The organism is Alsobacter metallidurans (assembly GCF_014636935.1).
GTDB lineage: Bacteria > Pseudomonadota > Alphaproteobacteria > Rhizobiales > Beijerinckiaceae > Alsobacter > Alsobacter metallidurans.
Window position 1 is genome coordinate 281002 of record NZ_BMES01000003.1, and the last position, 110240, is coordinate 391241.

Below are 110240 nucleotides of genomic sequence, written 5' to 3' on the forward strand. Positions count from 1 at the left end.
TGTTCCATCCGGGCGCGCTCGCGACCGTGGCCGTGTGGGACGGCCCGGTTCTGGTCGCCCTCGCGCCGCTTTATCGCGAGAACGGCCCCGACGGCGGCCGCCTGCTGCCGGTTGGGATTTCGCTCTCCGACTTCTGCGACGTGCTGCTGGACCCCGCCTGCCCGGACGCCGCCGGCGCGCTGGGCGCCGCCACCGCGCGGATCGGCTTGCCGGTGCAATGGGTGGACCTGGCGCCCGACGCCGCCGGCTGGTCGGTCGCGACGCCGCCCGGCTGGAGCAACGAGAGCGGCCCCGGCGAAAGCTGCCCGGCGCTGGACCTCGACCGCGACCGCTCCACGGACGACTGCGGCCTGCCGCGCAGCATCCCGGCGACGCGCCGCCGGAAGACCCGCATGGCCCGCCACCGCGCCGAGCGGCGCGGTCCCATGCTGTTCGAGGACGCCGACGCGCTCGGCCCATCGGCTTTTCTGGACGCCTTGGCGCAGCTTCACGGCGCCCGCTGGCGCAGCCGGGGTGAAGCCGGCGTTCTGGACGACGCGACGGTGCGGGAATTCCACGCCCGCGCCCTGCCGCTGATGCTCGCCGAGGGGCTCGCCGAAACCGCCTTGCTGCGCATCGGCGGCGCAATCGCGGGCGCTTATTACGGCTTCCAAGACGAACGCCGCTCCTACGCGTATGTGGGCGGGTTCGACCCCGTCTTCGCGCATGAAAGCCCCGGCGCGATCTTGCTCGGGCGCGCCATCGGGCGAGCGTCGGGACGCGGCGCCGCCTCGTTCTCGTTTCTGCGCGGCCAGGAGGCTTACAAATACGACTGGGGCGCGGTTGACCAGCCCAACAGCTGGCGGCGCGTGAGCCCGCCCCATGGCTGACGCCTCGGCGCCGATCGCATCGGCTCTGGCCCGCGCAACCGCCGCGGGTTGCCCGCCCCATCTCGGGCTCATGCACCTCTTGATGGCGGCGCCGAGCGAGGCGGCGGCCCGGGACGCCCTGCGCGACGCCGTCGCGGCCCAGCCCGACGAGGCCGCGCGGACGCGGCTCGCCGCCGTGGAACGCTGCTGGGCCGAACGCCCACACGCATGGTCGACCATCCACGACGTGCTCGCACAGGCCCGGCACGACGCCCACGCGCTTTCGCCGCAAGCCGCCGTCGCCGAATGGGCGGGCGTGTTCGACAGCCTCGCGGCCAGCGCTCCGGACGCCGGCGTGGCGCTCTACGGGCTGGGCGACCCGGCGCTCACCGCGCAGGTCAGCCGCGAGCTGGTCGATGCGCTCCAACGCTGGGGCGCGCTGCGCGCGAACGCGATTGTGCTGGATTTCGGCTGCGGCGTCGGCCGCCTCTCGGCGCTGATCGCCCCGCGTTGCCGCCGGCTGCTAGGCCTCGACGTGTCGGCCGGCATGGTCGCCGAGGCGCGCCGCCGCTGCGCCGCCCTGCCCAACGCCGCCTTCGCGCAGGCGAATGGCCGCGATCTTGAAGGCGTCGCCAACGCGTCCATCGATCTCGCGCTCGCCGTGGACGTGTTTCCATACCTCGTTCAGGCCGGCGGCGACCTCGCGCCCCGCATGGTGGACGAACTCGCCCGCACGCTCGCGCCGGGCGGCCGTCTCGTGCTCGCCAACCTGTCCTACCGAGGCGATGACGCCCGCGACGCGCACGACCTGGCCGCCTGGGCGACCGCCGCCGGCCTGACGCTGGATGGCGAGCCGGACCGGCCGTTCACGCTGTGGGACGGCCTTGTGTTTCGCCTGCGCAAAGCCTGAACGCGGCGCCTACGCGGCCGCGCGCTCGTCCTTCGGCTTGCGCCTGGCGCTCTTGCGGGCGGGCTTCTCGGCGACCGCCTCCACGGATTTCTCCAGCCGCGAGCGCAGGTCCTGCTTGAGCCGGCGCTGCAGCACCACCAGGATGGCGGCCTCCTCGGGCTTCATTTTCTCGAGATTGTCGCGCAGCTCGGCGTCGACCTCCTCCTCGATGCTCTCCACCAGCCCGCCGTCCAGATAGGCGTTGAACACCTCCGGATGCACGTAGCACTTGCGGCAGATCGTCGGCGTGTTGCCGAGCCGGATGGCGACGCGCTCCACCGCGGCCTTGATGGTCTTCTTGGTCCGGGCCTGGTTGTCCACGGTCTCGAACTCCCGCAGCGTCATGGCGGCCAGCACGGTGCCCGCCCAGGTGCGGAAATCCTTGGCCGTGATGTCCCGGCCGGTGGCTTCCTTGAGGTAGGCGTTCACGTCCGCCGAAGTGACGGGCTGGCGCTCGCCGTTTTCGTCGAAATACTGGAACAGGTGCTGGCCCGGGATGTCCTGGCAGGCCTTCACCAGCCGGGCAATGCGCCGGTCCTTCACCTTCAGCTTCCAGGTCTTGCCGCTCTTGCCCTTGAAGGCGAAGCGCAGCTCCTGGCCGTCGATCTTGACGTGCCGGTCCTGCAGCGTGGTGAGGCCGTAGCTCTTGTTCTGCTTCACGTAGTCGGCGTTGCCGACCCGGATCAGCGTGTTCTCCAGGAGCTGCACCACGGTGGCCAGCACCTTCTCGCGCGGCAGCCCGCGCTTGCCCATGTCGGCGTCGATGCGCTCGCGCAGCGCCGGCAGGCCTTTGGCGAACTCCAGCATGTGCTCGAACTTGTCGCTGTCGCGCACCTCGCGCCAGCGCGGGTGGTAGCGATACTGCTTGCGTCCCTTGTCGTCGCGCCCGGTCGCCTGGATGTGCCCGTTCGGATCCGGGCAGATCCATACGTCCGTATAGGCGGGCGGCACCGCGAGCTTGCGGATGCGCTCCAGCGTCTTGGGGTCGCGGATCGCCTTGCCGTCGAGGTCGAGATAGCTCACGCCCTTGCCGGATCTACGCCGCCGGAATCCCGGCTCCTCATCCGACACGTACACGAGGCCCGCCTGCTCGGCGGCCTCACGCTGGGCCTCGTTGGTCGCCTGCTCGAGCGGGCTGGCGTCGTCGGGGAGTTCGGAGGGCTGGGAATCCATGGCGGGGGCGTCCACATTCGGTGTGGTGCAACCCCGCGGCGGGATCGCGGGTTCCCGGCGGGATCGTCGCAGCCCTCGCTTGCGGCGCAGATGGAGCCTCCCTTGATTCTCGAACAGCTGCGCGACCGCTTCCGCCTCGAACTCGGCTCCGTTCTGGCCCTGTCCATCGTGGCGGCCGGGCTCTTCGCCTTCGTGAAGATCGCCGACGAGGTCGTGGAGGGCGACACCCACGGCTTCGACCAGCGCATTCTCCTGGCCCTGCGGACGCCGGGCGACGCCGCCAACCCCATTGGTCCGCCCTGGCTGGAGGGCGTGATGCGCGACATCACGGCCCTCGGCAGCGTCACCGTGCTGAGCTTCATCACAATCGCGGCGATCCTCTATCTCGTGATGGACGGCAAGCGCCACGCGGCCCTGTTCGCGGCTGTCTCTATTGGCGGCGGCACCCTGCTGTCCTTTGTGCTGAAGATCGGCTTCGATCGCCCGCGCCCGGCGCTGGTGGCCCACTTGGTGGATGTCCACACCCTCAGCTTTCCGAGCGGCCACGCGATGATGTCCGCGGTGGCCTACATCACGCTGGGCGCGCTGCTCGCACGGGTGAGCTCCAAGCGCCGCGTGAAAGCCTTCGTGGTGGCGCTTGGCCTCCTGCTGGCCGTCGCGATCGGCTGCAGCCGGGTCTATCTCGGCGTGCACTGGCCCACGGACGTGCTGGGCGGCTGGGCTGTCGGCTGCGCGTGGGCGATGCTGTGCTGGCAGCTCGCGCGCGTCCTGCAGCGGCGCGGCGCCGTCGAGCAGCCGTCCGAGGAGCAGTCCACCGGGCCGGCCACAACCTGAGATTGCGTTTCCGTCCGGCTTGGTAAGAAACAGGTAAACAATCGTGGTTACCAAAGAATGGAGATCCATTCCGAGGCTCAGCCATGACGACCGTCTCCGAGTCTGCTCCCACCGCACCGGCGGGCGCCGAGGCCCCCCTGGACGCGGCCTCCGCCGCCCCCGAGGTCCGGCCCGAGCCGAAGCCTGAGCTCAATCCCGCGATCAAGCCCGAGCTCGCCAAGGCGCCCGTGCAGGAGGTGCCAAAAAGCGTGATCGCCGCGCAGACGGCCCTGATGCGCGCCCGCGCCAGGGCGACCGCCGCCCATGTCAACGCCTCCTCGGCCCGGCGCTACGCCCCGGTGGCGGCCGGTCTCGCGGTCGCGCTCGCAGTCGGCGCCCTTGTGGGCGGCTTCGTGTCGCACAAGCTTCAGAACCGCGCGCTCACGGCCGCCCATCACGAGACCGAGCAGGTCCGCTCCGTCCTGGCGATGACGCAGTGGAAGGGAACCGGCGCCGTCGCCAATCCCCGCGACGCCCAGAAGCTCGCCTCGGACCTGCGCGGCCTGCGCGCCGCCGTTGACGTCGTGAAGGCTTCGGTGGACCGCACGGCCGGCTCGGACGAAATCCGCGCGCTCGAAAAGCGCGTCGCCACGCTGCGCGACAGCCTCGAAAAGTCGCGCGCCGAAACCGCCGTCGCGGTTGCGCAGATCGGCGCCCAGGCCGAGCGCGCCAAGGCGGACTCGGCCGGCGCCCTCGCGCAGGTCGCGGCCCAGATCGCCCGGCTCGAGCAGTTCGAGCGCGAACCCGCCGCCCGCATCGCCGCCATCGCCGAAAAGCTCGACCGCGCCGATCGCCAGCGCGATCCCGTCACGACCGCGTCGATCGCGCCTGCGCCGGCCGCGGCGGCCGCCGCGCCGCCCGAAGCGCCTGTTGCTGCGGCCGCCAAGGCCCCCGCCAAGCCCGAATCCCTGAAGGGTTGGTCGGTGCGGGGCGTCTTCAACGGCATCGCCTTGCTGGAAGGCCCAGGGGGCCTCTACGAAGTCGCCCGCGGCGACGTTCTCCCGGGCATCGGCCGCGTCGACGCGATCGAGCGCATCGGCAAGAGCTGGACCGTGCAAACCAGCAAGGGCGTAGTGGGCGGCTGATCAGGGGCCCCGATCTGCGAGCGGGTTCCCCTCCCGTCATCGCCAGCGAAGCGCAACAGATTAGCTGAAGCTGGGCCAGTGAACGCGAGCCTCGCGCCCGGCGTCTGGAGTGCTTCGTCGCTTCGCTCCTCGCAAAAGGGGCGAGGCGGCTCTCGCCGTTCCATGCGGCGCAAGCTCTGCCGATGTCGGCCCGAGGATCCGTGCCTCAGCCTCGCGCGGACACCAACCCGTAGGCCGTGCGCACCGCGCCCCAATGGCGGCCTTCCACGAACACCGGGGAACTGACTTCCTGGACGACGCCCGCGAAGTCGGACGCGTAGGAGTGGATCAGGCAGGGCCTGAGATTGCGGGCGGCCGCCAGCCCGGCGCCGTCATTCAGCATGCGGCCAGGCAGGCTGCGGGCTTCCGCCGCGCGGCCGCAGGCGACGACGCAAAAGCCATTGCGATCCACCAGAAAAGCGGCCAACGGCTGCGGAGCCTCGCCGCAATGGGCGTCGATGAGCTGGTCCATCCCCTCCTGCAGCACGGCCAGATGCATCAGCCCGAAGCGGGGCGGATGCGCCCCCGGCTGGGCGATGTAGCTGGTGTCGAACAGGTCGGCAGGGGCGATCCAGCCTTCCAGCAGCAGGGCCTCGTAGCGGCGCGCCACCGTGTCGGCGAGCGCGCCGGAGCGCACCCGCAGCGGCGCATAGCTTTCGGTGAGGCGCGCCAGCAGCTCGCGCAGCGCGGCCCGCGAGCCGGCATCCGCATTCTGGATGCGTAGCCCCAGGCCGTTGCGTTTCACCGACGCGATCCGGGCCTCGAAGCGCCCGAGCCTCGGCGCTTCCAGGATCACGGCCTCGCCGACGGCGTCCAGCAGCGTCTCGCCCGTGTGCACGAAGGCGCCTTCGGGCGAGACGTTGCCGGTCTGCACCGGGATCACCCGTCCGCCGACATGCAGCTTGGCGTCGATCACCACCGGCAGTCGGTCCGCGATGGTTTCCTGGTTGTCGGTCTGCCGCACCAGGATCGAAGCGTTGTCGCTGAGCTGCGCGATCGTGATGTCAGTTTTTTCCGAGGCCTGGTCGGCCGCGCCGGCGAGCACCACGGCCTCGTCGCCGAGGGCGTCGATGCGCAGCGCCTCCATGTTCACCTCCTCGGCGAACTGGGCCGCCTCAGCGGCGCTGCGGCCGATCTCGGTCGTGGTGGCGACCTGGACGGAGACGGCCTCCACCACGGTCGCGAAGCTGTCGCGCAGGTCGCTGATCGCGAGACCCAGCGTCGAGACGTCGTCGATGGACGTCAGCGCGCTGGCCCGCACCTTGTCGATCGTGGACGCGATGCGGTTCGTCGCCTCCTGGGTGGCGATGGAGAGCGCCTTCACCTCGGAGGCCACAACCGCGAAGCCGCGCCCGGCGTCGCCGGCCCGCACGGCCTCGATGGTGGCGTTCAGCGCCAGCAGGTTGGTTTGCCGGGCGATGGAGGCAATCAGATTCACGACCTGGCCGATTTCCGCGACGGAGTCCCGCAACTGGCCGACGCCCTCGCTGGCCCGCCGCGCGCGCGACTCGGCCGCGTCCACCGTGACGCTGGACTCGCCAATGCGGCTGCTGATCGTGTGGCTCGCGGAAGCGAGGTCGCGCAGCGCCACCGAGATCGCGCCCGAACTGTTGCGGGCCGCCTCGGCCATGCCGGCGAAGGATTGCGCCCGGCCGCGCAGCCGCTCCAGCAGCCCGAATGCGTCGCGCAGCTTGCGGCGCAGCTCAAAGTTGGCCTCGCCGACCTCGCGGACATTGCGGAACACGTCGGCCTGCATCAGCCGGATCGTCTCGCTTGCGTCGCGGGCGGGCGGTTCCATCGAACGGGGCGTCGGCCGCGGCTCCGCCTCCGGAGCGTTGCCGGAGATCTCGGCCTTTGCGTCGTTCCCGACGGATTTGAACCAGAAACGCATCAACGGACCCTGCACGGACATCCGGATCATGGGTCGGAAAAGTTAAGCCTTCGGCACAACTGGTGAAGAAAACCGATCAACTTAGACGAGTATTCACCCATAGCTCTCGCACCAGTATAGATCACGCACCTGTGCAATTCATCAGGTGACGATATCGGCAGGCGTCATGCGAAGCTCATCATGCGCAAGCTGGCAACCGCCCGGTGAGCGGCTATGGAAAGTTATCGCTGATCGTCGACTTTCGGCGGATGAAGCCGAATCATGGTCGAACATGCGGCGCCCTGCGCCTGCCTCGGCCATCAACGACGGACGTCCACGAGCGCGATGGACCCGACGCCCAAGCTCGCCGTTATATGGAATTGGACGTCAGGCGAGCAGGAGGGGAGCATGGACGGTGTCACCGGGGGATGCCTGTGCGGCGACATTCGCCTTCGGGCGACCGGGAGCCCTTACCGGGTGGGCCTGTGTCACTGCCTCGACTGCCGCAAGCATCACGGGGCGCCGTTTCACGCGTCCGCGATCTATCCCGAAACCGCCGTCACGGTGACGGGCGAAACCCACGACTTCAAGGGCCGGCACTTCTGCCCGCGCTGCGGCTCCTCGGTCTTCGCGCGCTCGGCCGACGAGATCGAGGTCAGCCTCGGCGCGCTCGACGCGCCCAGCCAGTTGGCGCCGACCTACGAGCTCTGGACCATCCGCCGCGAAAGCTGGCTCCCCTCCTTCGGCCTCGCCAGCCGCTATGAACGTGATCGCGAAAACGACAGCCGCCAAGAAGGCGACGTCATCCGCCTCGGGACCTGATGCAAGCTGCGCATACGCAATTTGCCCCATCATCGCCGCGCCTCGCCGTCGTTGCGAGCCGGAGGCGAAGCAATCCAGTCTAATAGCCCGGCGTTAGATGGATTGCTCCGCGTCGCTCGCAACGACGGCAGAGGCGCCCACGGCGGAGCATCATCGAGCGACACACCCTCGTTGATGAGCTCGGTCAGTTGCGGTCGTCGTTCAGCCACGGGATCGCGGTGGCGTCGATGCCTTCTTCGGCGAGCGCCTGGGCCTCCTCGGCGGAGGCTTCGCCGTAAATGGCGCGGAAATCCGTCAAGCCCTCATGCATGCGGCGGGCCTCGGCCGCAAATCCGCGCCCGACATTCTCGGCATTGGCCTTGATGTGCTCGCGCATGCCGGCCAGCAACGCGCGAAACGCCATGTCGCGCTCGCTCAGAAGAGCGACGGGGGCCGCCCCGCCCGGCGACGGCCCACTGGCGGGCCCATCGGCGTCGCTCGGCTCCGGCGCCGGCGCAGCGGCGTCGCGGTCGGTCCGGGCTACGCTCGGCGCCATGATCTGCTTGGCGATCTTGGCCGAGCCGCAATGCGGGCATTCCACCAGCCCGCGCGCCGCCTGGTCGTCAAAGGATGCGCCGTCGCGAAACCAGCTCTCGAAAGAGTGGCCGGATTCACAGGCGAGAGCGTAGCGGATCATCGGGCGGCTGCAGGGTTGTGGAACGCCGTCGCGCCGTGCCGTCGGCCGCTCACGCGGTCCGGGCGCGGGGCGCAGCCCCGGCGAGCTCGACCCGGAACGTGCGGGTGTGCTGCAGCGTGGGAATGCGGCCACGGGCGTCAGCCACCAAAGCGGGGTCGATTTCCGCCATGATCACGCCCGGCTGGTCGCCGGCTTCCGCCAGCACGCGGCCCCACGGATCAACGATGATGGAGTGCCCGAATGTCTCGCGTCCGTCCTCGTGCAGGCCCGCCTGTGCGGCCGAGATCATGAACGAGCCGGTCTCGATCGCGCGGGCCCGGTGCAGCACCACCCAGTGCGCCTCGCCGGTCTGGCGCGTGAAGCAGGCCGGGGCGGACAGGAAGTCGGCGCCGGCCTCGGCGAGCGCCCGATAGAGATAGGGGAAGCGAACGTCGTAGCAGATCGACAGGCCGAGCCGCCCGCCCGGCAGATCGGCCAGCACGGCGCTGTCCCCGCCCGTATAGGTGCGGCTCTCGCGCCAGCTCTCGCCATTGGGCAGGTCCACGTCGAACAGGTGAACCTTGTCGTAGCGCGCCTCGATTTCGCCGGTCGGGGCGATCAGGAAGGCCCGGTTCGCGATCTTGCCGTCGTCGCGCAGGATGGCGAGCGAACCCGCATGGATATGGATCCCGAGCTCGCGCGCCAGGCCCTGGAAGGCCGCCAGCATGGGATCCCGGCCCTCGGGCGCGATGGACGCGAACAGGCCGTTCCGGTCCCGGTTCACGGCGTTCGACATCTCGGGGGTCTGCACATAGCTCGCCCCCGCCGCCGCCGCCTCGCGGATCAGGCCGGCCGCCTGATTGATGTTGGCGGCAGGATCGACGCCGGATCGCATTTGCGCGCAGGCGGCGATAAAGGGGGTGCGGCTCATGGCGGGTTCTCGCGTTTGGAACGCTTCAGGATTTCAGGCGGCCAGCAGCGTGTCGAGCTTGCCGGCCCGCTCCAGCGCATAAAGATCGTCACAGCCGCCGACATGCTGGTCGCCGATGAAGACCTGCGGAACCGTGGAGCGCCCGGCGCGCTGCGCCATCGCGGCCTGGCCGTCGCGGTCGGTGGTGACGTCGATCTCCTGGAACTGCACGCCCTTCTGGCGCAGCAGGTCCTTGGCGGAGTGGCAGTAGGGGCAGTACGACTTCGTGTAGATGGTGACGGCGGACATGCGGAAGCTCCGGTAGCGCGTTCGTCCCGCCTATATAGTGGCGGGCGCGCGCGAATTCCAAGCGTCGCAGCCATGCGGTCAGGCGGGCAGGCAGACCCGCGCGAAGGTGAGCACGTCCACGGCCTCCGCGCCGCCGCGCAAGAGGGCCCGCGAGGCCGCGTTGGCGGTGGAGCCCGTGGTGTACACGTCATCCACCAGCAGCACGCGCCGGCCCTTGATGGCGAGCTTGCCCGCCTCCGTGACCGCGAACGCGCCCTGCAGGTTCTCGGCGCGCTCGTTGCGGGTGAGGCCCACCTGCGAGCGCGTGCGCCGCCGCCGCTCAAGGGCGTCCGGCGCGAGCTCGGCCCCGCTTTCCTGCGCAACCGCGGCCGCCAGCGCGCCCGCCTGGTTCATGCGCCGGCGCCACAGGCGCGTCCAGTGCAGCGGCACGGGCGCGATCACGGGCCCGTCCGCCAGCAGCTCGCGCCCGGCCCGCGCCATCCAGCGCCCCATCATGGGCGCGAGGTCCATGCGGTCGCCGTATTTGAGCCGGTGCGCGAGCTCTCGCCCGACCGCGTCGTGGCGCATGGCCGCGCGGGCGCGCGCGAACACGGGCGGGTCGCCGGCGGCCGCGAGCGAGATCGCGCCCGGGCCCATGTCCACCGGAAAGGGCGCGCCCAGGCGCTCGCAATACGGGCGCTCGATCCAGGGCGCGGCGCGCCAGCACGGCGGGCACAGCGCGTGCGCCTGCGCGAGAGCGCGCCCGCACGCGACGCAGCCGGGCGGGTACAGCACGTCCACGGCGGCGCGCAGGCCCAGGCGGGCGCCCTCGCGCGCGAGCGCGGTCGCGCGCACCCAGGCGCGGAGGCGCTCGGCAGGAGGCGCGGGCGGAGGCGTTTGGTCGTCCATGCGGGCGAGCCTAGGCCCGGGCGGGCCTGCAACGCACCACGCGTTTGACGCGGGCGCCCCCGCGCCCCATACCCCCACGCATGAGCGCGCCTCCTCGCCTGTTCGACCGCGACCTCGCCCGCACCCGCCTCGCCCGGGCGCTCGCCGGGCCGGACCCGCACGGGGCCGCGTTCCTGCTCCGGCGCGCGGCCGAGGACCTGGGCGACCGGCTGGGCGCGGTGCTGCGCCGGTTCGAGCGCGCGGTCGACCTGGCGGGCGCGCTGCCCTACGCCGCGGAGGCGCTGGCCGCGAGCCCGAAGGTGGGCGCGGTGACGCGCATCGCTCCCCTGCCCGAACCCGCGGACCCGCGCTGGACCACGCTGGCGGGCGACGAGGAGGCGCTCCCGCTCGCGCCCGAGAGCGTGGACCTGGTCGTGAGCCTGCTCACGCTCCAGGGCGTGAACGACGTGCCCGGCGCGCTGGCGCAGATCCGGCGCGCGCTGCGCCCGGACGGGCTCTTCCTCGGGTGCATGGTCGGGGGCGCGACGCTCACGGAGCTGCGCCAGGCGTTCACGCAGGCGGAGAGCGAGGTCGAGGGCGGCGCGAGCCCGCGGGTGTCGCCCTTCGCGGACGTGCGCGACCTGGGCGCCCTGCTGCAGCGCGCCGGGCTCGCGATCCCGGTCACGGACACGGACGCCTTCGTGGTGCGCTACGCCGACCCGCTGGCGCTGATGCGCGACCTGCGCGCCATGGGGGCCGCCAACGCGCTTGTGGCGCGCCGGCGCACGCCCCTGCACCGCGCCACGCTGGTGCGCGCGCTGGAGATCTACGCCGACCGCTTCTCCGACCCGGACGGGCGGGTGCGGGCGACGTTTGAGCTGATCTGGCTCTCCGGCTGGGCCCCGCACGAGAGCCAGCAGAAGCCGTTGAGGCCGGGTTCCGCCCAGGCGCGCCTCGCCGACGCGCTGGGCGTGCCGGAGCGGCCGACGGGCGAAAAGCCCGGCGAGGGCTAGCCGCCTGCGGGCTCTAGCCCGCCTTGCAGGCGCCGATGAACGCGTTCGCGCCGGCGCGCAACTGCATCACGTCGGTGCCGAGCGACACGAAGTCGTAGCCCATGCGGATCACGTCCGCGCCCTTGGCGCCCGTGGTCACGAACGTGCAGGCGGCCTTGCCGTGGGCCTTGCAGCGCTGCGCCACATGGGCGAGCGCGGAATCCACCTCGGCGGCCATCGGATTGACCGACTTGCCGTCCGAAAGGGCGATCGAGAGGTCGCCCGGGCCCACCAGCACGCCGTCGATGCCGTCCACGGCCAGGATCTCGTCGATGGCGGCCAGCGCCGCGCGGGTCTCCACCATCGCGATCGTGGCCGTGAGGGCGTTGGCCTGGGCGAGGTATTCGGGCGCCGACAACCCGCAAACATTCAGCGCCACCGCCGGTCCCCAGCTGCGCTCGCCTAGGGGCGGATACTTGGTGAAGCTCACAAGCGCCCGCGCGTCGGCGGCCGAGTTCACCATGGGGGCGATCACGCCGGCCGCCCCGGCGTCCAGCACCCGCGACGCGGTGGCGAACTGGCCAACCGGGATGCGCACCAGCGCGGGCTTGCCGGCCAGCGCCACCTGGGCGATGCCCTGCACCACCGAGTGGAGGTCGACGAAGCCGTGCTGCATGTCGAGCACGACGCTGTCGAAGGGCTCGGTCGCCACCATGCCGGCGACGAGCGGATCCGGCAGCCCGACCCAGCCGGTAAGGAGGCCCGAGCCCGTGCCCTTGCCGAGGCGCTGCGTCAGGGAGGCGAAGGCTGGATTGAGCGGCATGGCGTTTCCCCTGGCCGACCTGGCGCCGGCGCTTCTGCGGCGGCGCGCCGTCGTGGGCGCCGCTTCGGGGACAGACACTAGGGTCGGGCCGGCCGAACCCGCAACCCGGCCGCGCGGCATGGCAGCCTCGGCGTCAGCGCAGCGGTTGCGCGCTCGTCACCCTCCCTCAAGGGGAACGGTCGACGGGCGAAGCAGACGGGGTGAGGTGGGGCTGGGGCAGCGCTCTGTCGGCCGGGATCAGGAGGCCTCGAGCTTCACGCCCGACCTCACCCCACCCCGCCGCTGCGCGGCGACCCTCCCCCTCAAGGGGAGGGTGGGATGGAGCCCTGGCGGCCAGCTTCGAGTCCCTCATTCGTCAGCGTTGCTGACACCTTCTCCCGTCGAGAGAAGGGGCGCGGCCACGAGGAGATTATGCGCCGTTATCGTCTCAGGCGCCGTCCTGCACCTGCTGCACGGCCTTGGCCATCATCTGGTTCATGACGGTGCGGATCTCGGTTTCGGTGGCCTTGCCGCCGAGGTCGCCGCTGACCTTGCGATAGACGTCCTCGTCGCCGACTTCCTCGAAATCGGCCTTCATGACTTCGCGCGCATAGTTCTCGGCGTCCGGCCCGGTCTTGCCGAGCTTTTCGGCGACCCAGAGGCCGAGCAGCTTGTTGCGGCGGGCCGTGGCCTTGAAGCGCAGCTCCTCGTCGTGGGCGAACTTGCTTTCGAAGCCCTGCTCGCGCTTGTCGAACGTCGTCATCATGTCCCCTCTCGTTTGGGCCCGGCGCGTGCCGCCGTCGCCGAATCTCGTCCCCGATATAGCTACGCGCCGGCCCAGGCGCCAGTGTTCGACGGGGCCGTTGCGCCGCTCCGGCTTGCGTTGCGGCGCACACGGGGCCATATACGCCGTGAACGCGGACAGCCTCGCTGATCGCCCGGACGCTTTGGCGATCGTCGCAGCAGGCCGAAAGGCCGCAACATTGTGCTGGCGCCCCCGATAAGCTAGTTTGCGGGCGCGAGCGCGAGGCGGGTCCGATCCATATCCGCCCGCGTACTACGTCGCGGACGATCTCCCCAGGAGCCCGGCCGTACCCATGGATTTTCTCAAGACACGGTATACGCCGATGAACCGCCGCCGTCGCATCTACGAAGGCAAGGCCAAGGTCCTCTATGAGGGTCCGGAGCCGGGTACGTTGATCCAGCACTTCAAGGATGACGCGACAGCCTTCAATGCCAAAAAGCATGAGGTCATCGACGGCAAGGGTGTGCTCAACAACCGTATCTCCGAGTACATCTTCCAGCACCTGAACGACATCGGCGTGCCGACCCACTTCATCCGTCGGCTGAACATGCGCGAGCAGCTCATCCGCGAGGTGGAGATCATTCCGCTCGAGGTCGTGGTGCGCAATGTCGCCGCCGGCTCCCTGGCGACGCGCCTCGGCATCGAGGAAGGCACGCAGCTGCCGCGCTCGATTATCGAGTTCTACTACAAGAACGACGCGCTCAACGACCCGATGGTGTCGGAAGAGCACATCACGGCGTTCGGCTGGGCGACCCCGCAGGAGATCGACGACATCATGGCGCTGGCCATTCGGGTCAACGACTTCCTGTCCGGTCTCTTTCTCGGCGTCGGCATTCGGCTCGTCGACTTCAAGATGGAATGCGGCCGCCTGTGGGAAGGCGACCTCATGCGCATCGTCGTCGCGGACGAGATCTCGCCCGACAGCTGCCGGTTGTGGGACATCAAGTCCAACGACAAGCTCGACAAGGATCGCTTCCGTCGCGACCTTGGCGGCCTGGTCGAGGCTTACACCGAAGTGGCGCGCCGCCTCGGCATCATCACCGAGAACGAGCGTGTCGGCGCCGGCGGCCCCAAGCTTGTGCAGTAAAATTCTACAACTCGAAGTAGAAAGCCGCCTCCGGGCGGCTTTTTCTTAACCAAACGTTCACATGATATCAGATTTTAGACGACACACCTTTTGGTAATCACGACGATCTGTTAAGTCTCCTTCCAGTTCGCGTTGTAACTGGAAGGCCCTTTCCAATGGCGTCTGCCCCTCGTCCGCTGCCTGCCGCCCCCACCCTGATCAGCGTCGCCCATGCGGGCGGCCAGGGCAAAACCACAACCGCACAGCTTCTGTATCTCGCGTCCAAGAAGCTCGGCCAGAGCTACGGTCTCTACGCCGCCGACTTCACGGACGAATCCGGACGCTCCAAGCTGGGCAAGCTTTACCCGGACCGGGTCACGGAGTTCGGCGTCGGAGCCTCGCTCACGGCCGCCAGAACCGAGAACAACGCCAACGCGGCGCTGCGTTATTGGGACAAGGTCGGCCCGCTGTTTCTGGAAGGCGGCGCCATCGTGGACCTTGGCGCCAACGTGATCCAGAGCGTGGTGGCTTGGGGCGCGGACCGCAACCTCGCCGGCCTGATGGAAAAGAAGCACGCTCCCAAGGTCGACCTGTTCTGCGTCTGCAAGGCGCAGAAGCACGCCTTCGATGACATCGCGAACCTGATCGAGACCGTGGTCGCCAAGAAGCCGTTCCGGCTCAACCGCATCTTCATTGTCAAGAACGAGGTCGGCGGTTCCTTTGAAGGCGCAGGCTTCGAGGCCGGCCTGAAAAGCAAGTTTCCGGATCGGGACCTCATCTTCGTGACGTTGCCGGCCTGCCAGGCCGAGATCTGGCCCGCCATCGAGCGTAACGGCGTTTCGCTCGAAGCCGTGCTGGAAGCCGACGAGGACCAGCTCATGGACATGCTGGACGTCGACCTCTGGACCGCGTCGTCGGGTCTCGCCGAGGTGAGGTCCTGGTTCGACTTCGTGTTTCGCACGCTCAAGGAGGCGGACGTCTTCACCCGCCGCGAAGTCCGGCTGGCGGCCTCCAAGGCGTCCTGACCGACTAGGGCGGTCACGCCGGGAACATCCTCCCGGGATGCGAGGGGCTGCGAAGCGATCCAGCCCGATGCCGGGCCGCTAGACTGGATTGCTTCGCCTCCGGCTCGCAATGACGGCGAGGCGCTGCGATGAAGGTCAAATCCTCTCGTCATCCCCGGCGGCGCGGAGCGCCGGGGAGGCGATTCAGGAGACTTGGCCCGGCATCGGGGAGTGGCCCTGGAGCCCCGTCCCGACCTGCCGCGCAGGCCGCCCGGGATTGCGGCCGTGAGCTTTTGTCTATACGGCAGTGAGATAGACGGCGGCGGTTCTCCTCCCGTCATTGCGGGCGCAGCGAAGCATCCAGCCTAACGCCGGGCCGCTAGACTGGATTGCTTCGCCTCCGGCTCGCAATGACGGCGAGGCGCTTTGTGGTTGCGCGCCCGGTATGCCCGGCGCAAGCGGTCAGAACTGGCGCGTCACCATCATCTTCTTGATTTCCGCGATGGCCTTGGCCGGGTTCAGGCCCTTGGGGCAGACCTTCGCGCAATTCATGATGGTGTGGCAGCGGTAGAGCCGGAAGGGGTCTTCCAGGTTGTCGAGGCGCGCGCCCGTCGACTCGTCGCGCGAGTCGATCAGCCAGCGATAGGCCTGCAGCAGGGCGGCGGGGCCCAGATAGCGGTCGCCGTTCCACCAATAGCTCGGGCAGGATGTCGAGCAGCAGGCGCACAGGATGCACTCGTAGAGGCCGTCGAGCTTGTGCCGGTCGTCGGGTGACTGGCGCCATTCCTTCTCGGGGCTCGGGCTCGTGGTCTGCAGCCAGGGCTCGATGGAGGCGTGCTGGGCGTAGAAGCTCGACAGGTCCGGGACCAGGTCCTTGATCACCGGCATGTGCGGCAGCGGGTAGATCCGCACCGCGCCCTTGATGTCGTCCGTCGCCTTGGTGCAAGCGAGCGTGTTGGTCCCGTCGATGTTCATCGCGCAGGAGCCGCAGATGCCTTCGCGGCAGGAGCGCCGGAAGGTGAGCGTCGGATCGATCGTGTTCTTGATCCAGATGATCGCGTCCAGCACCATCGGGCCGCAATCGTCGCGGTTCACCCAATAGGTGTCGATGCGCGGATTGCTCTCGCCATCCGGGTCGTAGCGGTAGATGCGGAACTCCGTCAGCCTGTTGGCGCCGGCCGGCTTCGGCCACGCCTTGCCGTCGACCGGCCGGGAGTTCTTGGGAAGGGTGAGCTGAACCATGTGACGCAGTGCTCCCTTAGTACACGCGAGCCTTGGGCTCGATGTACTGGACGTCGTTGGTCATCGTGTAGGTGTGCACGGGCCGGTAATCGAGCGAGACTGCGTAGTTCTGCTCGTCGACCCAGGCCAGCGTGTGCTTCATCCAGTTCTTGTCATCGCGATCCGGGAAGTCCTCGCGCGCCTGGGCTCCGCGTGACTCCTGCCGGTTCAGTGCGCCCTCCATGGTGACCACCGCCTGGGTGATCAGGTTCTCGAACTCCAGCGTCTCGATGAGATCGGAGTTCCAGATCATGGAGCGATCCGTGACCTTGATGTCGGCGGCGCCGCGCCAAACATCCGTGATCAGCTGCTTGCCCTCGGCCAGCACCTCGCCGGTGCGGTACACCGCGCAGTTGTTCTGCATGGTGCGCTGCATGCGCTCGCGGAGTTCCGCCGTGGAGGTCGAGCCGTTGGCGTAGCGCGCCTTGTCGAGGCGCGACAGCGACAGCTCGGCCGAGTTCTTGGGCAGCTCGGAATGCTTCTCGCCCGGCGTCACCAGCTCGGCGGCGCGCAGGCCGGCCGCGCGGCCGAACACCACGAGGTCGATCAGCGAATTCGAGCCCAGCCGGTTGGCGCCGTGCACGGACACGCAGGCGGCTTCGCCGAGCGCCATCAGGCCGGGCACCACCGTGTCGGGGTTGCCGTTCTTCAGGGTCAGCACTTCGCCGTGGTAGTTCGTCGGCACGCCGCCCATGTTGTAGTGCACGGTCGGCAGAACCGGGATCGGCTCCTTGGTGACGTCCACGCCCGCGAAGATCTTGGCGCTTTCCGAGATGCCGGGCAGGCGTTCGTGCAGGATCGCGGGGTCGAGATGGTCGAGATGCAGGTAGATGTGATCCTTGTTCTTGCCGACGCCGCGGTCGGCCCGGATCTCCATCGTCATCGCGCGTGAAACCACGTCGCGCGACGCCAGGTCCTTGGCGGAGGGTGCGTAGCGCTCCATGAAGCGCTCGCCCTCGGAGTTGGTCAGGTAGCCGCCCTCGCCGCGCGCGCCCTCGGTGATCAGGCAGCCCGCGCCGTAGATGCCGGTGGGGTGGAACTGCACGAACTCCATGTCCTGCAGCGGCAGGCCGGCGCGCAGCACCATGGCGTTGCCGTCGCCCGTGCAGGTGTGGGCCGAGGTGGCCGAGAAATAGGCCCGGCCGTAGCCGCCGGTCGCCAGCACGGTGAGATGCGAGCGGAAGCGGTGAATGGTGCCGTCGTCCATCTTCATCGCGACGACGCCGACGCAGCGGCCTTCCTCGTCCATGATGAGGTCGATCGCGAAGTACTCGATAAAGAACTCCGTGGAGGCGCGCAGCGCCTGGCCGTAGAGCGTGTGCAGGATGGCGTGGCCGGTGCGGTCCGCGGCCGCGCAGGTGCGCTGGGCGGTGCCCTTGCCGTATTCGGTGGTCATGCCGCCGAAGGGCCGCTGGTAGATCTTGCCTTCCTCGGTGCGCGAGAACGGCACGCCCCAATGCTCGAGCTCATACACGGCGGCGGGCGCGTTGCGGCAGAGATACTCGATGGCGTCCTGGTCGCCGAGCCAGTCGGACCCCTTCACGGTGTCGTACATGTGCCAGCGCCAGTCGTCCGGCCCCATGTTGCCGAGCGAGGCCGAGATGCCGCCCTGCGCCGCCACGGTGTGCGAGCGGGTGGGGAACACCTTGGAGATGCAGGCCGTGCGCAGGCCCGCCTGGGAGCAGCCGACCGTGGCGCGCAACCCCGCGCCGCCGGCGCCCACCACCACGACGTCGAACGTGTGGTCCGTGATCGGGTAGGCCTTGCCGTTCAGCGAGGGAGCGGCGGTTCCGTTGGCAGGTCCGGCCATGGTTCAGACTCCAAAGCTCAGCTTGAGGATCGCGAACGCGCAGGCGAGGCCCGTCGCGATCGAGAAGAAGGTGTTCAGCACGAGGAGGGCGATCTTCGGCACGTCCTCGTGGACGTAGTCCTCGATGATCACCTGCATGCCGATGCGCATGTGGCTGACGCCCGCGCCTACGAACAGCAGCATCATCAGCGCCACGAACGGGTTGCCGAGCAGCCGGCGCGCCGCGTCGTAGTCCTTGCCGGCGGCCAGGATGACGACCACCACGAACACCAGCGTGAGCGGGATCAGCGCCACCGCGGTGACGCGCTGCTTCCAGAAATGCTCGGTGCCCGCGCCGGCGCTGCCGAGGCCGTGCACGCGCTTGTAGGGCGTCTGGATGGAGAATTTTCCGAAGACCGACATCCGGTTCTCCTCAGCGCACGATCAGGGCGACGACCCAGATCAGGATCGTCAGCACGATGGAGCCGATAATGTTGAGGCGGGCCATGTTCTCGCGCGCTTCGGGGCCAAAGCCCAGCCCGACATCCCACACGAGATGCCGTACGCCGCCGATGAGATGGTGGATCAGCGCCCAGGTGTAGCCGAACAGGATCAGCTGGCCGATGATCGACCCCATGAACCATTGCACCCGCGCGTAGCCGGCGGGGCCGCTCGCGGCGCCGATCAGCCACACCACCAGCAGCAGCGTGCCGACATAGAGCGCGCCCCCGGTGATGCGGTGCAGGATCGACATCACCATCGTGAGGTACGGGGTGAAGATCTGCAGGTGGGGGGAGAGCGGACGTTGCGTCCGGACCGGGGAGTCGGCCATGGCCTTCTCTTTCGTGGCGAAAACGGGGCGGTGTTTCAGTAACGCGTGTCCCCCCCTTTCGCAATGCGGTAGGATACGCGACGTTTGGCGCAGTTAGGGCGATTCGACGGGATGGCGAGGGTTCGGCCCCCAGCGACGGTGACGCACCCGCCCGCCTCGGCAGGCGCAAAACGCCGTCTTGCTGCGCCGCACAAGAGCGCCCCGGTCGCCGCGCCCCGCACGCGGGCCGTCCGCAAGAGCGCGCTGGAGCGCCGCGAGGAGATCCTCGTCGCCGCCGTCTCGTTTTTCGCCGAACATGGCTTTGCGGCCTCCACGCATGTTCTCGCCGCCAATATGGGGATCCGGCAGGCGCTTTTGTACCGCTACTACGAGTCCAAGGACGCGCTGGTGGAAGCCGTGTTCGCCCGCGTGGCCGGGAGCCGCTGGCGGGAGGATCTCCCGGCCGTTCTGGCCGACCGCTCGCTGCCGTTGGCCGAACGCCTTGCGACAGTCTATCGCGCCTATGCGGACCAGGACGACGGCCCCGCCATCCGCCTGCTGATGCGCGCCGCCCTGGACGGCCTGCCGCTGCCGAGCCGCCGTGGCGGCGCTCTCACGGACCAGATCTTCGCCCCGCTGCTGGATGAACTGCGCCGCGAGGCCGGCCTGCCCGCCACCGCGACGCGCCCGATGCTGGCCGCCGAGCGCGACATGCTGATGCTGCTGCACGGCGCGGTTGTGTTCCAGGGCGTGCGCGAGCACATCTACCGCGCCCCGGTGGACAGCCGCGACGCCGTGATCGGCCTCTATGTGGAAACCTTTCTGGCCGGCGCCCGGCAGGTGATCCGGACGCTGCATCCGGGGCGCGCCAATCCCGCCCCCAGGCTTCCCGACCGGGCGCCCGCCACCGCGCTCGAACGTCTGGCTGTCCGTCGCACGTCCCAAGGTTCGTGAGCGTCGCGCGCTGGTCGAGGAATCAATTCGGATTCACCTTGCAATTACGGCCGTTGCGGTGAGCCGCGAATCAACAATGGCGCTCCGACAGCTGCGCGATTGGACGCAGATTCCTGAATCTCCTGATTCGCTTGTGCGGTTGGCGGTCCCCGCGCGCCTAATCGGGCGGCCGCGAAACGGTCAGTGAAACATTTCCAAAAAGCAGGGTGATTGCAGACGCCTGGGATGGTCGCCGAATCATCCAGCGGCGGATGTGTTCCCGCTCGCGGTCACGCCCGGTGCCGGTCTGATGATCATCGAATCACCACTCAAACCGAGTCGCGCGCCAACGTGATCTGCTGGTCGGCGAATCACTTCACCGTGGCGCCAGCACCCACAGATCCAGGTCCAGGATCACGGCCGGGTCGTATTCCTCGCCATCCTTCAGCGGGAAGTCGCGGCAGGGCTTGTTTTTGGTCGCGACCATGCGCACGCGCAGCCCGCCGACGTCGTCGCGTCCGGGGAGCGGCTGCTTGTCGAGGATCTCGCTCCACGCATACACGGTGTCGCCCGCAAACAGCGGCGCGACGTGCCGGCCGCCGTTGATGGCCGCGACGTGGAAAGCGTTAGCGAGCCCGTTGAAGCTCAGCGCCCGCGCCAGCGAGATGACGTGCCCGCCATAGATCAAGCGCCGGCCGAAGCGGCTCGAGGCTTGCGCGAGCTGGTCGAAATGCACCTTGGCGGTGTTCTGGTAGAGGCGGGTGGCCAGCATGTGCTCGGCCTCCTCCACCGTCATGCCGTCGACATGGTCGATCTGCTCGCCCACCTCGTAGTCGTCCCAACGGTCGAGCGATCCGGCCAGAACGTCGTCATAGGCGGCGGGGTCGAGCGCCGGGCAGGCGTCGCCAAGCGCGTCCGTGGCGACCACGCGCGGCAGCGTCGGCACGTGCTCCTCGGCGATCACGGCCTCGGGGTCGCGCTTGTGCACCATCACCCAGCGCACGTAGTCGAGCACCTCGACTCCGTCCTGGTTGAAGCCCGTCGAGCGCACATAAACGACGCCCGTGCGGCGATTCGAGTTTTCCTTGAGGCCGATCACCTCCGAGACCGCCCGCAGCGTGTCGCCCGGGTAGACCGGCGCGAGAAAGCGCGCCGCCGCGTAGCCCAGATTGGCGACCGCGTTCAGCGACACGTCCGGCACCGTCTTGCCGAACACGATGTGGAACACCAGGAGGTCGTCGACCGGCGCGTGGCGGTATCCCAGCGCCTTGGCGAACACATCCGAGGACTGCACGGCGAAGCGCGTGCCGTACAGCGCCGCGTAGAGCGACGCGTCGCCTGCCGTGACGGTGCGCGGGGTCGCGTGCCGGATCACCTCGCCAATGGCGAAATCCTCGAAGAAGCGGCCCGAATTGGTCTTGGTGGTCATGCGCGCCTCGCCGGATGGATGCTGGTCGCGCCCTTTGTGGCAGGCGCGGCCGCGCTCCCGCAAGGGTCAGGCTGGCTAGACATTCGGCCGAGGCCGTTGTGGCGCAGCCTACAGGACCGGCTTGGGCAGCCCGCGCCGCATGCAGGCGGCCGTCAGCGTGTTGGCGAGCAGGCACGCGATGGTCATCGGCCCGACGCCGCCCGGCACGGGCGTGATCGCGCCCGCCACGGCCGCGCAGGAGGCGAAGTCGACGTCGCCCACGATGCGGGTCTTGCCTTCGCCGAGCTCGGGCGCGGACACCCGGTTAATGCCCACGTCGAGCACGATCGCGCCGGGCTTCACCCAGTCGCCCGTGACCATGCCGGGCCGGCCCACGGCCGCCACCAGGATGTCGGCCCGCCGGCACACGGCCGGCAGGTCGCGCGTCTTGGAATGCGCGATCGTGACCGTGCAGCTCTCGGCCGTCAGCAGCGCCGCCATGGGCTTGCCGACGATGTTGGAGCGGCCGATCACCACCGCCTCGAGCCCGGCGAGGTCGCCCTTGAGGTCGCGCAACAGCATGAGGCACCCCAGCGGCGTGCACGGCACGAGCGAGGGCGCCCCTGACGCCAGGCGCCCGGCGTTCACCGGGTGGAAACCGTCCACGTCCTTGCGGGGGTCGATCGCCTCCAGCACCAGCTCGGCGTTGATCTGGGCGGGCAGCGGCAGCTGAACCAGGATGCCGTCCACGGCTTCGTCGGCGTTGAGGCGGCCCACCAGCGCCAGCAGATCCTGTTCGCTCGTGTCCGCCGGCAGCTTGTGCTCGAAGGAGCGCATGCCCGCCTCGACGGTCTGCTTGGCTTTGGAGCGCACATAAACCTGACTGGCCGGGTTTTCGCCGACCAGCACCACCGCGAGCCCGGGCGTGACTCCCTGCTTGGCCAATTCGCCGACCCGCGCGCCGATGCGCTGGCGCAATGCGGCCGCTGCGGCTTTTCCGTCGATGATCGCGGCCGTCATGAACCCGTCTCGCTCAGCTGTCGGCGGCTTTGCGGATCGTGGGCGCCGCCTTGGCGCGGGCGCGGCGCACCACGCAGGCCTGCGCCAGTCGGCTCGCCAACGCCTCGGGCTCGCCATCGATCCGCAGCGTCTTCACGCGCGCGGCGCCGCCCGCCGTCAACGCCACGCTGCCATGCGCCACCCCGCACGCGTCTGCGAGCAGGCGCGCCAGCGCGGCGTTGGCCTTTCCGGCCTCCGGCACGGCCCGCACGCGGGCTTTCAGCACCGGCTTGCCGTTGGCCAGCGCCTCGATGCCTTCGATGCAATCCTTGCCGCCCTTGGGCGTCAGCCGGACATAAACGATCAGGCCGGCGGAATCGACCGTCCAGGGAGTGGTGGAGGTTTCGGCGGCCATCAGAACACGTTCGGGTAGATGTAGAGGCCAATCACGCGCTGGATCAGGAAGATCAGCAGCAGCAGCACGATCGGCGACACGTCGATGCCGCCAAGGTCCGGCAAGCGCCGCCGGATGGGCGCCAGCACCGGCTCGGTAAGCTGGTACACGCCGTTCCAGATCATTCGCACCACGTCATTGCGGACGTTGATGACGTTGAAGGCGACGAGCCAGCTCAGGATCGCGGACGCAATGATGATCCAGGTGTAGAGATCGAGCACGAGCAGGATCACGTCGAGGATGGCGCGCATTGCTGGGAAGGCTCCGTCGGAGAGGCCGTGCGGACAGGCGGTTTGAGAGCCTTAACGGGGCCGTGCGCGGCCCACAAGAGCAAGCACGCCACAGCGTTGCGCGATCCTCTCGGCCGTCGCCGAAAACCCGGCGGGACCCGCCGGAACTTTGGTGATTGACAACACCGGCGCCCCCCACCTAAAAGGCGCGCACCCGGAGAGGGGCTGTAGCTCAGTTGGGAGAGCGCTGCAATCGCACTGCAGAGGTCAGGGGTTCGAATCCCCTCAGCTCCACCAGGGGTCCCGAACACCGCAAGCGCACCTCGCACGGCTCCCGAGAAGCCGCCAACGCGGTTCGCGTCGGCGCTTTGCTGACCCTGATCGGGAACACCCGCGCTCGCCGCCGGTTCTATGCGCTGCAACCCACCAGCAGCGGAGAACGACCATGAGCCGAGGCCTTCCCTCCATGACGGCCCTTTTGGGGCTTCTCGCCGTCGCGGGATACCAGAACAAGGACAAGATCGCCGAGATGCTCGGCGGGCTGGGCGGCGGCGCCGCCGGTCGTCCGACCGGGCCGGGCGGGCTCGGGAGCCAGGGCGCGCCGTCCGGTCAGGCTGGCGGCTTCGGCAATCTCGGCGGGCTCTTCGGCGGCCTCGCCGGCGGAAGCGCCGGTGGACTGCTGAGCGGCGGCCTCGGCCAATTGATCGACCAGTTCAAGCAGGCCGGCCAGGGCGAGACCGTCGACTCCTGGGTGAGCCCGGGTCCCAACAAGCCCGTTGAGCCGCAGCAGTTGCAGACCGCGATCGGCCCGGACGTGCTCGCGACTCTGTCGCAGCAGACCGGCCTGTCCAAGGACGAGTTGCTGGCCAGGCTTTCGCGCGAGCTTCCCAAGGCCGTAGACCAGTACACGCCCGACGGCCGCCTGCCGAACCCCGACCACGCCTGACCGGGCGGGCGCGGGGCTCCGGCTCCGCGCCCGTTTCTACCCTGACGTGTTTTGGGCTATGATTTCTCCCGAGCAGACCGGGAGTTTGGCGCTATCGCGATGCGCGAGATCCACCGATGGCAGGGCGCCAGCGGCCAGTGGTACGACCACGGGGTCCACCCCTTTGCGCAGGTCCACTGCGCGGCCGCCAACTTCATCATGGTCCGCCGGGAGCGGAACGGCGCCTGCTCGCCGCTCTATATCGGCGAGGCGGCCGATTTCCATCAGCGATTCCTGTGTGATCCCAAGCGCCTCGCCGCCCTCGCGATGGGGGCCAACGAGATCCACATCCTGCTTGGCGGCGCCAGCACGGACCGGCGCGCCAGGATCGATTTCGACCTGCGCCGCGCCCATCCGACGCCCCTGAACCAACGCGCGGGCTCGGGCGCGTGAACCCGGCGGACACTTTGAACGGGCGCGCTCCGAGAACCCGGGCGAGCGCGGGCTCGTTCTGCAACTGATTGTCAATTGCGAATTGAGTCCTAGACTTCGGGCGGCTTCGGTGCTTTAGCGGCGTCTCATGCGGCAGGGTTGAGCCAGGGCGAGATGGAACAGGGACTGAAGATCGCAGCCGGCAGCATCCTGGTCGGCGTCGTCGTCCTCGGCCTGAAGATCGTCGCCTATCTGTGGACCGGCAGCGTCGCGCTGTATTCCGATGCGGTCGAAAGCGTCATCAACGTGGTGGCGGCTGTCGCCGCCCTGATCGCGGTCTGGTACAGCGCGCGCCCGGCCGACGCCGACCACCCTTATGGGCACCACAAGGCCGAGTATTTCTCGGCCGTGCTCGAAGGCGCGCTGATCGTTCTCGCCGCCGTGGCGATCTTCCGGGAGGCCTATGGGGCTTACCTGACGCCGCGCAGCATCCAGGCGCCGCTCGAAGGCCTGCTCGTCAACGGGCTGGCCAGCGCGATCAACGCCGGCTGGTGCTGGGTGCTGATCTCGCGTGGCCGCAAGCTGCGCTCGCCCGCCCTGGTGGCGGACGGCAAGCACTTGCTCAGCGACGTGGTGTCCTCGGGCGGAGTCGTGTTCGGCGTCGGGCTGGCGGCGCTTACCGGCTGGAGCATCCTCGATCCCGCGCTGGCCGCGCTGGTGGCGGTCAACATCCTGTGGTCGGGCTGGGGCCTGATCCGCGAATCGACGGCCGGCCTCATGGACGCGGCCGTGACTCCCAAGGAGCACGCCGCCATTCAGGGCGTGATCTCGGCTAACGCCGATGGCGCGCTGGAGGCGCATGATCTGCGCACCCGCCACGCCGGCAAGGCGACCTTCATCGACCTGCACCTGGTGGTGCCGGGCGCGATGACGGTGGACGCCTCGCACGCCATCTGCGACCGCATCGAGGCGGCCCTGAAGGACGCCATCCACGGCGCGATCGTGACCATCCACGTGGAGCCGGAGGGCAAGGCCAAGCACCACGGCATTCCGGTGCTGGCCCCCGGGGGGCGCTAGAGCGAGTTCCGCTCCAGAGCTCCGGTTGTCGCTCAGCGCTGCTGGTCGATGATCTTCACGACCTGCCGGCTGCGCGGCTCCACGACCACGATCTTCTCGTCGGGCGACACGAAATAGGCGAGCTGCGCCAAACGGCGCGAGCCGATGCCTTCCATGGGCTGCAGGTCCACGTAGTCGGGCACGATGCTGCCGACCCGCACGGAGCCGCCCTGCATCTCCACCGGCGCGAGGCGCTCCTCGATGATCCGGCGGCGGATGATGGTCTCCTGCTCGGGCGCGATGGCATAGCCGTCGTCGATCGAGCCGGTCTCTTCCTGGATGATGGTGGTCTGCGCCTGCGCGGCCGTCGCGAGGCCGGTGGTCGCGATGGCGCCGAAGCCGGCCGCCAGCGCGGCCGCCCTGAGGGTTTGCGAAAGGGTCATACGTCGCTCCTGTCCGTTGTGGACCGGGCAACGCCGCCTCGGACGGTCGGTTCCGCCCGAGCTTCGTCTCAAGCGACTCGGCGCCTAGTGGGCGAACAGCACCGGCACCGTCGACGCGCTCAGGATGTGGCTCGTGACGCCGCCGAAGATCATCTGCCGCAGCCGGCTCTGCGTGTACGCGCCCTTGATGATGAGGTCCGCCCCGAACGAGGCGGCGTGGTCCAGCGTCGCCTCGCCCTGGCTGCGGCCGCCGGGCTGCACCGTCACGGCGTCCGCCTCCACGCCATCGAGCCGCAGGCGCCGGACGAGCTCGTCCCCGGACGGCCCCGGCACCGTCGCGCCCTCCACGGTGAGGATGCGGATGCGGCGCGCCTGCACGAGGATCGGCATCGCCATCGAGACCGCGCGCGCCGTTTCGGTGCTGCAGTTCCAGGCGATCAGGACGGTTTCGCCGATCGCGCCGCGCTCGGGCGGCCCGCCGGGCGGGGCCATCAGGATGGGCCTGCCGCTCTCGAACAGCACCGCCTCCAGCAGCGAGAGCCGCGGCCCGGCCGCGCCCGCGCCGGGGCGGCCCACCACCGTGATGTCGAACACGCGCGCATGCGCGGCGACCGCGCTGTCGCCCAGCAGCGCGCCGTCCCGCACCGTCCAGCTCGGGCCTTCGGGCGCGCGCTCGCGGCGCTGGACGCCGTTCTCCTCCATGAAGCGCTCGAACAGCATGAGGGCGTCGCGGGAGCTGTCGGCCGTGCCGGTCTGCGCCGGCGGCCAGAGCGGCACCATTTCGCCCACGATGTAGTTGTCGATCAGCGGCAGCGTCGCGACCGCCTCCATGCAGCTGCCGAACCGCCGGCCGAACGCCAGGGCAGTCTGCAGGGTGGCCTGCATGCCCTCGTTGTCTTCCACCGGAACCAGAACCGATTTCATGGCCATCGTCGCGACTCCCCACTTGGCTCGAAGCCGGAGCTTAACACGTCCATTTTTCGCCGCGAGGGGGTAGCGGAACGCCCTGGCCTTGCGGCCGAAGCTTTAATTTGCTCCGTAATCGAGGCGATTCGGGGGAGACGGTCGATGGGGTGGCGGGTGGTGTTCGGCTTCGTGGCCGGTGCGTTGTCGGTGCTGCTGGTCCATCAGACGGCGACGTATTTCGGCGGCAAGCTCGGCTTCGGCGGCGGCGGCGCCTGGTCGATGGCGCCGGTGCCGCCGTTCGGCGTTCCCGCCATCGCGTCGGCCGCGTTTTTCGGCGGGCTCTGGGGCGTGCTGCTCACCTCCATCATGCCGCACACCGGCCGCGGGGTCATCGGGGCGGTCTCGGCCGTGCTCATCATGGCGGTGCTGATGAGCCTCGTGGGCTGGTTCGTGATCGCGCCCATCAAGGGCCGCGGCATCGGCTTCGTGGCCAGCCGGGCCATCTACCCGCTGGTCTACAACGCCATCTGGGCCATCGGCGCGCTCGTGATCCTGCGGCTCATGCCGCGATCGGGAGCGTGATCAGCTCGTCTGCTCGCAGCGCCGCCACAGCTCCGGCTGGCCGGCGTCGCCGGCCTGGAGCTGCACGACGTTCTCGCCCATGAGCCGCATCGTCACGGGCGCGCCGGCCGGCGCCTCCTGCGGCGGCACGGTGTACTGGAAGCCGTGGCGCGAATAGGCGCCCTCCAGGCGTGCGCCGCCCGGCGTCACGATGGTGGGACCACGGATCTGAAAGGTCTTGCCGGTCTTCTCGTTGCACCACGAGCCGTCGATGGAATCCGCCCACGAGGGCGTGGCCCACAAGGCGGCCGCCGCCGCGATCGCCGCAAACCGATATCCCGCCATGGCGCTGCCCTCCCGAAACCCGAAGCTTACAGGGGACGGCCCGGCCGGGAAGGCGCCGTGACCCGCAATCGCGCAGAGGTGATCGCCAAAGGGCGATCGCCCCAGCTCAGACGAGCTCGGCGAACCGCCGGGCTGGCTCCGCCATGCGCGCCGGATCGGCCGCCGCCGCCCGGTCCGCGCAGGTGGGCGCCGTGCTGGCGGCCGGCGGCGACAGCCAGTGGTCCAGGAAGGCGTCCAGCCAGGTGCGGACCTGCGGATCGTTGAGGTGCCAGCCCTGCAGGTGCTCGTGGCGCGGGCGCGCGCCCGGCATCGCCATGCGCTCGTGCGCCCGCACGGTCCACCGGCACATCATCGCGTAGGTGACCTCGGGGTGGAACTGCAGCCCGAAGGCGCGCTCGCCGCAGCGAAACGCCTGGTGGGGGAAGATGTCGCCCTCGGCCAGCGGCTCGCAGCAGCCCGGCATGTCGAAGCCTTCGCGGTGCCACTGGTAGACGCGGCCCGGCCAGGGCGCGCCGATCTCCTGCGAGAAGCCCTGTCCCTTGTCGGTGGGCCGCAGCGCGTAATAGCCGATCTCGGCGTGGCCCTCCGGATGGGCGTCCACACGCCCGCCGAGCTGGCGCACCAGCATCTGCGCACCGAGGCACAGGCCGAGATAGGGCTTGCGGGCGCGCAGCACGGAGCCGATCCAGTCGATCTGGTCCTTGACCCATGGATGCTCGTCGTTGGCGCTCATCGGACCGCCGAACACCACCGCGCCGTCATGCTCGTCCATGGTGTCGGGCAGCGGCTGGCCGAGCGGCGTGCGGCGGATGTCGAGCGCGTAGCCGCGCTCCTGCAGGAGCCGGCCGACGCGACCGGGAGTGGAGTGCTCCTGGTGAAGAACGATCAGAATGCGCTTGCTCACGAAGGAAGCCGCCCCATGACGATCCAGTTCAGCGTCCCCGCTCGGGAGGACGATCCGAAGTAGCATCAACCGTGCCACAACCACCCGACCGGGTCGAGCGCCCGAAAGGCGCACCCGTCCGCCGTTTGGCGCATGCTAGCGGGCCGGGAGCGCCGCGCAGTTGCGCCTTCCGGCCTCCAGGCAGTTCTGCGCCTTTTTGGCCCGGTCCATGGACTCCACCAGAAACAACCCCGCCCCGAGCAGCAGCAGGCACAGGATCGCGGCCACCAGGTTCACGGTGGTGCGCTGCGGATCCTCCGCGTCGTTTCGCGCGTCGCCGCGCTCGCCTTCGCCGCCGGACATCGGGCCTCCGGCGCGCAGCCTACTCCGCCGGCGCGCGGGCCGGAAGCCGACTTAGCGCGACAGCCACCACGCGCCCGGGCTCTTCGCCCAGCTCTTGGCGGACGGCGCGGCCGGGGCCGCGGCGAAGCCCATCGGCGAAGTCGGGAGCGAGCGTTCGGCCCACTGCGCCGGCTGCTGGCGCTTGTGCGAAGCGAGGTGCGTCTTGCCCGCCTTCGCCTTGCCGGCGACCATTGTGCTGGCCGGCGACACGCCCGTGATGGTGATCACGGCGCTTTCCTTCTGCACCATGGCGAACAATCGGGCGGCGTTGGCCCTGGCGAGGCGCACGCAGCCGTGCGACGCCGGCCGGCCGAGCGCGTTCACCGCGCCGGTGCCATGGATCGCGTAACCGCCCTTGAAGAAGATCGAGTGCGGCATCGGCGACATGTCGTATTTGCGCGAGTAGTGCATCTTGGCGAGGCGCTGCGGCCGATAGACGCCGCGCGGCGTCGCATAGCCCTGGCGGGCCGACGAGATCTTCCAGGTGTGGCTGTCGCCGGAGTCGGAGGTCACCCGCATGGTCTGGGTCGAGAGGTCGACATTGACGCGCACCAGCGCGCTGGCGGTATGCGCGTTGGCGAAGATCGCCGCCACGAACACGAAAAAGACGGCGAAGAACCGGGCCAGAACACGCATGACGAACCCTTCCGAATTGACGAACCCTGTGAGCGGGCCGTCTCGGCGGCCTCGCGGTCGCATCCAACAGTAGGGCGGAAATGTTGCGGCCGACTTGCGCTGCCTCACTCGGACGGTCGATCTGGCCCAAAACCTGCCGCTTTGGTGAACGGAGGTCGCGCGGATTTTAAGGTTCAGGGCCGCTCGGCGGGTAGGCGTGGCGCCCGCCCTGGTAGTCCTCCACCACGCCGTCCAGGATGGTGTCCGGCCCGATCGGGGCCTTGCCGAACCCGCCCGGGATGTCGAGCACGTAAGTGGGCTGGCAAAGGCCCGAGAGGCGCCCGCGCAGCGCCCGCATCAGCGCGCGTCCTTCCTCGACGGTGGTGCGAAAATGCGCGGTGCCGGGCGCGAGGTCGCCGTGATGCAGGTAGTAGGGCTTCACCCGCGCCTCCACAAAGGCGCGCATCAGCGCCGCCATGGTGTCGACGTCGTCGTTGACGCCCTTGAGCAGCACGGTCTGGCTCACCAGCGAGACGCCGGCGTCCAGCAGCCGCGCGCAGGCGGCCCGCGCCTCGGCGGTCAACTCGCGCGGATGGTTGGCGTGCACCGCCACGTAGGTGGTCTTGTCGGACGCCGTCATGGCGGCGATCAGCTCAGGGCCGACGCGCCCGGGGTCAACCACCGGCAGGCGCGTGTGCCAGCGCAGGACGCGAACATGCGGAATGGCCCCCAGCGCCTCCACGACCTCGCGCATGCGGCGCGGTGACAGCACCAGCGGGTCGCCGCCCGTGATCACCACTTCCCAGATCTCCGGCCGGGCGCGGACATAATCCAGCGCCGCCGCGAACGCCTCCGGCGACAGCATGCCGGAGCCGGCCGGGCCCACGGTCTCGCGCCGAAAGCAGAACCGGCAATACACCGCGCACACATGCACGAGCTTCAGCAGCACGCGGTCGGGGTAGCGATGCACGAGGCCCTCGGTCGGGCTGTGGACGTCGTCGCCGATCGGGTCGGCGCGCTCTTCCGGCAGAGTCACGAGCTCGCGTGGGTCCGGCACGAATTGCCGCGCAATGGGGTCATGAGGGTCGGAGACGTCGATCAGCGCCTGCATGGCGGGCGTCACCGCCACGGCGTAGCGCTCCGCCACCGCGGCCGCATCGTTGCGAGCGCCTGCGGGCAGGAGGCCGGCCGCGACGAGGTCGTCGGCGCTGCGCAGGCTGCGGGGAAGCCGCGTGGGCGTAGGGGCGGGGCTGCTCATGGGCGCTGGTCATCTCACGGCTGCGCCGGGGTGACAACAACCGCGCCATCAGCCCGCTTGGCCGGATTCAGCCGGCGACCGGCGTCCATACCACCTGGTCGATGCGGCTCGCCCCGGTGGCCAGCATCACGAGGCGGTCGAGCCCCAGCGCGATCCCGCTGGCAGGCGGCATCAGGGACAGGGCGTCGAGGAAGTCCTCGTCCACCGGGAAGCGTTCGCCATAAACGCGCTCCTTCTCGGCCATCTCGGCGTCGAACCGGAGGCGCTGCTCATCCGGGTCGGTGAGTTCGCCGAACGCATTGGCGAGCTCCACCCCGCAGGCATAGAGCTCGAAGCGCTCGGCCACGCGCGGGTCGGCGTCCTTGGGCCGAGCCAGCGCGGCCTCGCTCACCGGGTATTCGCACAGGATTGTGGGGCGCCCGAAGCCCAGATGCGGCTCGATGCGCTCCACCAGCACGCGGCTGAAAATGTCCGCCCAGGTGTCGTCGGCCGCCACCCGGACGCCCGCCTGCGTGGCGGCCGCCGCCAGCGCGTCACGGTCTGTCTCGCGCTCCGTCATCGTGGCCAGGAGGTCGATCCCGGCGCGCTCCGCGAAAGCCTCCGCCACCGTGACGCGCTCGGGCGTCGCGAAAGGATCAGCCTCTCGTCCGCGGAACCGGAGCGTGGTCGCGCCCGCGGTTTCGGCCGCGAGCCGCAGCAGGGCGCCGCAATCCTCCATCAGGGTCTCGTAGGGCTCCTCCGCCCGATACCACTCCAGCATCGTGAATTCGGGATGGTGCAGCGCGCCGCGCTCCCGGTTTCGGAACACCTTGGCGAAGTCGAAGATGCGGCGTTCGCCCGCCGCCAGCAGCTTCTTGCAGGCGAATTCGGGCGAGGTATGAAGGTAAAGCGGTGTGCGTTCGCCCGCAGGTCCGACGATCTCGGTCGCAAAACCGTGCAGATGCGCCTCATTGCCGGGCGAAACCTGCAGGATCGCGCCCTCAACCTCAATGAACTCGCGCTCCTCGAACCAGCCGCGCAACGCCGCCACGATGCGGTTGCGAGCGAGCAGAAAGGGCCTGCGATCGAGATGAACGTGCGGCGTCCACCACGGCGAGGCGCTCGGCGGGCCGGCGCTCATGCGCAGCTTCCCCGCGAGACACTGGCCATTTCGGCGGATTCGTGCTGAAAGGCTGCAGCCTCGGCGACCCGCACGCGCGGCCGCGTGCGCGGCTTGCCAGCGCCCCGCCCCGGGTCGCGACCGCCATTAAAGAGAGACACACCCGTGAAGGTCATCGCCAGCTCGCTCCGCAAGGGCAACATCGTCGACAAGGACGGCAAGCTCTACGTCATCCTGACGGCGGAAAACATCCACCCCGGCAAGGGCACGCCGGTGACCCAGCTCGACATGCGCCGCATTTCGGACGGCGTGAAGATCTCCGAGCGCTACCGGACCACCGAGCAGGTCGAGCGCGCCTATGTGGAAGATCGCAACTACAACTATCTCTACAGCGATGGCGAGGGCCATCACTTCATGAACCCCGAGAACTACGACCAGATCGCGGTTCCGGCGGACGTGATGGGCGACCAGGGCATCTGGCTGCAGGAGAACATGTCCTGCGTGATCAGCGTCCATGACGGCGTGCCGGTCGCCATCGAGGTTCCGGCGCGCGTGACGCTCGAGATCACCGACACCGAGCCCACCGTGAAGGGCCAGACGGCCTCGTCCTCCTACAAGCCCGCCATGCTGAGCAACGGCGCCAAGACCATGGTGCCGCCGCATATCGGCCCCGGCACCCGCGTGGTGGTGATGACCGAAGACAGCTCCTACGTCGAGCGCGCCAAGGACTGAGGTTCTCCTGCCTCGGGCGGAACGGCCCCACGAGCCTGCGCGTTGCACACGCTCAAGCTCCGGGTCCGAACCGCAATGTCCCTTGATCGTCGCCGTTTCGCCGCCCTGAGCGGCGCAGCCTTGCTGGCCGGAGCCTCGCCGCTTCGGGCGCAGACTTCGTCGCAGCCGCCGGCCCCCGCGACGCCGCCCGTATCGCCGACCGTCGCGCAGCCGCCGCCTCCATCCTTCCGCTTCGAGGACGTGTCCGACCGGGCGCGCCGGCTCGCCTCCGAACCGTTCCAGGCGGCGCCGCCGGTTCTACCGCCCGAACTTGCGGCGCTCGACTACGACGCCTACCGCGACATCCGCTTCCGGCCAGAACGGGCGCTGCTGGGCGACAACGGCTCCGCGTTCCGCCTGCAGCTGTTCCATCTCGGCTTCCTGTTCACGCGGCCCGTGGTGGTCAACATCGTCCAGCGCGGCCTCGTCGCGCCGGTGCCTTACTCGGCCTCGCTGTTCGACTACGGCAAAAATCGCTTCGGCGCGCCGCTGCCGGTCGGCCTCGGCTTTGCGGGGTTCCGGCTGCACTACCCGCTGAACGACCCCGACAAGCTCGACGAATTGGCGGTGTTTCTCGGCGCGAGCTATTTCAGGTTCCTGTCGCGCGGCCAGCGCTATGGCCTCTCGGCGCGCGCGCTCGCGATCGGCAGCGGCCAGCCCGGCGAGGAGTTCCCGTTTTTCCGTGAGTTCTGGATCGAGCAGCCCGCCAAGGGCGCCGAGCACATCGTCATCTACGCGCTGATGGACGGGGCGTCGGTGACGGGCGCGTACCAGATTATCCTGCGGCCCGGCCCGGAGACGGCCGCCGAGGTGCGCAGCGAGATCTATCCCCGCCGCAGCCTCGCCGCCATGGGCGTGGCGCCGCTCACCTCCATGTTCTTCACCAGCGAGAACGACCGCCGCCTCCGCGACGATTTCCGCAGCGAGATCCACGATTCCGACGGCCTGCTGATGCACACCGGCGGCGGCGAGTGGATCTGGCGCCCGCTGGCCAACCCGCCCGCGCCGCGCTCGTCGCATTTTGGCGACCGCAACCCCGCCGGCTTCGGCTTGCTGCAGCGCGACCGCAACTTCGCCCGCTACGAGGACCTGGAGGCGCGCTACGACCTGCGCCCGAGCTATTGGGTGGAGCCCCGGGGCGACTGGGGCGAGGGCACGGTGGATCTCATCGAGCTCAATACGCCAGACGAGACCAACGACAACATCGTGGCGTTCTGGACGCCCGCCAAGCCGGCCGAGCCCGGCGAGCCCTTGCGGCTGTCCTACGTGATCCGCTCGCTCGACAGCCCGGACCTGCATCGCGGCGGCAAGGCCACCGGCACGTTCCAGACGGCGCTGACCGGCCCGGCGTCCGCGCCCGACAGGGTCCGGCGCCGGTTCATGGTGGACTTCACCTCCGGCGACCTGCCGTTCTTCCTGGGATCTCCCAAGCGCGTTGAGCTGTTTGCAGACGTGCAGGGCGGAACGGTGGCGCGCCGCAGCCTCGAGCCGAACCCGGTCACGCGCGGGTTTCGCAGCTATCTCGACATCGACGCCCCCAAGGGCTCGACCGTCGAGATCCGCAGCTACCTCACCGTCGACGGCCACGCGGTGACGGAAACCTGGGCCTTTGCGTGGGCTGTTCCGGCCTGATCGCCGCAACACAGCCGTTCCATGCTTGAAACGTCCGTTCCGTTGAGGCTTGATCGCAGGGCGCGGCTGCGCGCATGCGAGGTTCGACGTCGATGGAAGCGCCCCGGGATTTCGACGCCCTGAAATTGCTGCTGGTGTCCCGGCGGGCCGACTTGCCGCGACGCCTGCAGCAGGTGGCCGAGTTCGCGGTGGCGCACCCGGATGAGCTTGCGTTCGGCACGGCCGCCAGCATCGCCGAACTCGCGAGCGTGCAGCCCTCGACGCTGGTGCGGTTCGCCAAGGCGGTCGGCTATTCGGGCTTCTCGGACCTGCAGAGCGTGTTTCGCCATCGCCTGCGCGACCGCTGGCCCGATTACGGCGAGCGCCTGCGCACCCTCCACGACGCCCAGCCGGCTGCCGAGGACCCGGCCCGCCTGATGTTCGGCTTCGCCGAGGCGGCGTCGGCGTCGCTCCAGCGCATGCGCCAGACGGTTGCGTCCGAGGACCTCGACGCCGCGGTCGCCATCCTGGCGGGCGCCGAGACGATCTACCTGGTCGGGATGCGACGCGCTTTTCCGGTGGCGGCCTATCTGGCCTATGCGCTGCCGAAGCTCGGAATCCGCAGCTTGCTGATCGACAATGTCGCCCATCTGGGGGCCGACCAGCTCGCCCATGTGGGCCCGCGCGACGCCCTGGTGGCGATCAGCTTCTCGCCCTACACGCCCACCACCGTGGAGCTCGCCGCCGCGGCGGTCGCCCGCCACGCCCCCGTGGTGGCGCTCACCGACAGCCCGTTCAGCCCCCTCGCCGAGCTCGCCACCGTGTGGCTGGAAGTGATCGAGGCCGATTTCGGCGCCTTCCGATCCATGGCGGCGACCTTCTGCCTCGCCATGACGCTGGCGGTCGCCGTCGGCGAGCGTCGCTCGGCCGACGGCGCAGCCTCAGCGGCGCGTCAGAGCACCGTGGACCAGGGGGTCGGCACGAAGTTGTAGCCCTTGCCGTCCTTGGCGATAAAGCCGTGCGCCGGGAACGGGAAGTGGAAGCCGGCGACGTGCATGCGCTCGGTCGCCACCATGTCGAGCACCTTGTGGCGCGTCGCGCGCGCCATGTCGGCGTCCTGGTCGAACACGGCCGACCAGTCCGGATTGCGCACGAACAGCGCCGGATGATTGGTGACGTCCGAGAGGATCATCAGCTTCTCGGAACCGGACGCCACCGCGAAGATGGTGTGGCCGGGCGTATGGCCAGGCGCGCCAATGGCCGTGATCCCAGGCGCGACTTCCTTGTTCCAGTCGTAGCGCTTCACGTCCTTGGCCATGGGGCCAAACACGCGGCGAACATTCGCGAACGCGCCCTTCATGCCCTCGGGAGCCTGCGCCATCTTGGCGTCGTCCATCCAGAAGTCCCACTCGGCGGCCGGAACCAGGATCTCGGCCTTGGTAAAGCCCTCGACGCCCTCCTTGGGGCGCACGCCGTTGATGTGGTCGCCATGGAAATGGCTGATCAGCACCGTGTCGATGGAAGCCGGGTCGATGCCGGCCGCCTTCATATTGGGAACAAGCTGGCCGTTGGTGGGGCCGCCAAGGCCGCCAAGACCAGTGTCCACCAGGATCAGCTTGGAGCCGGTGTTGATCACCAGGGCCGTGAAGGTGATCGGCAGCGTCTCGGGCGACATGTACGCGTCCTTCAGCGCGCCCTGCACGTCCGCCAGCTTGGCGTTCTTCACGAAGCCCTCGGTGAGCTTCAGGTTGTTGATGCCGTCATGGATGGCGGTGATCTCGTAGTCGCCCACCTTGTAGCGGTAGGCGCCGGCGGTCGGCTTGCCAACAGGCGGAGCTGCGGCCAGCGCGGCGGCGGGCGCGGCCGAGGCGGCCGCGAGGCCGGTGGCGGCTGTCAGGAATGTGCGGCGATCGATCGACATCGGGATAGCATCTCCTCGCGACTGTTTTTGGCGCCCGGTTTGCTCGAGCGCGTCATGGCGCGACCCTGAACTAGGGCGCACCCGCGCAAGATGGCGTCCGGAACGCGAAAAGGCTGCTCACCTCTCCGTGAACAGCCTCCTCGGATGGGCGAAATATCAGCCGCGGCCGACAAACGGCATCTTTGTCGCCATCACGTTCATGGTCAGCACGTTGGCGTCCAGCGGCAGGGTCGCCATGTAGACCACCGCGCGGGCCACGTGGTCGGCGTCGATGCGCGGCTCCGGCATCATCGAGCCGTTCGCCTGCATCACCCCGCCCGTCATCCGCTCGGTCATGTCCGTGGCGGCGTTGCCGATGTCGATCTGCCCCACCGCGATGTCGTATTTGCGCCCGTCCAGCGCGGCCGAGCGCGTCAGGCCGAGCACGCCGTGCTTGGTGGCCGTGTAGGGCGCCGAATTCGGCCGCGGCGCATAGGCCGAAACCGAGCCGTTGTTGATGATGCGCCCGCCACGCGGGTTCTGGTCCTTCATCACCCGGAAGGCGTTCTGGATGCCCAGGAACACGCCCGTCAGGTTGGCGTCCACCACGTTGCGCCACTGCTCCATGGTGAGTTCTTCGAGCGGGATCGCGGGTGCGCCGGTGCCGGCGTTGTTGAAGATCACGTCCACGCGCCCGAACGCCGCGACGGTTTCGTCGAACAGCCCCCGCATCGAGGCCTCGTCCGACACGTCGGTCGGCCGCGCCAGCGTGCGCGCGCCGGGGCCCGCGAGCGCGGCGGACTGCTCAAGCGGCTCGCGACGGCGACCCGCGAAGGTCACGGCGAATCCGGCCCGCGACAGCGCCAGCGCGGCGGCGCGTCCCACGCCGGTGCCTGCGCCCGTGACGATCGCGACTTTGCCTTCCGCACCCATGAATTCCTCCCTGTAATCGTTTTAGAAGCTGCTGCGGGCCTGCTCGGCCGCCACTTTGGCGACGCCTTGCCCGGCGAGCAACCGCTTTATGGCGGGACGGGGCTGCGCCTGGCGTCGGGCCGCCCAGTTCGCTTGGCGTCGGGCGCCGAGTTCGCCGCCATCCAGAGTTCCACCTCTAGCGGCGCGGGAACCGGTCTCCGCCTCGCCTGTTGTTCCGATGACCACACGCAAAGGGAGGACACGATGGCTTCCGCACACAAGCTCCGAGGCGTCCGCCTCACCGTCCTGGCGCTCGCCTGCTCGGTCGCGGCCGTCGCGACGGCGCAGACGCAGCCCCAGGCGCCGAACATGCCCAATCCGAAGACCACGGTTCCGGAGAAGATCGACCCGCCGCTGAACAGCGGAAAGTCCACCGATTCCGAGACCACCGGCACGGTGCGCGGCGGCACGCTCAGCGACAAGCTTAACAAGAGCGATGGCGTGATCACGCCGCCCACCAACATGGACCAGGGCATCCACGCTCCCGCGCCGGCGCCGAATGCCGGAAACATGCCGGTGATCCCGCCGCCGAATGGATCCAACAGCACGATCGATCCCAAATAGCGATCGCAAGGCAAGCCAGGTTCGCAAGCAACCAACGCTCGTAAGCACGGAGGATCGCATGAGCGACGCGCACCCCGGCCCGACGCATGACCGCGGGCTTCCGATCAACGAAACCGGGCGGCTGATCGCCTCCGACAAGGTCGAAGGCACGGGCGTCTACGACCGCGCCGGCAACAGCCTCGGCACGGTCTACAACTTCATGGTCGACAAGGTGTCCGGCAAGGTCGCCTACGCGGTGATGTCGTTCGGCGGCTTTCTGGGCATCGGCGAACGCTACCACCCGTTCCCATGGAGCAAGCTCGACTACGACACCCGCATGGGCGGCTACGTGGTCGACATGACCAAGGAGGAGCTCGAGCGGGCGCCGAGCTACACGGCGGCCGAGACGCCATGGAACAACCCCGACTACGGTCGCAGCGTCTACGAATACTATCGTATCCCCTTCTACATGTAAGACGTCCCTCCGGCCTGCGCAGATGAGCGCAGGCCGGAGATCGTCGTTCCGTCAGGCCGGGACCGTATCTGGCGGCCATCCGGCTCAACAGGATTAACGGTTGCTTGCAGATACGGACAATTGACAGGATCGCCGAAACACCCGGCCAACCAAGCCTTGGTTTCGACACGGGCTAGTCGTCGCATTCCATCAAATTTGAGGCATTTTTCTCAGCCGCTGCTGGGAGGAGCGGCGGCAGGGTCATCCCATCGAGACAGGGATGGTCATGGTCCTCAAGTCGCTCCTCCGTTTGTCCACCGCAGCGCTGCTGATCGGCCTCGGCATGGCCCCCGCCTCGGCGGCGCCGTCCGACCGTCTGGCGAGCCTGCCTCTGGCCGAACCGGCGACCGCCTCCGGCGCGGCGCGGCCGATCATCGCCTGGCAGGAATTCTGCAACCGCAACATCGCGGAATGCCGGGTCGACCTGAGCCAGCCCGAGCGCATCGCGCTGACGCCCCAGACCTGGAAGCTGCTCGTCGACGTCAACAACAAGGTCAACCGCTCGCTCCGGCCGCTCACCGATCTCGAGCACTGGGGCGTGGTCGACCATTGGGATTTCGGCGAGGACGGCTTCGGCGATTGCGAGGACTACCAGCTTCTGAAGCGGCGACGCCTCGCCGAGGCGGGCCTGCCGCGCCGCGCCATGCTGATGACCGTGGTGCTTGACGAGAACAACGAGGGGCACGCCGTCCTGATGGTGCGTACGGACCGCGGCGACATCGTGCTCGACAACAAGCGAGACGAGGTCCTCACCTGGCAGCAGACGGGCTACGTCTACGTCAAGCGCGAGAGCCAGACCGAGACCGCCTGGGTCAGCCTCAACCACGCCTCAGGGGTGACCGCCACGGCGTCCAAGCGCTGAGCCGCCGGCTCACTCGGCCGCATTGAGCCGGCTCACGGGCGTGATCCGCAGCGCCGTGATGCGGTTGCGCGACTTGCGCAGCACCTGGAAACGGTAGCCGTAGAAGGTGAAAACCTGGCCGGCGTCCGGGATGATCTGCGCCTCGTGGATCACCAGGCCGGCGATCGTGGTGGCCTCCTCGTCCGGCAATCCCCAGTCCATTGCGCGGTTCAGGTCGCGCACCGGCACCGAGCCGTCGACGCTGACCGAGCCGTCCGCATGGGGCCGCACGCCCTGAACGCTGAGATCGTGCTCGTCCTTGATGTCGCCGACGATCTCCTCGAGGATGTCCTCCAGCGTCACCAGCCCCATCACCTCGCCATACTCGTCCACCACCAGCGCGAAATGCGTCTTGCGGGTGAGAAAGGCCTTGAGCTGGTCGGCCAGCGAGGTCGTGTCGGGCACGAACCACGGGTCAAGCGCGATCGCCTTCACGTCGAGCCGCTTGGCGTCGCCCTGCACGGCGTCCAGCGCCCGCAGGAGGTCCTTTGCGTGCAGCACGCCGACGATGTTCTCGGGCGTGCCCGACCACAGCGGCAGGCGCGTATAGGGCGAGGCCAGCACCTCGCGGACAATCTCCTCCGAGCCCAGATCGGCCGAGATCGTGCGCATCTTGGTGCGATGGATCATCACGTCCGAGACGCCGAGCTCCTCGAGGTCGAGAAGTCCGCCGAACATGCGCCGCGCCTCCTTCTCGACGCCGCCCTCGCGATGCAGCAGGTCCACGGTTCCGCGGATCTCCTCGCTGGCCGACAGCACGCTCTTGTGCTCGCTGATGTCGACCTTGAACATCCGCAGCACGAAGCGGACGAAGGCCTCGATCGCCATCGTGAGCGGCCCGAACAGCGCCACGACCCACGACACCGGGCGCGCCAGCAGCAGCGCGGTCTGGTCCGGCTTGTTGATCGCCACCGTCTTGGGCATCACCTCGGCGAACACCACCACGAGGATCGACATCGCCACGGTGGCGTAGATCACGCCCTCTGAGCCGAAGAACTGCACCAGCACGCTGGTGGTGAACGCCGACGCCCCGATGTTGACGACGTTGTTGCCGATCAGCATGGCGCCGATCAGCCGCTCGCGCGCGATCAGCAGCCGGTTCACGATGCTGGCGCGCTTGTCGCCGCCGTCCTGCAGGGCGTGCATGCGGGCCCGCGAGGCCGCCGTCAGCGCCGTTTCGGCCCCCGAGAAGAAGGCCGAGAGCGCCAGGCAGAAGATCACGATCGCAAGCGCCAGCCAGGGGTTCGCTTGGAACTCGATTTTTTCCATGGTCCCTTAATTCAGGTGCGATCCAGCTCGGCGTCAAGGAAAGCCCGCACGCGGTCCGCATCCACCCCGCGGGCGATAAAGCTTTGGCCGACGCCACGCGCCAGAATGAACGTCAGCGCGCCGCGCTGGACCTTCTTGTCCTGGAACATGGCGTCCAGGATCGCGGCGGCGCCGCCGTCCCAACCCGGGATGTCACGAATGCGCGTCGGCAGGCCGACGGTTCGCAGGTGGCCCTCCACCCGCCCGGCGTCCTGCCCGGAGCACAAGCCAAGCGCGGCCGAGAACCGAAACGCGCAGGCGAGCCCCACCGCGACCGCCTCGCCATGGACGAGCCGGGCGCCGTCGTAGCGCGTCAGCCGCTCAAACGCGTGCGCGAAGGTGTGACCGAGGTTCAGGAGAGCGCGGTCGCCCTCCTCCTTTTCGTCGCGCACCACCATGGCGGCCTTGGCGGCGCAACTCGTCCGGATGGCGTGCACCCTGTCAGGACCGCCCGCGAACACGCCGCGATGATGCTCCTCGAGCCAGCCAAAGAACGCCGCGTCGTCGATAAGGCCGTATTTCGCCACCTCGGCGTAGCCGGCCCGGAATTCGCGTTCCGCCAACGTATCGAGCGCCCCGACATCGGCCAGCACCAGGATGGGCTGGTGAAACGCCCCCACCAGGTTCTTGCCGTGGGCCGAGTTGATGCCCGTCTTGCCGCCCACCGATGAATCAACCTGCGCGAGCAGGCTGGTGGGGATCTGCACGAAGCGCATCCCGCGACGCACCACCGCGGCCGCGAAGCCCGCGAGGTCGCCGATCACGCCACCGCCCAGCGCCACCACGATGTCGCCGCGCTCCATGCGGGCGCCGATCACCGCGTCGCAGACCTCCTGCAGGCCCGCATAGCTCTTGGACGCTTCGCCGGGCGCGCAAACCACGCTTTCGTGGCGGATGCCGGCCGCCGCGAGGCTCTGCTCCAGGGCGCCAAGATGCGCCTTTGCGACATTCGCGTCCGTCACCACCGCGCAGGCGGCCCCGGGCGCCACGGCGGCGATCAGAGCGCCGGCGCGCCCGATCAGGCCCCTTCCGATTTGGATGTCATAGGCGCGATCGCCCAGCGGCACATGGACGACGACGTCCTCGACCTCGCTCATTCGGCCGCTCCGTCCAGGGAAAAGCGCTGCGCCAGCGCGTCGATGATCTCGCCCACCACCACGTCATGCGGGACGTCGCGCGACAGCACCGTGATGTCCGAATGGGCGTAGACCGGATAGCGCTCGTCGATGAGCCGCCGGAGCGTCCCCTCGGGATCGGGGTTCTTCAGGAGCGGGCGGTTCGACCGCTTGCGCACGCGGCGCATCAGCACGTCAGCGTCCGCCTTGAGCCACACCGACAGTCCCATGCGGCCGACGCGTTCCCGCGTTTCGGCGCTCATGTAGGCGCCGCCGCCCGTCGCCAGCACCTTGGGGCCTTCGGCCAGCAGCCGCGCGATCACGCGCCGTTCGCCGTCCCGGAAATCCGACTCGCCGCGGCTGGCGAAGATCTCCGGAATCGTCATGCCGGCCGCCTTCTCGATCTCGACGTCCGCGTCTGCGAACGGCATCTGGAGCTTCATGGCGAGGCGCCGGCCGACAGAGCTCTTGCCGGCGCCCATCATGCCGACGAGCACGAGCGAACGTTCGCCGAGCGCCGCACGAAGCCGCTCGATCTCCCCGGTATCGCTTCTCGTCTCCGCGACGGCGCTCACTTCCACCCTCCGCAAGCCCGCCAGCCTGCGGCGGCCCTTTGGCGATCCGATCGGCCCGGACAGGATCTCCGACGCCTCCTCTAGCACGGACCGCACCGGGTTTTCACGCCCTCTTGCGTTCAACCTGAGGGCGTGTTCGAAAGGTGAACCCCTCCTTGATGAGCGCACCGTGCCGGTCATCCTCCGTTTCCTGTTGATCTGCGCCATTCTGGCTGGCTTGGGCTATGCCGGGCTTTGGGCCTTGGCGACCTTTTATGAACCCGAGCAACGCGAGATCACGGTGACGATCCCGGCGTCGAAACTGCCGCGATGAGACGGCCCCGCGCCACCTCTGCGGCGCGTTCGCCGGCTCCGGCCCGGCCTCGCGAGGGTGTGGCGCCCAAGCCGGGATCTGCGCCCAAGTCGGGATCAGCCCCCAAGTCGGGCTCGGCCGCCAGCGTCGACGCCTTCCTGGCCATGCTGTCCGCCGAGCGCGGCGCAGCCGCCAACACGCTGGACGCCTACAAACGCGATCTCGACGACTATGCGGGCTTCCTCGCGACCGAGGGACGCGACGTGCTCGACGTCGGCACGGAATTGATTCGCGCCTTTCTGGCCGACCTCTCGGCCCGCGGGCTGAAGACTTCGTCGGCCGCCCGCCGGCTCTCGGCCGTGAAGCAGCTGCACAAGTTCCTGTATGGCGAGAGCTACCGCACGGACGACCCCACGGTGGCGCTGAGCGGCCCCAAGCGCGGCCGTCCGCTGCCCAAGGTGATGCAGATCGGCGAGGTCGACCGGCTGCTCGACACCGCCGCCGAGGGGTTGGACGACGCCGGCCGTCCGCTCGGCGAGCGCCTGCGGGCGGCCCGGCTCTCGGCGCTGCTGGAGGCGCTCTACGGCACCGGCCTGCGCGTGAGCGAACTGGTCGCCCTGCCGGCCAGCGCCGCCCGCGTGCGCGACCAGATGATCGTGGTGCGCGGCAAGGGCGGCAAGGAACGCCTCGTGCCGATGAACGCCCGCGCCAAGGCGGCGATCGCACGCTACATGGCGCTGCGCGAGGAGGCCGCCGCGCAAGACCGCGGGCTGGGCGCACCGAGCCCATGGCTGTTTCCGGCCGACAGCGTCTCGGGCCACCTCACCCGCCAGGCCTTCGCGCGCGACCTGAAGGCCTGTGCGGCCGCGGCCGGCCTCTCGGCCGACAAGGTGAGCCCCCACGTCCTCCGGCACGCCTTCGCGAGCCACCTCCTGCACAACGGCGCGGACCTGCGCGTCGTCCAGCAGCTGCTCGGGCACGCCGACATCTCCACGACGCAGATCTACACGCATGTGGTCGACGAGCGGCTCAAGAGCCTGGTGCGGGATCTGCATCCGCTGGGTGACGAGTAGCCGTCCCGCAATCGGCGCTTGCTTGCGCCGCAGCCGCCCCTCAGCCAAGCTCGAGCTCAGCCTTTCGGTGAGCTCTCGATGCGCGCGCTCCTTTCCATTCTGCTGGCGTTCGTCGGCGCCCCGTTGCTTGCGCCGGCCGCGGCCCGCGCCGAAGATCCGAAACCCGAGATCGTGTCCGTCAACGGCATGGTCACGCAGGTCTTCGTACCGCCCGGCCAAGGGCCTTTCCCGGTGCTGGTGTTCTCGCATGGGCGCTCCGGCGCGCCGGCCGAACGCGCCGCGCTCGACCATCCCATTCCACTCGGCCACGCTGGCTATTGGGTGGGCAAGGGTTTCGCGGTCGTGGCTCCCATTCGCCCCGGCTATGGGGCGACCGGAGGCGCCGACCAGGAAAACAGCGGCGCCCGCTGGGACGCCCAGGGCCAATGCCCGGGCGCGCCGAATGTCGGCCGCGCCCTCGGCAACGCCGCCACGGCCGTGCGGGCCGCGCTGGACTGGGCCCGCAACCAGAGCTGGGCCAAGCGCGACCGCATCATCCTGGCCGGCCAGTCGGTCGGCGGCATGACGAGCGTCGTGCTGGGCGGGCAGAACCCGCCAGGCGTGGTGGGGATCATCAATTTCTCGGGCGGCGCGGCCGGCGATCCAACGAAACATCCCGGCCAGAGCTGCGGCGTCGACGACCTCGCGACGGTGTACGGGGCGGCAGGACGCGGGACGCGGGCGCCGAGCCTCTGGCTCTACGCGTCAAACGACCTTTACTGGGGAGCCGAAGCCCCGAGGCGCTGGCACCAGGCGTTTGCGTTGGGCGGCAGCCGGACAAAATTCGTCATGACCGCGCCCGTGCCGGATGCGGACGGGCACAATTTGATGCGCCGCGGCGGCCGGCTCTGGTCCGAGCACGTCAACCCGTTCGTGGCGTCGCTCGGGTTTTGAGCCTCAGCGCTCGCGCGACAACACCAGCACGGCCTGCTCGCCGAACAGGTTCCACACCCACCACGGCATGGTGAGCCTCACCTGGCGGCCGCCGGCGTCCAGCGCCACGCCCTTCTCGATATGCGCGCCGACCTCGTCGCAGAGGTCAATGAAGTCGCGGATCGTGCAGAAATGGATGTTGGGCGTCTCGTGCCACGACACCGGCAGGTTTTCGGTGACGGGCATCCGCCCTCCGAAAGCGAGCCGCGTCCGGATCTTCCAGTGGCCGAAATTCGGGAACGACACGATCGCGCGTCGGCCGATCCGCAGCATGTGGTCGAGCACCACCTTGGGCCGGCGCGTCGCCTGGATGGTCTGCGACAGGATCACGTAGTCGAAGCTGTTGTCGGGGTAGTCGGCGAGGTCGGCGTCGGCGTCGCCCTGGATCACCGACAGCCCATGCGCCACGCACTGGTTGACGCCTGCCTGGCTGAGCTCGATGCCGCGCGCGTCGACGTTGCGGCCGTCCTGCAGCATGCGCATCAGCGCGCCATCGCCGCAGCCGACGTCGAGCACGCGCGAGCCGGGCTCCACCATGCCGGCCACCAGCATAAGGTCGATTCGGGTCGCGGCCGCGCTCGTCGAGAACTGGGCGTCAGCCACGCGCCGCCTCCACGAGGCCGCGCGCCCGGGCGGCCGAATCGATGAAGCCCTTGGTGGTGGCAAAAAGCTCCGGCACGTCGAGCAGAAATGCGTCGTGGCCCTTGTCGGTCTCGATCTCCACAAAGGAGACGGACGCGCCCGATGCGTTCAGCGCATGCACGACTGCGCGGCTGTCGCTGGTCGGGAACAGCCAGTCCGACGTGAACGACACCACGCAAAACCGCGTGCGCGCGCCCCGGAACGCCCCCGCGAGCTTGCCGTCGTAGTCGGCCGCGAGGTCGAAGTAGTCCATCGCGCGGGTGAGGTAGAGGTAGCTGTTGGCGTCGAAGCGCTCCACGAAGGAGCGGCCCTGGTAGCGCAGGTAGCTCTCGATCTCGAAGTCCGCGTCAAACGAAAAGGTCGGCGCGGCGCGGTCCTGCAGCTTGCGGCCGAACTTGCGATGCAGCGCCGGCTCGGACAGGTAGGTGATGTGCGCCGCCATGCGGGCCACCGCGAGGCCCTTCTCGGGCCGCACGCCCTCGGCCAGGTAGCGCCCGCCGCGCCAGTCCGGATCCGCCATGATGGCCTGCCGCCCGACCTCGTGAAACGCGATGTTCTGGGCCGAATGCTTGGCCGCCGTGGCGATCGGCATGGCGCAGAACACCCGCTCTGGATAGCTCGCCGCCCATTGCAGCACCTGCATGCCGCCCATGGAGCCGCCCGCCACGCAAAACAGCGTGTCGATGCCCAGATGATCCACCAGCATCGCCTGAGCGCGCACCATGTCGCGCACGGTGACGACGGGAAAATCCAGCGCATAGGGCGCGCCGCCGTCCACCAGCAGCGAAGCCGGCCCCGTGGTGCCGAGGCAACTCGCCAGCACGTTGGAGCAGATCACGAAGAAGCGGTCGGTGTCGATCGGCTTGCCGGGGCCGATCATGGTCTCCCACCAGCCATTCTTGCCCGTCACCGGATTGACGTTGGCGACGTGCTGGTCGCCCGTCAGGGCGTGGCAGATCAGCACCGCGTTGCTTTTGTCGGCGTTCAGCGCCCCGTACGTCTGGTACGCGATGGTGAGCGGCGAAAGCGCCACGCCGCAGTCCAGATGCAGCGGCTGATCCGCGCCGAACCGCGCCACGAGGCTGGTCGGATCGTTCGCCTCGTTGCGGGGTGTGGGAGGGATCGCTTGGGTGCCGAGGGTCCGCGCCATCATTCCGCCAGTCAGGCCGTAACGTTCGGAGTACAGAACGTCCTTGGGTATCGGCGCGGCCGGCCCTTCGCAACAAAAATCATGCGCGGCAGCTGTTTACGCCCCGGCGGCGGCTTCCCAGACCTCGCCGGGCCGCAACGGTCGGAAGCGCTCGGGCGCGACGCCATGCTCGGCCAGCGCCCGGACAAGCGCCTCGGGCGGGCGCTCGATCCCTTCGTCGGTGAGCTTGAACGTGCCCCAGTGATGCCCAAGCGCCTGCCGGGCGCCAGTGGCCACGAAGGCCCGCACGGCGTCGTCCGGGTTCATGTGCTGGTCGCGCATGAACCAGCGCGGCTCGAAGGCCCCAATCGGCAGGATCGCGAGCAGCGGCTCGCCGTGTTTGGCCCGAATGGCGCTGAACTGCGCGCCGTCCCCAAAGCCTGTGTCGCCCACGTGGTAGATGGCGCCCGCAGGCGTTTCCAGCACGAAGGCGGCCCAGAGCGCCCGCTGCCGGTCCAGCACGCCGCGCGCCGACCAGTGCTGCGCCGGCTCCACATGCACGTGCACGGCGTCCGACACGCGCACCCGGTCGCCCCAGTCATGCGCGAAGATCGGCGCCGCGATCCCGGCCTCGCGCAGGATCGCATCGTTGCCGAGCGGCGTGACGATCCGCAGCGGATGCGCGGCCACGAGCCGCCGCAAGGTGTCGATGTCGAGGTGGTCGTAGTGGTTGTGCGTCAGCAGCACGGCGTCGATCGGCGGCAGGTCCCCGAACGCGATGCCGGGCGGGTTGACGCGCTTTGGGCCGGCGAAAGACACGGGCGAGCAGCGCTCGGACCAGACCGGGTCGGTCAGCATGTTGAGCCCGGCGGTCTGGATCAGAAAGCTGGCGTGGCCCACCAGCGCGACCCGCAGACCCGCGCCCTCCACGCGCTGCGGCGGCCTGTCGCGGAAGGGGCTCGGGAATTCGTCCGGCCACTCCTCCTTGCCGTCCGCCAGGCGCCAGCGGACGAGGTCCTTGAAGCCTTTTCCGTTCTGCCCGCTGGGGTTGAAGAACTTCACGCCGTCGTAGTGATCCGAGACGGGGCCTGAGTAATAGGGGTTGTGGCCGGAACGGAGCCCGACGAAACCGCCGAGCGCGGCCCCGAGAGCCGGCAGGGAAAAGAGCTTGAGCATGCGTCGCCTGTTCATGCGCACAAGATGGTCGGCGCAGCCGCTGCGGCAAGGGCGCGCGTCGGAACTGCAGAAACTCCGGCGACCCGCGCTTGACAAGCCCGGGCCAATTTGTTCCTCTTTCGTTCACATCAGGAACACCGCCATGGTCCCCGCGTGCGCGACGCCGAGCCTTCCCGTTTCCGCTTCCACGCCCCTCGCGGGCGAGCGCGGCGCCTCGCATGAGCCCCTGCGCGCCGGCGCCGGAACCGCGCTGGTGCGCCGCTTTCACGCCTGGCGCGGGCGTTCGGGCCGCCGCTATGTGGTGTCCGCCTACGAGCCCGGCGCCGCGCCCGACTATGCCGGGATGGTGGCGCTCGCCGTGCGGCGCCTGCCGGACGGACGTCTCACCATGCTGGGCGCCGTCGCGTGCGAGGGCTGGGACGCGCCGCTCGCCTCCGTGCCGGCCTTCGCGCGGGCGGACGAGATCCACCTCCACCTGCTCGCCGAGGACCAGGAAGGGCGCGCGGCCGTGGTGCGGGACCTCTGCGACTAAACCGCGCTCGTGCCTGGGATCAGCCGGTCGGACAGCCACGCCAGCGTCTTGTCCCGGATGCCCATTTCCAGCAGGTGGCTGTGGGTGTTGCGCACGTAGTCCGGGTTGGCCCCAGATATCCCGACTCCGCCCTCGACGATGCGCAAAAGGTCCGGCTCGGGCAGGCGCGGCGCGTATTGCACGTGCGACCGGTTCACCGTGTAGGCGATGCCCGGGACTGTGCGGCCGTCGACCAGGCGCAGCTGGTGCGCGGTTTCGCGGTACACCATCGTGACCTGCTCTCGTTCGCGCAGATAGGCCAGCACCTCCGCGGCCCGCGCCGGCCCGACCCGGAAGGCGACGCCCCGGCAGGAGCCGCCCCGGTCCAGCCCCAGAACGAGGCCGGGTCGCTCGGCCGTTCCACGATGGTGGACCGAATACACGCACAAGGCGCGGTGATAGCCATGCAGGGTCGCGACGATCCGCTCGTCATGTTCGAAGCCGGGCCGCCACATCAGCGAGCCATAGCCGAAGACCCACAAATCGCCTGTATTCGCGTGCATTGCGTCGTTTGCTCTCGGGGGCGTGTGTTGGCGCTTGCTGCGCCAGCAGGTAGAGCATTTTGCGGCCCTGCGAAATCCGGGCGCGAACGAATCGCGTAAGCCGCCAGGAAACGGAGTTCCAATGGAGCAGCAGGTCAGGCGCTGGTCGCGGACCAAACAGGAGCCGGTCCGCCGCCCGCGCCCGTCGCGGCTGCGCATCTTCGCGCCCTCGCTGCTGCTTCTGCTCTGCGGCGGCGCGGTCGGGGCGTTCTGGACATTCGCGTCCTGGTGCACCGCCCAGGAGATCGACGCATGGCTCGGCCGCGAAGCGGCGCTCGGCCGCGAATGGAGTTGCCCGGACCGAAAGATCGGCGGTTTCCCCTTCCGCATCGAGGTGTCCTGCGCCAAGCCAACCTTCAGCGGCGTCGCGGAGGGCCGGGCGGTGCGCGGCCAGCTCGCCGGCGCGGTTGCGGTCGCGCAGGTCTATGCGCCCAGCCACGTGATCGTGGAGGCCGAGGGCCCGCTGGAGGTGCGCGACGAGACCGGCGCCAACCTCTCGGCCGCCTGGGAGCTGCTGCGCGCCAGCCTCGCCGGCAAGCCCGGCGCGGCGCTGGAGCGGATCTCGGTCGAGGGCAAGGGCCTCACGGTGGTGGCCGCCAACGCGGCGGGGTCGCTCGAGACGGGCGCGCGCAGCCTGGAGCTGCACCTGCGCCGCACCCCGGAGCGCCCGCCCGAGGACGGCGCCTTCGATGTCGCCGCCACGCTGAACGGCGCGCGCATCGCGCCGCTCGACGCCATGCTGGGCGGCTCCGACGCCACCGACGCCACCGTGCTGGCCACGGTCACGCGGGCCGAGCCGCTCGGCGGCCACGGGCTCAAGTCCGAGCTCGATCGCTGGCGCGAGGCCGGCGGCCGCGTCCAGCTCACCAGCCTGACGCTCCTGAAGGGAACCAAGCGCGTGGACGCCGCCGGCAGCCTCGGGCTGGACGAGCTGCACCGGGCGCAAGGCCGCATCGAGGTGACGCTCACCGGACTGGACGAGCTGCTGCAGTCGATGGGGGTCGGCAGCCGCACCGCCGCGATCGGCGGGTTGATCGCCAGCGTGCTCGGCGGCAAGAAGGCCGACGTGGAGCCTCCGCCCGGCGCCACCGGGGCGCTGAAGGGCGTCACGCTGCCGCTGCGGCTCGACGCCGGCAAGGCCTTCCTCGGCCCCATCCCGGTTGCGCGGCTGACGCCGGTTTACTGAGGCCTTTCCGGCCGCCGCCATGAACCACGGGGCGATCCTGCCGCATGCGTGAGAGCCCCGCCGCCTATCCGCCGACCTCCGCCCGGGTGGCGTGGATCTTTTTCGACTGGGCGACGCAGCCTTTCTTCACGCTGGTCACCACTTTCATCTTCGCACCGTTCTTCGCGGCCCGGATCGCCCAGACCCCGGCCGACGGACAGGCCTTGTGGGGCTACGCGACGGGCGCGGCCGGCTTTCTGATCGCGCTCGGCTCGCCGACGCTGGGCGCCGTGGCGGACGCGACGGGTCAGCGCAAGCCCTGGATCGCGGGCTTCGGCGCATTGCTGGCGCTCGGCTGCGCCGCCCTGTGGTTTGCCGCGCCGGGCGAACGCTGGGCCATCCCGGCGGCGCTCGCCGGCTTTGCGATTGCGACCGTGGGCGCTGAATTCGCCACCGTGTTCAACAACGCCATGATGCCGACGCTGGCTCCGCCGGAGCGGCTGGGCCGCCTGTCCGGCACCGGCTGGGCCGTTGGCTATCTCGGTGGCCTGCTGGCGCTCGCCTTCACGCTCGCGTGCCTGTCCGCCGCGCCCGAGACGGGCCTGACGCTGGCGGGCCTTCGGCCGCTGTTCGGACTGGATCCCGCGAGCGGCGGCGGCGACCGCGCCGTGGGGCCGCTCTCGGCGATTTGGTTCGTGGTTTTCGTCGCCCCGATGTTCTGGCTCTGCCCGGACGGCCGGTCATCCCGGCTTTCCCTGCGAAAGGCCGCCCGGCTCGGCCTCGCGACGCTGGGCGCCAGCATCCGGGCGCTGTCGCCCAGCCAGCCGCTGGCGCGCTTCCTGCTGGCCAACATGCTCTACGCGGATGGCCTCGCGACCCTGTTCGCGCTCGGCGGCATCTACGCCGCCGGGGCGTTCGGCTGGGGCACGACGCAGATCGGCCTTTTCGGCATCGTGCTGATCGTCACCGGCGCGATCGGGGCCTTCGTGGGCGGGCGCCTCGACGAAAGCATCGGCCCCCGGCGCGTGATCGCGATCGGGGTGTCGCTGCTGCTGCTGGCCGTGATCGGCATCCTCGGCACCACGCGCGACACGGTGCTGTTTCTCTGGCCGTCCTCGCCGCCCGGTCCCGCCCTGTTCGCGTCCGGGGCGGAGCAGTGCTACCTGGCGCTCGGCTCGCTGATCGGCCTCGTGGCCGGCCCCGTCCAGGCGGCCTCCCGCACGATGCTGGCGCGCCTGTCGCCGCCAGGCCAGGCCGGGCAATCCTTCGGCCTGTTCGCGCTGTCCGGCAAAGTGACGTCGTTTCTGGGCCCGACGCTGGCCGCGATCGTGACCGACATCTTCGACAGCCAGCGCGCCGGGCTCGCCACGCTGGTGCTGTTCTTCGGCGCGGGACTGGCCGTGCTCCTCGCCGCGCCGTCGTCCCTCAGTGGCGGAAGTGCCGATAACCGGTGAACACCATCGCGAGGCCGGCCTCGTCCGCGGCCTTGATGACGTCGTCGTCCCGCATGGAGCCGCCCGGCTGGATCACGGCCGTTGCGCCCGCCTCGGCGGCGGCCAGCAAGCCGTCCGCGAACGGGAAGAAGGCGTCCGACGCCACCACGGAGCCCTTGGCGAGCGTCTCGGGCAGGCCGGCCGCCTTGGCGGCCTCGGCCGCCTTCCAGGCCGCGATGCGGGATGAGTCCACCCGGCTCATCTGTCCGGCCCCGACCCCCACGGTCGCGCCGTCCTTGACGTACACGATGGCGTTGGACTTCACGTGCTTGGCGACCCGGAACGCAAACAGCATGTCGCGCATCTCGGCGTCGGTGGGCTGGCGCTTGGTCACGACCTTCAGCGCCATGTCGTCCACCACGGCGTTGTCGCGCGCCTGCATCAGGAAGCCGCCCGCCACGGTGCGCATCGAGAGACCCTCGGCGCGCGGGTTCGGCAGGCCGCCCGTCACCAGCAGGCGCAGGTTCTTTTTGGCCGCAACCAGCGCGATCGCGTCCTCGTCCGCCTCCGGGGCGATGATCACCTCGGTAAAGATTTCGACGATCGCCTTGGCGGCCTCGGCGTCGAGCCGGCGGTTCAGCGCCACGATGCCGCCGAAGGCCGACACGGGATCGCAGGCCAGCGCCTTGCGGTAGGCCTCGGCCAGCGTCGCGCCCTCGGCGACGCCGCACGGATTGGCGTGCTTGATGATCGCCACCGCGGCCGATCGCGCCGGGTCGAACTCGGCCACGCACTCGAAGGCCGCGTCCGTGTCGTTGATGTTGTTGAAGGACAGCGTCTTGCCCTGCACCTGACGCGCTGTGGCGACGCCAGGCCGGCTCTCGGGCGTGCGGTAGAAGGCCGCCCACTGATGCGGGTTCTCGCCATACCGCATGGTCTCGGCGAGGCGCCCGCCCACCGCCCGGTAGGTCGGCGAGGTTTCGCCGAGCTCGCGCGTGAACCAGTTCGAGATCGCGGCGTCATACGCGGCCGTGCGCGCATAAGCCTTGGCGGCGAGGCGCTTGCGGGTCGCGAGCGTGGTCGCGCCGCCATTGGCCCCCATCTCGCCCAGCACCAGGGCGTAATCCTCCGCGTCCACCACCACGGCGACGTCGCCATGGTTCTTGGCCGCCGCGCGGATCATGGCCGGGCCGCCGATGTCGATGTTCTCGACGCAGTCCTCGTAGCCCTTGCCTGCCGCGACGGTGGCCTCGAACGGGTAGAGGTTCACCACAAGGAGGTCGATCGGCTGGATCGCGTGGGCCAGCATCGCGGCCTCGTGCTCGGGGTTCTCGCGGATGGCGAGCAGCCCGCCATGCACCTTGGGGTGCAGCGTCTTCACGCGGCCGTCCATCATTTCCGGAAAGCCGGTGAGGTCGGAGACGTCCAGCACGGGCAGCCCCGCATCCGCGATCGCCTTGCTGGTTCCGCCGGTGGACACCAGCTCGACCCCGGCGTCGCGGAGCGCCCGCGCGAGGTCGACGAGGCCGGTCTTGTCCGACACCGAAAGAAGCGCGCGGGTCACGCGCCTGAGATCGCTCGCCATGGTGCACCTTGTCGCAGATTGCCGCCGTCCACGGATCGGGCGGACGACGTTTGCGGGCGCGATAGCACGATCGGTTCCGGCGGGGAATGCGCCTATCGGCAAGGCTGCCCGTCAAACGGGCTCAGGACAGGGGTCAAGCCGGGTCAGCGGGGGTGCTTTCGGCCTGCGCCGCGCTGCGGCGGCCGGCGGCGGTCTCGCGTGTGAAGCGCCATTCCACCACGGGCGTCGTCCGGTACGCGCCATGCACCACGAGCTGCTCGCTGCGGCGGGCGCCGTCCGGGGCGGCGAAGAAGATGCTTTCCTCGATGCCCACCATCATCCCGCCGGCGTCGAACACCCAGGCCGGGCCGTTGGTGGAGGCAAGCCGCACCGAGCGGCCATCCTCGCTGCGCTCGGCCGTGACCGTGGGATGGAGATGGAAGCGCACCGCGAAGGCGTCGGGCCCGTTCTGCGATCCCCGGGCGTTGAGGACCTGGATCCTGTCCTCGCCGGTCAGGCGCTCGCCCGTGAGCTCGGCCAGCACGCGGCGATGGTGGATGACCCCGAACGCCGCCCGGTAGCCGTCATGGCTCGCCTCGATGCCGATTGCGGGCGGGTCGGGCTCGCGCCGGGCGATCCGCTCCATCGGGACCTCGCGCGGGCCGGCCAGGATCGGCGACCCCAGAAAGGGCGAGCCTTCCTGCACGAAGCGGCAGGACGACGTGTCGTTCACCGTCACGGTGGAATGCGCCGCCGTTGAGCGCGCCAGCTGGCGCCAGTGGTCGCCGCCTGGCGGCGGCGAGCCGCAATTCACCACGATGCGGGCCGGGCCGTCCGAGAACTCGAATGACAGGCAGCCCGCATGCGCGCGGCCGGAAAACTCCTCGGGCGGCGGCTTGCCTGCGTCCATGATCACCAGCGCGCCCCGCGCCTGGATGCGCTGGAAGCCGCTATGCGGCGCGTTCTCCATGGCCTGCGAACGGGCGTCCGTATAGGCCAGCAGCGTCGCCAGCGTATCGGCCGGCGTCACGCTCATGCCGTTGAACAGCGCCAGCGACCCATCCGCATGCCGGAAGAGCCGCAGCATCGGCATCATGCGGTCGATGCCGTTCAGCAGCGCGCGCGGCGGCTCCACGCCCTGGTTGGCGTAGACCTGCCTGAGCGGCAGCAGGTCCGTGAGCAGGTCCACCAGCGTGCGCGGGTTGCGCCCCACATGCCCGCCATCGGGCAGGATCTGGCGCTCCAGCGCGTCCGCGAGCTGGCGCGAGGCGCGGCGTTGCGCGCCCGCGCTCGCGCCCGTGCACAAGGCCACATAGGCGAGCGCGATCGCGCCCAGGAGCCGGCGCTCGCCGTCCTCCGTGCGCCCGAGCTGGCGCTGCAGCCGCACGCTCTGGCGCACGATCGAGCGCAGGAACCTGCGATAGAAATCCCGGTCCGCCCCGTCCAGGATCACAGGCGACTGGCTGAGCCACGAGATGAGACGGCGCGCCATGACGCCGGTTTCCCACGCCACCCCGCGCGGACGGCCCCAGGCGCCGATCCAGTCGTCCACCAGCGCGCGGGCGTTGGCGCGGGCGAGAGCCGACTCGGCCGCCCGCAAATGGCGCAGCCAGCCGAACCCCATCAGCCCCTCGGCCCAGGCTGCGGAAGGCGGGTCGATCAGAAAGGGCGACTTGCCGCCCGCCGCCACGACCTTGCCGGAGAATGCGAAATAGCCCGCGTAGATGTCGCTCGCCACCGTGGGATCGGTGGTGCGCAGGTCTTGCGGCGCCACCACGAGCCGCTCGGCCGCAGGCGCGCCCGACGGCTTCAGCGCGCGCAGCGGCGCGGTGATCACGCGCATGCTCCGCCGAAGCCCGAGACGCGTCGCGAGCCATGCCAGTCGCCAGCGATCCGCGACAACGCGTGTCGTCAAGCAGGCCCACTCCCCCGACGGGCCAACGCCCGTCCGTTTACCAACCGCTAACCGTAAGCGCGTGATCGGGGCACCTTGAAGCGCGCATGGTTAACGAGGTCTTAGCACTGCGGCGCACGTCGCCGTGACGCTTTCGTGTTTCCAACCGGCATGGCTCGAATGCAACGCCCAAGCCGGGCCCGGCGTTTACCGCTCCGATCGGAATGACTCGCGGCCGCGCCCCGGCCCGCGTTATCGGTTGCCACCTTGTCGGACGGGACCCCCGCATGACATGCAAGACCCTGTTTCTCGCTGTTTCGCTGACGATCGCCGGAGCCGCGGCCGCGCAGGCCGCCGTGGAGCGCGTGCCTTTTTCGGGCGGCGTGGAGCGCGGCGCCATCATGGTCCGCACCTCCGAGCGCAAGCTTTACCTCTCGCTCGGCGACGGCACGGCGCTGCGCTACCCGGTCGCGGTCGGCAAGCTCGGCAAGTCCTGGCAAGGCGCGGCGAAGATCGACGGCAAATATGTGGAGCCGGCCTGGTCCCCGCCCGCCGAGGTCAAGCGCGACAACCCGCGCATGCCCGATCTCATCCCGCCCGGCCCCAACAACCCCATGGGCGCCCGGGCGCTGACGCTGGCGGGCGGCGAGTACGCCATCCATGGCACCACCCGCAAGATGCGCGCCTCCATCGGCACGGCGGCCTCCTATGGCTGCATCCGTATGTTCAACGAGGACGTGATCGACCTGTTCGACCGCGTTTCGGTGGGGGCGACCGTCTACGTCACGCCGTGACGGCGGGCGCGTCCGCGTCCCGCGTCTCGTAGAGGTCGGCCCGGCTCGGCGGCAGGCCGGCCGGTCCCTTGTGGCGCTTCGACACGAGCGTCTGGAAAATCCCCACCGCCGAGCGCTCGAACGCGAGCGAACAGCCGGCCAGGTACAACAGCCACATGCGGGTCTTTTCCGGGCCGACCTCGGCCTCGGCCGCCGCTCGGTTCGCGTGGAGCCGCTCGAACCAGATCCGGGTCGTGCGGGCGTAGTGCTCGCGCCAGCCCTCGACGTCGTGCACCTCCAGCTTGGCGCGCTCCATGTTGGCGATCGACATGCCAAGATGGTCGAGCTCGCCGCCCGGGAAGATGTAGCGCACCAGCGCCTTGTACTCGGGCCGCATCTTGCGGAACGCCTTGTCGTCCCCCTTGGCGGGGCGCGAGATGGCGTGGTGCAGGTAGAGCCCGCGCGGGCGCAGCAGCTTGTTGATGGTCGCGAAATAGGCCGCGTGGTTGTCGATGCCGACATGCTCGAACATGCCGATGGACGCGATCTTGTCGAACTCGCGGTCCAGCGCCCGGTAGTCCTTCAGCTCCACCGTCACGCGATCCGACAGGCCCAGCCGGGCCGCCTTCTCGGTCGCGTGCGCGAGCTGCTCCTTGGAGAGCGTCACCCCGGTCGCATGGACGCCGTAGTGCTGCGCCGCATGGCAGATCAGCGCCCCCCAGCCCGAGCCGATGTCGAGGAAGCGGTCGCCTGGTTTCAGCCGCAGCTTGCGGCAGATCATGTCGAGCTTGTCGCGCTGAGCGCGGTCGAGGTCGTCGTGCCAGTCGGGCTGGTAGTACGCGCAGGTGTAGACCATCTCGTCGTCCAGAAAGAGCCGGTAGAAGGCGTTCGAGACGTCGTAGTGGTAGGAGATGTTCTCCTGGTTGGTCTCGGCCTTGCCGGAACGCCGCGACGCGTCGTCCTCGATGCCGCCGAGGCCCCTGCGCGCCTCCTTGGGCGCAAGCAGGAACAAGCCGGCGGCCTTCAGGAGCTTTAGCTTCGACAGTTTGCGCGCCAGGCGCCCGGTCTTGCCTTCAGGCCGCGCCTTCGCGAGATCGAAGATCGTGCCGTTCTCGAGCTCGATCCGGCCCGCCACATGCGCCTCGATCAGCGTGTCGAGCTTGGGCCGGCGCAGGAGGGACGCAAACACGCCCTCCTCCGCCACCGCAATGCGCAGGCCGTCAGCCGGCCAGTTTGCCGGAACGGTTGTTCCGTCCCAGAGCCGAAACGCAAAGCCGAGCTTCAGCGTCTCGTGCGCGTCCGCGAGCGCGGCCCGCAGCGCCGCGAGCCTCTTGCGCGCCTTGTCGTCCATGAAAGCAGCCCGATTCCAAAAGGGCCGCCACTCTAGCGGGAAGAGCCGCCGGATCAATTCGGCCGCGCGAAAAACGAAACGGCCCGCGCGAAGCGGGCCGTTGAAGATGGAACGCGCCCGGGCGTCAGAACCGGTAGGTGACGCCGACGCCGACGAGCCAGGGATCAATGTTGACCTTGGTCTTGACCGGAACCACGCCCAGCACGGAAGCCTTCGCCTCGGTCTGCAGCCAGAGCTTCTTGACGTCGAAGTTGATGCCCCAATGCTTGTCTAGCATGTAGTCGAAGCCGGCCTGCAGCGCGAAGCCGACGCTGTCCTTGACGCTGAGCCTGGTGATCAGGCCCTTAGCGTCCTCGCCGTAGAAGATCGTGTAGTTAAGGCCCGCGCCCACATAGGGCTTGAACGCGCCGAAATTCGTGAAGTGGTACTGCGCGGTGAGCGTCGGGGGCAGCAGCCAGGTGCGGCCGACGGCGTATTTCGCGCCGGTCGGGCCCAGCAGGCCGGCATTGTCCTTCAGGCTTAGATTGTGGGGCGTCGTGCCCAGAACCAGCTCGGCCGCGAAGTTGGGCGTGAAGAAGTAGGTGATGTCCAGCTCGGGGATCACCGAGTCGGAGACTTCGACCTTCTCGCCCGGCACGGGCGCGCCGAACACCCGGAAGTTGCCCGTGGACTCCTGCGGGATCACCCCGACGGCGCGCACGCGCACCATCCAGGGGCTCTGCGCGACGTCGACGAAGACCGGCGGCTGCTTGGCGGACGGAAGGTCGGCCGCGTTGGCGGAGAGGATCGTGCCGGCCAGCAGGGCGGCCGCAAGCGCGAGGGTGGAAACGGTTTTCATGATGGTACCCCGGAAGCGAACCCGGTGCGCCTTCGGGGGAGAAGCGGCCGCGGGATCTATCCCGGCCTTGATGATCCCGCGCCCACACGCGGAAGTTGATCTGGATCAAAACCGCACAGCTTCAGCCACCAAGTGGCAAAGGCGCAACACACCCGCGGGGTGGTTGTGCGGACGTCGAGGTGATCGGACGTTCGGACCAGTTTCCCGTCTGTGCGAGCGCCAGCGGAGTAATCCAGCCTGACGCCCCGGCCATTAGGCTACTCTCTCCGTCAACCCCGGCGGGGCTTAGCGCCGGGAAGCGGATCCAGGAGTGAGCTCCTTTGCTCTGGATCCCCTTCCCGTCCTGCTTCGCAGGTCGCCGGGGATGACGGCCGCGATGTAACACAACGCCTGAGAGGCGCTGGATCGGCCGGGCCACCTCCCGTCATTACGAGCGCCAGCGAAGCAATCTAGGCTGAAAGCCCGGCCATTATGCTGGATTGCTTCGCCTCCGGCTCGCAATGACGGCGAGGGGGGTGCTATCGGTGAGCGCGTACGCCCACCGGCGGCTCGAACGGGCAGAGCCGCTCAGAAATCCGCCGTCAGGCCCTTGATCTCCCAGTCGCCATAGCGCACGGGTTCGAGCCCGCCGCGCCCGTCTGTCTCGGGCGGCCGCGCAGCGGCCTCGGCGTCGATCGCGGCGCGGCGCGCCTGGGCTTCGGCAAGCGCCCGCTGGGCCGCGGGGGACAGGCGCTTCGGCGCCGGGGTCTGGGCGCCGTTGTCGTTGTCGGGCTGGCGATCGGTCATTGGTGCTGGTCCGGCTGCCATGGCAAAAGTGGCTGTTCCAGCCCATAAAGTGCGCCGAAGGGCGAAACGCAATGCCGCACGCGGTCGCGCGTGCCTGAACACGTCGTCGCGGCGTGCGAAAAGGTGAGATCCGATGCAACGAGACAGCAAGCGGCCCGGCCGCCCCGCGCAGGCCGACAGGGCTCCCCAGGCCGACGTCCCGGGCCTGCCCGCCCGGCGCCTCGCGGCCGCGGCCGTGATGGCGGTGCTCGACGAACGCCGCGCGCTCGACGAAACGCTGGATCGCCTGCTGGACAGCCCCGAGGCCACGGCCCTGGAAGACCGCGACCGCGCTCTCGCCCGCGCGATCGCGATGGTGGCGATCCGGCACTTCGGCAGCATCCGCAAGACGCTGCTGGCGCGGCTCAAGAGCGGCATGCCGGCGTCCTCCGGCGTGCTGGCGGCCGCGCTTGCGACGGGCGCGGCGCAGCTCCTGTGGCTCGACGTGCCCGACCACGCGGCCGTGGACCTGACGATCCGCCTCATCCAGTCCGACCGCAAGGCGGAGCGCTACTCGGGCCTCGCGAACGCGGTGCTGCGCCGCATCGGCCGTGAGAAGGCCGAGATCCTGGCCGCCCTCGATCCTCTGGCCGACGACGCGCCCGAATGGCTGGCCAAGCGCTGGACGGCCAATTACGGCGCCGAGACCGCGGCCCGCATCGCGGCCGCGCAGCTCAACGAAGCCTCGGTGGACCTCACCCCCAAGGGCGATCCCGCCGCGCAGGCCGAGACCCTTGACGCGCTTGTGCTGCCGACCGGCTCGCTGCGCCTGCGCAGCCGCGCGGCGCTCCCATCCCTGCCCGGCTATGCCGAGGGCGACTGGTGGGTGCAGGACGCCGCCGCCGCCATCCCGGCGCGGCTCCTGGCCGTGAAGCCCGGGGAGCGGGTCGCCGATCTCTGCGCCGCGCCCGGCGGCAAGACCGCCCAGCTCGCGGCGGCCGGCGCGAGCGTGCTGGCGGTGGACCGCTCCGAGGCGCGGCTCGGTCGGCTGTCGGCCAACATGGAGCGGCTCGGCCTCAAGGTGGAAACCCGCGCCCTCGACGCGCTGCTGCTGGACGAACCCGAGGGCTTCGACGCCATTCTGCTCGACGCGCCCTGTACGGCCACCGGCACGCTGCGCCGCCATCCAGACGTGGCCTGGACCAAGGACGAGCCCGACCTCGTGAAGCTCGCCAGCCTGCAGACGCGCCTGCTCGACAAGGCCGCCAAGCTGCTGCGCCCCGGCGGCCGGCTGGTGTATTGCGTGTGTTCGCTGGAGTTCGAGGAAGGCGAGCGGCAGGTCCAGATGTTCCTGGCCCGGCATCTCGACTTCAAGCGCGCGCCGATCACGGCCGATGAGACCGGCATCCCCGAAGCCGTGTCGGACGCCGGCGACTTGCGCACCCTGCCGTTCATGCTGCCCAACGACGAGCCGCGCCTGAGCGGGCTGGACGGGTTCTACGCCGCGCGTTTGATGAAGGCCGGCGCCTGATGTTTGCCAGAGCTCAACTCTCTCCGTCATCCCCGGCCGGAGCGGCGAAGCCGCGGAGGGGAAGGGGATCCAGGGGTGAGCGCCTTTGCCCCTGGATCCCCTTCCCGACCTGCTGCGCAGGTCGCCGGGGATGACCGTGATTGATAGCCATCAGGCAACAACGCAATAAGCCGGGTCACACCCTCCCGTCGTTGCGAGGAGCGAAGCGACGCGGCAATCCACGCCGGGCGTAAAGCCCAGCATCAGCTGGATTGCTTTGCTGTCGCTCGCAATGACGGCGAGGGTTGCAGTCTAAGCGAGGAAAAAATCCACCGCCACTCCCCTCATCCGGCCCTTCGGGCCACCTTCTCCCCGCTCTGGCGCGCAACGCGCGCCCGGGGAGAAGGGGTAAACGCCCCGAACTACGCCCGCTTGTTCTGGCGGTTGTCGATCAGGTCGTTGACCACGCCGGGATCCGCCAGCGTCGAGGTGTCGCCCAGCGAGCCGAACTCGTCCTCGGCGATCTTGCGCAGGATGCGGCGCATGATCTTGCCCGAGCGGGTCTTGGGGAGGCCCGGCGCGAACTGGATCAGGTCCGGCGACGCGATCGGGCCGATCTCCTTGCGGACCCACGTCACGAGCTCCTTGCGCAGCGCCTCGGTGGGCTCCTCGCCGGTCATCAGCGTCACATAGGCGTAGATGCCCTGGCCCTTGATGTCGTGCGGGTAGCCGACCACGGCGGCTTCCGAGACCTTCGGGTGCGCCACCAGCGCGCTCTCGACCTCGGCCGTGCCCATGCGGTGGCCCGACACGTTGATGACGTCGTCCACGCGGCCCGTGATCCAGTAGTAGCCATCGGCGTCGCGGCGGCAGCCGTCGCCGGTGAAGTACTTGTTCGGGTAGGTGGCGAAATAGGTTTCCATAAAGCGCTGATGGTCGCCATAGACGGTGCGCATCTGGCCGGGCCAGCTGTCCGCGATCACAAGATTGCCCTCGCAGGGGCCTTCCAGCACCTTGCCCTCGGCGTCCACCACCTGCGGCTGCACGCCGAAGAACGGCAGCGTCGCCGAACCGGGCTTCTGCGCGGTTGCGCCGGGCAGCGGCGAGATCAGGATGCCGCCGGTCTCGGTCTGCCACCAGGTATCCACGATAGGGCAGCGGTTGTCGCCGACCACGCGGTAGTACCACTCCCAGGCTTCCGGGTTGATGGGCTCGCCCACCGAACCGAGCAGGCGCAGAGAGGCGCGCGAGGTTTTCTTCACCGGTTCCTCGCCGGCGGCCATCAGCGAGCGGATGGCCGTCGGGGCCGTGTAGAAGATGTTGACCTTGTGCTTGTCGACCACGTCCCAGAAGCGCGAGATCGACGGGTAGGTCGGGATGCCCTCGAACATCAGCGTGGTCGCGCCGTTGGCGAGCGGGCCATACACGATGTAGCTGTGGCCCGTCACCCAGCCCACATCGGCCGTGCACCAGTAGACGTCGCCATAGTGGTAATCGAACACGTACTGGTGCGTCATCGCCGCATAGACGAGGTAGCCGCCCGTGGTGTGCACCACGCCCTTGGGCTTGCCGGTCGAGCCCGACGTGTAAAGCAGGAACAGCGGATCCTCGGCGTTCATCGGCTCGACCGGGCAGTCGGTCGACGCCTTGGCGGCGGCCTCGTCGTACCAGACGTCGCGGCCCTCCTTCATCGCGATCGAGCCGCCGGTGCGGCGCACCACCAGCACGGTCTTGAGGCAGTCCACCTTGTCGGCGGCGGCATCCACATTGGCCTTCAGCGGCACCTTGCGGCCGCCGCGCAGGCCCTCGTCGGCGGTGATCACCACGGCCGAAGCCGCGTCCTCGATGCGGCTCGCCAGCGAATCCGGCGAAAAGCCGCCGAACACGATGGAGTGAATGGCGCCGACGCGGGCGCAGGCCAGCATCGCGTAGGCGGCTTCCGGGATCATCGGCAGGTAGATGGTGACGCGGTCGCCCTTCTTGACCCCATGAGCCTTGAGCACGTTGGCGAAGCGGCAGACTTCCTCGTGCAGCTGGCGGTAGGTGATCAGCTTCGACTCGTTCGGGTCGTCGCCTTCCCAGATGATCGCCGTCTGGTCGCCGCGCGTCGCCAGGTGCCGGTCGACGCAGTTCAACGCCACGTTGGTCTGGCCGTCCTCGAACCACTTGATCGAGACCGCGCCGGGCGCGTAGCTGACGTCCTTGACCTTGGTGTAGGGCTTGATCCAGTCGATGCGCTTGCCCTGCTCGCCCCAGAACGAGGCGGGATCCTTCACCGAGTCGGCGTACATCGCCTGGTACTTGGCCTGATCGACCCAGGCGCGCTTCGCCCAATCGCCGCTGACGGGATAGACCTTCTCGGACATGGCGCTTTCTCCCAAAACGCGCGACCGCCCTGCGGCGGTCGATGCAACTCAGTCGGGTCGCGGGGTCGACCTCTGTTGGGCGCAATTATGCGGAGCGTCGGCGCCCGCGCAAGGCGTGCCGCGCTCGTGCTTTGGTCGGGGCGACTTTGGTGGGAGGCCTCAGAGGCCGCCCATCTCGCGCACCACGTCCCATTCGGCGTCCGTCACCGGCTGCACGGACAGGCGCATGCAGGTGACCAGCGCCATCTTGGCGAGGCGCGGCTCCAGCTTCACGGCGGCCAGCGGCACCGGACGGGGCAGGGCCTCCACGGCCTTGATGTCCACCATGACCCAGGGCGAGCCTTCGGGGGCCGTGTGGTCCGGGTAGGCCTCGCGGATCACCTCGACGATCCCGACGATCTCCTTGCCCACATTGGAGTGGTAGAAGAACCCCCGGTCGCCCAGCTTCATCGCCTTGAGGTTGATCTTGGCGAGGTGGTTGCGCACGCCGTTCCAGTGCGTGCCCTTGGGGCCTTCCGCCACGAGAGCGTCCCACGAGAACACGTCGGGTTCGGACTTGTAGAGCCAGTGGGCCATGCTGCGGTTCCGGTGTGCGTTGGGGTGTTCTAGCGGAAGCCGAGGCGGCGGCGCTATTCCAGCCCGGCGATCGCGCGGGCGAAATCGCGCGCCTCGAAGGGCTCCAGGTCGTCCACCCCCTCGCCGACGCCGATGAAGTGCACGGGCAGGCCAAACCTGGCCGCCAGCGCCACCAGGATGCCGCCGCGGGCGGTGCCGTCCAGCTTGGTCATCACCAGCCCGGTGACGCCCGCGACCTTGCCGAAGATCTCCGCCTGCGACAGCGCGTTCTGGCCCACGGTGGCGTCCAGCACCAGCAGCACGGCGTGCGGCGCATCCGGGTCCATCTTGCGCAGCACGCGCACGACCTTTTCGAGCTCGGCCATGAGCTCGGTCCGGTTCTGCAGCCGCCCGGCGGTGTCGATCAAGAGCACGTCCGTGCCGGCCTCGCGCGCCTGCGTGAGCGCGTCGAAGGCGAGCCCGGCCGAGTCGGCGCCCTGCTGGCGCGCCACCACGGGCGCGCCGATCCGTTCGCCCCACACCTTCAGCTGCTCGATGGCGGCGGCCCGGAAGGTGTCGCCGGCGGCCAGCATCAGGGTCTTGCCCTCAGCTTTCAGCTTGGCCGAGAGCTTGCCGATCGTGGTGGTCTTGCCCGAGCCGTTCACCCCCACCATCAGGATTACGAAGGGCTTCTTGGTTGCGTCGACCACCAGCGGCCGGGCCACGGGCGCGAGCACGCGCTCCACCTCGGCGGCGAGGATCTGCTTCACCTCCTCGGGCGCGATGTCCTTGCCGTAGCGGCCCTTGCCGACCGCCTCGACGATGCGGGACGCAACCGTGACGCCCAGATCGGCCTGCACGAGCACGTCCTCGAGCTCCTCCAGCGTGTCGGCGTCGAGCTTGCGCTTGGTGAAGATGTCCGTGATGCCGCCGCCGATGGCGGACGACGACCGCGTCAGGCCCTCCTTGAGCCGCGTCCACCAGGAGCGCTTCGGGGCGGGAGGCTCTGGCGCGGGCTCCTCGACGAGCGAGGGCGCGTCGGCGAGCTCCGGCGGCGGCACGACCACACCCGGAAAGGCCGCCATGAGTTCCTCGGCGACAGAGGCCTCCTGGAGCGCTGCGGCATTCGGGTCTTCGGTCAAGGGGTCGGCAGCCGGCGCAGGCTCGGGGCCGGGGGTTGTCGCCGGCGCGGGCTGCTCGCGCCCGAACAGGCGGGAGAAAAATCCGGGCTTCTTCTCGGTCTCGTCGCTCATGGGGCCTCGATAGCGGTTTCGGCGGGAGCCGGAAAGGGATAAGCCCGCCGGATGACCGCATCCGCTTCACTCTGGGGCTCGTCCGCCCACCCGACCAAGGCCGCGAACGCGCCGGCGCTCGACCTCGAAGCGCGCCTGCTGCATCGCGACGGGCTGATGCTGATCCTCGACAAGCCCGCCGGCGTTCCGGTGCATCGCGGCCCCAAGGGCTCGCGGCCGGGCGAGATCAACCTGGAGCAGTTCTTCGACCAGCTGATGTACGGCCTGCCGCGCTTTCCCGCGCTGGCGCACCGGCTCGACAAGGACACCTCGGGCTGCCTGGTGCTGGGCCGCCACCGGAAGGCGCTGGAGAAGCTGGGGCTGCTGTTCAAGCAGGGCAAGGTCGGCAAGACCTACTGGGCCGTGGTGGAGGGCTCGCCGGCCTCGGACGCGGGCGCAATCGACCTGCCGCTCGGGCGGCTGGACGAGAACCGCGGGTGGTGGATGAAGGTCGATCCCGCCGGCCAGCCCTCCCGCACGCTCTGGCGCGTCGCGGGGCGGGGGCTCGACCCGTCGACCCAGGCGCCCATCGCCTGGCTGGCCCTGGAGCCGATCACCGGCCGCACCCACCAGCTGCGGGTCCATTGCCAGGCCATGGGCTGGCCCATCCTGGGCGATCCTATCTACGGAACCGGTCCGCGCGACGGCGGAACGCCGCTGCACCTGCATTCGCGCGAGATCGTGGTGCCGATCTCCAAGAACAAGGAGCCCGTGGTGGCGACCGCGCCCGTCCCAGGGCACATGCGCGAACGGCTGCTGGCCTGTGGGTGGAATGGGGTGGAAGCGCCGCCGACCAGTGCGCCGCATCACGCCGCAGGCGAAGGCAGCGAATAGCCTGGGCGATTGAATCGCCTAGCCGTCATTGCGGGCGCAGCGAAGCAATCCAGACGCTGGGCGTCGGCGCCTGGATCGCCGCGTCGCTTCGCTCCTCGCGATGACGGCGAGGGGTCGATAACTGCTAATCGGCCTTGCGCCGTCCGAAATCCGGCTCGGGCGTTTCCTGGCCGACGTCGATGATGCCGCGCCGGATGGTGCGGGTGCGGCTGAACAGGTTGAACAGCGCCTCGCCGTCGTTCCACCGGATGGCGCGCTGCAGGGCCGAGAGGTCTTCGTTAAAGCGGCCCAGCATCTCCAGCACGGCGTCCTTGTTGTTGAGAAACACGTCGCGCCACATGGTCGGATCCGACGCCGCGATGCGGGTGAAGTCGCGGAAGCCGCCGGCCGAAAACTTGATCACCTCGCTCTGCGTGACCTCCTCGAGGTCCGCCGCCGTGCCGACGATGTTGTACGCGATCAGATGCGGCACGTGGCTCGTGATGGCGAGCACCAGGTCGTGGTGCTGCGGCGTCATGATCTCGACATTGGAGCCCAGCGCCTCCCAGAACGCCCGCACCTGAGCGACCGGATCGGGGTCCGTGCCCTCGGGCGGCGTCAGGATGCACCAGCGGCCATGGAACAGCGTCGCGAAGCCGGCGTCCGGGCCGGAATGCTCCGTGCCGGCCACCGGGTGGGCGGGAACGAAATGCACGCCCGAGGTGAGGTGCGGCTGCACCTGCGCGACCACGGATCCCTTCACGGAGCCCACGTCCGACACGATCGCGCCTGGAACCAGCGCGCCGCTCATCTCGGCCGCCACGGCCCCGCAGGCGCCCACCGGCACGCACAGAATCACGTAGTCGGCCCCGCGCACGGCCTCCGCGACGCTGGGCGCGACCTCGTCCACGATGCCGAGTTCGGCCACCCGGGCGCGCACGGCCGGTGAAGCGTCCGCCGCCACCACGGTGCGGGCCAGATGGAGATGGCGTGCGGCGCGCGCCAGCGAGGAGCCGATCAGCCCCAGGCCGACGATCACGAGCCGGTTGAACAGGGGTTGTTCAAGCGGCGGTCCCAGACGTTCAGGCACCGGCCCCGCCTTTCATGAAGTCGCCAAGCGCCTGCACGACGAGGCGGTTGGCTTCCTCGCCGCCGATCGTGAGGCGCAGCGCGTTGGGCAGCCCGTACGCGCCCACGGCGCGCAGCACCAGCCCGCGCTGGGTCAGGAAGGCGTCGGCCGCCTTGGCGGTCTTGCCGGTCTCCGGGAAGTGGATCAGCAGGAAGTTGCCGACGCTGGGCGTCACCTTGAGGCCGAGCGCCTCGATCTCGGCGGTGAGCCAGGGCAGCCACTGCTCGTTGTGAGCGATTGCGGCCGACACGTGCGCGTCGTCCGCCACGGCGGCGACGCCGGCCTCCAGCGCCGGCCCGCCGACGTTGAACGGCCCCCGGATCCGGTTCAGCGCATCCGCCACATGGGCAGGCGCATAGCACCAGCCGAGCCGCAGCAGCGCGAGCCCGTAGATCTTCGAGAAGGTGCGGCACATCACGACATTGTCGCTGGTCGAGACGAGCTCGATGCCGGACGCGTAGTCGTTGCGCCGGACATATTCGGCGTAGGCGGCGTCCAGCACCAGCAGCACGTGCGGCGGCAGGCCGGCGTGGAGGCGCTTCACCTCCTCGAATGGCAGGTAGGTGCCGGTCGGGTTGTTGGGGTTCGCCAGGAACACGATCTTGGTGCGCGGCGTCACGGCCGCCAGGATGCCGTCCACGTCGGCGTGGAAGTCCTTCTCGGGAACCGCCACGGGCGTGCCGCCGGCCGCCAGCAGGGCGATCTTGTAGACCAGGAACCCGTATTGCGAGTAGATGCCCTCGTCGCCCGGCCCCACATAGGCGTGCGTGAGCAGGTTCAGGAGCTCGTCAGAGCCGGCGCCGCAAACGATACGGGCGGGATCGAGGCCGTATTTGGCCGCAATGGCCTCGCGTAGGCCAGTGGCCGAGCCGTCCGGGTAGAATTCCAGCTTGTCGGCCGCCTTGCGGTAGGCCTCGGCGGCGCGCGGCGACGGCCCGAGCGGCGTCTCGTTGGACGAGAGCTTGTGCACCTTCACGCCGGCCGGGGCGCCGCTCTTGCCGGGAACATAGGCCTCGATGTCCAGAACGCCGGGGCGTGGTACGGGGCGGGTTGAAAGGGCTGTGCTCATCGGGCGGGTCCAGTGCGGAAATTGCGCTAATCAGGTGGGTAGGCGGAACCGGGCGGCGTGGGAGCCGATCTCACGGATGTCGAACACGCCGACGCCGAGGCCCGCCATGGCGGCCATCAGGGCGTCCAGCGTCACGCTTCCGGGCGCGGCCACCAGCAGGTTGAGGCCGGAATCGTCGCCGGCGCTGCTTTCCACGCTGGCGCCCATGCGGGCCAGCGCCGGCTGCAGCCCCTCGCGCCAGCGCTCGACTCCGAGCGCGTAAAGCACGATGTCGCGCACGGCCGCGTCCTCGATCGGCTTGGAGATGCAGTAGACCGGCATGCCGGCCGGGTGCTGCGGACGCTCCACGAAGGGCAGGCGGGCGATGATCTTGGGCCGGTCAGGTCCGGCCAGCGCGGTCCACCACGCGCCGGCCGCGCGGCCGGGCTCGGCCCGGAACACGCCGAGATCGCCGGCCGAATGCGCCACGGCGTCGATCACCGCCTTGGCGCTGTCATGCGGCATGTACGGAACCGTGAAGCCGAAATGGAAGCGGCACGTGTCGCGCATCGGCGCGTCGCCGCCCGAGATGTCGGCGTGGACCGCGTAGGGCGCCTGCACATACGTGAAGGTCGACACGATGATGCGCCAGATGCTCTCCACCGTGTCGAACGGCAGCGTGCCCTTGTGGCGTTCGGCCAGCACCCGCATCTGCGACGCCTCGCGGCCGGGACGGAAGGCAGAGCCGGAGGCCTGCGTCTTCTTCACCTGGATCAGCGTGTCGATGATCCGCCCGCGCTCCATCAGGAACTCGTGCATGCCCGCATCGATGCGGTCGATCTCGCGCCGGAGATCGTCCAGCGTCGGCAGGGAGCCAGGGGAAGGAGCGTCGGCCATGGCGTGCGGTCCAGCAAGCGGCGGGTTTTCGCCGCGCCGGCGCAGTCATAGAGCAAAACCGGCCCGGGTGTGAACGGGAAAGGCGCTGACAGCGGCCGGCGGCCGCGCGACCCGTCGGGCCAGTCCGTTACTTCGGCAGCACGTAGATGAAGATCTCGATCTCGGCGTCGCCGGCGTTCTGGCCCTGGTTCACGTATTCCTCGGTGAAGTTGTCCTTCGCCTCGATGCCCTTGGCGTCCAGATAGGCCGAGATCGCCTCATAGGTGCTGTCGATGTCGTCGTAGGGCGCCTTGTGGACGAACCGGATGGCGCGCCCGGCCGGCGTCTGGCCAAACTGGATGTCGCTCGACAGCCCGGCGGGCCGGCCGATCGGGGCCGCGTCCACGGGCAGCTGCGCCTCGTATTCGAAGCCGTTGTCGTCGGTTTTCAGAAAAGTCGCGAGCGGCTTGCCGACAGGCTTCAGGCCGGCCTTGCCGACTTCCGCCTGCAGCCGCGCAAAGGCTTCCGTGAGCTTGTCGTAGCCCTCGTCCCAGTTGGCGGCGCCGCGCAACGTCGCGGCGGGCTTGCCCGCGATCGTGACCTCGTCCGGCGTGGAGGGATCCGCCGGCGCGGGCGCGAGCGTAGCGGCCGGCCCCATCGCGGCGGGAGCCGGAGCCGAGGGAGCAGCCGGCGCCGGCGCGGTCGGCGGCGGGGCTGTGGGCGCGGCCGGAGGCGCGGGCGTTCCGGCCGGAGGCGCCAGGGGCTGGCTTTGGACCGGCGCGGGCGCCGGAACCGTCTGCGCCAGCGTGGAGGTCGCGATCGCGACGCCGCCGAGCGCGCTCAGGAGCGAGGCGCCGAAGCGCAGCTGTGCGCTCTTCGAACCGATCAACATCTTCGCCGCCATCGCGAACCATCCAAGCGCTTGCGCGAGGCGCGAATCACGCCCCAGATCCCGGAACCCAGAATAGGCCGGGCCGCCCGGCGCGGTCGAGGTTTCGGCGCGATCGGGGCGGAGCCGGACTCGCGTTTGAGCCCGCGATGGCTATATGTCGCGCAACATCCTCGTCGGCGAGCGCAGGCTCGGCGGCGCGCCTCCTGCCCGGAAACCGCCATGAGCGCCCTTGTCGGCCGCCCTTTCCTGAAGATGAACGGCCTCGGCAACGAGATCGTGGTGCTGGACCTGCGCGGGTCGCGCATCCGCGTCCAGCCCGAGGAGGCCCGCGCCATCGCGCAGGCGCCGGGCTCGCATTTCGACCAGCTGATGGTGCTGCACGACCCGCGCACGCCCGGCACGGACGCGTTCATGCGCATCCTGAACACGGACGGTTCGGAATCCGGCGCCTGCGGCAACGGCACGCGCTGCGTCGCCTGGGCGATGAGCCGCGATGACGACCGGCGCGACCTGCTGCTGGAGACCTCGGCGGGCCTCCTCGCCTGCCGGCGCGAGGACACCGTCACGTTTACGGTCGACATGGGCGCGCCGCGGCTGCGCTGGGACGAGATCCCGCTGGCCGAGGAATTTCGCGACACCACCGGCATCGAGCTGCAGATCGGCCCCATCGACGCGCCGGTGCTACACACGCCGTCCGTCGTGAACATGGGCAACCCGCACGCGATCTTCTGGGTCGACGACGTCGAGGCGCACAATCTGGAGCGTGTCGGCTCGCTGCTGGAACATCACCCGATCTTCCCCGAGCGCGCCAACATCTCGCTCGCGCACGTGACCGCGCCGGACGCCCTAACCTTGAAGGTGTGGGAGCGTGGCGTTGGCCTGACCCGCGCCTGCGGATCGGCCGCCTGCGCGGCGGCGGTTGCGGCGGCCCGCAAGGGCCTCACCGGCCGGCGCGTGCGCGTCACGCTGCCGGGCGGCGACCTCCTGATCCACTGGCGCGAGGCCGACGACCACGTGCTGATGACGGGCCCGACCGAGCTGGAGCACGAGGGCGTGTTCACGCCGGATCTCTTCGCCGGGGCCGCCTAGGTGGACAAAGGCGCACGCGGCCCCGTCTCGCCGCCGGAGGGCACGGGTGATCGGCCGCCCGTCGAGGTCGTCACCTTCGGCTGCCGGCTCAACATCGCCGAATCCGAAACCATGCGCCGCGCCGCAACGGTCGCCGGGCACGATGGGCTCGTGATCGTGAACACCTGCGCGGTCACCAGCGAGGCGTCCCGGCAGGCGCGCCAGACCATCCGGCGGCTGCGGCGTGACCGGCCGGACGCCCGCATCGTGGCGACCGGCTGCGGGGCCAACGTGGAAGGCGAACGGCTGGCCGCGATGCCGGAACTGGACCAGCTTGTCGGCAACGCCGAAAAGCTCCGGCCGGAGACGTGGCAAAACCTCGCCGGCGCGCCGCGCCTGCAGGTCGCCGACATCATGGCCGAGACCGGGGCGCCGACCCTGTCGCCCGACGGTTTCGAGGGGCGCACCCGCGCCTTCGTGCAGGTGCAGAACGGCTGCGACCACCGCTGCACCTTTTGCGTGATCCCGTTCGGGCGCGGCAATTCGCGCTCGGTGGCGATGGACGACGTCGCCGACCAGGTGTCGCGCCTCGTGGACGCCGGCTACGCCGAGGTGGTGCTCACCGGCGTCGACATCACCAGCTACGGCGCCGACCTGCCGGGCGCGCCCCGCCTGGGCGCGCTGGTGAAGACCGTGCTGACCCGGGCTCCCGCGCTTCGGCGCCTGCGGCTGTCGTCCATCGACTCCGTGGAGGCCGACGAAGACCTCCTGGACGCGCTCGCCACCGAGCCGCGCTTCATGCCCCACCTGCACCTGTCGCTGCAGGCCGGCGACGACATGATCCTGAAGCGCATGAAGCGCCGCCACACGCGCGACGACGCGATCCGCTTCTGCGAGACCGTGCGGCGCCTGCGCCCGGGCGTCGCGCTGGGGGCCGACATCATCGCGGGCTTTCCGACCGAGACGGACGCCATGTTCGAGCGCTCGCTCGCGCTGGTGGACGACTGCGGGCTCACCCAGCTGCACGTGTTTCCGTTCTCGCCCCGTCCCGGCACGCCGGCGGCCCGCATGCCGCCGGTTGATCCCGCGATCGTGAAGGCGCGCGCGGCCCGGCTGCGCGCCAAGGGCGAGGCCGCGTTGGCGGGGTTCTGGCCGCCCAGGTCGGCCGTCGCCACGAGGTGCTGGCCGAGCGCGGCGGGATGGCCCGCACGGCGGCGTTTACGCCCGTGCGGCTCGCCGCCCCGGCTGAGCCCGGCCGCATCCTCGACGTCGCCGTGGTGGCGCATGACGGCCGCGAGCTGAAGGCGGCCTGACCTGCGAAACCATGCGGGTTTCGTCGCATTGCAGGCGCCGTCGCGTGCCAGTACAAGCGAGCCATGCTGCGCTACGCCAATCCGACGCTGTTTCTCGACCTCGCCCGCCGGCTGATCCCGGCCTTCGCGGGGCTCGGCGCGCTCGCGATCGCGGTCGGCCTTTATCTCGTGTTCTTTGTCGCCCCCGCCGACTACCAGCAGGGCGAGACCGTGAAGATCATGTACGTGCACGTGCCCGCCGCCTGGCTCGGCATGGCCTGCTACAGCCTCATGGCGCTCTCGGCCGTCGGCACGCTGGTATGGCGGCATCCCCTTGCGGACGTGTCGCAGAAAGCCGCCGCGCCGCTGGGCGCCGCGTTCACGCTGCTGTGCCTCGTCACCGGCTCGCTTTGGGGCAAGCCGATGTGGGGCACCTGGTGGGTGTGGGATGCCCGGCTCACCTCCGTGCTGGTGCTGTTCCTGATGTATTGCGGCGTCATGGCGCTCTGGAACGCCATCGAGGACCCGGGCCGCGCCGGCCGCGCCGTCGCGATCCTGACGCTGGTCGGCTCCGTCAATATCCCGATCGTGAAGTTCTCGGTGGACTGGTGGAACACGCTCCACCAGCCCGCCAGCGTGTTCCGGATGGGCGGCTCCACCATCGACGCCAGCATGCTTTGGCCGTTGCTGATCATGGCGGGCGGGTTCACGAGCGCGTTCGTGGCGCTGCATCTGGCCGGCATGCGCAACGAGATCCTGCGCCGCCGCGTCCGCACGCTCGGGCTTCTGGCCGCCCAGCGCGAGCCCGAGCCGGCCGGCGCGCCCGCTCTGGAGCATCCCTGATGGGCGCGTCGCATACGGGCTTCATCCTGGCGTCCTACCTGATGGCGGCCGCCGTGTTCGTCGGCCTCACGGTCCGCGCCGTGCTGGAGCACCGGGCGCAGAAGGCGCAGCTCGCCCGCCTCGAACAGCGCGGCGCTCGCCGCCGCTCCGAGGCCGCCTGACGTGAGCGAGGCCGCCACCCCCGCCGCGCCGCGCCGCAGCCGGCTTGTCGTGCTCCTGCCGCTATTCCTGTTCGGCGCGCTCGCCGCCCTGTTTTGGAGCCAGCTCGACGGCTCGGACAAGTCGCGCCTGCCCTCCGCGTTGCTGAACAAGCCCGCCCCCGGCTTCGCGCTGCCGGCGCTGGACGGCCTCCTGCGCGACGGCCAGCCCGTCCCCGGGCTCGCGACCGCCGACCTGCGGGGCCGCGTCACGGTTGTGAATGTCTGGGCGTCCTGGTGCGCGCCCTGCCGCGAGGAGCACCCGCTGTTGCTGGAGCTCGCCAAGGTTCCGGGGGTTCGCGTGGTCGGCATCAACTACAAGGACCAGCCCGAAAACGCCCGCCGCTTCCTGGGCGCGCTCGGCAATCCGTTCGCAGCCGTGGGCGTCGACGCCGCCGGGCGCTCGGCCATCGACTGGGGCGTCTACGGCGTGCCCGAGAGCTTCGTGATCGCTCCGGATGGGACCATCGCCTACAAACAAGTCGGCCCGATCTCGTCCGAGGCCCTGCGCGGGTCGCTCATGGACGCGATCCGCAAGGCCGGGCAGAGGGGCTGAGGCTCACTCGCCGGCGGCTTCGTCCTTGATCTCGTGCTTGAGGATCAGCGGCGTCTGCGACAGCGCGAAGGCCAGCGTCAGCGGCATGATGCCGAACACCTTGAAGTTCACCCAGAAATCCGTGGTCTGCGTGCGCCACACGACCTCGTTGATGGCGGCCAGCGCGAAAAAGAACAGCCCCCACCGGAACGTCAGCTTGCGCCAGCCCTCGTGGTCGAGCCGGAACACCGTGTCGAGCACCACCGGCAGCAGGGGCTTGCCGAACGCGAGGCCACCGAGCAGCACCACGCCGAAGAGCGAGTTCACGATCGTGGGCTTCAGTTTGATGAAGTGATCGTCCTGCAGGTAGAGCGTCAGCCCGCCGAACACGAGCACCACCACGGCGGTCACCATCGGCATGATCGGCAAGCGCCGGGTCAACGCGTAGGACGCCGCGAGCGAAATCAGCACCGCCCCCATGAACAAGCCGGTGGCCATGAAAATGCCGGCGCGTTGGTTCGCCAGAAAGAAAACCACCAGCGGCCCCATCTCAAGCGCCAGCTTGAGCATTGGGTTCAGCGCCCGCAGGGGCGGACCTTCCAGAAGGCCGGAGTCGTCGTTCGGCTCGGGCGCGGCGGTGGGGGCTTGCGTCATGGGCTCGTTTCGATTGGGCGGCTCGCGGCGGAGTGGCCGACGAGGGTGGCGGGAGAATGGCGGACGCGACCGATCGGGCGGCGGTTGCGTCCGCCGGCTGCGACTTCTATCAGAGCCTTATGCGCCCGCGCCATCCCGGCCGCGCCGGCGCGACGCCGAGGCTGTTTCATGTCCGAGTCCTACGCCATCGCGATCGAGCCCCGTCCGGCCCTGCCGGTGGTTGGCTCCGACAAGCTTTTCCCGGTCCGCCGCGTCTACTGCATTGGCCGCAACTACGCCGCGCATGCCCGCGAGATGGGCGGCGACCCGACGCGCGAGCCGCCCTTCTTCTTCGCCAAGGCGGCCGACACGCTGCAGCCCGTTCCGGCCGGACAGACGGTCGACCACCCCTATCCGCCGCAGACCGCCAACTACCACCACGAGATCGAGATGGTGGTGACGCTCCAGTCCGGCGGCCGCGACATCCCCGAAAGCGAAGCGCTGAACCACGTCTTCGGCTACGCGATCGGCCTCGACATGACCCGCCGCGACCTGCAGGACGAAGCCAAGCAGCTGCGCCGCCCTTGGGAATCCGGCAAGAGCTCGGACCTGTCCGGCCCTGTTGGCCCGCTTCACCCGGTCTCGGCCGTGGGCCATCCCGCCAAGGGCGCGATCGGCGTCAGCGTCAACGGTGTCGCCAAGCAGCATGGCGACCTCGCCGACATGGTCTGGTCCGTGGCCGAACAGATCGCGATCCTGTCGCGCTTCTATGAGCTCAAGGCCGGCGACGTGATCTTTTCCGGCACCCCCGAAGGCGTCGGCAAGGTCGAGCGCGGCGACGTGATGGTGGGCTCGATCGCGGGCCTGGGCGAGATCAGCCTGAAGGTGGTGTGACGCCCGCCACGAGCCGCAATTCCCAACAATCCCCTCATCCTGAGGAGCGTCGCCCTTTGGCGATGCGTCTCGAAGGACGAGGGAATCCAGCGAGCTCAATCATCGTGCGCTCTGGACCCCTCGTCCTTCGAGACGCAGGCCCAAGTGGGCCTGCTCCTCAGGATGAGGGGCCTCTAATGGCTTCCCAGCCTCTTACCCCTCGCTTTTCAGCGGCCTTGTCATCAGCCGCTCGACGACGTCGTCGATCCCGACCCGGCCCGACAGCACGGCGTCGACGGCTTCGCAGATGGGCAGGTCGACGCCCGCCGAGCGAGCCATCTCGACCAGCGCGCGCGCCGTGAAGGCGCCTTCGGCCAGCTTGCCGTGGCCGGCCTCGCCCACCGGCAGCCCTTCGCCGAGATCCACCCCGAACGCGAAATTGCGCGACTTGGCCGACCCGCAGGTCAGGATCAGGTCGCCCAGCCCCGACAATCCCATCAGGGTTTCGGGGCGGCCGCCGAACGCCCTGGCGAACCGCGTCAGCTCGGCGAATCCTCGAGCCGTCAGCGCCGCCCGGGCGCTTTCGCCAAGCCGGCGCCCGGCCACGATGCCGGCCGCGATCGCAAGCACGTTCTTGGCCGCGCCGCCGATCTCGACGCCACGCATGTCGACCCCGTGATAAACCCGAAATCGCGAGGACGAGAGCGCCTGCGCGAGCGCCTCCGCGAGGCTTTCCTGCGCCGCCGCGAGCACCACGGCGGTGGGCAGGCCGCGCGAAACATCCTCGGCGAAGCTCGGCCCGGACAGCACGGCCGGCGTCGCATGGGGCATCGCCTCGGACGTCACGTCGGTCATGAAGGAGCCGGTTGCCCGCTCGATGCCCTTGGCGCACACCACGGCCGGACAGCCCGTCGGCAAGACCGGAGCCAGCGCCAGCGCGACGCCTCGCAGCGCCTGCGCGGGGACCACCAGGAGGGCCGTGTCCACGCGCCGGAGATCGGCGAGATCCGCCGTCGGCGAAACAGCGTCCTCCAACCGAACGCCGGGCAGGCGGCGAACATTCTCGCGCCGGTCGCGCATGGTCGCGACCTCGCTTGCGTCGCGCGCCCAGAGCGTCACGCTGCGGCCGGCCCGAGCAGCCGCGTTGGCGAGCGCCGTGCCCCAGGCGCCGCCGCCGACAACCCCGATCGCCTCGAAGGCGGTCATCCGGCGAGCTCCGCCAAAGGCCAGCGCGCCCGCGGCGCCGTCTCCAGCCCATCAACGAGCCCGAGACGCAGCCGCTCGGCGCCCGCCCACGCGATCATCGCGCCGTTGTCGGTGCAAAGGGCCAGCGGCGGCGCGACCAGCCGCAGCCCGGCCTCGCCAGCGAGCCGCTGCAGCGCGCGCCGGATCGACTGGTTCGCGGCCACGCCGCCGGCGACCACCAGCGCGTTGGGCTTGCCGCATTGTTCGCGAAACACCCGCAGCCCGGCCCGCGTGCGGTCCACCACCACGTCCACGACGGCGGCCTGGAAGGACGCGCACAGGTCCGCCACGTCGGTGGCCGTCAAGGGCGCGATGCGCTCGGCTTCCAACCGAACGGCGGTTTTCAGGCCCGAGAGCGAGAAATCCGGGATGGGCCGCCCGGACAGCGGCCGCGGCAGCGCGAACCGCTCCGGATCGCCGCGCTCCGCCTCCTTCTCCACCTGCGGGCCGCCCGGATAGGGCAGGCCCAACAGCTTGGCGGTCTTGTCGAACGCTTCCCCGATGGCGTCGTCCATCGTGGTTCCTAGGCGGACATAGTCGCCAACGCCCCGCACGGCCAGCAGCTGGGTGTGGCCCCCGGAGGCGAGCAGCAGGAGGTAGGGGAACTGCACCTTGTCGGTCAGCCGCGCCGACAGCGCGTGCGCCTCGAGGTGATTCACGGCGATGAACGGCTTGCCGGCGACCAGCGCGAGCGCCTTGGCGGTCGTCAGACCGACGATCACGCCGCCGATGAGCCCCGGCCCCGCCGCCGCCGCAATGCCGTCGAGGTCCGCCAACTTCACGCCGGCGGTCTTGAGCGCGCGGGCGACGATGCGGTCCAGCACCTCGACATGGGCGCGCGCCGCGATCTCGGGCACCACGCCCCCGTAGGGCGCATGCTCGGCGATCTGGCTCAGCACCTCATTGGACAGGATCGTGGCCTCGCCCTCTCGGGGCGAATCGACCACGGCGGCCGCCGTTTCGTCGCAGGTGGTCTCGATGCCCAGAACGCGCATGGTGGGCTCCCCGCCGCCTTCGGATCAAACCGGGCCCGGCTTTCCCGGCCCGTCCCGACACCCTATAGTCCGCGCCGCCCGTGAAGGAAACAAACCACGGCGGCGAGGACCAAGGCTTTGGCGAACGGCGATATTCGGCTCAGGATCGGCACGCGCGGCAGCCCGCTGGCGCTCTGGCAGGCCCGCGAGGTGCGCGCCAGGCTGCTGGCCGCCCACCGATTGCCCGAGGAGGCCGTTGAACTCGTCGTCATCAAGACCTCCGGCGACATGATCCAGGACCGTGCGCTGTCGCAGGCGGGCGGCAAGGGCCTGTTCACCAAGGAGATCGACGCCGCCATGCTGGCCGGCGAGATCGACCTCGCGGTGCACTCCGCCAAGGACATGCCCACCGCCTTTCCGCTCGGCATCGACATCGTCGCCTACCTGCCGCGCGAGGACGTGCGCGACGCGCTGATCTCCGCCAAGGCGACATCCCTCGCGGACCTGCCGGAAGGCGCCGTGGTCGGCACCGCGAGCCTGCGCCGCCGGGCCCTGGTGAAACGCCTGCGGCCGGACGTTTCCACCACGCTGCTGCGCGGCAACGTCGAGACGCGCCTGCGCAAGGCCGAATCGGGCGAGATCCACGCCACGCTGCTCGCCATCGCGGGGCTGAAGCGCCTCGGCCTGGCGAACCGGGCGGCCGCCATTCTGGACATCCATGACTTTCCGCCCGCGGTCGGCCAGGGCGCGATCGCCATAACGGCGCGGCCGGACGATGAGACCGCCGCCCGGGCCCTCGCCCCGATCGCGTGCGAGACCACCGCCACCGCGCTGGCGGCAGAGCGCGCGTTTCTCACCGTCCTCGATGGTTCGTGCCGAACCCCCATTGCGGGCCACGCCACGCTGGCCAATGGCGAAATCAGCTTCCGCGGCATGCTTCTGCGCGAGGACGGCTCGGAATTCTACGAGGCGCACCGCGCCGGCTCGCCTGCCGACGCTGCCCTGATGGGCACGGACGCGGCCCGAGAAATTCTCGCGCGGGCGCCAAAGGACATTCTGGCGCCCAAGGAGATCTTGGAGCCAAACGGCGGCTCTGCGCATTGACGTCGCTCGCCGCGCAGCCCCGCGCGGCTCGTTCAGGATCATCGTCCCGCATGCAGGTTCTTCTCACGCGCCCCGAAAACGACGCCGCCCGCACGGCCGAGCGGCTGTCGGCTTTCGGCCACGTGGCCGTGATTGCGCCGGTGTTGAGCATTTCGCCCACGGATGCGCGTCTGCCGACCGACGGCTTCGACGCGCTCGTGGCGACCTCCGCCAATGCGCAGCTGGCTTTCCGGTCTGGCGTTCCGGAGGGCTGGAAGTCGCTGCCCCTGTTCGTTGTCGGCGATCGCACCGCAGAGCCCTTCCGGGCGCTCGGTTTCGAGCGCATCCATGCGGCCGACGGCGATGCGACGTCGTTGGCGGCGCTGATCCGTGCGCACGCCGCTCCGGCAGCGCGGCTGCTCTACCTGGCCGGTACCGACCGCAAGCCGACCCTGGAAGGCGCCCTGATCGACGCCGGCTTCGCGCTGACCGTTCTCGAGACCTATCGGGCCGAAGCCGCGCCCGCACTGCCTGTGGCGGCCGCCGAGGCGTTGCGGGCCGGAACATTGGACGCCGTGCTGCACTATTCGCGCCGCAGCGCCGAAATCCTGTTCGCGCTGGCGTCGCACGAACGGCTTGTCGAGCCGTTGAAATCCCTGCGCCACCTGTGCCTGTCCGAGGATGTGGCTCGCGGCGTGCGCGGCCTGGGCGGCGCAACGGTGGAAGCCGCTCCCGGAACCGGAGAGGCAAGTCTGCTCGCGCTGCTGGACGCCGAACCGGGCCACTCCATCTCCGAACGGATTGGTGGTGGGGACGCGGGAGGTGAGGCTATAACGAGTGAACAGGCAGGCTCCGGCGGAGCCGCCCGACCTGAGCGGAGCATCATGGCTGAGACGGATCAACGCGGCGGAGGATCCCGAAAGCGGGGCGGAACGCGACGGGAGCCGGACGTGCTCGACCTGACGGCCGAGACGCTTGCGGGCGGCGCATCGGCTGCGCCCGCCGAGGTTGCGCCAGCGGCGGGCGACATCCCCACCCCCGCGACCGAAACGACGAATCACGCCGAAGCCTCGCCCGAGCCGCTGCCGCCCGAGGCGCCGGGTGATGAAACGCCCCCCTTTGCGCCTCCGGCCGGTGAAACGGAGACCTCAACCACGGCCGCAGCCACAGCTGACGAACCTGCGCCCGAGTTGGCGGCCGCCACCACATCTGTGCCCTCGGCCGGCAGGCTCGATGCGCCCACCCGCAGCGCGGACCGCTCCTCCGGCGCGCTCGTGCCCGCGGTCGCCGGCCTGGTGGGCGGCCTCATCGGCGCCGGCGTCGTTGCGCTCGCGCTTTACGTGTGGAGCGGGGCGAGCGACATCAACGAGCGCCTGACCCAGCTCGAGACGGGCGTGGGCGAGAAAGCCACCCGCCGCACCCTGGAGGCGCTGGAGAAGCGCGTCGGCGCGAACGAGGCCGCCCTCCAGGGCTCGCGCGCCGATCTGGACGGCCTCGCCAAGCGCCTGCCTGCCGACCCTGCGACCGCCCTGGCGCAGCTCACCGAGCGCCTCGACAAGGTCGAGAACGGCGTCACCACGCTGGAAAGCCGCCCCGCGGCGCCGGCGATCGCTCCTGCGCCGCCCCCGCCTCCGCCCGTTCCTGCGCTTGGCGCGCGCGAAAGCGCCGTGCTCACGGTCGCGTGGCTCGTTCGCGACGATCTTGGCCGCGCCCAGCCCTATGCGCGCGAGCTGAACGCCCTCAAGGCCGCGAAGGCCGACGCCGCCGCCGTGACGGCGCTGGAGCCCTTCGCCGACAAGGGCGCGCCCACAGTGGCGCAACTCTCGGCCCAGTTCGCGCCTCTCGCCGAAAAGCTCGCCAGCCCGGCGCCCGCGCCGCAGCAGGGCAGCGCGTGGGAGCGCATCCAGGCTCGCATCGCCGGCCTCTACAAGGTGCGCCCACTGGGCGAAGCGGCCGGCGAATCCAGCGCCGCCATCGCGGCCCGCGCCGACGCGGCCCTGAAGCGCGGCGATCTCGCGGCCGCTGTAGCGGAACTCGACAAGCTCCCGGCTGACGATAAGGCCGCGATCAAGCCCTTTCTCGATCTCGCCCAGGCGCGCCTCTCGGCCGGCCGTGCGGCGGATGCCCTGGTGGCCACGGCGGCCGACCAGGTTCTCGCGGCCACGCAATCTGGAGGCGCGGCCCGATGATCCGCACACTCGTCTTCATCGCCATCTTGATCGGCCTCGCCTTCGCGGGGGCGTGGCTGGTGGAACAGCCCGGCCAGGTGGTCGTCACCCTGCCCCGCTACGGGCAGATCCAGACCACGTTGATCGGCGCCGCGGCGGCGCTGGTCGCCTTCGTGGTCGCCGTGCTGGTGCTCTGGACGGCGCTGCGCTTCGTGCTTCGCCTCCCTTCGATCCTGAGTTTCACGGCGCGCGCCCGCAAGCGCGCCCGTGGCTTCTCGGCCGTGTCCCGCGGCATGATCGCGGTCGGCTCCGGCGATCCGCGCTCGGCCAAGCGCTACGCGGCCGAAGCCGCCAAGCTGCTCGGCAAGGAGCCGCTCGCGCTGCTGCTCAAGGCTCAGGCCGCCCAGATGGCGGGCGATCGCGGCCAGGCCGAGGGCGCGTTCCGGCAAATGCTGGACGACAATGAAACGCGGGTGCTCGGCCTGCGTGGCCTCTTTGTGGAAGCGCGCCGCAAGGGCGATTCGACGGCCGCGCGCGCCTACGCGGCCGAAGCCGCCCGGCTCGCTCCCTCGGTGGCGTGGGCCGGCGAGGCGCTGCTCGAGTTCCAGTGCTCCGACCAGGACTGGACCGGCGCCCTCGCGACGCTGGACCGCGGCGCCCGCAGTCTCGACAAGGCCGCCGTGAAGCGCCAGCGCGCCGTGTTGCTCACCGCCGATGCGCTTGCGCGGGCCGAACGCGAGCCCGAGGCCGCGCTCCTGCGCGCCCAACAGGCCGTGAAGCTGGCGCCGGGCCTTGTCCCTGCCGCCGTGCTGGCCTCCCGCCTCCACGCCCGCCGGGGCGAGCTGCGGCGCGCCTCCAAGGTCGTCGAGGCCGCCTGGGCGCAAGCGACCCATCCCGACCTCGCCACAGCCTACATGGATGTGCGCCCGGGCGATTCAGGCCGCGACCGCCTGGCCCGCGCCGAAAAGCTGCTCGCCCTGCGCCCGCACGATCCGGAGGGCCGCATCGCGGTCGCGTCCGCGGCCCTGCAGGCGCGCGATCTCGTGCGCGCCCGCAAGGCGCTCACGCCCCTGCTGGAAGGCCGGCCGAGCACGCGCGTGTGCCTGCTGATGGCCGACATCGAGGAAGCCGAAGGCTCCTCCGGCGGCGTGCGCGAATGGCTGTCCCGTGCGTCGCGCGCCCCGCGCGACCCCGCCTGGATCGCGGACGGCGTGATCGCCGATCGCTGGGCTCCGGTGTCGCCCGTCACCGGCCGCCTCGACGCCTTCGTGTGGGGCGCCCCCGTGGAGCAGATCGAGGCCCCGGCCGCCGAGCCTGCGCCGCCGCCCACCGCCGCCCTGCCGCTGCCCGCGTCCGAGGACGTGATCGCGGATGTGGACGAAGCCCCCGCGCCCGTGTTGGCCGACAAGTCCGAGCCGGCGCCGACAGCCGTGGCGGAGCCCGCCAACGCGGCTCCCGATCCCGCCGAGGCTCCGTCTGCAGCGCCGGCCGAAGTGATCCCGCCCGCCCTGCCGTCCAGGGCCGTGGAGGCCACGCCTCCGCCGGCGAGCCACGGCGACGAGCGCCCGCCGTCCCGGGAGGCTTCGCCGTCGCGGGAGGCTCCCGCCCTGCGCGTCGTCTCCGACACGCCCCCGGCGGCCGGTCCGCAGCCCGGTTCGCCGACAACGACCACGCCAGCCGAAAAGCCCACCGGCGCGGCGCGATACGATGCTCCTGCGGCCGGCCCCGGCATACCGCCCGCGATGGCGGCCGACGGACGATCCCGCAGGGTCTCGCCGCCGTCGGAGGTGATCTTCCCGCTCGCCGCCGCCCCGGACGACCCCGGCCCGGGCCCAGGCTCAGAACCGTCCCGCCGCGGCGCGATCACGTTCTTGCAATGATCGGGGGCGGCCTGGCCGCCTTCCTTTTGCTCCCAATCGGCACGGCCCCGCTTGCCAACGCGTCCCGTTCCGTCTAAGACCACGCCCGTCGCCGCAATAGCTCAGCTGGTAGAGCACCTCATTCGTAATGAGGGGGTCGGGGGTTCGAATCCCTCTTGCGGCACCACTTTGCAAATCAAACCTCTGTTCGTTTGTGGGCTCCCGGCGTGAGCTCGGCTGAATTCCCAATCCGATCCCACGACCAGAGGCCGAGCGGCTAATCATCTTGTCGAAGATGAACGCGCTGCGGCGGCCGACTTGCTTCGCCTGCTCCGCAGGGAAGTGTGCCTTCGCGGGATGTTGACCGCGCGCTCTGCGTGCGAATACGCTGGTCCTATCCGAGGGGCGCCTGCTTCGGCAGGCTGAGACGGCGCAAGCTGGACCCTTTGAACCTGATCCGGGTCATACCGGCGGAGGGACAGGATCTCATCTTGCCACTGCGCATCTGCCCCGGATTTCCACGCACGCCCGTGCTTTGGAGGTCCTCGTGAACACCTATGTAAAGCCTGATCCCGCGTCGCCTTCGACGGTGACGACGGGGCCCCTGCCGGCCTCGCGCAAGGTCCATGTCCCGGCGCCCGGGTTTCCGCAGATCCGTGTTCCCGTGCGCGAGATCGCGCTCAGCGCCGGGACGCAGGAGCCGCCGCTGCGCGTCTACGACGCATCCGGCCCCTATACGGACGCCGACGTTGTTGTCGATCTGGCCTCCGGCCTGCCCGAGGTCCGCTCGCTGTGGCTCTGCAGCCGTCCCGGCCTCGTCCCCGCCCAGCCGCGCGCCGTGAGGCCCGAGGACAACGGCTCCGTGTCGGCCGACGCGGTCGCGCCGGCTTGCCCGGCGGAGCGGCGGGTCCTGAACGGGTCCCTGGGAGCCCTGGTCACGCAATACGAGTTCGCCCGGGCCGGGATCATCACGGAAGAAATGCGTTACGTCGCCGCCCGCGAAAATCTCGGCCGTGAGCTGCCTCTCGCGGGCGCTGAGAAAGCGCTCGCGCATGGCGAAAGCTTCGGGGCCGCCATTCCGGCCCATGTCACCCCGGAATTCGTCCGGCAGGAAATCGCGGCCGGGCGCGCGATCATCCCGGCGAACGTCAACCATCGCGAACTGGAGCCGATGATCATCGGCCGCAACTTCCTCGTGAAGGTGAACGCCAATATCGGCAACTCCGCCGTGACCTCGTCGGTCGCCGAAGAGGTGGAGAAGATGGTTTGGGCGATCCGATGGGGCGCGGACACCGTCATGGACCTGTCGACCGGCCGCAACATCCACAACACGCGCGAGTGGATTCTGCGAAACGCGCCGGTTCCGATCGGCACTGTGCCGATCTACCAGGCGCTCGAGAAGGTGAACGGCGATCCCGCCAGGCTCGACTGGGAGGTGTTCAAGGATACGCTGATCGAACAGGCCGAGCAGGGTGTCGACTACTTTACGATTCATGCCGGCGTGCGGCTCGCCCATGTGCCGCTCACCGCGCGCCGGGTCACCGGCATCGTCTCGCGCGGCGGCTCGATCATGGCGCGCTGGTGCCTTGCCCATCACCGCGAAAGCTTCCTGTACGAGCGCTTCGACGAAATCTGCGCCATCATGCGGCGCTTCGACGTATCGTTCTCGCTTGGCGACGGGCTCCGGCCGGGCTCGATCGCGGACGCTAACGACGCCGCCCAGTTCGCCGAACTCGACACGCTCGGGGAGCTCACAAAGGTCGCCTGGCGCGAGGGCTGCCAGGTCATGATCGAGGGCCCCGGCCACGTGCCGATGCACAAGATCAAGGCCAACATGGATAAGCAGCTCGCGACCTGCGGCGAAGCGCCCTTCTACACGCTCGGACCGCTCACGACCGACATCGCGCCGGGCTATGACCACATCACCTCCGGCATCGGCGCGGCCATGATCGGCTGGTTCGGAACCGCGATGCTCTGCTACGTCACTCCGAAGGAGCATCTTGGCCTGCCCAATCGCGACGACGTGAAAACCGGCGTGATCACCTACCGGATCGCCGCTCATGCGGCGGACCTCGCCAAGGGGCATCCGGCTGCGCAATTGCGCGACGACGCACTGTCCCGGGCGAGGTTCGAGTTCCGCTGGGAGGATCAGTTCAACCTGTCGCTGGATCCAGACACCGCCAGGACTTTCCACGACGAAACCCTCCCGAAGGACGCGCACAAGGTCGCGCATTTCTGCTCGATGTGCGGGCCGAAATTCTGCTCGATGAAGATCAGCCAGGACATCCGGGCCGATACCCTCGCGGAAGAAGAGCGCCAGATAGGTCTGGCGGCCAAGAGCGCAGAGTTCGTCGCCTCGGGGGCGAGCATCTACGTGCCGCAAGGATAAAAACCGGCGCCAGGGCCGCCCTGGTGCGCGGCTCCGGCGCATGGCATCTTGGATCCGTTCAGGAGCCCGAACGCTCGGGAGAATCGGGAAGGCGGTGAAACTCCGCCACGTGCCCAACGCTGTAAGGGGGACCGCTTTCGCTTGACGCCACTGGCCTTCGCCGGGAAGGCGCGGAAACGGAACGAACCCAAGTCAGAAGACCGGCCTGAACCCATAGGGCACGCTCGCGGACGGAGCGGGGCCAGCTTCGATCCGTGAGGGGAATCATGGACGCGCATGGGGCGTTTTCCGACGAGGAACGCGCGGCTGTATACGACTGCATATTCAATCGGCGTGACGTGCGCTGTGAGTTCCTGCCCCGTCCGATTCCGCCCGAGGTGATCGGGCGGATCTTGCGAGCAGCGCACCACGCGCCGTCCGTCGGCTTCATGCAGCCGTGGGACTTCATCGTGGTGAACAATCCCAGCATCAAGTCCGCCCTGCACGAGGCGTTCACGGAGGCCAACATCGAAGCCGAACGCCGCTTCGATCCTGTGCGGGCGCGGGCCTACAGGAACCTGAAGCTGGAGGGCATTCGAGAGGCTCCTACCGGCGTCTGCGTGACATGCGATCGCAACAGAGCGGGCCCTGTGGTTCTGGGGAGAACGCACCAGCCGGACATGGATCTCTACAGTACGGTCTGCGCCGTCCAGAACCTGTGGCTGGCCGCGCGGGCGGAAAGCGTGGGCGTGGGTTGGGTGAGCATCATCAAGCCCGAACGGCTCCGCTCCATCCTGGGCATCCCGAAGGAGATCGTGCCGGTGGCCTATCTCTGCCTGGGCTATGTCGCCACGTTCCACCAGGAACCTGATCTCCAGGCAGCCGGCTGGGCGAAACGGGCCGAGCTGCCGGCGTTGGTCTCATTCGACCGGTGGGGCGCTCGCGATGAAACCCACTCGATGTTCAGCGCGCCACAGGCGAAAGTTCATCAACCCTGACCCTCGCCAGGCCATGGCCTAGCGAGGCGAGGCATTCACCTTAGTCGCTCGATCCCCGATGAATCCAGGCGCGCGAGGGCGTGTGCGATCGACGTTTCCCCTATCAACAAGTCCGGGCTGATTTCGGCGAGAGGCACGAGAACGAAGGCGCGATCCATCATCCGGGGATGCGGAAGGGTCAGATCGGGGCTCTCCACGGTGACAGCCTCGTAGGCAAGAATGTCCATGTCGATCAGCCGTGGACCCCAGCGCTCGTTGCGCACGCGGCCCATCGCATGCTCGATCCCAAGAAGCAGGTCCAGCAGCTCCCGCGGCCTCAGCTCGGTCTCGATCTCCGCGCAGGCGTTCACGAACCAGTCTTGCGCGACAGGCCCCCACGGGGGAGTCCGGTAGTCGCCCGAGCGGGCGATCACGCGCACCTTCCCGGTGTCAAGCCGGCGGAGCGCCTCCGCGATGGCGGCGCGCTTGGCGGCCGCGTCACGGCCGATGTTGCCGCCAAGACTCACCCAGGCCCTAGCCACGATGGCGCTCGATCTCGACCGCGACCGTATCGAGGATGTGCTGCACCGGCGCTTCCGGCTTCTCGACCTTGACCGTCACAGACCCGACGCGTGGATGGCCGGCCAGCACGGCTGAGGCGATCGCTTCGGCAAGGCCTTCGATGATCTTGAAGCGGCGCTGCGTCGCGATCCCGACCACAAGGTCGGCCAGGGCGCCGTAGCAGACGGCCTGGTTGTAGTCGTCCGCCGCGCCGGCCGGGCGAAGGTCCAGTTCACAGGTCAGCGTGATGTAGAAGCGCTGGCCGAGAGTAGCCTCCTCGGGCAGCACGCCATGGCGCGCGTAAACGGCGAGACGCGAAAGGGTGACGCGGTCGGTCATCAGTAGCTCCTGGCTCGTTCGCGTATCCGGCCGTAAACGCCATGCGCCGCGGGTCACGTGGCGTGCGGCGGATGTCCCCCGCCGCCACGATCGCGCCAAAGCGCGTCGAGAGTGCGCACGGCGTCGACATGCGCTCTCACGTCGTGAACGCGAATGATGTCGGCGCCGCCCGCAATTGCAACCGAATGGGCCGCAAGCGTGCCGAAAATCCGGCTTTTCGGGGCAACGTCATCGCCCAGGATGCGGCACAGAAAAGACTTCCGCGATGCCCCGACCAGGACGCGAAACCCGAAGGCTCGTAACTCAGCCACGCGCCGCAAAGCGTCCATGTTCTGCGCCCAGCTCTTTCCAAAGCCAATCCCGGGGTCGAGGATCAGCCTCTCGTCGCGAAGGCCCGCGTGGCGGGCCAGAGCAATGGTGCGATCGAAGTAGCGACGGAACTCGTCGACGATGTCGCGGGACGGGTCGAGCGTCTCCCGGTTGTGCATGGCGACCACGTCGCAATCATGGTCGGCCGCCACTGCGGCCATGTCCGGGTCGCGCTGGAGACCCCACACGTCATTGATGATGCGCGCCCCAGCCGCCAGCGCTTTTCGGGCGGTGTCAGCACGGTAGGTGTCGATCGAAATGGGGGACGACAGCGCCGGCGAGAGGGCCGCGACCACAGGAAGCACGCGGCGCTGCTCTTCCTCCTGGCCGATCGGCTGGTGCCCCGGACGGGTGGATTCGCCCCCGAGATCAACAATGTCCGCGCCCTCTGCTTCAAGATCCTGCGCATGGCGGACCGCCACCTCGGGATCAAAAAAATCGCCCCCGTCCGAGAACGAATCCGGGGTCACGTTGACGATACCCATGATGAGCGTGCGGGCGGGAAAGCCGGGAGGCTGCATGGCGGTCCACTCGGTCTCGGAGCGCCCGCTTATCGACCCGAAACGCACTTGTGTCGAGAAGCGCCCGTTGGAACGCGGGGCAGCTGAAAGCGCTTTCCAACCACTCAGGCGCCCGCCGTCATTCGCGAGCGTCCGAAGGCGCCGGGCTGAGCGGCGGAGGTTCCGCTTCGGCCGCGAGCGCCGCCCGGAATTCGCCGAGGCGGGCGCGGTAGCCTTGGGCGTCGCCGTATTCCAGGAATTCGTAATAGCGCTTGTGGGGGTCGCTGATCCTCAGCGCGTGCTTGATCGGGCACCAGTACTGCTCCGTGCGGCTCCCGATTTCCCGCACATACGCAATCACGCCGTTTGCGTAGCTGCAATACAGGCAGTTCAGCGCCTCAATCCAGTTGAGGTAGCTGAGGTGGCGTCGGTCGAGGCTGACGAAGTCGCCGCGCCGCACGCGCGGCATCGCATAAGCCCGGAAGCAGACGGCCTGGTACAGGCTCGCGCATCCGTCCAGCATCGCGATCGGCAAGACCAGCGAATAGATCACCGGGGCGGTGACGACCTTTACGACGTTGGAGTGGGCCAGGAAGCTCGCGACGGTGACGCGCAGGCGTCGGTTTTCCATCGCAATGCCGTGCTCGAAGGCGACGAGGCGCTCATTCACCGTCCAGCCGAGCACCTTGCGGCGCGCCTCGATCTCGCGATCCAGCTCTGCTTGGAGCCGGACGATCTCGCCCGCGAGTTCCCGCATCCGCTCAGTCACTGACCCCTAGCCTTCCATTCATGGCGGGACGACGCCCACCGCGCCGGGTCACCCCGGCCCGGGGGTCGAACGATCCCACGCCGGCCTGCGCTTCGGCATGGAGGCGCGCCGCCGGGCGATCACGCTGCGCATGGTTGCGGCAGGCGTGCAAGCACGTTGCAGTCGGGCTTGGTGGCCTCACCGCACGTCAGGGCGCAGTTTCCCCGCCGCCCTTGGGCCGCAGAACCAGAAAAGCTGCGATGATCCCTGCCAGAATGGCCGCCGCGAGCGCGAGGGCCGTCCAGTCGCCGGTCGCCGACCGGATGATCACGAGCCCCGAGCAGGCGAGGGCGCCTGCAACGGGAACCAGGAGGGACACCTCGAAGCGGCCGGGCTGCTCGGACGAGCGGAGCTTCAGGACAATCAGCGCCCCGTTCACCACCGCAAACACCGCCAGCAGCAGCAGCACGGTGGCGGCCGCGAGCTGCGCCACTCCGCCAAGCAGCGACAGGGGCGTCAGGACGAGCAGGATGACCCAGATGGCGACGTGCGGGGTCCGCCGGGTGTCATGCACGGCGCCGAGGCGCTCCGAAACGAGCCCCTGCCGGGCCATCCCGTAGAGGAGTCGGGACGCGGTGACGTAGTTCACCAGGGCCGTGTTGGCGACGGCGAACAGCGTGATCCCCGTGAAGATAACCGTCGGGAGCCAGGGCGCGGCCCGGGCCATCACGGCGGTGAGCGGGCCCGGCGCCTGCGCGAGATCGCGCCAGGGCACGACCGACACCGCCGTCACGGCGACCGCCACGTAGAGCAGCGCCGACAGGAGCATCGCGCCAATGAGGCCGAGCGGAATGGTGCGCTGCGGGTCGCGGCATTCCTCGGCGACGTTGATGCTGTCCTCGAAGCCGATATAGGCGAAGAACGTCAGAACCGCGCCCTGCATCGCCAGGATGGCCAGCGACGGATCGCCGGCCGCCGCGGGAGGAACTTCGAGATAGTCGACCGCGCCCCAGTAGCGCGCGCCGAACCCGATCACGAGCAGCAGCCCGCCCGCCTCGATGAGGGTGCACAGCACGTTGACCCACACGGCTTCACGGATGCCGCGCAGCACCACGCCGGTCAGCGCCAGAATGAAGCCGAACGCGATCAGCGACGCCTGCGAGGGCGCGCCGACGAGCTCGCCCAGATTGGCCGCGAACACACGCGACTGGGTCGCGACCGAAAGCAGGCTCGCGCACGCCACCGCGAGGCCGACCACGAAGCTCAGGCCCGGCGTCCGGAAGGCGCGCTGCACCACATAGGCCGCGCCGCCGGCGTGCGGATAGCGCGAGCCGAGCGACGCGTAGGAGAGCGCCGTCAGCAACGCCGCCACGAGCGCCACCAGAAACGCGAGCCACACCGCGTTGCCGACCACCCCCGCCGCCTGGCCGATCAGGCCGTAGACGCCGGATCCCAGCATCGAGCCGAGTGCGTAGAAGGTCAGCTGGACGGGGCCGATTGTTCGGCGCAAGGCCGGAGGAGGGACGGCGCCCTTTGGCGCGGCCCCGCTCACGTTGAACTGACGTCATCGAGCGCCCGCCGGACCTTACGGGTCACCACGCACCTGCGCGTCGGCCGCCTCACGAACCGCGTCGCCAACGGCCAGAAGCTGGCGCGACAGCTCGCCGCGCCAATCGGGGCGCCTGATCGTCTCAGGCGAAATCGAAGCATCCGCCACCTCAATAGGACATGAACAGTGGGACTGGGCTGCTCTTGAGGAGCGACTGCGTAACGCCTCCGAACACCAGCTCCCGCAGCCGGGAATGCACATAGCCGCCCATCACGATCAGGTCGTTCCGGCCCCAGATCGCCTTTTGCCGCAAGGCGTCCGCCGCGTCGCCGTCCACCGCCGCGATGGCGTAGACCGAGACGTTGACCCCATGGCGGGCGAGATGCGGGGCGAGCTCCGAGCCGTCGGCTGAACCGCGCAACTCCTTCTCGCCGACCACCGCGACGACTTCCACGTCCTCGGCGGCGCGCAGCAACGGCAGCGCGTCGTTGGCGGCCCGCGCCGCCCGGGCGCTGCCGTCCCACGCCACCATGATGCGCTGCGCCGAGAAAGTGGTCTGCTTCTCCGGCGCCACGAGAACGGGCCGGCCGCTCTCCGTCAGGAGCCGGTGCATCAGCTCGCGGTCCATCCCGAGGGCCTCGGGCTCGGCGTCCAGAATGGTCAGGTCCTGAAGCCGCGCCTGGGTGGTGAGCGCGTCCAGCAATTCGTGGAAGTCGAGATGGGGCGCTTCCGCTGAACAGATCACTCCGGCCATCGCGGCGCTTTTCTGCGCTTCCTCGGCGACGTGGTGCGCAAGCCGGTCCAGCCGTCGGTTCTCGGCCTCCACAGCCGCTCCCACGTACCGGCTCACGAAAGCATTGGGCAGGGCAAGCCGGACCGATGCGGCCTGCACGGTCGCGTGAGCGCCGGTCGCTTGAGCGAGCGAGAGCCCATATGCGAGCGCGGACGAGGGTCTTTCCGGTCCGAATTCTTTGGTGAGCGCGATCAGGACGCTCTTGATTCCGTCAAGCATTGGAACCTCCCATGGTGCAGGTCGACCCGAGCCTGAGCGTGTCGGCTCCCGCATCCTGCGAGCGATGGCCGGGCGACTTCCATGCGAAAGCTCAACTTTCGGTAGAATTATCTCGGTCTTTCCGGTTGGCCGCGCGGGCCCGTCGCCATCGCGGAGCATCGTTCGCCAGCCGGGAAGCTTCCAGTCGTCTCCGCTACCGCGGCGTGACGCGACCGCCATCGACAAGGCTGGTTGGGGGAAACACCACGAGCCGATCGCCGGCCGCGAGCCCCTGCGCGACAGCGGCCACCTGGACGGTGCGGCGGATCACCTGCACGGCGCGTTCCCGCGCCCGGCCGCCCTCGATCACGAACGCCGCCCAGCCGTCTCCCCGGCGGAACAGGGCGTTCGCCGGCGCCAAGGTCGCGTCCTGGATCTCCGCCACCGCGATGCGAACATCGACCCGAAAGGCGTCACCGAGCCCGGCCCAACTCGAGCGCGGGCTCGTGATGTCGACCACCACCCAGACGCGCTGCTCTTCCACCCCAAGCGCCGAAACTTTCGTGAAGCCCGCCGGCTCCACCAGACGGACCTTGCCGGCCAGCGGCTCCGGTCCGCCCCAACGGTCGATGACCACGTCCGCGCCGGGCCGAACCTCGACGGCGTCGGTGGTCAAAAGGTCGACGATGATCTCCAGGTCATGTGGGTCGCCGAGCTCTACAAGAGGCGCGCCGCTCGGCGCCACTGTTTCGCTTTCCTGGCTGATCCGGAGCACGCGCCCATCCACCGGGGCGGTGACATCCCATCGGTCCACGGAATCCTGGTCGTTATAGCGGGCCAGCAGCGCTTTTGCCTGCGCGAGCTCGTGCTCGGCGGCATGGCGGCGCAGCTGCGCCGCCTCGCGGTCGCGCTGCGCCAGCCGCAAGGCAAGCTCCTCGCGTTCGAGCTGCTGGGCCGACGAAATGCCTTTCCGGTTCAGCGTCTTCATGCGGTCCGCGTCAGCGCGGTTCTGCGCCTCCTGTTCGGTCGCGCGCTCCAGTCGGGCTTGCGTTTCCTGGACGGTGGCCTCCGCGGCCCCGACCCGCTCTTCGAGTTCGCGGCGGGTGCGCGTCTCCAGGAGCGGCGGCAGGGAAGGCAGCAGCGTCGCCACCACGCTTCCTTGGCGGACAGCGTCGCCGACCTTCAGTGTGGACCGCAGCATGCGCCCCGCCAGCGGAGCGGTCACCACGTAACGGTTCCGGATCCGGGTCCTGCCATACTCCTCCACGCTGGCGCGGAACACGCCCCGGGTGACCTCGCCCGTCTCCACAAGGCTGGGCTTCGGCCAGAATGCCCAAGCGAGCGTGGCGCCGATCGCCGCCGCCGCCAGCCCGCCGATCAGAGCCGTTCGGGTCCACGCCATCGTCATTCCCGCGTCTTCAGCGCAGCCACGAGATCCAGCCGGTCGACCCGGCGCCGGACCAGCAGCGCGCAGCCCAAGGCGGCGAACGCCACCGTGAGCGTCGCGGTCGCATAGGTCGGGGCGCTGATCACGACCGGGATCTGAAAGCTCTCGTTGTCGCGCAGCTCCAGCAGGGTGGCGACGAGCTGCCTGGCGAGAACGAGGCCGATCGGGATTGCGATCAACATCTGCACGGCGAGTTCGGCCAGCAGGATGCCTGACGCCTCGCCGCGCGTGAAGCCCAGCACGCGCAGACTCGCGAGTTCCCAGGCGCGCTCCTGCAGACCGATGCGCGCGCTGTTGTAGACCACACCGACCGCTATGATTAGACCGAACAGCGTGAGGACGACCGCGGACACGACCACCATCCCGGCGATCTTCTCGTCGAAAACCTGCAGCCAGACGCTTTTCACCGCCACGGCGGCGACGCGCGGCCGTTCGGACAGGGATCGCCAGATCGCGGAAGCCCGTGCGGGATCCACCCTGATCGCCGCCTGCGAGATGCGGTCGCCCTCCCGCATGAGGCGGTTCAAGGCGTCGATGTCGAGGTAGGCGTTGAAGCCCAGAAGCTCGTCCGCGAGGGCGACGACCGGCATGGCGACTGCCGGGCGCTTCCCGTCGAGCGCCTCGACCACCATGGCCGAACCGACCCCGACGCCAAGCCGCTCGGCCAGCCCGCGCGTCAAGGTCAGACCGTCCGGGCGCACCGGAACCCGGCGCAGGTCCTGCTCCCTGGGAACGCGCAGCTGCGCGCCGGCCGAAAGTCCTGTCAGCCCCACGCGATAGTCCCGCGGACCGGCGCGGAGGCGGACGGGCACGACACGCTGCCCCTCCACGGCCAGCACGCCCGGGATCGCCGCAATCTCGCGGGCGGCTCTTCCGGCGACCGGATCCGTGAACGACACCACCGCGTCGGCGCGGTCGACGCCTTCGAACTGGACCGCGATCATGAAGGCGAGCGCATCCCACCAGAACAGCCCCATCACGATCATCGGCACGGCCATCGCGAGGCCGAGCACGGAAAGGACCGACCGGACCGGTCGGCCCGCAAGGCCGCGGAGCGCCATCTTCGTCGTCGGCCGCCACCGACGACCAAGCGCAGCGCGGCTGAAGGCCGCCGGCGCCGCCGGGCGCATAGCTTCGGCAGGGCGCAGCGCCAGCACGCGGCGCACAGCCGCGAGGGCGCCTGCAGATCCGGCCGCGACGCTCAACAGCACGGCGATCAGCGGCGCGGGCGCGGGCATCTCGTAGATGAGCGCAGGGAAGCGAAAAAACGGCCGGTAATTATTCAACATGCCGTGGCCGTACCACACGCCCATTGCAACCCCGCCGGCGCAGCCGAGCGCGCAGAGCACGACGACAAACTTGAGGTAGTGCATTGCGATGGGACGGGACGGAAAGCCAAGCGCCTTCAGGGCGGCGATCTGCTCGCGCTGCGCCTCGACGAGACGGGCGAGGACGATGTTGAGCAGAAAGGCCGCGATGCCGAAGAAGATCGTCGGCACTGTGAGCGCCAGCGTGCGTTGCTCGGCGAGTTCATCCGACAGGAACCTGTGCGAGGGCTGGTCCCGCCGCCCATACCCGCCCCGCCCGCCATAGCGATCGAGAACCGCGTCCACCGCGGCCAGAACGGACTTTTCGGACGCGCCGGGCGCCAGGGTCGCCGCAACCGCGTTGAACGCGCCCTTCAAGTCGAAGGCGGCCGCCACCGCGTCCTCGTCCGCCCACAGCACCGCGAAGGTGCGATCGTCCGGCAGCGGGTTGCCCGGCCGGGACGCGTAAACAAATTCGGGCGAATACGCGATCCCGGCGACGCTGAACGTCTGCAGGCGGCCGTTCAGGATCACCCGGATTGGATCGCCCGGCTGCACCGACCAAGTCTCGGCAAAACCCGCGCTGACGAGGACCTCGCTACGGCCCGGCTCGAACCAACGGCCGCGCTCGAGCGTGAGCCGGTTCAACGCGGTCTGGCCGGACGACGGCAGGGCCACGATCCGACCCGCCACTGAAAGCGCGGATTGGGGCCAATCGAGCCGGACGTCCCGGATCACCCTGGCCTCGACGACGCCGACGCCCGGGATTTCGGACAGGCGCGGAACTACGCTCCTGGGCGCCCTCTCGACCTCGGCCCAGACCTGGGCGAAGCGGGCGTCATCGTAGAAGCGGTCCTGATTGGCGACCAGTGACGTATAGGTCCCGACCGACCCGACCAGAACCGTCACCCCGGCCCCGATCAAAAGCGCGATCGTGATCACCTGCGCGCGAAGCGACCAGAGATCGCGAAGGAGCTTGCGGTCGAGCAGGGTCACCAGTCCAACTCGCCGGGCGGGAGGCGGCGTTGGTTGACCTGCTCGCCGACAATGCGCCCGCCCGCAAGTCGGAGCACCCGGTTGGCCATGCCGGCGATCGCGCTGTTGTGGGTGATCACCACCGTGGTGGCGCCGACGTCGCGGTTGGCGCGGTCGATCGCCTGGAGGACGAGCTTGCCGGTTTCGACGTCCAGCGCGCCGGTCGGCTCATCGCACAACAGCGCGTCCGGGCGTTTGACGATGGCGCGCGCCACGGCCACGCGCTGCTGCTCGCCGCCGGAAAGCTGCGACGGAAAATGGTCGAGCCGCTGCTCTAGCCCAACAAGCGAAAGTGCGTCCCTCGGCTCCATCGGGTTCTCGGCGATCTCGGCCACGAGCTGCACATTCTCGAGCACCGTGAGGCTCGGGATCAGATTATAGAATTGAAAAACGAAGCCGACATGCTCGCGGCGATAGCGGGTCAGGTCGGCTTCGCTCGACCCGGTGAGTTCGTGATCGCGCCAGCGGGCCGTGCCCGACGTTGGCGCGTCGAGCCCGCCCAGGATGTTGAGCAGCGTCGATTTGCCTGAACCCGACGGCCCCAGCAGCACCACGAACTCCCCGGCCATGATGTCGAGATCCAGGTCCCGCAACGCAAACACGGTGGCCGCGCCGGAGCCATAGGTTCGGCAAAGCTTGCGCGCCACGAAAACCGGATCGTCCGGCCGAACGGGCTGGCTCACGAGGGATGCGGGGCTGGCGCTCTCAACCATGGAGCGACCGCCTGAGGCTCCCCGGCGAGCAGAAGCTCATGGGCCGGGCGGCGCGAATGCGTCGCTGAAGGGCACGATGGTCACCATCTCGTCGTTGACCGTCGTCACGCCGGGCACGTTTTCGGCCAGAACGCGAAGGCCGTCCCGCTCGCGGTCGTCGAAGATGCAGCCGGACAGCGTGACTGCGCCATTTGTGACGGAAGGCCTGATCGTTGCCTTCGGCGCCCATCCCTGCGCTTCAAACGCAGCCAGAAGGGCGGAGCGGATCTCCGCGTCCGACGCCGGCGCCGCGACCTTGCCGCGCGCCAGGATGGCGTCCAGGGCGCGCAGCAAGTCGGCGCGGCTGACGATGCCGACCAACTGTCCGTTGCGCAGCACGGGGATGCGCTTGATCCTGTTCTTCTCCATCAGCTGCACGATGGCGCTCAGGTCCGTGTCTTCATCCGCGCTCACCACGTCGGTCGTCATGACTTCGCACACGACACGTCCGTGCGTCTGGGCGAACTCGGCGGACATGCGGCCGGGTCCAAGCAGGAACTCCAGCCACTTCGGCCTGTGCGGCTCGGTCGCGAGTTCGGACCGCCGGAGCAGGTCGCCCTCGGAGATCATCCCTACGAGGCTCCCGCCGGCGTCGGTGACCGGCAGCCCGCTGACCCTGTGCGCCAACATCGCCCGGACGGCGTCCGCGAGCGGGGCCGTGTCCCTGACGGACACCACGCCGAACGACATCACATCTTTCGCTTTCACGTGTCCCCCCTTTCGGGCGATCCGGGGCGTCGGGCGTGGCCTGCAGGCGGAGTGAGCCGCCCGCCTTGGCCAGCGCGCCCGGGACCGAACGCAGACCCGCACGGACGCCGTGCAGGCCGAGGCGCGCGATCATCCGCCGAAACGCCGACGCGGGCGCTGACGTGGATCAATCGAGGGAATACGCCTGTCTTTCGGGGGCAGTCAGCGCCGGCTCAGAGACAAGCCAGGCGCGCCGCAATATCGAGCCACCCGAGGCCGCCGGCGACCGCGAGGGATCCGCGTTCGGCGAAGAAGCGGGCAAGACGCTTGTCGATGGCCAGAACCTCCGGGCCGAGCCCCTCGACGAGCCGTCGCAACACCACGAGCGCCGTTTCGGGAACCGCGTAGGAACATCGCTCGCCGTGAAAGAGGTTGCCGAGCTTCACGACCTGGCCGTTCCGCTGCAGCACCGCAAGAGCGCGGCGGACCGCCGAGCGCTGCGCGGCCGTAGGCTCGTCGACGTCGTAGATCGTTCTCGCAAGGTTCGGAGCGCTCATGTGCTCGACCTGGCGCAAGGCCTTCAGGATGCCCTGCTCGACGGGACGCTTCTTCGTCATGGCTTGCGCGCCCCGAGGCGAAAGCCGGTCGCCGCCGGGGACAAAGCCAGCCGGAGGGCGATGACCGCTAGCGGACGAGCGCGCAAATGTGAGCGCCAGCCGCGACGGACGGATAGGGTTATTGCCATGATGACGGGGATCCGCATAAGCAAGACGAGCGCGCTACAGAGTCGAGCGGCGTCAAAGTCTCGGACATTTGCGTTGTCCGGCGGATCGGCGGCCGGAAGAGCCACCCGGAATTTCACCGGGTCCTTGCGATAACCTTTTGTAGCCGCCCCACGTGGCCGTCGCAATACGCTATTTGAGGGTGCTCGCGCCTACGACTTGGGGCGATGATCACTGCGCCCAAACGCAAAACCGCCGCCCGGGAGAGTCCGGGCGGCAATCTGGTGTCAGCGGCGACCTTGAAGGTCGCCGTCCACGTCAGGTCAGACCGTGTAGGAGCGAACCCGGGTGCTGCCCAGCGTGGCGTCGCGACGGACGCCCGCCGACGTCGAGGCGGTCGTGACGGCCGATTCCGCGCCGGTGTAGCGGCCGTTCCAGCCTTCCGAGCGCCAGGTCGACTCGCGCTGGCTAAGGTCGATCGTGCCCTCGTCGTCGAGGATGTCGACGATCTGGGCGTGGTTGGCGTCATTGGCCCGCACGGTCACGAGCGTGCCGCCGCGGTGCACCGCCTCCGCGTAGGTGTGCGCGTCAGCCTCGTCGACGCCAGCGCCCGCAAGCGAGCCCAGGATGCCGCCCGTGGCCGCGCCCGCCGCCGCGCCGACCAGCGTCGAGGCGAGCCAGCCTGCGGCGACCACCGGGCCGAGGCCCGGAATGGCCAGCATGCCGAGGCCGGCCAGCAGGCCTGCGCCGGCGCCCAGGGTGGTGCCGACGGTCGCGCCGGTGCCGGCGCCCGTCTTGGCGTCGTCATGCACCGGAGATCCGGTGGTCGTCGAGTAACGGTCCCGCTCGGCGGCGTCGTTGGACACGATGCTGATGTCCTGGTGCGACACGCCGGCGCTTTCCAGGCGTCCCACAGCGGTTGCGGCGTCGGAATAATTGTCGAATACGGCGGCTACTGTTCTGCTGTTCATAACAAATCTCCAATTGTCAAAATCGGGCGCGCAGGCTTACTCAGCCGCGATGTTGCCCTTGTAGTCGAAACCGACCGTGACGCTCTTGCCGTTGTGCATCGCCTTGCCGCGCCAGATCCCCTGATCGTCTTTCTTGAGGTCGGTCACGTTGCTGAGGCCTGCGCCTTCCAGCTTGGACTTGGCCTGACCTTCGGTGAAGCTGTTGGCGCCCTTTTCGAGCGCGCTCGACTTCACGATGTTCACGGTTCCGGACGTATTGGCGCTGGAGGGCGCGTTGCCGTTGGGGTTCACGGCCTGGTTGGACGATCCCGTCGCACTGCCCGTTCCGGGCGAAGCGGGAGCGGGGTTGGTCTGGGCCATGGCCGCGCCGCTGAGCAGCAGGGCGGCGCTGACGAGCACCAAGACACGCTTCATGAATAATCTCCCGCAAAATGACGCAGCGGTGATTTGCTGCACCTGCCTAATTCATGGTCACCCTAAGTGTTCCATGAAATATGCGTAAGAAAGATCATGGGGTATGCTGCGGCGTTCAAGCTTGAAGGCCCACGCAAGCTGGCCTGGCACGGAATTTATCCACCAGAAACTGAAGCGTGACTGTGAATCCGCCGTTTGATCCCGACCGGTCCCGAGTGGCCTTTTCTCGCGTCAGGGCGCGAAAAAGCCGCCATGGGTCACCCCAGGCGGCGTTCGCGGCAGTTCTCGAGCGATCAGCGCGCCATTACATCCGTGGTCGGACGAAGGCTCGGGCGGCGCACCCACTCGGACAAGCCGGGATGCGCATGGTTTATTAATGGCGGCCGAAGATGTCGAAATGATGACATCTATCAATCTTTCCTATTGTCGAGCGACGCTGATTGAAGTTTACTGTTCCGGCGTTGCCGAATCCGGTTTCGGATCATGAATGGCGCCGCAAACCGATGGTCTCGCGCTATTGAGAGACCCGGTGCTTTGTAGGTCGCGAGGAAAAATCTCGTTACCAAGTTGTGTTGCTGAAGGATCCGTCACGATGGTTTGCGTGATAGACGGATCAGGAGGATTTTCGCCATGAGTCAACTTGAGCGGCTCGAACATGTTCTGGCGCTGTGCTCCAGCGCGCGCCGTCTAGCCAACCCCAACCAGGAGCCGCTGGTCGCCAGACTTCTCGATATGCTGCTTCTGGAACTCGGCGAAACGCTGGCGCAAACACCCGGGCACCGTGTGCGGATCATGCATGGCTTCACGCCTGTAGAGCAGGGGCGCGCGCCGCCGGAGTACTGATCACGCCGGCGCGCGCCGATCTCACTTGCCCGAGGGGATTTCCGTCCCCGCCGGCGCGCTTGTTCCCGCAGGGAGCGCCGCCGGCGCGTTCGCGGTCGGCTTCGGCCCCTCGTCCATGAACTGCGCCTTGGCGAGCGCCGCGAAGCGGCCGCCGGCCGCCACGAGCTGGTCGAAGGACCCGGTCTCGACGATGCGGCCGTGGTCGAACACCAGGATGCGGTCCGCAGACCGAATGGTGGCGAGCCGGTGCGCGATCACGAAAGTGGTGCGCCCGGCCATCACCTCCTCGAGGGCGATCTGCAGCTTGGCCTCGGTGCCGGCGTCCAGCGCCGAGGTGGCTTCGTCGAGGATCAGGATGGGCGGGTCCTTCAGCAGCGCCCGCGCGATCGAGATGCGCTGGCGCTCGCCGCCCGACAGGGAGCGCCCGCGCTCGCCCACCATGGTGTCGACGCCCGCTGGCAGCCGCTGGATGAATTCGGCCGCCTGGGCGCGCTCCAGCGCCAGCGTGATCTCGGCGTCCGTGGCGTCCGGCCGGCCGACGCGCAGGTTCTCGTCGATCTCGCGTGCGAACAGCATCGGTTCCTGGAACACCACGCCGATGTTTCGGCGCAGCGACGTGAGCGAGACGTCGCGGATATCGCGCCCGTCGATGCGGATGTGGCCCGACTGCGGGTCGAAGGCGCGATGCAGCAGGCCGAGCGTTGTGGACTTGCCCGAGCCGGTTGCGCCAACGAGCGCAACCGTTTCGCCCGGCCGCACCGCGAAGCTCACATCCGTCACCGCCGAGCGCTTGCCGTCATACGAGAAGCTCACGTCCTGGAACTCCACCAGGCCGGTGGCGCGTCCAAGATCCGGGGCGCCAGGCGCATCGCGCACGGCCGGCGTGGTGTCCAGCACGTCGAAGAATTCCTGCAGCTTCGGCACCTGCAGAAACAGCGCGTTGATGAAGGTCACAACCTGCTCCATGCGGGAGATCAGCATGGTGGCGAGGCTCATGAAGGCGACGATCTGGCCCACCGTGGCGAGGCCCTGCAGGTTCAGGTAGGTGCCGAGCAGGAAGATGCCCAGGATGGTGAGCGTCGCGGAGGCGCGCGTCGCCACGGCGGCCAGCGCCCACCAGGACAGCACCGGGATCTGCGCCTTCAGGAGCTGGTCGGTCAGATCCCGCATCGCCCGGGTCTCGTGCTCGATGCGGGTGAAACTCTGGATCACCGGCACGTTGCCGAGCGCGTCCGAGGCGTGCTCGGCGAGCGACGAGTTGTAGCGCTCCACCGAGCCCTGCATCGTCTCGGTCTTGCGCAGCACGCTGGTGGTCAGGATGGTGAACACCACCATCAGGATGACGAGCAGCAGGCCCAGCCGCCAGTTGATGAACAGGCTCAGCGGCAGCAACACCACCAGCGTCACGAAGGATGCGAAATGCTCGCGGAAGAAGGACAGCAGCAGGCCCTGCATGCCGCCCGCGCCGTCCAGCATCACCTTCAGCACACGTCCCGAATGCGTCGCGGTGTGAAAGGACAGCGGCAGCGTCAGGACGTGCTCGAAGAAGTTCGCCATCACGGCGAGGCGGCGGCGATGCGCGATGCGGTCGGCGTGCAGAGCCACCAGCACGCCGCCCGCGATCGTGAACAGGCCGAAGCCCACCCAAGCGGCGATCACCGGCGCGAGCTCGCCCCAGCTGGGCGCGACCTTCACGGCCTGGGCGTGCGACAGAAGGTCGATGATCTTGCCGAACAACAACGGCTCGGCGAATTGCGCGACCGCGAGGCCGACATTCGCGAGGGCGAGCAACACGCCGAGGCGCGCCTCGGGGCCGAGTTGCTGCAAGACGCGGACGTAAAGACGAAAAGTCGACATGTCGGTACTCAGGCTGCCTTGGCCGTTTATCGCATGCGGAGATCGAACGCCAACCGATGCGTTCAGCGCCGCACAACCACGCTCACTTAACCGTTCTTTCAGCCGCGAAACCTATGATTGGTTCCATCTGCGCAGAAGCGCCTCGCACGCCCAGAACGTCGGGAAAGCACCGTCATGGATTTCGCAACCGCCGTCGGCCTCGTGTTCGGGTTCGGCGTGGTCTTCACCCTGATCGCGATGGGCGGAAGTTTTTCGCTCTACTACGACATCCACGCGGTGATCGTGATCGGCGGGGGATGCACGGCCGCGACCATCATTCGCTTCCCGTTCTCGGCGTTGATGCACGGCCTGCCGATGGGCATCAAGTTCGCGTTCAAGATGCGCAGCATGAACCCGCGCGACCTCATCGACGAGATCACCAAGATCGCCGACACGGTGCGCAAGACCGGCCCTACTTCGCTGGAGAACGTCCAGGTCGACGATCCTTTTCTGGCCCAGGGCGTGCGCTATCTGGCGGACGGTTACGACCGCGACTTCATCCGCGACGCCATGGAGCGGGACCGCGACAACTTCCTGCAGCGCCTCGACGAGGGTCAGAAGATCTATCGCCACGTGGGCGACGCCGCGCCGGCCTGGGGCATGATCGGCACATTGGTCGGCATGGTGCAGATGTTCGCCAACATGGACGACCCGTCCAAGCTCGGCCCCTTCATGGCCATCTCGTTGCTCGCGACCCTTTACGGCGCCCTGGTCGGCAATCTCATATGCCTGCCGCTGGCCGACAAGTTGCACCTGAAGCTCGAAGAGGAGGACATCTCGCGGACGCTGATCATCGACGGCGTCCTGCAGATCCGCGACTCCAAGAGTCCGACGATCGTGCGCGAAATGCTCATGGCATACCTCTCCGATCACGACCGCCACAGCATGGCCGAAGCCGCCTGACGGGGCCGAAGGGAACAGCCCATGGCGCGCAAGAAAGCTGGAGGCCACGGTGGGCACGGCTGGTTCGTGACCTTCGCGGACCTGATGGCGCTGCTGATGAGCTTCTTCGTGATGCTCACCGCCATGTCGACGCAGGACCAGAAGAAGATGCAGGCGGTCGCGGGCTCCATGCGCGACGCTTTCGGGGTGCAGCGCGAGTCGCGCTTCGCGGGCGTGATCGAATCCGACGGCATCCCGACGCGCCCAAACCTCAAGAACATCAAGCAGGCGCCGCCAGAGCAGGGCTCGGATTTCACGGCCCCGAGCCAGTTCGACCGCCCCGACGACGGCATCGCGGTGACGTCCTTCGACCGCGCCTTCGCGCTCGCGGCTGCGTCCCTGCGCCAGGCGCTGCAGGACATGCCGGAGATCACCGAGGTTTCCAAGAACATCATCATCGAGGAAACCAAGGACGGCCTGAACATCTCGCTTGTGGACCAGGACGGCCGGGCGATGTTCCCCGATGGCTCGCGCGAGCCGTTTGAGCGGACCAGAAAGGTGCTGCAGTCGATCGCGCCGGCCGTGCGCAAGATGCCGAACCGGATTGCGGTGGGCGGCCACACCTCGGCGGCGAGGCCCGGATCGCGGCCGGGCTGGACCGCCTGGGAGCTTTCGGTCGGCCGCGCGTCCGCGGTGCGCGAGATCCTGGCCAACGCCGGCATCCCGGACAACCGCTTCGCCTCCGTCACCGGCAAGGCCGACACGGAGCCGATGTTTCCGGACAATCCCTATCTGCCGGCCAACCGGCGCGTGACGATTACGCTGCTGCGTGAGGCGCCGCCGCTGCCGTTCGGCAAGTTCTAAGGCGCAATCCCAGAGTGGCTAGCGGCCGCCTTCCACGATGATGTCCCAGTAGACGCGGTACTTTGCGCCCGGCCGATCAACCGCCGCGATGCCGAAGCGACGGCCGGCCGGGGCCAGGAGCACGCGATTGTGCGGCGGCGAATCCCGCCAGCCCGAGAACGCCTCGGCGAGCGTGCGATAACCCGCCGAGACGCGCTCGGCCCGGTTGGCGCCAAGCCCGGCCTTCTGCGCCGAGATCGTCGGCGTCTCGCCCCAGGTCGACGTATCCGTCTCGGCCACCCCGCTGGCCCGCCGCCGCGCTTGCGCGACGAGTTCGGCGTCCAGCGCGAGCGGAGCGAGCCCGCTTTTCGCCCGGTAGGCGTTGATCATGTCTAGCGCCGCCGCCTCGTCCAGCGCGGCGCCCTGGTCAAGCCGCTGGTAGAAGGTCGGCACGGTTTCGACGCTGGAAGGAGGCGCGACCGTGCAGCCCGCAAGGCCGACGACCGACAACGTCGCCACGACGGCGAAAAGATGCTTCAAGGCTGGGTTTCCTCCGGGGGCTTCTGCTCAGCCGCAGAGCCGGCGGCATTGTCGTTACGCCCTGTCCGGCGGACGCCAGGCAGCAATCCGTGCCGCAACGCTTCCACTTCGCCGCGCAGATCCGAGATGCCCTCGATCTCGAATTTGGGCGTGCCGGGCGGCTGGCCGATTCCCAGGTCCCGCAGGCGGCGGAAGATCACGAAATGCAGGTCGCTCGACACCCGCGACACCATGTCGACATCCGACACGAACGCGATCAGGTCGAAGCTGAGCTCGTCGCCCTTGATGCTCTTGAACAAGACGCGGGGCGCAGGGTCTTCCATGACGTCCGGGTGCTCGGTGGCTGCGTCGCGCAGCAGCTTCGCGATCATGTCGGCGTCGGCGTGGCGCGGGGCGGGCACCGAGATCAGCACGCGGCCTGTGCGGTCCGCGTGGACCCAGTTCTTGACCACGCCGGACACGAGGTTTGAATTCGGCACGATCAGGGTGCCGCGGTCGAAGGTCTCGATCTGGGTGGCGCGCACGTTGATGCGCCGCACATGCCCCTGCTCGCCGCCCACCACGACCCAGTCGCCGACCCGGATGCCGCGCTCGGCCAGCAGGATCAGGCCCGACACGAAGTTGTTCACGATCGACTGGAGGCCGAAACCGATACCGACCGACAGCGCGCCGGCCACGATCGTGAGCTTGTCGAGGCTGAGCCCCAGATAGCTGACCGACACCGCCGAGGTGAGCACGAAGCCCAGATATCCGAACCCCATCGTGATGGAGTTCTTCAGGCCGGCGTCCAGATGGGTGTGCGGCAGGTATTTTGATTGCAGCCAGCGCTGCACGGCCCGGGTGATGAAGATGCCGCCCGCAAAAAACACGATCGCGAGCAGGATCGTCGACAGCGAGAGCGTCACCCCGCCGATCGTGATGCCAAAAAACAGCGCCCGCACGGACGAGAAGATGTCGCCCGATTCCACGCCCCACGGGGCGAGCAGCAGCAGCAGCGCCAGCCCGAGCAGCACCACGCGTCCGAAGCCGGCCGCCAGAATGCCGATCTGCTCCAGCGAACCGCGCGAAAGCCCGACCGTGGACTGCACCAGCCGCGACGTCCGCCCCCTGTCCGAGAACGCGCCGGTCACGAACTCGTCCAGCAGCGTCATCGAGAGCATCAGCACCGCGATCACGATGCCGGCCCAGGCGACCTGCTCGGCCAGGAACCACGCGAACGCGATGTAGCCCACCACGGCGGCTCCCACCACCGTGGCGACCAGGATCCAGCCCGCGATGCGCAGCGGCCCGGTCAGGTCCGGCTCCGTCGAGACATGCGGCCCGAACGCGGCCTCGTCGCAGGAGTCCACGGACCGGATGAGCTGCAGCGCCCGGCCCACCACGGCCGCGACCGCAAGGGCGAAGAACCCCTTGGTGGCGATCGAGAGCTTCAGGCCGGCCGCGATGCTCTGGTACAGCGTCTCCAGCACGCGGCTGGAGGCCAGCAGCACCGCCATCAGGGTGGCGAGCCGCATCAGCCAGTCGGCGCGGTCGTCCGAGACGTTGTAGAGGCGCCAGTTCATGCGCCCCGGCGCGAGCAACCCGTCCGCGAGCCCCTGCACGAAGCTGATGAACGCGATGCCAGCGACCAGCGAGCCGAACACCGGCTCCAGTCGGGTGGGCAGCAATTCGAGCCCGCGCACGATCTGGTACAGCAGAAACGCCGCCAGGGTAGGGGCGGTCGCGCTCACGAGCGTCACGGTGGCGGCCGCGATCGCCTTCTGAAACCGATTGGGCTGGCCGGCGAGCCGATCGCGCTTCACGAAAGCCAGCGCGAACCGCCGGACTGGCAGGATGAGCAGGAGCGCCAGCGCCAGCGCGCCCGCAAAGCCTGCCGCGCCGGTGGGTGACAGGCGCTGGCGCGCCCGTTCAATCGCGTCCCCGGCCACAACCGAGATCGCCCGGACGTCGTGCGGCGACGACGCGCCCACGTCGAGCCAGAGCGAGGGCGAAAGGACGCTTTCGGAGGGCTGGAACAGCCGCTTGGCGAACTGGTCGCGGCGGCGGTCCACCACTTCCTTGTCGATCTGGTCGACCTGCACGAGGAGGCTGCGCGCCAGCCGGATCGTTTCGTCGACCTCGTTCAGCGCGACGTTGCGCTCGTCGCGCTCCTTGGCGACGTCCGGCGACTCGGGCGGCGACTTGTCGTCGGGCTTCGGGCCGAGCTCCTTGAGGCGCGAACGGATCGCGTCGGCGCGCGGGGTGAGCTCTGTGACGACGCTGCGGACCTGCTCGGCCAGCGGCTCCAGCGTCGGCCGCACCTGCTGCAGCGCCTGGTCGGTTTCCCGGCGGGCAACGCCGGCCTCGAGCTGGTCGAGCTGGAGGCGGATGCCCTCGAGCTTGGTGCGCTGGGCCGTGATGGAGCCCGGCGCGGCGTTGGCGGGAGCCGGAGGAGTTGGCGGCGACGCCGCCGGCGTGGCGGCGGGCGTATCCTGCGCGAACAGCCACTGGGCGTGGCCGCTGCTCATCCACGACAACGATCCGGCCGCCAAGGCGGCAAGCACGGCGAGGCGGATGGCGTAGGGCCTGGCGGCCGTCAGGCGTGCGAGCATGCGATCCTTCCGGTCGGCGAACCCAGGGCGGGCCGCCACGATTCGGCAGCCCGACAAGATGCCCAAGGATGCGACCGAAGCAAGGCGCAGGCTCCCGTGAGCCCGCGATCAGGCCTTACTTGGACGCCTTGTAGCGCTCCACGCCTTCGAGGATCAGCTTGCGGGCCTCCTCGGCGTCGCCCCAGCGCAGGACCTTCACCCACTTGGTGGTCTCGAGGTCCTTGTAGTGCTCGAAGAAATGTTTGATCTGCGCCAGCGTGATCTCCGGCAGGTCGGTGTAGTTCTCGACCTTCTCGTAGCGTCGGGTGAGCTTGGGCGACGGCACGGCCAGGATCTTCTCGTCCCCGCCGGCTTCGTCCTCCATGAACAGCACGCCCACTGGGCGCACGCTCATCACCGCGCCGGGCACGATCGCGCGCGTGTTGGCGACGATCACGTCGCAGGGATCGCCGTCGTCCGAGAGCGTGTGCGGGATGAAGCCGTAGTTCCCGGGGTAGCGCATGGACGTGTACAGGAAGCGGTCGACAACCAGCGCGCCCGATTCCTTGTCCATCTCGTACTTGATCGGCTCGCCGCCGATCGGCACCTCGATGATGACATTGACCTCGTGGGGCGGGTTCTTGCCGAGCGACACCGCTTCGATACGCATCATACTGCTCCGATCGTCCGGCCCGTGCGGCCGGTCTCTTGATAAGGTGGGGTGGGTTGTAGACGCCGCCCGGACGGGCGACAAGAACGACTTTCCGGCAAGGCCGCCGGCGCGTCAGCTCCACCCGAAGGCGAACCGCTGCCGCACTTCGCCGCCGAAGCGTTCCTCCATCTCGCGCACCTTGATGCCGCCGAGATGCCGGTAGAAACCCACCGCGCGCGAGTTGTCGGCCAGCGACCACACGATCAGCCCGCCCATCCGGTGGCCGATCAGGTCCCGCCGCGCGGCGTCGAACAGCCGCCGGCCAAAGCCGAGCCCCTGGAATTCGGGCGCGAGATAAAGCTCGAAGATCTCGCCCCGGTAGGGCGAAACCGCCAGTCGGTTGCGGCCGTAGCTCGCGTAGCCGCGCACCTTGTCGTCGAACTCCAGCACCGCGATGCGCCCGCCGCGCGCGATCACGCGGCTCCACCAGTCGGGGCCGCGCCGCTGCACCATGCGCTCCAGCTCGCGGCCCGGGATGATGCCCCAATAGGCCTCGCGCCAAGCCGCGTCATGCACCGCGGCGACGTCGGAGGCGTCCGCGGACCGGGCGAGGCGGATGGAGATCGCGGCCTGGGTCACCATCGAAGAATAGGCCTCGAACATTCGAGCCGTAAAGACCCGCCCGCGGACGCGCGACGGTTGCGCGCAGACCCGCTCGGCCCCGCGGGATTGCGACGCCGCGCCGCGGCTGCTATGGCCCCGGCTGCACCCCCGCCCCGGAGCCTTAAGCCGCGTGCTGAAGTCGATGAAGCCCGAAGACCGCTACGCCCGCCGCATGGCGCGGATCGCGCGTTGGGACCGGCCCATCGGCGGCGCCTGGGACCGGGTGAAGGCCTGGACCAACATGCTGGCCAGCGACCACGGCGTGTTTCGCCTCGCCTACCTCAACCTGCACAAGGTCACGCCGCAGTTCTGGCGCGCCGCCCAGCCGGCGCCGCCCGACATCCGCGCCGCCGCCCGCCAGGGCCTGCGCACGATCGTGAATCTCCGCGGCGGCCGCGAGCACGGCTCCTGGCCGCTCGAAAAGGAAGCCTGCGAACGCGAGGGCGTCCGGCTCGTCGACTATGTGGTGCGCTCGCGCGGCGCGCCCGACCGCGACGCCGTGCTGGGCGCCAAGCGTTTCTTCGAGACGCTCGACTATCCCGCGCTCGTCCATTGCAAGTCGGGAGCCGACCGCGCCGGCTTCATGTCGGCGCTGTATCTGCTGATCCACGAGAACCGCCCGCTCGACGAGGCGATGGACCAGCTCGCGCTGCGATACGGCCATTTCCGCTTCGCCAAGACCGGGATCCTGGACGCCTTCTTCGAGCGCTACCGCGACGAAGGCCTGGCCCGCGGCATGCCGTTTCTCGAATGGGTCGAGACCGTCTACGACCCCGAGGCGCTGGAGCGGGACTTCAAGCCGAGCTTCTGGTCGGACGTGATCGTGGACGGCCTGCTCAAGCGCGAGTGAGATCGAACTCAGCCATTTCCAGCCCGTCGGCTCCGGCCTGCAGCCGGTGCAGCTTGGCGTAGATGCCGCCCCGCGCCAACAGCGCGTCATGCGAGCCGCTCTCGGCTACGCGCCCGCGATCCAGCACCACGATCATGTCGGCCATCCGGATGGTGGAGAGCCGGTGCGCGATCACGAGCGATGTCCGGCCTTTGGTCAGCACCGCCAGCGCGTCCTGCACGGCCCGCTCGGATTCAGCGTCGAGCGCGCTGGTGGCCTCGTCCAGCACCAGGATGGGAGCGTCCTTGAGCAGCGCCCGCGCGAGCGCGATCCTCTGGCGCTCGCCGCCCGAGAGCCGCGATCCCCGGTCGCCCACGGGCGAGTCGTAGCCGTCCGGCAGCCCCATGATGAAGTCGTGCGCCGCCGCGGCGCGCGCGGCCGCCTCGATCTCGTCCTGCGTCGCGTCAGGCCTGCCAAACGCGATGTTGGCCCGCACGGTGTCGTCGAACAGCACCGCCTCCTGGGTCACCACCGCGACCTTGGCCCGCAGGCTCGCGAGCGTGACGTCGCGGACATCCACTCCGTCGATCCGCACCGCGCCGTCGGTCGCCTCGAACAGCCGTGGCACCAACGATACCAGCGTCGACTTGCCGGATCCCGACCGTCCCACGAGGGCGGTCATCTTCCCGGCCGGCACCACGAGGTCGATGCCATGGAGCGCGACCTGGTCGTCGTAGCGGAACGACACGTTCTCGAACGTGATCGCGCCGCCCGCCACCGCGAGCGGCTGCGCGCCCGGCCGGTCCTGGATCGTCGGCCGCTCGTCCATCACGGCGAACACGCGCGACAGCGACGCCACGGCTTCCTGCAGGATGGCGTTGAGATTTCCGAGCGTCCGCAACGATTGCGCGGCAAGCAGCAGGGCCGTGATGAAGCCCGTGAAGTCGCCGATCGTCGTCTGGCCCTTGATGATGCGCCAGCCGATGAACACCAGCACGCCCGCCACCGCGAAGCCGCCGCCGATCTCCAGAATGGGATCGAGCCGGGAGCGCTGGTTGGCGGACTTCATCTTCAGCCGGCGGATCTGCTCAAAGAATGCGCCGGCGCGCTGCTTGAGGTAGCCCTCCAGCCCGTAGGTCTTGGCCGTGCGGATGCTCGCGAGGCTCTCGGACACCATGCCGGCCATCAGGGCCGTCTGCTCCTGAGTCGACAGCGCGGTGCGCCGCAGCTTCTTGCCGATGCGCGCGATGGCGGGGGCCAGAAGCGGCAGCACCACGAGGGCGATCAGCGTCACCTCCCAGTCGATCCAGAACATCACCCCCACCACCGCGATGGCGGTCGCGAGGTCGCGCAGGAACACCGTCGACAGGCGCGTCAGCGCCTCACGGATAAACGCGAAATCGGTGGTGAAGCGCTGCGTCAGCGCGGCTGGCGTTTCGCGCCCAAGCTGGGCCACGTCCGAATCGATCAGGCTGGCGTAAAGCGCCGTCTGCATATCGGCTTCGATCCGGGTGACGATGCGATTGGTCAGGATCGACTGCGCCAGCATGGCGAAGCCCTTCACGGCCGTCACCAGGATCACCACGAACGGCACGAGCTGCACAAAGCGCTTGTTCTGCTGGTCGAAGGCGTCGAACGCCTTCTTGATCACCACCGGGTAAAGGCTGCTCGCGCCCGCCAGGATGATCACCGTGACGAGAATCAGCGCCAGCTGCCGCCAATGCGGCCGCATCCACTCGGCCCAGAGGCGGCGGACATAAGGAAGCGTGTCATGGCTGACGAGCGTGCGTGCCGGCTTGGTGGCCATCAGAACCTGTTGCGTGCGGCTGGGGAGCGTCGGCACGGGGCCGGCACGTCTCACCCGCTCTTAGCCCATTTCGGCGCAAGAGGCGACGCGGCCCTCGTCGAGAAACCTCTCAGCGGCCGAAGATGCCCTTGAACAGCTTGGCGAGGCTGTTTCGCTTCTTTTTGCGTTCCAGCTCGGCCGCATCCTTGACCCACGCGACCTGCACGACCCGGCGCTCGCCCGCGAAAGGCGGGTGCCCGTGCCAGGAGTTGTCGGCGCGCAGGAACGCGAACATGGTCCCCATGGTGGGCGGAACCTCCAGCACCATGTCGTCAAAATCGTCCGGGCCGCGCAGCACCCGCAGGCGACCGGCGCCGCCGTCGTCCCAGGCGTCGTTCATGTAGACCAGCAGCGTCATCACCTTGCTCGGCCCGTCCGTGTGGGGGCGGCCGTCCTTGATCTGCGAAATCTTCCGGATGGTGGTCAGCCGCGGATAGGGGCTGAGATCGAGGCCGAATTTCTCCGAAAGCAGCGCAGTCAGGCGCGGGCCCTCGAGTTCGTCGATCAGCGCCTTGAAGGCGCCCTTCACCTCGACGTCGTCGACGGTCAGGAATCCCGGCTTCGTAATATTCGGGAACTCCTCGCGCAGTTGCGGAACCATGTCCTTGCGCAACACGTCCGAAGCGAGAAAGAAGCTATAGGGCTCGCGCGACACTGGCGCGGCGCGCACCACGTCCGAATCGATGATGCTCGTCTCGGCGGCCATGGTCTCCCCCGTGGCGCAACATTCGCCCCCGGGGTAATTTCTAGCGATTGCTACCTAGAGGTGCAATTTTACGAATCCCAATGTGGCCGAACCTGCAGCGCAGGGCCGTCAGGGAGCGCGGCAGCGAACCCAGAGCGCGTGCGGGTAGGCGTCAGGACGATCGGCTACGTCAGAGCAGCGCTGGCCGTCGATGACCCGCTCGCTCTCCTGCCCGACCTTCCGGGTCGTGATCGCGCCGGTTGTCTCGGCGGGGTCCTTGCGGATCGGCGCCGGAGCGGCCGCCTGGCTGTCGGCGGGCGGCGAGGAGGCCTGCTGGGCCGGGCGTTCCTCGCCGAAGGCCGGGGCCGCCAAAGCCATCCCGGCCAGAATAACCAAGCCTGCCAGTGTGCGCATTGAACTCTCCTTTGGGAGATCAACGCCTTAGAGGCGGTGCGGTTCGCCGCTGCGGCTGTGGTCTAGTTAACGCCGTCCAGCAGACGGCGGGCGATCACCTGCGCCTGGATCTCGGCCGCGCCCTCGAAGATGTTGAGGATGCGGGCGTCGCACAGCACGCGCGAGATTTCGTATTCGAGCGCGAAGCCGTTGCCGCCATGGATCTGTAGGGCGTTGTCGGCCGCCGCCCAGGCGATGCGCGCACCCAGCAGCTTGGCCATCCCGGCCTCCACGTCGCAGCGCTTGCCGTCGTCCTTGGCG

General features: G+C 69.2%; 112 protein-coding genes, 2 tRNA genes, 1 pseudogene, 2 riboswitches and 1 other annotated feature (2 of these 118 only partly in view). Of the genes and pseudogenes, 45 read left to right on the top strand and 70 right to left on the bottom strand.

Annotation, left to right across the window (positions count from 1 at the left end):
- On the top strand, window positions 1-869 hold the 3' portion of the coding sequence (locus tag IEV99_RS22155; protein ID WP_188520019.1) for a GNAT family N-acetyltransferase. 139 nt of this gene lie to the left of the window's left edge; 869 of the gene's 1008 nt are visible here — the last part of the coding sequence; the start codon falls outside the window, past its left edge; it ends in the stop codon at window positions 867-869.
- On the top strand, window positions 862-1758 hold the full coding sequence (locus tag IEV99_RS22160; RefSeq protein WP_188520020.1) for a class I SAM-dependent DNA methyltransferase: 897 nt from the start codon (window positions 862-864) through the stop codon (window positions 1756-1758). Before IEV99_RS22155 ends, IEV99_RS22160 begins: the two co-directional genes overlap by 8 nt.
- Before the next feature lie 9 nt (window positions 1759-1767).
- Here the strand turns inward: IEV99_RS22160 and IEV99_RS22165 are convergent, their stop codons facing one another.
- Window positions 1768-2970 carry a DNA topoisomerase IB gene (locus tag IEV99_RS22165; protein WP_188520021.1) on the bottom strand — a complete coding sequence of 401 codons (1203 nt, stop codon included), beginning with the start codon at window positions 2968-2970 and terminating at the stop codon, window positions 1768-1770.
- Between the two features lie 102 nt (window positions 2971-3072).
- Here IEV99_RS22165 and IEV99_RS22170 point away from each other — a divergent pair, with 102 nt between their 5' ends.
- Window positions 3073-3804 (top strand): phosphatase PAP2 family protein, encoded by a 732-nt coding sequence (locus IEV99_RS22170; protein WP_244644015.1) that lies wholly within the window; start codon window positions 3073-3075, stop codon window positions 3802-3804.
- Between the two features lie 83 nt (window positions 3805-3887).
- Entirely contained in the window at window positions 3888-4928 is a 1041-nt protein-coding gene (locus IEV99_RS22175) for a hypothetical protein (RefSeq protein ID WP_188520023.1), read from the top strand.
- A gap of 205 nt (window positions 4929-5133) precedes the next feature.
- Here IEV99_RS22175 and IEV99_RS22180 read toward each other — a convergent pair whose 3' ends face one another.
- A complete protein-coding gene (locus IEV99_RS22180) occupies window positions 5134-6858 on the bottom strand; it encodes a methyl-accepting chemotaxis protein (RefSeq protein ID WP_188520024.1) in 1725 nt (574 codons plus the stop codon).
- 387 nt (window positions 6859-7245) lie between these two features.
- On the opposite strand from IEV99_RS22180, the gene IEV99_RS22185 reads away from it, so the two are divergent.
- The gene (locus IEV99_RS22185) at window positions 7246-7659 is read left to right on the top strand and encodes a GFA family protein (protein ID WP_188520025.1); all 414 of its coding nucleotides are present in this window, start codon (window positions 7246-7248) and stop codon (window positions 7657-7659) included.
- 184 nt (window positions 7660-7843) lie between these two features.
- Here the strand turns inward: IEV99_RS22185 and IEV99_RS22190 are convergent, their stop codons facing one another.
- From IEV99_RS22190 to IEV99_RS22205, 4 genes are all read right to left on the bottom strand, one after another.
- A complete protein-coding gene (locus IEV99_RS22190) occupies window positions 7844-8335 on the bottom strand; it encodes a DUF1178 family protein (protein WP_188520026.1) in 492 nt (163 codons plus the stop codon).
- A 49-nt stretch (window positions 8336-8384) separates the two neighbouring features.
- Window positions 8385-9245 (bottom strand): carbon-nitrogen hydrolase family protein, encoded by an 861-nt coding sequence (locus IEV99_RS22195; RefSeq protein ID WP_188520027.1) that lies wholly within the window; start codon window positions 9243-9245, stop codon window positions 8385-8387.
- A 33-nt stretch (window positions 9246-9278) separates the two neighbouring features.
- Window positions 9279-9533, bottom strand: coding sequence for a glutaredoxin 3 (gene grxC, locus IEV99_RS22200; protein WP_188520028.1), 255 nt, complete (start codon window positions 9531-9533; stop codon window positions 9279-9281).
- A gap of 78 nt (window positions 9534-9611) precedes the next feature.
- The gene (locus IEV99_RS22205; RefSeq protein WP_188520029.1) at window positions 9612-10421 is read right to left on the bottom strand and encodes a ComF family protein; all 810 of its coding nucleotides are present in this window, start codon (window positions 10419-10421) and stop codon (window positions 9612-9614) included.
- Between the two features lie 80 nt (window positions 10422-10501).
- On the opposite strand from IEV99_RS22205, the gene IEV99_RS22210 reads away from it, so the two are divergent.
- Complete coding sequence (locus tag IEV99_RS22210; protein ID WP_188520030.1) at window positions 10502-11413, top strand: methyltransferase domain-containing protein; 912 nt, start codon at window positions 10502-10504, stop codon at window positions 11411-11413.
- Between the two features lie 13 nt (window positions 11414-11426).
- Here the strand turns inward: IEV99_RS22210 and IEV99_RS22215 are convergent, their stop codons facing one another.
- Window positions 11427-12215 carry an HpcH/HpaI aldolase family protein gene (locus IEV99_RS22215; RefSeq protein WP_188520031.1) on the bottom strand — a complete coding sequence of 263 codons (789 nt, stop codon included), beginning with the start codon at window positions 12213-12215 and terminating at the stop codon, window positions 11427-11429.
- 427 nt (window positions 12216-12642) lie between these two features.
- Window positions 12643-12957, bottom strand: a complete 315-nt coding sequence (locus tag IEV99_RS22220) for a DUF1476 domain-containing protein (RefSeq protein ID WP_188520301.1) — start codon at window positions 12955-12957, stop codon at window positions 12643-12645.
- A gap of 334 nt (window positions 12958-13291) precedes the next feature.
- Here IEV99_RS22220 and purC point away from each other — a divergent pair, with 334 nt between their 5' ends.
- Window positions 13292-14086, top strand: coding sequence for a phosphoribosylaminoimidazolesuccinocarboxamide synthase (gene purC / locus IEV99_RS22225; protein ID WP_188520032.1), 795 nt, complete (start codon window positions 13292-13294; stop codon window positions 14084-14086).
- Between the two features lie 155 nt (window positions 14087-14241).
- Entirely contained in the window at window positions 14242-15090 is an 849-nt protein-coding gene (locus tag IEV99_RS22230; protein ID WP_188520033.1) for a hypothetical protein, read from the top strand.
- Window positions 15091-15531: 441 nt separating this feature from the next.
- On the opposite strand, the gene IEV99_RS22235 is transcribed toward IEV99_RS22230, so the two are convergent.
- Genes IEV99_RS22235 through sdhC form a run of 4 tightly spaced genes read right to left on the bottom strand, consistent with a single transcriptional unit; the run spans window position 15532 to window position 18971 of the window.
- Window positions 15532-16311: a succinate dehydrogenase iron-sulfur subunit gene (locus IEV99_RS22235; protein WP_188520034.1), complete on the bottom strand. Its 780-nt coding sequence runs from the start codon at window positions 16309-16311 to the stop codon at window positions 15532-15534.
- Window positions 16312-16327: 16 nt separating this feature from the next.
- Window positions 16328-18160: a succinate dehydrogenase flavoprotein subunit gene (sdhA, locus tag IEV99_RS22240; RefSeq protein WP_188520035.1), complete on the bottom strand. Its 1833-nt coding sequence runs from the start codon at window positions 18158-18160 to the stop codon at window positions 16328-16330.
- A 3-nt stretch (window positions 18161-18163) separates the two neighbouring features.
- On the bottom strand, window positions 18164-18562 hold the full coding sequence (gene sdhD / locus IEV99_RS22245; RefSeq protein WP_188520036.1) for a succinate dehydrogenase, hydrophobic membrane anchor protein: 399 nt from the start codon (window positions 18560-18562) through the stop codon (window positions 18164-18166).
- 10 nt (window positions 18563-18572) lie between these two features.
- Window positions 18573-18971: a succinate dehydrogenase, cytochrome b556 subunit gene (sdhC, locus tag IEV99_RS22250; RefSeq protein WP_188520037.1), complete on the bottom strand. Its 399-nt coding sequence runs from the start codon at window positions 18969-18971 to the stop codon at window positions 18573-18575.
- Between the two features lie 138 nt (window positions 18972-19109).
- Between sdhC and IEV99_RS22255 the strand changes: the two genes are divergently transcribed.
- The gene (locus IEV99_RS22255) at window positions 19110-19904 is read left to right on the top strand and encodes a TetR/AcrR family transcriptional regulator (protein WP_188520038.1); all 795 of its coding nucleotides are present in this window, start codon (window positions 19110-19112) and stop codon (window positions 19902-19904) included.
- A 355-nt stretch (window positions 19905-20259) separates the two neighbouring features.
- On the opposite strand, the gene IEV99_RS22260 is transcribed toward IEV99_RS22255, so the two are convergent.
- From IEV99_RS22260 to IEV99_RS22275, 4 genes are all read right to left on the bottom strand, one after another.
- A complete protein-coding gene (locus tag IEV99_RS22260) occupies window positions 20260-21312 on the bottom strand; it encodes a MaoC family dehydratase (protein WP_188520039.1) in 1053 nt (350 codons plus the stop codon).
- Window positions 21313-21420: 108 nt separating this feature from the next.
- On the bottom strand, window positions 21421-22311 hold the full coding sequence (folD, locus tag IEV99_RS22265; RefSeq protein ID WP_188520040.1) for a bifunctional methylenetetrahydrofolate dehydrogenase/methenyltetrahydrofolate cyclohydrolase FolD: 891 nt from the start codon (window positions 22309-22311) through the stop codon (window positions 21421-21423).
- 13 nt (window positions 22312-22324) lie between these two features.
- Window positions 22325-22705, bottom strand: coding sequence for a DUF167 family protein (locus IEV99_RS22270; protein ID WP_188520041.1), 381 nt, complete (start codon window positions 22703-22705; stop codon window positions 22325-22327).
- The gene (locus IEV99_RS22275; RefSeq protein ID WP_188520042.1) at window positions 22705-22995 is read right to left on the bottom strand and encodes a YggT family protein; all 291 of its coding nucleotides are present in this window, start codon (window positions 22993-22995) and stop codon (window positions 22705-22707) included. Before IEV99_RS22275 ends, IEV99_RS22270 begins: the two co-directional genes overlap by 1 nt.
- 200 nt (window positions 22996-23195) lie before the next feature.
- On the opposite strand from IEV99_RS22275, the gene IEV99_RS22280 reads away from it, so the two are divergent.
- The 4 genes from IEV99_RS22280 (at window position 23196) to IEV99_RS22295 (ending at window position 25408) form a co-directional block, all read left to right on the top strand.
- Window positions 23196-23271, top strand: a tRNA-Ala gene (locus IEV99_RS22280).
- Window positions 23272-23419: 148 nt separating this feature from the next.
- A complete protein-coding gene (locus IEV99_RS22285; RefSeq protein WP_188520043.1) occupies window positions 23420-23920 on the top strand; it encodes a YidB family protein in 501 nt (166 codons plus the stop codon).
- 99 nt (window positions 23921-24019) lie between these two features.
- Entirely contained in the window at window positions 24020-24352 is a 333-nt protein-coding gene (locus tag IEV99_RS22290) for a hypothetical protein (RefSeq protein ID WP_188520044.1), read from the top strand.
- A 153-nt stretch (window positions 24353-24505) separates the two neighbouring features.
- Window positions 24506-25408 carry a cation diffusion facilitator family transporter gene (locus tag IEV99_RS22295; RefSeq protein WP_188520045.1) on the top strand — a complete coding sequence of 301 codons (903 nt, stop codon included), beginning with the start codon at window positions 24506-24508 and terminating at the stop codon, window positions 25406-25408.
- Window positions 25409-25440: 32 nt separating this feature from the next.
- Here IEV99_RS22295 and IEV99_RS22300 read toward each other — a convergent pair whose 3' ends face one another.
- Window positions 25441-25830, bottom strand: coding sequence for a DUF1236 domain-containing protein (locus IEV99_RS22300; RefSeq protein WP_188520046.1), 390 nt, complete (start codon window positions 25828-25830; stop codon window positions 25441-25443).
- Window positions 25831-25914: 84 nt separating this feature from the next.
- The gene (locus tag IEV99_RS22305) at window positions 25915-26760 is read right to left on the bottom strand and encodes a universal stress protein (protein ID WP_244644016.1); all 846 of its coding nucleotides are present in this window, start codon (window positions 26758-26760) and stop codon (window positions 25915-25917) included.
- Between the two features lie 138 nt (window positions 26761-26898).
- On the opposite strand from IEV99_RS22305, the gene IEV99_RS22310 reads away from it, so the two are divergent.
- Complete coding sequence (locus IEV99_RS22310; RefSeq protein WP_188520047.1) at window positions 26899-27318, top strand: hypothetical protein; 420 nt, start codon at window positions 26899-26901, stop codon at window positions 27316-27318.
- Here IEV99_RS22310 and IEV99_RS22315 read toward each other — a convergent pair whose 3' ends face one another.
- The 6 genes from IEV99_RS22315 to epmA form a co-directional block, all read right to left on the bottom strand.
- On the bottom strand, window positions 27319-27642 hold the full coding sequence (locus IEV99_RS22315; protein WP_188520048.1) for a hypothetical protein: 324 nt from the start codon (window positions 27640-27642) through the stop codon (window positions 27319-27321).
- A gap of 106 nt (window positions 27643-27748) precedes the next feature.
- Window positions 27749-28546: a glutamine amidotransferase gene (locus IEV99_RS22320; RefSeq protein ID WP_244644017.1), complete on the bottom strand. Its 798-nt coding sequence runs from the start codon at window positions 28544-28546 to the stop codon at window positions 27749-27751.
- Window positions 28547-28681: 135 nt separating this feature from the next.
- Entirely contained in the window at window positions 28682-28888 is a 207-nt protein-coding gene (locus IEV99_RS22325) for a hypothetical protein (protein WP_188520323.1), read from the bottom strand.
- 51 nt (window positions 28889-28939) lie between these two features.
- On the bottom strand, window positions 28940-29563 hold the full coding sequence (locus IEV99_RS22330) for a L,D-transpeptidase (RefSeq protein WP_188520050.1): 624 nt from the start codon (window positions 29561-29563) through the stop codon (window positions 28940-28942).
- Window positions 29564-29729: 166 nt separating this feature from the next.
- Window positions 29730-30800 carry a lysine-2,3-aminomutase-like protein gene (locus IEV99_RS22335; protein ID WP_188520051.1) on the bottom strand — a complete coding sequence of 357 codons (1071 nt, stop codon included), beginning with the start codon at window positions 30798-30800 and terminating at the stop codon, window positions 29730-29732.
- Window positions 30801-30867: 67 nt separating this feature from the next.
- Window positions 30868-31920 carry an EF-P lysine aminoacylase EpmA gene (gene epmA / locus IEV99_RS22340; RefSeq protein ID WP_188520052.1) on the bottom strand — a complete coding sequence of 351 codons (1053 nt, stop codon included), beginning with the start codon at window positions 31918-31920 and terminating at the stop codon, window positions 30868-30870.
- A 144-nt stretch (window positions 31921-32064) separates the two neighbouring features.
- Between epmA and efp the strand changes: the two genes are divergently transcribed.
- From efp to IEV99_RS22355, 3 genes are all read left to right on the top strand, one after another.
- Window positions 32065-32631 (top strand): elongation factor P, encoded by a 567-nt coding sequence (gene efp / locus IEV99_RS22345; RefSeq protein ID WP_188520053.1) that lies wholly within the window; start codon window positions 32065-32067, stop codon window positions 32629-32631.
- A 75-nt stretch (window positions 32632-32706) separates the two neighbouring features.
- Window positions 32707-34302 carry an OpgD/OpgG family glucan biosynthesis protein gene (locus tag IEV99_RS22350; RefSeq protein WP_188520054.1) on the top strand — a complete coding sequence of 532 codons (1596 nt, stop codon included), beginning with the start codon at window positions 32707-32709 and terminating at the stop codon, window positions 34300-34302.
- 92 nt (window positions 34303-34394) lie between these two features.
- Window positions 34395-35273: a MurR/RpiR family transcriptional regulator gene (locus IEV99_RS22355; protein ID WP_244644018.1), complete on the top strand. Its 879-nt coding sequence runs from the start codon at window positions 34395-34397 to the stop codon at window positions 35271-35273.
- Here IEV99_RS22355 and IEV99_RS22360 read toward each other — a convergent pair.
- A complete protein-coding gene (locus IEV99_RS22360; protein ID WP_188520056.1) occupies window positions 35234-36202 on the bottom strand; it encodes an MBL fold metallo-hydrolase in 969 nt (322 codons plus the stop codon). The two genes, IEV99_RS22355 and IEV99_RS22360, sit on opposite strands and share 40 nt — an antisense overlap.
- A gap of 156 nt (window positions 36203-36358) precedes the next feature.
- The gene (locus IEV99_RS22365) at window positions 36359-37114 is read right to left on the bottom strand and encodes an SDR family oxidoreductase (protein WP_188520057.1); all 756 of its coding nucleotides are present in this window, start codon (window positions 37112-37114) and stop codon (window positions 36359-36361) included.
- A gap of 243 nt (window positions 37115-37357) precedes the next feature.
- On the opposite strand from IEV99_RS22365, the gene IEV99_RS22370 reads away from it, so the two are divergent.
- From IEV99_RS22370 to IEV99_RS22380, 3 genes are all read left to right on the top strand, one after another.
- Entirely contained in the window at window positions 37358-37717 is a 360-nt protein-coding gene (locus IEV99_RS22370; protein WP_188520058.1) for a hypothetical protein, read from the top strand.
- A 58-nt stretch (window positions 37718-37775) separates the two neighbouring features.
- A complete protein-coding gene (locus IEV99_RS22375; protein WP_188520059.1) occupies window positions 37776-38171 on the top strand; it encodes a PRC-barrel domain-containing protein in 396 nt (131 codons plus the stop codon).
- 259 nt (window positions 38172-38430) lie between these two features.
- A complete protein-coding gene (locus IEV99_RS22380) occupies window positions 38431-39072 on the top strand; it encodes a transglutaminase-like cysteine peptidase (RefSeq protein WP_188520060.1) in 642 nt (213 codons plus the stop codon).
- A gap of 9 nt (window positions 39073-39081) precedes the next feature.
- On the opposite strand, the gene IEV99_RS22385 is transcribed toward IEV99_RS22380, so the two are convergent.
- The 3 genes from IEV99_RS22385 to IEV99_RS22395 are packed head-to-tail and all read right to left on the bottom strand — an operon-like array spanning window position 39082 to window position 42109.
- The gene (locus tag IEV99_RS22385) at window positions 39082-40380 is read right to left on the bottom strand and encodes an HlyC/CorC family transporter (protein ID WP_371875820.1); all 1299 of its coding nucleotides are present in this window, start codon (window positions 40378-40380) and stop codon (window positions 39082-39084) included.
- A gap of 11 nt (window positions 40381-40391) precedes the next feature.
- Window positions 40392-41516: a 3-dehydroquinate synthase gene (aroB, locus tag IEV99_RS22390; RefSeq protein WP_188520061.1), complete on the bottom strand. Its 1125-nt coding sequence runs from the start codon at window positions 41514-41516 to the stop codon at window positions 40392-40394.
- Window positions 41513-42109 carry a shikimate kinase gene (locus IEV99_RS22395; RefSeq protein WP_244644019.1) on the bottom strand — a complete coding sequence of 199 codons (597 nt, stop codon included), beginning with the start codon at window positions 42107-42109 and terminating at the stop codon, window positions 41513-41515. The genes aroB and IEV99_RS22395 overlap by 4 nt, the downstream gene beginning before the upstream one ends.
- A 169-nt stretch (window positions 42110-42278) precedes the next feature.
- Between IEV99_RS22395 and IEV99_RS22400 the strand changes: the two genes are divergently transcribed.
- The 3 genes from IEV99_RS22400 (at window position 42279) to IEV99_RS22410 (ending at window position 44407) form a co-directional block, all read left to right on the top strand.
- Window positions 42279-42422 (top strand): histidine kinase, encoded by a 144-nt coding sequence (locus tag IEV99_RS22400; RefSeq protein WP_188520063.1) that lies wholly within the window; start codon window positions 42279-42281, stop codon window positions 42420-42422.
- Complete coding sequence (locus tag IEV99_RS22405; protein WP_188520064.1) at window positions 42419-43474, top strand: site-specific tyrosine recombinase XerD; 1056 nt, start codon at window positions 42419-42421, stop codon at window positions 43472-43474. The genes IEV99_RS22400 and IEV99_RS22405 overlap by 4 nt, the downstream gene beginning before the upstream one ends.
- 78 nt (window positions 43475-43552) lie before the next feature.
- Window positions 43553-44407, top strand: coding sequence for a dienelactone hydrolase family protein (locus IEV99_RS22410; RefSeq protein ID WP_188520065.1), 855 nt, complete (start codon window positions 43553-43555; stop codon window positions 44405-44407).
- A gap of 3 nt (window positions 44408-44410) precedes the next feature.
- Here the strand turns inward: IEV99_RS22410 and metW are convergent, their stop codons facing one another.
- From metW to IEV99_RS22425, 3 genes are all read right to left on the bottom strand, one after another.
- A complete protein-coding gene (gene metW, locus IEV99_RS22415) occupies window positions 44411-45049 on the bottom strand; it encodes a methionine biosynthesis protein MetW (RefSeq protein ID WP_188520066.1) in 639 nt (212 codons plus the stop codon).
- Complete coding sequence (gene metX / locus IEV99_RS22420) at window positions 45042-46241, bottom strand: homoserine O-acetyltransferase MetX (protein WP_371875821.1); 1200 nt, start codon at window positions 46239-46241, stop codon at window positions 45042-45044. Before metX ends, metW begins: the two co-directional genes overlap by 8 nt.
- A 93-nt stretch (window positions 46242-46334) precedes the next feature.
- Entirely contained in the window at window positions 46335-47408 is a 1074-nt protein-coding gene (locus IEV99_RS22425; protein WP_188520068.1) for an MBL fold metallo-hydrolase, read from the bottom strand.
- Between the two features lie 127 nt (window positions 47409-47535).
- Between IEV99_RS22425 and IEV99_RS22430 the strand changes: the two genes are divergently transcribed.
- A complete protein-coding gene (locus tag IEV99_RS22430; RefSeq protein WP_188520069.1) occupies window positions 47536-47925 on the top strand; it encodes a hypothetical protein in 390 nt (129 codons plus the stop codon).
- Here the strand turns inward: IEV99_RS22430 and IEV99_RS22435 are convergent.
- Entirely contained in the window at window positions 47922-48467 is a 546-nt protein-coding gene (locus IEV99_RS22435) for a gamma-glutamylcyclotransferase (RefSeq protein ID WP_188520070.1), read from the bottom strand. The two genes, IEV99_RS22430 and IEV99_RS22435, sit on opposite strands and share 4 nt — an antisense overlap.
- A 121-nt stretch (window positions 48468-48588) precedes the next feature.
- On the opposite strand from IEV99_RS22435, the gene IEV99_RS22440 reads away from it, so the two are divergent.
- Both IEV99_RS22440 and IEV99_RS22445 read left to right on the top strand, forming a co-directional pair.
- Window positions 48589-49692 (top strand): DUF2125 domain-containing protein, encoded by a 1104-nt coding sequence (locus IEV99_RS22440; protein ID WP_188520071.1) that lies wholly within the window; start codon window positions 48589-48591, stop codon window positions 49690-49692.
- A 44-nt stretch (window positions 49693-49736) separates the two neighbouring features.
- Window positions 49737-51125, top strand: coding sequence for an MFS transporter (locus IEV99_RS22445; RefSeq protein WP_188520072.1), 1389 nt, complete (start codon window positions 49737-49739; stop codon window positions 51123-51125).
- Here IEV99_RS22445 and purH read toward each other — a convergent pair.
- Entirely contained in the window at window positions 51097-52689 is a 1593-nt protein-coding gene (gene purH, locus IEV99_RS22450) for a bifunctional phosphoribosylaminoimidazolecarboxamide formyltransferase/IMP cyclohydrolase (protein WP_188520073.1), read from the bottom strand. The genes IEV99_RS22445 and purH overlap by 29 nt on opposite strands.
- Window positions 52690-52822: 133 nt before the next feature.
- A complete protein-coding gene (locus tag IEV99_RS22455; RefSeq protein WP_188520304.1) occupies window positions 52823-54511 on the bottom strand; it encodes a heparinase II/III family protein in 1689 nt (562 codons plus the stop codon).
- Between the two features lie 338 nt (window positions 54512-54849).
- On the opposite strand from IEV99_RS22455, the gene IEV99_RS22460 reads away from it, so the two are divergent.
- Complete coding sequence (locus IEV99_RS22460; RefSeq protein WP_188520074.1) at window positions 54850-55356, top strand: L,D-transpeptidase; 507 nt, start codon at window positions 54850-54852, stop codon at window positions 55354-55356.
- On the opposite strand, the gene IEV99_RS22465 is transcribed toward IEV99_RS22460, so the two are convergent.
- The 3 genes from IEV99_RS22465 to IEV99_RS22475 form a co-directional block, all read right to left on the bottom strand.
- Window positions 55346-56686, bottom strand: coding sequence for an SAM-dependent methyltransferase (locus IEV99_RS22465; RefSeq protein ID WP_188520075.1), 1341 nt, complete (start codon window positions 56684-56686; stop codon window positions 55346-55348). The genes IEV99_RS22460 and IEV99_RS22465 overlap by 11 nt on opposite strands.
- Before the next feature lie 124 nt (window positions 56687-56810).
- Window positions 56811-57524, bottom strand: coding sequence for an OmpW/AlkL family protein (locus tag IEV99_RS22470; protein WP_188520076.1), 714 nt, complete (start codon window positions 57522-57524; stop codon window positions 56811-56813).
- 567 nt (window positions 57525-58091) lie between these two features.
- A complete protein-coding gene (locus tag IEV99_RS22475; RefSeq protein WP_188520077.1) occupies window positions 58092-58310 on the bottom strand; it encodes a DUF1674 domain-containing protein in 219 nt (72 codons plus the stop codon).
- A 133-nt stretch (window positions 58311-58443) separates the two neighbouring features.
- On the opposite strand from IEV99_RS22475, the gene IEV99_RS22480 reads away from it, so the two are divergent.
- Entirely contained in the window at window positions 58444-59820 is a 1377-nt protein-coding gene (locus tag IEV99_RS22480; protein ID WP_188520078.1) for an RsmB/NOP family class I SAM-dependent RNA methyltransferase, read from the top strand.
- A 401-nt stretch (window positions 59821-60221) separates the two neighbouring features.
- Here the strand turns inward: IEV99_RS22480 and acs are convergent, their stop codons facing one another.
- The 3 genes from acs to ftsY form a co-directional block, all read right to left on the bottom strand.
- A complete protein-coding gene (acs, locus tag IEV99_RS22485) occupies window positions 60222-62165 on the bottom strand; it encodes an acetate--CoA ligase (RefSeq protein WP_188520079.1) in 1944 nt (647 codons plus the stop codon).
- Window positions 62166-62324: 159 nt separating this feature from the next.
- Entirely contained in the window at window positions 62325-62741 is a 417-nt protein-coding gene (locus IEV99_RS22490; protein WP_188520080.1) for an EVE domain-containing protein, read from the bottom strand.
- A 53-nt stretch (window positions 62742-62794) separates the two neighbouring features.
- Complete coding sequence (gene ftsY / locus IEV99_RS22495) at window positions 62795-63973, bottom strand: signal recognition particle-docking protein FtsY (RefSeq protein ID WP_188520081.1); 1179 nt, start codon at window positions 63971-63973, stop codon at window positions 62795-62797.
- Between the two features lie 51 nt (window positions 63974-64024).
- On the opposite strand from ftsY, the gene IEV99_RS22500 reads away from it, so the two are divergent.
- Window positions 64025-64846 (top strand): RluA family pseudouridine synthase, encoded by an 822-nt coding sequence (locus tag IEV99_RS22500; protein WP_188520082.1) that lies wholly within the window; start codon window positions 64025-64027, stop codon window positions 64844-64846.
- 124 nt (window positions 64847-64970) lie between these two features.
- Here IEV99_RS22500 and IEV99_RS22505 read toward each other — a convergent pair whose 3' ends face one another.
- The 4 genes from IEV99_RS22505 to IEV99_RS22520 form a co-directional block, all read right to left on the bottom strand.
- Window positions 64971-65915 carry a prephenate/arogenate dehydrogenase family protein gene (locus IEV99_RS22505; RefSeq protein WP_188520083.1) on the bottom strand — a complete coding sequence of 315 codons (945 nt, stop codon included), beginning with the start codon at window positions 65913-65915 and terminating at the stop codon, window positions 64971-64973.
- Window positions 65908-67023: a histidinol-phosphate transaminase gene (hisC, locus tag IEV99_RS22510; RefSeq protein WP_188520084.1), complete on the bottom strand. Its 1116-nt coding sequence runs from the start codon at window positions 67021-67023 to the stop codon at window positions 65908-65910. Before hisC ends, IEV99_RS22505 begins: the two co-directional genes overlap by 8 nt.
- A gap of 30 nt (window positions 67024-67053) precedes the next feature.
- A complete protein-coding gene (locus IEV99_RS22515; protein WP_188520085.1) occupies window positions 67054-67899 on the bottom strand; it encodes a chorismate mutase in 846 nt (281 codons plus the stop codon).
- Window positions 67900-68026: 127 nt separating this feature from the next.
- Window positions 68027-68770 (bottom strand): GyrI-like domain-containing protein, encoded by a 744-nt coding sequence (locus tag IEV99_RS22520; protein ID WP_188520086.1) that lies wholly within the window; start codon window positions 68768-68770, stop codon window positions 68027-68029.
- 219 nt (window positions 68771-68989) lie between these two features.
- Between IEV99_RS22520 and dapF the strand changes: the two genes are divergently transcribed.
- The 5 genes and pseudogenes from dapF (at window position 68990) to IEV99_RS22545 (ending at window position 72726) form a co-directional block, all read left to right on the top strand.
- Window positions 68990-69859: a diaminopimelate epimerase gene (gene dapF, locus IEV99_RS22525; RefSeq protein WP_188520087.1), complete on the top strand. Its 870-nt coding sequence runs from the start codon at window positions 68990-68992 to the stop codon at window positions 69857-69859.
- A gap of 111 nt (window positions 69860-69970) precedes the next feature.
- Window positions 69971-71151 (top strand): annotated as a pseudogene (gene mtaB / locus IEV99_RS22530) (tRNA (N(6)-L-threonylcarbamoyladenosine(37)-C(2))-methylthiotransferase MtaB).
- A gap of 63 nt (window positions 71152-71214) precedes the next feature.
- Complete coding sequence (locus IEV99_RS22535; RefSeq protein ID WP_188520088.1) at window positions 71215-71973, top strand: heme ABC transporter permease; 759 nt, start codon at window positions 71215-71217, stop codon at window positions 71971-71973.
- Window positions 71973-72134, top strand: a complete 162-nt coding sequence (ccmD, locus tag IEV99_RS22540) for a heme exporter protein CcmD (RefSeq protein ID WP_188520089.1) — start codon at window positions 71973-71975, stop codon at window positions 72132-72134. The genes IEV99_RS22535 and ccmD overlap by 1 nt, the downstream gene beginning before the upstream one ends.
- Window position 72135: 1 nt before the next feature.
- Window positions 72136-72726: a DsbE family thiol:disulfide interchange protein gene (locus IEV99_RS22545; RefSeq protein WP_188520090.1), complete on the top strand. Its 591-nt coding sequence runs from the start codon at window positions 72136-72138 to the stop codon at window positions 72724-72726.
- Window positions 72727-72729: 3 nt separating this feature from the next.
- On the opposite strand, the gene IEV99_RS22550 is transcribed toward IEV99_RS22545, so the two are convergent.
- A complete protein-coding gene (locus IEV99_RS22550; RefSeq protein WP_188520091.1) occupies window positions 72730-73359 on the bottom strand; it encodes a septation protein A in 630 nt (209 codons plus the stop codon).
- A 168-nt stretch (window positions 73360-73527) separates the two neighbouring features.
- Between IEV99_RS22550 and IEV99_RS22555 the strand changes: the two genes are divergently transcribed.
- A complete protein-coding gene (locus IEV99_RS22555) occupies window positions 73528-74232 on the top strand; it encodes a fumarylacetoacetate hydrolase family protein (RefSeq protein WP_188520092.1) in 705 nt (234 codons plus the stop codon).
- A 192-nt stretch (window positions 74233-74424) separates the two neighbouring features.
- Here IEV99_RS22555 and IEV99_RS22560 read toward each other — a convergent pair whose 3' ends face one another.
- Together IEV99_RS22560 and tsaD are read right to left on the bottom strand one after the other, a co-directional pair.
- Window positions 74425-75417: an NAD(P)H-dependent glycerol-3-phosphate dehydrogenase gene (locus IEV99_RS22560; RefSeq protein ID WP_188520093.1), complete on the bottom strand. Its 993-nt coding sequence runs from the start codon at window positions 75415-75417 to the stop codon at window positions 74425-74427.
- Window positions 75414-76451 (bottom strand): tRNA (adenosine(37)-N6)-threonylcarbamoyltransferase complex transferase subunit TsaD, encoded by a 1038-nt coding sequence (gene tsaD / locus IEV99_RS22565; RefSeq protein WP_188520094.1) that lies wholly within the window; start codon window positions 76449-76451, stop codon window positions 75414-75416. The genes IEV99_RS22560 and tsaD overlap by 4 nt, the downstream gene beginning before the upstream one ends.
- Window positions 76452-76568: 117 nt before the next feature.
- Here tsaD and hemC point away from each other — a divergent pair, with 117 nt between their 5' ends.
- From hemC to bluB, 6 genes are all read left to right on the top strand, one after another.
- Window positions 76569-77534 (top strand): hydroxymethylbilane synthase, encoded by a 966-nt coding sequence (hemC, locus tag IEV99_RS22570; RefSeq protein ID WP_244644021.1) that lies wholly within the window; start codon window positions 76569-76571, stop codon window positions 77532-77534.
- 50 nt (window positions 77535-77584) lie between these two features.
- Window positions 77585-79702 carry a uroporphyrinogen-III synthase gene (locus IEV99_RS22575; protein WP_188520095.1) on the top strand — a complete coding sequence of 706 codons (2118 nt, stop codon included), beginning with the start codon at window positions 77585-77587 and terminating at the stop codon, window positions 79700-79702.
- A complete protein-coding gene (locus IEV99_RS22580; RefSeq protein WP_188520096.1) occupies window positions 79699-81561 on the top strand; it encodes a heme biosynthesis protein HemY in 1863 nt (620 codons plus the stop codon). Before IEV99_RS22575 ends, IEV99_RS22580 begins: the two co-directional genes overlap by 4 nt.
- A gap of 90 nt (window positions 81562-81651) precedes the next feature.
- Window positions 81652-81727: transfer RNA gene (locus IEV99_RS22585), tRNA-Thr, on the top strand.
- A gap of 204 nt (window positions 81728-81931) precedes the next feature.
- A riboswitch (TPP riboswitch) is annotated at window positions 81932-82037 on the top strand.
- Between the two features lie 50 nt (window positions 82038-82087).
- Complete coding sequence (thiC, locus tag IEV99_RS22590) at window positions 82088-83929, top strand: phosphomethylpyrimidine synthase ThiC (RefSeq protein WP_280514687.1); 1842 nt, start codon at window positions 82088-82090, stop codon at window positions 83927-83929.
- Between the two features lie 43 nt (window positions 83930-83972).
- Window positions 83973-84152, top strand: a riboswitch (cobalamin riboswitch).
- A gap of 43 nt (window positions 84153-84195) precedes the next feature.
- Complete coding sequence (bluB, locus tag IEV99_RS22595; protein WP_188520097.1) at window positions 84196-84906, top strand: 5,6-dimethylbenzimidazole synthase; 711 nt, start codon at window positions 84196-84198, stop codon at window positions 84904-84906.
- 35 nt (window positions 84907-84941) lie between these two features.
- On the opposite strand, the gene folK is transcribed toward bluB, so the two are convergent.
- The 13 genes from folK to IEV99_RS22660 all read right to left on the bottom strand — a co-directional run bounded on the left by folK (window position 84942) and on the right by IEV99_RS22660 (window position 97277).
- Window positions 84942-85427: a 2-amino-4-hydroxy-6-hydroxymethyldihydropteridine diphosphokinase gene (gene folK, locus IEV99_RS22600; RefSeq protein WP_188520098.1), complete on the bottom strand. Its 486-nt coding sequence runs from the start codon at window positions 85425-85427 to the stop codon at window positions 84942-84944.
- Window positions 85420-85785 (bottom strand): dihydroneopterin aldolase, encoded by a 366-nt coding sequence (folB, locus tag IEV99_RS22605; RefSeq protein WP_188520099.1) that lies wholly within the window; start codon window positions 85783-85785, stop codon window positions 85420-85422. Before folB ends, folK begins: the two co-directional genes overlap by 8 nt.
- Window positions 85786-85838: 53 nt before the next feature.
- A complete protein-coding gene (gene folP / locus IEV99_RS22610; protein WP_188520100.1) occupies window positions 85839-86675 on the bottom strand; it encodes a dihydropteroate synthase in 837 nt (278 codons plus the stop codon).
- 118 nt (window positions 86676-86793) lie between these two features.
- Window positions 86794-87423, bottom strand: coding sequence for a hypothetical protein (locus IEV99_RS22615; RefSeq protein WP_188520101.1), 630 nt, complete (start codon window positions 87421-87423; stop codon window positions 86794-86796).
- Between the two features lie 187 nt (window positions 87424-87610).
- Window positions 87611-88954, bottom strand: a complete 1344-nt coding sequence (locus IEV99_RS22620; protein ID WP_280514688.1) for an APC family permease — start codon at window positions 88952-88954, stop codon at window positions 87611-87613.
- A gap of 166 nt (window positions 88955-89120) precedes the next feature.
- Window positions 89121-89963 carry a universal stress protein gene (locus IEV99_RS22625; protein WP_188520103.1) on the bottom strand — a complete coding sequence of 281 codons (843 nt, stop codon included), beginning with the start codon at window positions 89961-89963 and terminating at the stop codon, window positions 89121-89123.
- A gap of 193 nt (window positions 89964-90156) precedes the next feature.
- Window positions 90157-91350: an efflux RND transporter periplasmic adaptor subunit gene (locus IEV99_RS22630; RefSeq protein ID WP_188520104.1), complete on the bottom strand. Its 1194-nt coding sequence runs from the start codon at window positions 91348-91350 to the stop codon at window positions 90157-90159.
- Window positions 91347-93692 carry an ABC transporter permease gene (locus tag IEV99_RS22635; RefSeq protein ID WP_244644022.1) on the bottom strand — a complete coding sequence of 782 codons (2346 nt, stop codon included), beginning with the start codon at window positions 93690-93692 and terminating at the stop codon, window positions 91347-91349. Before IEV99_RS22635 ends, IEV99_RS22630 begins: the two co-directional genes overlap by 4 nt.
- Window positions 93689-94444 carry an ABC transporter ATP-binding protein gene (locus IEV99_RS22640; RefSeq protein ID WP_188520105.1) on the bottom strand — a complete coding sequence of 252 codons (756 nt, stop codon included), beginning with the start codon at window positions 94442-94444 and terminating at the stop codon, window positions 93689-93691. Before IEV99_RS22640 ends, IEV99_RS22635 begins: the two co-directional genes overlap by 4 nt.
- A 36-nt stretch (window positions 94445-94480) precedes the next feature.
- Complete coding sequence (locus IEV99_RS22645; protein WP_188520106.1) at window positions 94481-95191, bottom strand: CBS domain-containing protein; 711 nt, start codon at window positions 95189-95191, stop codon at window positions 94481-94483.
- Between the two features lie 212 nt (window positions 95192-95403).
- A complete protein-coding gene (locus tag IEV99_RS22650) occupies window positions 95404-95787 on the bottom strand; it encodes a hypothetical protein (RefSeq protein WP_188520107.1) in 384 nt (127 codons plus the stop codon).
- A 199-nt stretch (window positions 95788-95986) separates the two neighbouring features.
- Window positions 95987-96042, bottom strand: a sequence feature (sul1 is cis-regulatory element that is thought to sense ions involved in sulfur or methionine metabolism; They are found in Alphaproteobacteria).
- Window positions 96043-96215: 173 nt separating this feature from the next.
- Window positions 96216-96863, bottom strand: coding sequence for a general stress protein (locus IEV99_RS22655; protein WP_188520108.1), 648 nt, complete (start codon window positions 96861-96863; stop codon window positions 96216-96218).
- A 36-nt stretch (window positions 96864-96899) separates the two neighbouring features.
- Window positions 96900-97277: a hypothetical protein gene (locus IEV99_RS22660; protein WP_188520109.1), complete on the bottom strand. Its 378-nt coding sequence runs from the start codon at window positions 97275-97277 to the stop codon at window positions 96900-96902.
- A 630-nt stretch (window positions 97278-97907) separates the two neighbouring features.
- Here IEV99_RS22660 and IEV99_RS22665 point away from each other — a divergent pair.
- Window positions 97908-98120 (top strand): hypothetical protein, encoded by a 213-nt coding sequence (locus tag IEV99_RS22665; RefSeq protein ID WP_188520110.1) that lies wholly within the window; start codon window positions 97908-97910, stop codon window positions 98118-98120.
- 21 nt (window positions 98121-98141) lie between these two features.
- Here IEV99_RS22665 and IEV99_RS22670 read toward each other — a convergent pair whose 3' ends face one another.
- On the bottom strand, window positions 98142-99977 hold the full coding sequence (locus tag IEV99_RS22670; protein ID WP_188520111.1) for a glucan ABC transporter ATP-binding protein/ permease: 1836 nt from the start codon (window positions 99975-99977) through the stop codon (window positions 98142-98144).
- 174 nt (window positions 99978-100151) lie between these two features.
- On the opposite strand from IEV99_RS22670, the gene IEV99_RS22675 reads away from it, so the two are divergent.
- The gene (locus IEV99_RS22675) at window positions 100152-100919 is read left to right on the top strand and encodes a motility protein A (RefSeq protein WP_188520112.1); all 768 of its coding nucleotides are present in this window, start codon (window positions 100152-100154) and stop codon (window positions 100917-100919) included.
- A 21-nt stretch (window positions 100920-100940) separates the two neighbouring features.
- Window positions 100941-101762: an OmpA/MotB family protein gene (locus tag IEV99_RS22680; protein WP_188520113.1), complete on the top strand. Its 822-nt coding sequence runs from the start codon at window positions 100941-100943 to the stop codon at window positions 101760-101762.
- Between the two features lie 18 nt (window positions 101763-101780).
- Here the strand turns inward: IEV99_RS22680 and IEV99_RS22685 are convergent, their stop codons facing one another.
- The 4 genes from IEV99_RS22685 to IEV99_RS22700 form a co-directional block, all read right to left on the bottom strand.
- The gene (locus IEV99_RS22685; protein ID WP_188520114.1) at window positions 101781-102281 is read right to left on the bottom strand and encodes a CAP domain-containing protein; all 501 of its coding nucleotides are present in this window, start codon (window positions 102279-102281) and stop codon (window positions 101781-101783) included.
- Window positions 102278-104872 carry a DUF3772 domain-containing protein gene (locus IEV99_RS22690; RefSeq protein ID WP_188520115.1) on the bottom strand — a complete coding sequence of 865 codons (2595 nt, stop codon included), beginning with the start codon at window positions 104870-104872 and terminating at the stop codon, window positions 102278-102280. Before IEV99_RS22690 ends, IEV99_RS22685 begins: the two co-directional genes overlap by 4 nt.
- A gap of 115 nt (window positions 104873-104987) precedes the next feature.
- A complete protein-coding gene (ppa, locus tag IEV99_RS22695) occupies window positions 104988-105521 on the bottom strand; it encodes an inorganic diphosphatase (protein WP_188520116.1) in 534 nt (177 codons plus the stop codon).
- 114 nt (window positions 105522-105635) lie between these two features.
- Window positions 105636-106142, bottom strand: a complete 507-nt coding sequence (locus tag IEV99_RS22700) for a GNAT family N-acetyltransferase (RefSeq protein ID WP_188520308.1) — start codon at window positions 106140-106142, stop codon at window positions 105636-105638.
- 166 nt (window positions 106143-106308) lie between these two features.
- Between IEV99_RS22700 and IEV99_RS22705 the strand changes: the two genes are divergently transcribed.
- On the top strand, window positions 106309-107016 hold the full coding sequence (locus tag IEV99_RS22705; RefSeq protein WP_188520309.1) for a fused DSP-PTPase phosphatase/NAD kinase-like protein: 708 nt from the start codon (window positions 106309-106311) through the stop codon (window positions 107014-107016).
- Here the strand turns inward: IEV99_RS22705 and IEV99_RS22710 are convergent.
- The 4 genes from IEV99_RS22710 to IEV99_RS22725 all read right to left on the bottom strand — a co-directional run.
- Window positions 107003-108802, bottom strand: a complete 1800-nt coding sequence (locus IEV99_RS22710; protein WP_188520117.1) for an ABC transporter ATP-binding protein — start codon at window positions 108800-108802, stop codon at window positions 107003-107005. The two genes, IEV99_RS22705 and IEV99_RS22710, sit on opposite strands and share 14 nt — an antisense overlap.
- Window positions 108803-108911: 109 nt before the next feature.
- Window positions 108912-109547 (bottom strand): 2OG-Fe(II) oxygenase, encoded by a 636-nt coding sequence (locus IEV99_RS22715; RefSeq protein WP_188520118.1) that lies wholly within the window; start codon window positions 109545-109547, stop codon window positions 108912-108914.
- A gap of 108 nt (window positions 109548-109655) precedes the next feature.
- On the bottom strand, window positions 109656-109940 hold the full coding sequence (locus tag IEV99_RS22720) for a hypothetical protein (protein WP_188520119.1): 285 nt from the start codon (window positions 109938-109940) through the stop codon (window positions 109656-109658).
- A gap of 62 nt (window positions 109941-110002) precedes the next feature.
- Window positions 110003-110240, bottom strand: the end of a protein-coding gene (locus IEV99_RS22725; protein WP_188520120.1) for an acyl-CoA dehydrogenase family protein. It continues 1442 nt past the right edge of the window; only the last 238 of its 1680 coding nucleotides appear in the window; the start codon falls outside the window, past its right edge; it ends in the stop codon at window positions 110003-110005.

Bases quoted from the DNA above. Each gene is read 5' to 3' on its own strand.
- IEV99_RS22160 (WP_188520020.1), top strand. From the start codon at position 862: ATGGCTGACGCCTCGGCGCCGATCGCATCGGCTCTGGCCCGCGCAACC.
- IEV99_RS22165 (WP_188520021.1), bottom strand. From the start codon at position 2,970: ATGGATTCCCAGCCCTCCGAACTCCCCGACGACGCCAGCCCGCTCGAG.
- IEV99_RS22175 (WP_188520023.1), top strand. From the start codon at position 3,888: ATGACGACCGTCTCCGAGTCTGCTCCCACCGCACCGGCGGGCGCCGAG.
- IEV99_RS22180 (WP_188520024.1), bottom strand. From the start codon at position 6,858: ATGCGTTTCTGGTTCAAATCCGTCGGGAACGACGCAAAGGCCGAGATC.
- IEV99_RS22185 (WP_188520025.1), top strand. From the start codon at position 7,246: ATGGACGGTGTCACCGGGGGATGCCTGTGCGGCGACATTCGCCTTCGG.
- IEV99_RS22190 (WP_188520026.1), bottom strand. From the start codon at position 8,335: ATGATCCGCTACGCTCTCGCCTGTGAATCCGGCCACTCTTTCGAGAGC.
- IEV99_RS22195 (WP_188520027.1), bottom strand. From the start codon at position 9,245: ATGAGCCGCACCCCCTTTATCGCCGCCTGCGCGCAAATGCGATCCGGC.
- grxC (WP_188520028.1), bottom strand. From the start codon at position 9,533: ATGTCCGCCGTCACCATCTACACGAAGTCGTACTGCCCCTACTGCCAC.
- IEV99_RS22205 (WP_188520029.1), bottom strand. From the start codon at position 10,421: ATGGACGACCAAACGCCTCCGCCCGCGCCTCCTGCCGAGCGCCTCCGC.
- IEV99_RS22210 (WP_188520030.1), top strand. From the start codon at position 10,502: ATGAGCGCGCCTCCTCGCCTGTTCGACCGCGACCTCGCCCGCACCCGC.
- IEV99_RS22215 (WP_188520031.1), bottom strand. From the start codon at position 12,215: ATGCCGCTCAATCCAGCCTTCGCCTCCCTGACGCAGCGCCTCGGCAAG.
- IEV99_RS22220 (WP_188520301.1), bottom strand. From the start codon at position 12,957: ATGACGACGTTCGACAAGCGCGAGCAGGGCTTCGAAAGCAAGTTCGCC.
- purC (WP_188520032.1), top strand. From the start codon at position 13,292: ATGGATTTTCTCAAGACACGGTATACGCCGATGAACCGCCGCCGTCGC.
- IEV99_RS22230 (WP_188520033.1), top strand. From the start codon at position 14,242: ATGGCGTCTGCCCCTCGTCCGCTGCCTGCCGCCCCCACCCTGATCAGC.
- IEV99_RS22235 (WP_188520034.1), bottom strand. From the start codon at position 16,311: ATGGTTCAGCTCACCCTTCCCAAGAACTCCCGGCCGGTCGACGGCAAG.
- sdhA (WP_188520035.1), bottom strand. From the start codon at position 18,160: ATGGCCGGACCTGCCAACGGAACCGCCGCTCCCTCGCTGAACGGCAAG.
- sdhD (WP_188520036.1), bottom strand. From the start codon at position 18,562: ATGTCGGTCTTCGGAAAATTCTCCATCCAGACGCCCTACAAGCGCGTG.
- sdhC (WP_188520037.1), bottom strand. From the start codon at position 18,971: ATGGCCGACTCCCCGGTCCGGACGCAACGTCCGCTCTCCCCCCACCTG.
- IEV99_RS22260 (WP_188520039.1), bottom strand. From the start codon at position 21,312: ATGACCACCAAGACCAATTCGGGCCGCTTCTTCGAGGATTTCGCCATT.
- folD (WP_188520040.1), bottom strand. From the start codon at position 22,311: ATGACGGCCGCGATCATCGACGGAAAAGCCGCAGCGGCCGCATTGCGC.
- IEV99_RS22270 (WP_188520041.1), bottom strand. From the start codon at position 22,705: ATGGCCGCCGAAACCTCCACCACTCCCTGGACGGTCGATTCCGCCGGC.
- IEV99_RS22275 (WP_188520042.1), bottom strand. From the start codon at position 22,995: ATGCGCGCCATCCTCGACGTGATCCTGCTCGTGCTCGATCTCTACACC.
- IEV99_RS22285 (WP_188520043.1), top strand. From the start codon at position 23,420: ATGAGCCGAGGCCTTCCCTCCATGACGGCCCTTTTGGGGCTTCTCGCC.
- IEV99_RS22290 (WP_188520044.1), top strand. From the start codon at position 24,020: ATGCGCGAGATCCACCGATGGCAGGGCGCCAGCGGCCAGTGGTACGAC.
- IEV99_RS22295 (WP_188520045.1), top strand. From the start codon at position 24,506: ATGGAACAGGGACTGAAGATCGCAGCCGGCAGCATCCTGGTCGGCGTC.
- IEV99_RS22300 (WP_188520046.1), bottom strand. From the start codon at position 25,830: ATGACCCTTTCGCAAACCCTCAGGGCGGCCGCGCTGGCGGCCGGCTTC.
- IEV99_RS22305 (WP_244644016.1), bottom strand. From the start codon at position 26,760: ATGGCCATGAAATCGGTTCTGGTTCCGGTGGAAGACAACGAGGGCATG.
- IEV99_RS22310 (WP_188520047.1), top strand. From the start codon at position 26,899: ATGGGGTGGCGGGTGGTGTTCGGCTTCGTGGCCGGTGCGTTGTCGGTG.
- IEV99_RS22315 (WP_188520048.1), bottom strand. From the start codon at position 27,642: ATGGCGGGATATCGGTTTGCGGCGATCGCGGCGGCGGCCGCCTTGTGG.
- IEV99_RS22325 (WP_188520323.1), bottom strand. From the start codon at position 28,888: ATGTCCGGCGGCGAAGGCGAGCGCGGCGACGCGCGAAACGACGCGGAG.
- IEV99_RS22330 (WP_188520050.1), bottom strand. From the start codon at position 29,563: ATGCGTGTTCTGGCCCGGTTCTTCGCCGTCTTTTTCGTGTTCGTGGCG.
- IEV99_RS22335 (WP_188520051.1), bottom strand. From the start codon at position 30,800: ATGAGCAGCCCCGCCCCTACGCCCACGCGGCTTCCCCGCAGCCTGCGC.
- epmA (WP_188520052.1), bottom strand. From the start codon at position 31,920: ATGAGCGCCGGCCCGCCGAGCGCCTCGCCGTGGTGGACGCCGCACGTT.
- IEV99_RS22350 (WP_188520054.1), top strand. From the start codon at position 32,707: ATGTCCCTTGATCGTCGCCGTTTCGCCGCCCTGAGCGGCGCAGCCTTG.
- IEV99_RS22355 (WP_244644018.1), top strand. From the start codon at position 34,395: ATGGAAGCGCCCCGGGATTTCGACGCCCTGAAATTGCTGCTGGTGTCC.
- IEV99_RS22360 (WP_188520056.1), bottom strand. From the start codon at position 36,202: ATGTCGATCGATCGCCGCACATTCCTGACAGCCGCCACCGGCCTCGCG.
- IEV99_RS22365 (WP_188520057.1), bottom strand. From the start codon at position 37,114: ATGGGTGCGGAAGGCAAAGTCGCGATCGTCACGGGCGCAGGCACCGGC.
- IEV99_RS22370 (WP_188520058.1), top strand. From the start codon at position 37,358: ATGGCTTCCGCACACAAGCTCCGAGGCGTCCGCCTCACCGTCCTGGCG.
- IEV99_RS22375 (WP_188520059.1), top strand. From the start codon at position 37,776: ATGAGCGACGCGCACCCCGGCCCGACGCATGACCGCGGGCTTCCGATC.
- IEV99_RS22380 (WP_188520060.1), top strand. From the start codon at position 38,431: ATGGTCATGGTCCTCAAGTCGCTCCTCCGTTTGTCCACCGCAGCGCTG.
- IEV99_RS22385 (WP_371875820.1), bottom strand. From the start codon at position 40,380: ATGGAAAAAATCGAGTTCCAAGCGAACCCCTGGCTGGCGCTTGCGATC.
- aroB (WP_188520061.1), bottom strand. From the start codon at position 41,516: ATGAGCGAGGTCGAGGACGTCGTCGTCCATGTGCCGCTGGGCGATCGC.
- IEV99_RS22405 (WP_188520064.1), top strand. From the start codon at position 42,419: ATGAGACGGCCCCGCGCCACCTCTGCGGCGCGTTCGCCGGCTCCGGCC.
- IEV99_RS22410 (WP_188520065.1), top strand. From the start codon at position 43,553: ATGCGCGCGCTCCTTTCCATTCTGCTGGCGTTCGTCGGCGCCCCGTTG.
- metX (WP_371875821.1), bottom strand. From the start codon at position 46,241: ATGATGGCGCGGACCCTCGGCACCCAAGCGATCCCTCCCACACCCCGC.
- IEV99_RS22425 (WP_188520068.1), bottom strand. From the start codon at position 47,408: ATGAACAGGCGACGCATGCTCAAGCTCTTTTCCCTGCCGGCTCTCGGG.
- IEV99_RS22430 (WP_188520069.1), top strand. From the start codon at position 47,536: ATGGTCCCCGCGTGCGCGACGCCGAGCCTTCCCGTTTCCGCTTCCACG.
- IEV99_RS22435 (WP_188520070.1), bottom strand. From the start codon at position 48,467: ATGCACGCGAATACAGGCGATTTGTGGGTCTTCGGCTATGGCTCGCTG.
- IEV99_RS22440 (WP_188520071.1), top strand. From the start codon at position 48,589: ATGGAGCAGCAGGTCAGGCGCTGGTCGCGGACCAAACAGGAGCCGGTC.
- IEV99_RS22445 (WP_188520072.1), top strand. From the start codon at position 49,737: ATGCGTGAGAGCCCCGCCGCCTATCCGCCGACCTCCGCCCGGGTGGCG.
- purH (WP_188520073.1), bottom strand. From the start codon at position 52,689: ATGGCGAGCGATCTCAGGCGCGTGACCCGCGCGCTTCTTTCGGTGTCG.
- IEV99_RS22455 (WP_188520304.1), bottom strand. From the start codon at position 54,511: ATGCGCGTGATCACCGCGCCGCTGCGCGCGCTGAAGCCGTCGGGCGCG.
- IEV99_RS22460 (WP_188520074.1), top strand. From the start codon at position 54,850: ATGACATGCAAGACCCTGTTTCTCGCTGTTTCGCTGACGATCGCCGGA.
- IEV99_RS22465 (WP_188520075.1), bottom strand. From the start codon at position 56,686: ATGGACGACAAGGCGCGCAAGAGGCTCGCGGCGCTGCGGGCCGCGCTC.
- IEV99_RS22470 (WP_188520076.1), bottom strand. From the start codon at position 57,524: ATGAAAACCGTTTCCACCCTCGCGCTTGCGGCCGCCCTGCTGGCCGGC.
- IEV99_RS22475 (WP_188520077.1), bottom strand. From the start codon at position 58,310: ATGACCGATCGCCAGCCCGACAACGACAACGGCGCCCAGACCCCGGCG.
- IEV99_RS22480 (WP_188520078.1), top strand. From the start codon at position 58,444: ATGCAACGAGACAGCAAGCGGCCCGGCCGCCCCGCGCAGGCCGACAGG.
- acs (WP_188520079.1), bottom strand. From the start codon at position 62,165: ATGTCCGAGAAGGTCTATCCCGTCAGCGGCGATTGGGCGAAGCGCGCC.
- IEV99_RS22490 (WP_188520080.1), bottom strand. From the start codon at position 62,741: ATGGCCCACTGGCTCTACAAGTCCGAACCCGACGTGTTCTCGTGGGAC.
- ftsY (WP_188520081.1), bottom strand. From the start codon at position 63,973: ATGAGCGACGAGACCGAGAAGAAGCCCGGATTTTTCTCCCGCCTGTTC.
- IEV99_RS22500 (WP_188520082.1), top strand. From the start codon at position 64,025: ATGACCGCATCCGCTTCACTCTGGGGCTCGTCCGCCCACCCGACCAAG.
- hisC (WP_188520084.1), bottom strand. From the start codon at position 67,023: ATGAGCACAGCCCTTTCAACCCGCCCCGTACCACGCCCCGGCGTTCTG.
- IEV99_RS22515 (WP_188520085.1), bottom strand. From the start codon at position 67,899: ATGGCCGACGCTCCTTCCCCTGGCTCCCTGCCGACGCTGGACGATCTC.
- IEV99_RS22520 (WP_188520086.1), bottom strand. From the start codon at position 68,770: ATGTTGATCGGTTCGAAGAGCGCACAGCTGCGCTTCGGCGCCTCGCTC.
- dapF (WP_188520087.1), top strand. From the start codon at position 68,990: ATGAGCGCCCTTGTCGGCCGCCCTTTCCTGAAGATGAACGGCCTCGGC.
- IEV99_RS22535 (WP_188520088.1), top strand. From the start codon at position 71,215: ATGCTGCGCTACGCCAATCCGACGCTGTTTCTCGACCTCGCCCGCCGG.
- ccmD (WP_188520089.1), top strand. From the start codon at position 71,973: ATGGGCGCGTCGCATACGGGCTTCATCCTGGCGTCCTACCTGATGGCG.
- IEV99_RS22550 (WP_188520091.1), bottom strand. From the start codon at position 73,359: ATGACGCAAGCCCCCACCGCCGCGCCCGAGCCGAACGACGACTCCGGC.
- IEV99_RS22555 (WP_188520092.1), top strand. From the start codon at position 73,528: ATGTCCGAGTCCTACGCCATCGCGATCGAGCCCCGTCCGGCCCTGCCG.
- IEV99_RS22560 (WP_188520093.1), bottom strand. From the start codon at position 75,417: ATGACCGCCTTCGAGGCGATCGGGGTTGTCGGCGGCGGCGCCTGGGGC.
- tsaD (WP_188520094.1), bottom strand. From the start codon at position 76,451: ATGCGCGTTCTGGGCATCGAGACCACCTGCGACGAAACGGCGGCCGCC.
- IEV99_RS22575 (WP_188520095.1), top strand. From the start codon at position 77,585: ATGCAGGTTCTTCTCACGCGCCCCGAAAACGACGCCGCCCGCACGGCC.
- IEV99_RS22580 (WP_188520096.1), top strand. From the start codon at position 79,699: ATGATCCGCACACTCGTCTTCATCGCCATCTTGATCGGCCTCGCCTTC.
- bluB (WP_188520097.1), top strand. From the start codon at position 84,196: ATGGACGCGCATGGGGCGTTTTCCGACGAGGAACGCGCGGCTGTATAC.
- folB (WP_188520099.1), bottom strand. From the start codon at position 85,785: ATGACCGACCGCGTCACCCTTTCGCGTCTCGCCGTTTACGCGCGCCAT.
- folP (WP_188520100.1), bottom strand. From the start codon at position 86,675: ATGCAGCCTCCCGGCTTTCCCGCCCGCACGCTCATCATGGGTATCGTC.
- IEV99_RS22625 (WP_188520103.1), bottom strand. From the start codon at position 89,963: ATGCTTGACGGAATCAAGAGCGTCCTGATCGCGCTCACCAAAGAATTC.
- IEV99_RS22630 (WP_188520104.1), bottom strand. From the start codon at position 91,350: ATGACGATGGCGTGGACCCGAACGGCTCTGATCGGCGGGCTGGCGGCG.
- IEV99_RS22640 (WP_188520105.1), bottom strand. From the start codon at position 94,444: ATGGTTGAGAGCGCCAGCCCCGCATCCCTCGTGAGCCAGCCCGTTCGG.
- IEV99_RS22650 (WP_188520107.1), bottom strand. From the start codon at position 95,787: ATGACGAAGAAGCGTCCCGTCGAGCAGGGCATCCTGAAGGCCTTGCGC.
- IEV99_RS22655 (WP_188520108.1), bottom strand. From the start codon at position 96,863: ATGAACAGCAGAACAGTAGCCGCCGTATTCGACAATTATTCCGACGCC.
- IEV99_RS22660 (WP_188520109.1), bottom strand. From the start codon at position 97,277: ATGAAGCGTGTCTTGGTGCTCGTCAGCGCCGCCCTGCTGCTCAGCGGC.
- IEV99_RS22665 (WP_188520110.1), top strand. From the start codon at position 97,908: ATGAGTCAACTTGAGCGGCTCGAACATGTTCTGGCGCTGTGCTCCAGC.
- IEV99_RS22670 (WP_188520111.1), bottom strand. From the start codon at position 99,977: ATGTCGACTTTTCGTCTTTACGTCCGCGTCTTGCAGCAACTCGGCCCC.
- IEV99_RS22675 (WP_188520112.1), top strand. From the start codon at position 100,152: ATGGATTTCGCAACCGCCGTCGGCCTCGTGTTCGGGTTCGGCGTGGTC.
- IEV99_RS22680 (WP_188520113.1), top strand. From the start codon at position 100,941: ATGGCGCGCAAGAAAGCTGGAGGCCACGGTGGGCACGGCTGGTTCGTG.
- IEV99_RS22690 (WP_188520115.1), bottom strand. From the start codon at position 104,872: ATGCTCGCACGCCTGACGGCCGCCAGGCCCTACGCCATCCGCCTCGCC.
- ppa (WP_188520116.1), bottom strand. From the start codon at position 105,521: ATGCGTATCGAAGCGGTGTCGCTCGGCAAGAACCCGCCCCACGAGGTC.
- IEV99_RS22705 (WP_188520309.1), top strand. From the start codon at position 106,309: ATGAAGCCCGAAGACCGCTACGCCCGCCGCATGGCGCGGATCGCGCGT.
- IEV99_RS22710 (WP_188520117.1), bottom strand. From the start codon at position 108,802: ATGGCCACCAAGCCGGCACGCACGCTCGTCAGCCATGACACGCTTCCT.
- IEV99_RS22715 (WP_188520118.1), bottom strand. From the start codon at position 109,547: ATGGCCGCCGAGACGAGCATCATCGATTCGGACGTGGTGCGCGCCGCG.
- IEV99_RS22720 (WP_188520119.1), bottom strand. From the start codon at position 109,940: ATGCGCACACTGGCAGGCTTGGTTATTCTGGCCGGGATGGCTTTGGCG.